Consider the following 114,316-nt stretch of genomic DNA (forward strand, 5'->3'; position numbering starts at 1 on the left):
GACCCCCACTGCCGCGACGACCCCACCCGGCGGCTTCGCCGCCACCCTCCCCTCGAGGGGGAGGGGAACTCGCATCGAGGTCGATGAAATCTGCGCCACGCTCGATGTGCCGCTCGGGCCGGAGATCGGCCAGTGCTGCGGCGGGCGCGTCGAAGTGCTGATCAGGCTCGTCGATGCGACGCTGGCGCAAGAACTGGTTGCAGCGGCGGAAGCCGAGGAGGCTCATTTGCCGCATGTCTATGTCTTCGGCGGCGGCCATGTCGGCCAGGCGCTGGCTGCGTCGCTGGCGCTTTTGCCCGTGCACGCCGTCGTCATCGAAACCCGAGCCGAAGCGCTGGAAGGCATGCCAGAAACCGTCGAGACGCGACTGACGCCGATGCCGGAGGCCGAGATACGCAAAGCGCCTGCCGGCGCCGCCTTCGCCATCCTCACCCACGACCACGCGCTGGATTTCCTCATCGTCGCCGAGGCGCTCAAGCGCGACGACGCGGCCTATGTCGGCATGATCGGCTCGAAGACCAAGAAGGCGACATTCAAGCACTGGTTTCTGAAATCGGCGGAGGGCACGGAGGCTGAGTTCGCCCGCCTCGTCTCGCCGATCGGCGGCGACGGGGTCAAGGACAAGCGCCCACCGGTGATCGCAGCGCTGGCGGCGGCCGAGATCATGACGGCGCTGGTCGTTCACAACGCGACGTCAAATATCGACCATCCGGTCCAACGAGACAAGGAAATAGCCGGCTAACTTTTCGTCACAGCTACGCCGGCCGCTTCAGGCCCAGATGCTCGCGTAGCGTACTGCCCTCATAATCCTGGCGGAACAGGCCACGCCGCTGCAGTTCCGGCACCACGAGTTCGCAAAAGGCATCGAGTTCGCCGGGAAAATAGGACGGCATGACATTGAATCCGTCGGCGCCGCCGCCTTCGAACCGCGCTTGCAACTCGTCCGCGACCTGGGCGGCTGTACCGACAATGCGCCAATGGCCGCGGGCGCCTGCGAAGTGACGGGCAAGTTGGCGGATGGAAAGGCCATCCCGGCGGGACTGTTCGACCACCAGCGCCTGCCGGCTTTTCATGCCCTCTGTCTCCGGCAACTCCGGCATGGGTCCGTCGACCGGATAGCGCCAAAGGTCCGAGATGCTGAGATAGCTGGAAAGCAGCGCCACGCCGACATCGTCGGGGATCAACGCCTGCAATTCCTCATGTTTTTCGCGCGCTTCGGCCTCGGTTTCCGCAACCACGGGCGCGACGCCGGGCATGATCTTGATGTCATCGGGCTCGCGGCCATAGGCCGCCATGCGGCCCTTGAGATCGTCATAGAAGGCTTTCGCCTCCTCGATGGTCTGCGCCGCCGTGAACACCACGTCGGCGGTGCGGGCGGCAAGGTCCCGGCCGACATCCGAGGCGCCTGCCTGCACCATCACCGGCGCACCCTGCGGCGAGCGTGGCAGGTCGAGCGGATCGCGCACCGAAAAACTCTGACCGTCATAGCCTTGAAAGCCGGCGCCTTGCCAAAGTCCAGTGACGACCTCGGCGAATTCGCGCGCCCGCTCATAGCGGTCGGCGTGGGGTTTGAGGCCCGTCGCGCCGAAATTGGCGGCTTCGATCGGGCTGGCCGATGTCACCAGATTCCAGCCGGCGCGACCGCCGCTTAAGTGATCGAGCGACAGGAAGGTGCGCGCCAGGCCGTAAGGCTCGTTGTAGCTGGTCGACGCCGTCGAGACGAGGCCGATGCGGCTGGTCTGAACGGCGAGCGCCGACAGCAGGCTGATCGGCTCGAAGCCGATCGAACGCGAGGTCTGGCTGGCGATGCCGACATTGGTTTCGCGCAGGCCGGCGGCGTCCTCGCAGAAGATCATATCGAACTTCGCCGCTTCCGCCGTGCGCACCAGCCGGATGTAATGGTCGATGTCGATGCCGGCGGTCACATGCGCCTTGGGGTGGCGCCAAGCGGCGATGTGGTGGCCCGTCGCCCACAGGAAGGCGCCGAGTTTCATCTGACGAGTCATCGGTCGCCTCCGGCAAGTCCGAGGTGCGAGCGTAGCGTCGTTCCGGGATAGTCCGGGTGGACAAGGCCGCGCTGATGCAGGTCCGGCAGCACGCGGCCGACGAAATCGTCCAGCGCCGAGGGTGGCATTACGATGTTGAACCCGTCGCAGCTTTTCGAGCGGAACAGCTCTTCCAACCTATCGGGACTGATATCCGGTCCATTGGCGCTGACGTTCACAAGCGCCTTCACTGCATGAGGATCGCGCCCGCATGCGGCGACGCGGCGCTTGAGGTCGTCGTAGCGCGCCTTGGTGTCTTCAGCCTCGTCTAGCAAGACGACATCGGCGGTGCGGGAGGCAAGATCAAGATCGGCCTCCGACACATCTGACAGCACCAGCACTGGCGTATCCTGCGGCGAGCGCGCGACATTCAGCGGTCCGCGCACCGAGAAGAACTCGCCCTTGTGGTCGAGCAGATGCATCTTGTCGGGGTCGTGGAAACGGCCGCCGACCTTGTCGAACAGCAGCGCATCCGCGTCCCAGCCGTGCCATAGGCCTTGGACGATGCCGATATATTCTTCCGTACGACGCCGGAAATCGTTATCGGAAAACCCATCCGGCCGGCTGAAATTGGCGGCTTCGCGCGGCGCCTGCGCCATGGTCGCGTGCCAGCCGGCGCGGCCATGGCTGATGATGTCGAGCGAAGCAAAACGGCGCGCCAGATTGTAGGGCTGGTGGGTGACCGTCGAAGCAGCGGCGACGAGGCCGATCCGGCTCGTCACCGTCGCCAGCGCGGCGAGTAAGGTCGTCGCTTCGAAAGGGCTCGACCCGCCGCTGCCCGGCGTGGAGTCCTCGAGGACGAGCATGTCCAGCTCGGCCGCTTCCGCATGCTTGGCAAAATCGGCGAGATCGCTGAAGGCGAGCGGTTGCCCGGAAGCAATGTTGAGCGAAACGGCGAGATGCATTGTGGTTTGCTCGTCAGTCGGCGCGGGGCCATCGAGGCGGAGTATGCAAACCTAAAGTCGCTTGCGTTTAAGGCAACCCTTGCGACTGGGCCAACGGCCCATCACTTTCCGGCCAGGCTATTTGCCGGCCAGCCCCCTATTTGCCGGCCAGAAGGTCCTTAATCAGCCGCTGGCAGCGCTCGGCCATGAAGTCGAGCAGCAGCCGCACCTTGGGGTCCTGCAGCTTCTTGTGCGGATAGACGGCGGCGAACTGCACCGGGGTCGGCGGTGTGCTGGCCAGGATCACCTGCAGCCGCCGGTCGCGGATGAAGGGTTCGACCTCGAAGCGCGGCTTGTTGATGATGCCGCGCCCCGACAGAGCCCAGCCGGTCAACACATCGCCATCGTCGGTGTCGTAGGGGCCGTGCACCTCGAATTTCTGCGGACCGGACGGCGTCTGCAGCGTCCAGACATGTTCGCGCGCCCCGGAATAGCGCAGCATAAGGCAGTCGTGCTTCTTGCCGATCAGCTCTTGCGGCTCCATCGGTTCGCCGCGCGCTTCCAGATATTTCGGCGCCGCGACCAACACCCGCTCGCATTCCATGATACCGCGCATTCTCAAACTGGAATCCTCGATGATGCCGAGCTTGAAGGCGACGTCGATGCCTTCCTTCATGATATCGATGTTGTGATCCGAGAGCCTCAGCCGCACCTCGATATCGGGGTATTTGTCGTGGAAATCCGGAATGCCTGACGCCACCAGCCGCCGGCCTAGGCCGAGCGGCGCCGTGACCCGGATGGTGCCGCGCGGCTGGCCGGACAGCGCCGAGACGGCAGCCTCGGCTTCCGTGATCGCTTCCAGCACCTGCTTGGCGCCGGAATAGAACACATTGCCGTGCTCCGTCGGCATCAACTGCCTGGTCGTGCGGTTGAACAGCCTGACCCCGAGGTGCTTTTCCAGCTCCTTGATGCGGTTGGAGGCGACCGCCGGCGAAATGCGCATGTCGCGGCCTGCCGCCGACAGATTGCCCAGCTCGACGACGCGGACGAAGACGGCGATGTTGTCGAGATAGGCCATGCGGGTTCGTGGCTCTTTATGTGGCTGCGTAGGGTAACCCTAGTATTTTCCATTTTTTTTTGAAAGTCATCGTACACCTCGCCTCTTTTCGTTTGCGTACCACACCGTAAAGTCAACCGAACGGCAGGGACGATTTCACATGATGGATTTCGCGATTTTCTGGGACTGGCTGAGTTTCGCCGTGCGCTGGCTGCACGTCGTCACCGGCATTGCCTGGATCGGCTCGTCCTTCTATTTCGTCGCCCTCGATCTCGGCCTGCGCCAGCGCCCCGGCATGCCGGTCGGCGCCTTCGGCGAGGAATGGCAGGTGCATGGCGGCGGCTTCTACCACATCCAGAAGTATCTGGTGGCGCCGGCCGAAATGCCCGAGCACCTGACCTGGTTCAAATGGGAATCCTACGCCACCTGGCTGTCAGGCTTCGCCATGCTGTGCGTGGTCTACTATGCCGGCGCCGACCTGTTCCTGATCGATCCCAACGTGCTGCCCATGTCGGTGCCCGTCGGCATCCTTTTGTCGATGGCCACCATCGGCGTTGGCTGGGTGGTCTACGACCTGCTCTGCCGTTCGCCGCTCGGCAAAAGCGACACCGGGCTGATGCTGGTGCTCTATGGCGTGCTGGTGTTCATTGCCTGGGGGCTGACGCATCTGTTCACCGGCCGCGCCGCTTTCCTGCATCTCGGCGCCATCACCGCCACGATCATGTCGGCCAACGTCTTTATGGTCATCATTCCAAACCAGAAGATCGTCGTTGCCGACCTGATCGCCGGCCGCAAGCCCGATCCGAAATACGGCAAGATCGCCAAGCAGCGCTCACTGCACAACAATTACCTGACGCTGCCCGTGCTGTTCCTGATGCTGTCGAACCACTATCCGCTGGCGTTCGCGACGCAGTTCAACTGGGTCATCGCCTCGCTGGTGTTCATCATCGGTGTCTTGATCCGGCACTATTTCAACACCGTGCACATGCGTGCCGGCAATCCGCACTGGACCTGGATGGCGGCCGCCGTGCTGTTCATGATCATCATCTGGCTATCGACGGCGCCGAAAATACTGACCGGCGAACCCAAGGCGTCCGCCGCGGCCGAGGTCTATATTGCATCAGCGCATTTCCCGGCCGTGCGCGACACCGTGCTTGGCCGCTGCTCGATGTGCCATGCCGCCGAGCCGGTCTATGAGGGCATCTACCACGCGCCGAAAGGCGTGATGCTCGACACCGACGCCGGCATTGCCGAACATGCCCGCGAGATCTATTTGCAGGCTGGGCGCAGCCATGCCATGCCGCCCGCCAACGTCACCCAGATCAGCGACAAGGAACGGGCGCTGCTGGTCGCCTGGTTCGAAGGCGCAGGGAAATAAAGCATGACCCCTAGAATTCTGCGCGGCCGCACGCTGAGCTTTTTGCGCTGGCCTGAAAGCATCGATGACCATGCCGCCTGGCGTTACGAGGAGGATGGCGGCCTGCTGATTAGCGACGGCCGGATCATTGCTGCCGGCGCCTATGCGCAGGTCGAGAAACAGGCGGGCGAAGGCGTAAAGAAAATCGACCACCGGCCGCATCTGCTGCTGCCAGGCTTCATCGACGCGCATGTACATTTTCCGCAGATGCAGGTCATCGCTTCCTATGGCGCCGAACTGCTCGACTGGCTGAACACCTACACTTTTCCCGAAGAGACCAAATTCGCCAACGCCCAGCACGGTCGCCGCATTGCGCGGCTGTTCCTCGACGAGATGGTGCGCCACGGCACGACGACGGTCGCCGCCTATTGTTCGGTGCACAAGGCGTCCGCCGAAGCCTTTTTCGCCGAATCGCATGATCGCAACATGCTCAACATCGCCGGCAAGGTGATGATGGACCGCAACGCGCCGGCAGGCGTGCTCGATACGCCGCAATCCGGCTATGATGACAGCAAGGCGCTGATTGCGGAATGGCACGGCAAGGGGCGGCAGCTCTATGCGATCACTCCGCGCTTCGCCATCACCTCCTCGCCTAAACAGCTGGAGATGTCGGGCGCGCTTTGCCGTGAGCATCCCGACCTGCATATGCAGACGCATCTGTCGGAAAACCATGCCGAGATCGCTTTCACGCAAAAACTCTATCCGCAGGCGCGCGACTATACCGATGTCTATGAGCAGTATGGGCTGTTGGGCAAAAAGAGCCTGTTCGGCCACTGCATCCATCTCAGCGAACGCGAGGCGGATGCGCTGTCGGACAGTGGTTCGGTGGCGGTGTTTTGCCCGACCTCGAACCTGTTTCTCGGCTCAGGCCTGTTCGACTACCAGCGCTTTCGTCGTCGTCAGAAGCCGTTGCGCATCGCAGCTGCGACGGACGTCGGCGGCGGTACCAATTACTCGATGCTGCGCACCATGGACGAGGGCTACAAGGTGATCGCGCTGAATGGCGAGAAGCTGAACCCGCTCCAGTCCTTCTGGCAGATCACGCGCGGCAATGCCGAGGCGCTGTCGGTGGCGGAGAAGGTCGGCACGCTGGATGAAGGTACCGACGCCGACATCACCGTGCTCGACGCCCGCGCCACGCCGGCGATGCGGCTCAGGATGGAGACGGTGGAGACGCTGGCCGAAGAACTGTTCCTGCTGCAGACGCTGGGTGACGATCGCGCGGTGCGTGAGGTTTATGTTGCGGGAAGGCCGGCCAAGAGCGACATGATCGCGGGGTAAGACCCCCTCACCCGGATTGCCGACGCTGGCGTCAGTCTCTTCTCCCCATCGGGGAGAAGGTGGCCGCGAAGCGGCCGGATGAGGGGGCCTTGGCAACGGGACCTAACCCGGCAATCCTTGTCGTACACACGACGTGTGACGATTTCGGAGAAAGAAAATGGCCGCTGCGGACGATATCGCTCTGATCCAGAAACAGGAAGAGACGCTGGTCTTCCCGGCCTTCGACGAGGCAGTGGCCTTCAAGATCGGCGTCGCGATCCGCAAGCGGGCTCTGGCTGACAATTTGCCGATCATCGTCGACATCAGGCTGTGGGACCGGCCGCTGTTCTATGCCGCGATGCCGGGCTCGAACGCCTCCAACCCCGACTGGGCGCGGCGCAAGATCAATGTGGTGAAGCGCTACCTCAAAAGCACCTACCGCATGGTGCTGGAGCAGCAGCGGCCGGACCGCACCTTCAAGATCGGCGAGGCCCTGGATATTGCCGACTATGTGCTGGCCGGAGGCGGTTTTCCCATAGCGGTCAAGGGCGCCGGCGTCATCGGCGTCATTGCTGTGTCGGGCCTGCCGGAGCGCCAGGACCATGGCGTCGTCGTCGATGCGCTGTGCGATCATCTCGGCGTCGACAAGCGCAAGCTGGCGCTGGCTGCGGAATGACTATGCTCGATCCGAAATCCTTCCTCATTTCGATCTTCAATGCCGCCGTTGCCGCCGCCGATCCGGAGCGGACAATCAGGGATCATCTGCCGGCTAGGCCCAAGGGCCGCACCATTGTCATCGGCGCCGGCAAAGGCTCGGCGCAGATGGCGGCGGCGTTCGAGAAGGTCTGGGACGGTCCGATCGAAGGGCTGGTCGCCACCCGCTACGGCTACGGCGCCAAATGCGAGCGCATCGAGATCATCGAGGCGGCGCATCCGGTGCCGGACGCCGCAGGGCTCGAAGCCTCGCGTCGTTTGCTGGAAAAGGTGCAAGGGCTGACCGCCGACGATCTCGTGGTGGCGCTGATATCGGGCGGCGGCTCGGCGCTGCTGCCGTCGCCGGCCGCCGGGCTGACGTTGGCCGATGAGATCGCCGTCAACGAGGCGCTGCTTGCTTCCGGCGCGCCGATTGCGGCCATGAACACCATCCGCAAGCATGTTTCGACCATCAAGGGCGGCAGGCTGGCGGCGGCTGCGTATCCGGCCAAGGTCGTGTCGCTGGTCGTCTCGGACATTCCGGGCGACAATCCGGCGCTGGTCGCTTCCGGCCCGACCGTGCCCGACACCGGCAGCCGCGCCGATGCGCTGGCCTCGATCGCGGCCTATGGCATGAAACTGCCGGATGCCGTCATGGCGCACATCAATTCGCCGGCCGCCGATGCGCCTAGTCCCGGGGATGAGCGCTTTTCACGCAATGAAGTGCATCTGATCGCCTCGGCCGGCGTTTCGTTGGAAGCAGCAGCCGCAGAGGCAAAACGGCAAGGCATCGAGGCCGTCATTCTCTCCGATTCCATCGAGGGCGAAGCGCGTGAGGTGGGTGGCGTGCATGCCGCCATTGCGCGCGAGGTGGCGACGCGCAACCGGCCATTCCAGAAGCCAGTGCTGATCCTGTCGGGCGGCGAGACAACGGTCACTTTGCGCGCCAAGGGCAAGGGCGGCCGCAACTCCGAATTCCTGCTCGCCTTCGCCATCGGCATCAGCGGTGCGGACAATATCCATGCACTGGCCGCCGACACGGATGGCATCGACGGCTCCGAAGACAATGCCGGCGCCTTCGCCGATGGTTCGACGGTATCGCGTATGCGAGCGGCCAGTGTGGACGCCAAGGCGATGCTGGTCGGCAACAATGCCTGGACTGCCTTCAATGCCGTCGGAGATCTGTTCGTGCCGGGGCCTACGGGCACAAATGTGAATGATCTGAGAGCGATCCTCATTCGTTAGGGCGCGGGCAGTGCCGTTAACGCAACGTTCGCGCTGCCCCTCATCCGCCTGCCGGCACCTTCTCCCCGTATAGCGACGGGGAGAAGGCAGCTGACCACGTGGCGTTGCCCTTCCTGCGCGATTAGAAAAGAGCCGAAGACAGCGTCTTTCTCCCCGTTACTATACGGGGAGAAATGTCCGGCAGGACAATGAGGGGCAGCGCTGACCGTCGATCCGATCAAGCCGCCATAAGTCGCTTCACCTGTGTCATATCCTTCAAAAACCGTTTCCTCTCAGCCTCCTTGTCCGCAGGCTCGCGGATGCGCAGGATGAACGAGGGGTGGATGGTGATGAACACACGCAGGCCGTCCTCGCGCTCCATCACCTGGCCGCGCATCTTCATCACCGGTGTCGTCTTGCCCAGCAGCGACAATGCCGCCGTTGCACCAAGCGCGACGGCAAGGTGCGGCTTGATCAGTTCGAACTCCTGGTCGAGCCACCAGCGACATGCCTGCACCTCGCCGGCATTCGGCTTGGAGTGGATGCGGCGTTTGCCGCGAGGTTCGAACTTGAAGTGTTTGACCGCGTTGGTGACATAGACCTTTTGGCGGTCGACACCGGCATCGTCGAGGATGGTATCGAAAACCTTGCCTGCCGGACCGACGAATGGTTTGCCGGCGAGGTCTTCCTGATCACCGGGCTGTTCGCCGACGAAGACCACCTTGGCGTTCTCAGGTCCTTCGCCGAATACGGTCTGTGTCGCGTCGCGCCACAGCGGGCAGCGGCGGCAGCCCTTCGCGGCCTCGCGATGGAGGCACTGTCTTCGTCCAGCACCGGTTCGACGCGCCGCACGGAAATGTGTCTGGCGGGCATTTTTGCTTCACGTGGAAGGCCTGTGGTCGCCATGATCGTGCCTCGTCCATTCGAGATTGAAATGGATAAGGCCGACGATGGTTCCTGCTGCCGTCACACCTCGTGCAGATAGAGGTGGTAGTCCAGTTCGCTGACGGTGCGGGCGACGCGCAGATATTCGGACTGCTTGATCGCCACGAACGTGCGGTGGAGATCCTCGCCCAGCGCCTCTTTCAGGAAGCTCGAGGCCCGCGCCGCCTCGATCGCGGCGCGCCAGTCGACCGGCATGGTCGTGCGCGTGACGGCGGCTTCATAGCCATTGCCAGTGGTCTCCGGACCAGGGTCGAGGCCTTCGTCCAGTCCCTTGATGATGCCGGCCAGTACCGTCGCCGCGATCAGGTAGGGATTGGCGTCGACGCCCGACGGCCGATGTTCGATGCGCCGGTTCTTCGCATCGCCCGCCGGCACGCGCAGCGCCACCGAACGGTTGTTGACGCCCCAGGTTGGCGCCACTGGCGCATAGGATTGCGAGACGAAGCGCCGCCAGGAATTGGCGTGCGGCGCAAACACCAGCATAGATTCGGCCATCGTCTGGATCAGGCCGCCGAGCCCCTGCAGCAGCGGCAGCGACCAGCTCTCGCCACCGGCCTCGGCAAACACGTTTCGGCCTACCTTGTCCTGCAGCGAGACATGGAAATGCATGCCGGAGCCGGCGTATTTTTCGATCGGCTTGGCCATGAAGCAGGCGGTGACGCCGTGCCGGCGCGCCTGCGCCCGCACCAGCCGCTTCAGCATGACCAGGTCATCGGCCGCCCGCATCACATCCTTGCGGTAGTTCAGCGTCAGTTCGTACTGGCCGGGCGCATATTCGGAAATCACCGTCTCGGCCGGAATGCCTTGCGCCTTGGCCGCGGCGTAGATGTCGGAAAACAGCGGCTCCATGCCGTGCAGATGGTCGACCGAATAGACCTCGGTCTTGGCCGAGCGGCGACCGTCGAGCACGGCGTCGGCCGGCTTCACCTTGCCGTCGGCGTCGCGCTCATTGGCAAGCAGGAAAAATTCGAGCTCGAAGGCGCCGGCGGGATAGAGGCCCTTGGCGGCCAATATGTCGACCTGCCTGGCAAGCGCCAGCCGCGGGTCCGACGACATCGGCTGTCCGTCCAGATGGTACATCGCCATAAGCAACTGGCCGCGCGGCGGGCTCGTGCCGTAGAGCGGCACCAGCGTGCCGGGGATCGGCCAGGCCCTGAGGTCGCCGTCGCCGGTCGTCCAGATCAGCCCGGTCTCGTGTACATCCTCGCCGGTGATGTCGAGGCCCAGGATCGAGATCGGCATGTGGCGGCCGCCCTCATAAATGCTTTTCAGCTCATGCCGGCGCACGATCTTGCCGCGGCCGACGCCATTGGCGTCGGTCAAGACGATGTCAAAAGCCTCGATTTCAGGATGGGCGTCGAGAAAGGCTTGCGCCTCGGCGGGCGTCGAGCCCGAAGGTGAAGTCATGATTACTCTACTCAAGGTTTGCTTGGCAGGCCGTTCGTTAGCCGCCCGTTCAGTCGCTTGTCTCATGCCGTCAGCCTTGCCGCAACTGTGGCGAAGGCGGTGATCAGCCGGTTGACCTGGGCGCCGGTGGTGGCCGGCGAGATCAGCATCATGTTGTGGAAGGGCGCGATCAGCACGCCCTGGTTGACCAGCGCGACATGAACAGCCGCTTCGAGCTCCGGCGCATGCGCTGCCTCGGCCTCGGCGCCGTCTTTGAGCGGGTCAGGCGCGCAGATGAACTCGACGCGAGCGCCGACGCGGGCGACATGCCAGGGCAGATTGTAGCGGTCGATGACCCCGGTCAGGCCGGCGTCGAGCCGCAATGCCAAGCGGTCCATCCGGTCATAATTCCCCTGCGTCATCACTTCTTCCAGCGTCGAGCGCATCGCCGCAAACTGCAAAGGATTGGCCGACAACGTCGTGCCCATGCCGGAATAGCCGGGCTGCTTGGTCCTGTTGTAATCGGCGTAGCGGGTGGCGACCTCGTCGCTCATCCCCCACACACTCGCCGGCACGCCACCGGCGATCGGCTTGCCTAGCACGAACAGGTCGGGTTGCAGCCCGAATTTCCTGGTGTAGCCGCCGGGACCGGTGGAGATGGTGTGGGTCTCGTCGATCAAAAGCAGCGTGCCGGCCGCGCGTGTCAGTTTGCGCAGCGCATCGTGAAAACCGCGATCGGGCAGCACCATGCAGGAATTGGTCAGCACCGGCTCGGCGATGACGCAGGCCACGTCCTTGTCCTTGAGCGCCGCTTCCAGCGCGGCGACATCGTTGAATTCGATAACCTTCGCGGTCCTGGTCAGGTCGCGGAATTCGCCCGCCAGTCCCGGCCGGTTTACAGCTTTGCCGTCGACCAGCCGCACCATCGTCTCGTCGACCGAGCCGTGATAGCAGCCGTTGAAAACCAGGATCTTTTCGCGACCGGTGATTGCGCGGGCAACCCGCAGCGCGAAGCGGTTGGCGTCGGTGGCGGTGGTGGCGATCTGCCAGAATGGCAGGCCGAAACGCTCTTGCAGCAGCGGCCCGATGGCCAGCGCATCCTCCGAAGGCAGCATGTAGGTCAGCCCGCGCCCGGCCTGGCGGCGGATGGCACGCGCCACCGGCGGCGGCGAATGGCCGAACATCGAGCCGGTGTCGCCGAGGCAGAAATCGTCGAGCCTGATACCGTCAATGTCGGTGATGGTGGCGCCTCTGGCGCTGTCGACCAGGATCGGGAACGGCGTCGGCCAGTCGTTCATCCAGTGCATCGGCACGCCGCCGAAGAAGCCGGGCAGGCCGTTACCCACCTTGGCCGCCGATTTCGGCCGCGCCTTGCGAAAAGCCTCGGCCTCGCTCTCCCGCAATGCAGCGACGCGGTCACGGCTGATGCCGCCGATCGATGGGCCTGAATGGTCGGTTGAATGCATGAAAATCCCCTCTCGGCCAGCACTCTAGCCAATCGCCATCTCAAACCGCAATTGGCCGCCGGGCTGCCCTGTATTGGTTCAGCGGGCATTGGGCTGGCGCTTGACCTTGAGGCCAAGCCCGGTGCCAATACGCTTAGGCATTTGGTTCTGGGGGAGAAAATGCGAGCGATCATCTGTTCGGCGATGTTGCTTTTGTCGGCTGGCGCGGCCTTTGCGAGCGGTGGCATCTGGTGTTCCGCCGATGACAAGGCGGCAAAATTCGAGGTCGAAGCCGGCGTCACCCGGGGCATGGGCGGTCCGACCTTCAACTTTCGTGGCGATCTCGAAATTCTCGGCCGTCCCGACGGCGACAGCCTGCGCAAGACCGTGTTCGAGGATTCCAACCTGACGCAGTACTGGCTGGACGACAAGGAATTGCGGCTGAACATTTACCACGAGCATCAGCTCGGAGATAAATTCAACTCGGTCGAACTGACGATCCTGACCATGACCAGCGACGAAGGCGTCTATGACGGCCAGTATACGCTTGCCGTCTACGACAGTGCCGCCGACACGGAACAGGACGGCAAGCCGAAGGAATTGACCGGCAAGGTGTCCTGCGGAGCGGAGTAGGTCAGGCGGAGATATCGATGACGCCGCAATCGCCGGCGGCGCTGCCGAAGGCGATCCGACGCTCTTCCTTGTCCCACATCAGGGACGTGATCGCGCCCTTGCCCGGCCGGCGCAACAGCACTTCCTTGGCGTCGGCAAAGCGCACCGCCATCACCATACCGTCGTCGTAGCCGACAGCGACGACGTCCTGGCTCGGATGGCAGGCAACAGCGGTCACCATGGCGTTGCCGCGGGTGCCGAGTTCCAGCGGCGCCTTGCCCATCGGGCCGTCCTTGCCGGAAAACGGCCAGACGATCGCCGCCGGCGCGCCGGAACTCGCCAGCCACTTGCCCTTCACGCTCCACGACAGGCTTTTGACCTTGCCGGGATAGCCGGTCATACGCATGTGCTTGCCGTCGGCAAGCTTCCAGCCATGCAGCGCGTTTTCCTGCATGGTGGTGATCAGGAAGGCGCCGTCCGGCGAAAAGGTGATGCCGGTATGGGCGCCGGCCCATTCGAGCTCCACCGGCTTGCCCTCGGCGGCCGGGAAATGCAGCGTCGCGCCATTGTAGCGGGCAACGCCGAAGCGCATGCCCTTGGGCGAGAAAGCCAGCCCCTCGACCGATCGCGGATGGGCGAACTCCTTGGTCTTGCCATCGGCAAAGCGCACGAAGGCGGTCTTGCCCGTGGCATAGGCGATGGCGCCTTGCGGCCCGGCGGCGACGCTGGTGATCCATTTCTTGCCAGCGCTGGCGAGTTCGTTGATCTGGCCGCCAGCTTTCACGGCAAACACCTTGCCGTCCTCGCCGCCCGTGATCAGCCGGTCATTGGCTGCGTCGTGAAAGGTCGAAAGCAACCCATCATTGGCCTGAATTGTCTTGTGGCCATTGTCGAGCCGGTGAACGGCGCCATCGGCCAGCACAAAATGCGGCACGTTGTCGAGGAAGACGGCGGCAAGGCAATGGCCATCGAGATCAAGCGGGGCAACTGTGGGCATCACATCCATTCCAATGAATTTGTCGCCATCCCCGGGAAGCCGCCAGCGCGGCCAGGTGGCGCCAACCTTCTCCCCTTGTGGGAGAAGGTGGATCGGCGCGCAGCGCCGAGACGGATGAGGGGTGTTGGACGGATTGCCGTCCTTGCCAAGCTGGAACACCCCTCATCCGACCTCGCTTCGCGAGGCCACCTTCTCCCACAAGGGGAGAAGGAAGAGCGGGCAGCGCTAGCGCCATAAAGTTCGGAAATCAAGCAGCCTGGCAGGCGTCGAAGCTCTTCTTCAGCCGCTCGGCGTCGAGTTCCCTGCCGATGAACACCAGCCGGCTCTCGTGTTTCTCGCCGTCCTTCCAGGCGCGCTGGTGGTCGCCTTCGATGATCATGTGCACGCCCTGGATGACATAGCGCTCGTCGTCGCCCTTGAGCGCGATGATGCCTTTCAGCCGCAGAATGTTGGGCCCTTCCATCTGGGTGATCTTCTCGATCCACGGGAAGAATTTCTTCGGGTCCATCTCGCCACCGCGCAGCGACACCGACTGCACCGTCACGTCATGGATGTCCGAGGGGTGCGCGTGATCGTGGTGATGTTCGTGCCCGTCATGGTCGTGATGATCATGGTCGTGGTCGTGGTCATGGTGATCATGATCGTGGGCTTCGAGGAAATGCGGGTCGTTTTCCAGCGCGCGCGACAGGTCGAAGGCGCCGCGGTCGAGCACCTCGGACAGCGCCACTCCGGCGCGCGTGGTGCGGTGGATCCTGGCCGCCGGGTTGATGGCGCGGATGGTCGCTTCGACCTTGGCCAGTTCTTCCGGCGTGACCAGGTCGGTCTTGTTGAGCACGACGACGTCGGCGAAGGCGATCTGGTCCTCGGCTTCCCTGGAGTCCTTCAGCCTGAGCGGCAGGTGCTTGGCATCGACCAGCGCCACGACGGCGTCGAGCTTGGTCTTGGAGCGGACGTCGTCGTCCATGAAGAAGGTCTGCGCCACCGGAACCGGGTCGGCGAGCCCGGTGGTCTCGACGACGATGGCGTCGAAACGGCCGGGGCGGCGCATCAGGCCTTCGACGACGCGGATCAGGTCGCCGCGCACCGTGCAGCAGACGCACCCATTGTTCATTTCGTAGATTTCCTCGTCCGATTCCACGATCAACTCGTTGTCGATGCCGATCTCGCCGAATTCATTGACGATGACAGCGTAACGCTTGCCGTGGTTTTCCGACAGGATGCGGTTGAGCAGGGTCGTCTTGCCGGCGCCGAGATAGCCGGTGAGAACGGTCACGGGGATCTGCGTCGTCTGTGCATCGCTCATGTCTTGCCTCGAATGACTGGGCCGCGAAATTCCGGGCCGCACGAAGGGATTGTTGGCCTGATATAGGATGTGTGCCGGCCTTTTGCACGAGGCAAACTGCCCAGGCGTTTGACCCAAGGGGTGACCAGCGGGCGGGTGGACCGACACATCGCCTGAGCAGGCCGTGTGTTAGCGATGCCGGCCATCCAACGTGTCGCCGGAAACGCCTCTTCGTTGACCCTGTGCGGACCGCGCCATCTCAAACCACTGCAATCGCCTTGGCGGAAACTCGTTTGTCATCTAACTGAAATAAACATCTGGCATCACCACGGTGGGCACCACAAATGCTTGCCGGCAAAGCTGTTTCGAAAGCCGGAATCTTTTTGATCGTCGATTGCCAACCGGCCGGCTGCGTCTATGCTGCACGCACCGGTACGGCCGAAGAGGGATCACCATGGCCAAGGCGGACAAGACTGCAACGATGAGCCGGCTGCATTCGGCGGCAAGGCTGGCAAGGACCGCGCTGGCGGCACGGCTTTTGGCGCATGGCTTTTATGCCGGCCAGGACCAGATCATGCTGACGCTCGACCGCGAGGACGGCCAGACGCCGGGCAACCTCGCCGGCCGCCTCGGCGTGCGCCCACCTACCATCACCAAGACCATCAACCGCTTGCAGGCGCAGGGTTTTCTGGAAAAGCGCGCCTCTTCTGCGGATGCCCGCCAGGCGCATATCTTCCTCACCGACACCGGCCGCGAAATCATCAACGCCATCGAGAAATCGGTGAAGAAGACGGAAAAGCAGGCGTTGAAGGGCCTCGACAAGAAAGAACAGAAGACGCTGTTCAAGCTGCTCGCCCGCATCGAAGCCAATCTGTCGAACGAGGAACTGGTGCTCGTCGACGACGACGGCGATATCGACGATTGATCTTCCTGACCTAAAGCGCGTCGCGCTGAAACGGATTCAAGCGACGCGCTTTAAGTCTTTGTTTTGATGCATGTCGTTGTCCCAGAACCGCAGCACACTTCTGGGCGACATGCATTAGGCCCCCGCCGAAGGGCCGCGCACCAGCGCCGACCAGCGGCCGGGCGTCAGGCCGAATGCTTTCTTGAAATGTCTGTTGAAATGGCTCTGATCGCTGAAGCCGGCGGCAGCGGCGATCTCGGCCAGCGGTTCCCCGACCACGATCATCCGCCTTGCCTTTTGCAGCCGGCGCATCAGCAGGAAACGATGCGGGCTGGTGGAATAGGTCGCGCGGAAATGGCGTGACAGCGCATAGCGGTCGAGCCCGGTGACAGCCTCCAGCTCGTCGGAACGGACGGGCCGCTCGGCATTCTCCTCGAGATAGTCGCGCGCCAGTGCCGCGGCGCGCCAGGCCGTCTTTCCCATCGGCTTTGCCGACTGTCCGGCATGACGCCTGAGATGCTGCGCCAGCTCCGCAACGAAATCGGCGACGAAAAGCCCGTCCAGTTCTTCGTCGAGCGGCGCCAAAGCCGATAGCAACGTGCCGCGCAAGGCGGCATCGCTCACCACCGCATCCCTGACGAAGGGCATCGGCGCGCCGTCGAGGCAGTCGAGCAGTAGCGACGGCTCCAGATAGAGGATCCGGTAGCGCAAGCCGTCCTCGGTGCCGGCGCCGCCATCGTGCATTTCGTCGGGATGCAGCACGATCACCTGGCCGGGCAGGCTGTGGTTCACGGCGCCCCGGTAGTGGAAGCGCTGCACACCGGAAAGCGTCACGCCGACGGCAAGCGTATCGTGGCGGTGCAGGTCGAAGGCATTGCCATGGAAATGCGCCTCGATGCGCTCGATGCCGGTGCTGCTGGGCGCCGAGACGATCCGGTCCTCGTCCGCGCACGAACGTTCAAGACCTTGTGCCGCCTCACCGTTTAGATCCTGCGCCATCGCCTATCCTGCCCTTTGCGGGCCAACTTCCGGAGTCCTCATTTTGGTGTTCGATACAAAATTTGCAATCGTGCTGAGGGACGATCTCGCGGGCTGGCAGAAGCTCAACGTCACCGCGTTCCTGACCAGCGGCATCGTCGCGCAATTTCCCGACATCATCGGCGAACCCTATCGCGACCGCGCCGGCAATGTCTTTAATCCGCTGTCGATCCAGCCGGTCATCGTGCTGTCGGCGGATGGCCCGACGCTCAATATGATCCATCACCGGGCACTGGAGCGCGGCGTGATGACTTCAGCCTATGTCGAGGAGATGTTCGCCACCGGCTTCGATGCGGCCAACCGCGCCGTCTTCGCCGAATTCGCTCCCGATGACGCCAAGATCGTCGGCACGGCGTTGCGCGCCGACAAGAAACTTGTCGACAAGATCACCAAGGGCGCCCGCATGCATGCCTAATTCGTAGGCAGTTGAGGCGCAGTGCGCTGAGCCTGTGCGCCGTGCCTGTTGTGCCAGTCGCTTTTGGCTTGCCGGGCGCAGGGGATTGCCGCAAAGGTTGAGTGTCGATCCTCCCCAGCCGGCCTGATAGTGAACGTTCCCGCAAAATCAGACGAAAGCGCAACGCCGCCCGCGGCGATGCTGTTCATGCTTTCGACCTATGTGTTTTTCACCTTCCTCGACACGTCGAGCAAATATCTGGTGCTGGCCGGCGTCTCGGCGTTGATCGTGGCCTGGGCGCGCTTCACCGTCCATGTCCTGCTTGTCGGCGTCTTTCTGCGCGGCTGGCGCGAGCCGTCGCGGTTCCGCGCCAACAATCTGTCGGCCCATATCCTGCGCGGCGGCCTGCTGTTCGGCTCGACCATGTGCAACGTCATGGCGCTCAAAACCCTGCAACTGGCCGAAACCACCTCGATCTATTTCTTCGGCCCGATGGTGATTACCGGGCTTGCCGGACCGCTGCTTGGCGAATGGGCGGGGTGGCGGCGCTGGCTGGCGATCCTGTCGGGCTTTGTCGGCGTGCTCGTCATCACAAGGCCCGGCGTTGGCGTTTTCGGCGTCGGCCATCTCTTCGCGCTCGGCTCGATGCTGTCGAACTCTTTTTACGTCATCATGACGCGACGCATGTCGGCCAGCGAAAGCTCCGAAAGCCTGATCCTGTTTTCGGCGCTGGCGCCGGCCATGCTGCTTTTGCCGACGCTGCCGTTCTCGCACGCGCTGCCGCAGGATGGCTGGCACTGGTTCATTCTGGTGATGCTGGGCGTGTTCGGCGCCGGCGGCCACTGGATGCTGGTGCAGGCCTACCGCCTGGCGACCACCACGGCGCTCGCCCCGTATCCCTATTCGCAGATGGTCTGGATGATCCTGTCCGGCTGGATCATCTTCCACCAGTTCCCCGACCGCTGGACGCTGGTGGGTGCCGCCATCATCGTCGCCAGCGGCCTCTACATCATCCATCGCGAGCACCGTCTGCGGCTGCGCAATCGAACGACTGTCGACGTCGAGGCGGAGGCGCTGGCGAAAAAACTTTGATTTGCTCCGAATCCGATGGCATAACGCCGCATTTAAAAAATTTAAAAAACTCGGGGAGCGAAGGGCTGGCACAAAAGATCAAGCTTTCGACGATCGCGGATGCGCTTGGCGTGTCCACGGCCACGGTCTCCCTCGCCTTGCGCGACAGCCCGCTGGTCGCCGGCGCCACGCGCGACCGCATCAAGGAACATGCGCGCGCCATCGGCTATATCTACAACCGCCGCGCTGCCTCACTGCGCACCTCGCGTTCGGGTATTGTCGGCGTCGTCGTCCATGACATCATGAACCCGTTCTTTGCCGAGATCCTGCGCTCGATCGAAAGCGAACTCGACCGCAGCCGGCAGACCTTCATCCTCTCCAACCATTACGACCAGCTGGAAAAGCAGCGCACCTTCATCGACACGCTGCTGCAGCTCGGCGCCGACGGCGTCATCATGTCGCCGGCCATCGGCACGCCGGCTTCCGACATCGTCATGGCCGAGGAAAACGGCCTGCCGGCGGTGCTGATCGCGCGCACCGTCGAAGGCGCCGACGTGCCGGTGTTCCGTGGCGACGATGCCTATGGCACGGCGCTGGCCACCAATCATCTGATCTCGCTCGGCCACAAGCGCATCGCCATGATCGGCGGCACCGACCAGACCTCGACCGGGCGCGACCGCTATCAGGGCTATCTCAACGCCATGGAAGCGGCGGGTCTCGAAGTCAGGCCGTCCTGGCGCATCGCCGGCCCTCGCACCAAGCAGGGCGGGTTCGAGGCGGCTGGACAGTTTTTGGCGCTGAAAGACAAGCCAACCGCCGCCTGCTGCTGGAATGATCTCGTCGCCATCGGGCTGATGAACGGCATTGCCCGCGCAGGCCTGGTGCCGGGCGCCGATATCTCGGTCACCGGCTATGACGATCTCGAGGAAGCGGCAATCGCGACACCGGCACTCACCACCGTCTGGAACGGCCAGCGCGAGGTCGGCCGCCGCGCCGCCAGCGCGCTGCTCGACAAGTTGAATGGACAGGCGGTACGGCCGTCGCAGGAACTGATCAAGCCGGAACTGCATGTGCGCCAGTCGACCGGCAAGCCGGTGGAGCGTGTATGACCAAGGCCGAACAATTGAACTCCGTCGCCGTTCTGGTGCCGGGGCATTTCAACGACCATGCGGTCGAGCGCATCGACCGCACCTTCAGACGGGTCAACATCGAACGCGCCGATCCCGCACTTGTCACCGACGAAATGCGCCGTGACGTGCGCGCCATTGCCTCCTTCGCCGGCGTCAATGCGGCATTGATGGATGCTTTGCCCAAGCTCGAACTCATCGCCTCCTTCGGTGTCGGCTATGATTCGGTGGATGCCGTTCACGCGGCCAAGAAAAACATCATGGTCACCAACACGCCCGATGTTCTGACCGAAGAGGTCGCCGACACCACGATCGGCCTTCTGCTCAACACCGTGCGTGAATTGTACACGGCCGAGAAATGGCTGCGCGACGGCAGCTGGGTGAAGAAGGGCAACTATCCGCTGAGCCGGCTGACCTTGCGCGGCCGCCATGTCGGCATTTTCGGCATGGGCCGCATCGGCCTGGCCATTGCGCGGAGGCTGGAAGCGTTCGGGCTGCCGGTCGCCTACCACAACCGGCGCAAGGTCGAAGGCCTCGCCTACCAGTACCACCCGACGCTGAAAGGCCTTGCCGAAGCGGTCGATACGCTGATTTCCGTGGTGCCGGGCGGTGCTTCCACCGAGAAGGCGGTCAATGCCGAAATCCTGGCGGCGCTTGGCGCCAATGGCGTGTTCGTCAACATCGGCCGCGGCAGCACGGTCGATGAGCCGGCTCTTGCGGCAGCCCTTGCCAACGGCGCCATCGCCGCCGCCGGGCTCGATGTCTTTGCCGACGAACCGAACGTGCCCAAGGCCTTGCTCGAAGCGCCCAACACCTCGCTGTTGCCGCATGTCGGTTCGGCCTCGCACCACACGCGCCGCGCCATGGCGGATCTGTGCGTCGACAATCTGGTGTCCTGGTTCAGCGAGCGCCGGCCGCTGACGCCGGTGCCGGAGACGGTGAATGTGAAGGCGGCCGGTTAACGCCGGGGCGCGACGGCCACATTCATTAACGTCAGCTTAACCCTTCGAAATGATTATTAATCCAATGCGTATGCGTGGATGAATACCAGAATGAAGACACTTTCCGTATTGACCGCCGCCGCAGCGCTGTTCGGCGGCGTTCAGCTGTTTCACGGTGGCGCTGGCCAAAGCGCTGCCGACGAGGTCACGCCATCCACCAGCTTCAGGCTGGTCGCCAATGGCGATGAAGGCGACTGCTCGGTCACCCGCGGCGCCGCGATCAACGATGGCCTGTCGCTGTTGACGGTGGCGCCGAATTGCCGCCGGCTGCTGCCCGGCATCGAGCGGGCGAAGTTCTGGCGCGAGGAGCAGGACGGCACGGTGGCTTTCAGCGCCGACGGCATCGACCCGATCGTCACCTTCTCGGTTGCCGACGGCGATGGCTACGAATCCTACGCGCCGGCCTCGCCGCTGCTGTCGTTGGCGACAACCGACAGTCCAGATCAATCCGGCAACTGATACGCTCGATTACTCGGCCGCAGCCCGCGCGCCGGCTTTCGCCGCCGCATGCAGGCGCACCGCATCGCCGAAAGCGCGGAAAATCTTGGCCGAGTTGCTGTCCGACTTGACCCAATATTCGGGATGCCACTGCACGCCGACGGCAAAGGCGCGGGCGTCCTTCACCGACACTGCCTCGACCGTGCCGTCGCCGGCGACAGCCTCGACCTGCAGTTTCGAGCCGAGTCGGTCGATCGCCTGGCGATGCAGAGAATTGACCTTGATGTCGCCGGCGCCGAACACGCCGGCCAGGCAGCTGCCGGGCTTGATCGAAATGGTCTGGTGAATGGCGAAACGTTCGTCCTGGTTGTCGCTCACCGGCGCGCGGTGATCGAACGAACCATCGCGCTCCTGGATCTCGGTGCCGAGCGTGCCGCCCAGCGCCACGTTCAACTCCTGGATGCCGCGGCAGATGGCGAGCAGCGGCACGCCGCGCTCGATCGCCTTGCGGATCAGCGGCAGCGTGGTGGAATCGCGCGCCGGATCGTAAGGGCCGTTGGCCTCGCTGGCGTCGCCGCCATAGAGCGAGGGATGCACGTTGGATTTCGAGCCGGTGACCATGACGCCGTCGACCGACGACAACAGCTCATCGAAATCGAGCCGGTCGCCGAAGGAGGGCACCAGCAGGGGGAACACGCCGGCGCCGGAAAGCGCCGCCTCGATATATTGCTGCGGGGCGGCATGCCAGGTGTAGTTGTCGAACTGACGGACGTCGGTCGAGATGGCGACGAGCGGCTGGTGCATTTTGGGTCCGGATTCCCTTTTGGCGCGAAGCGAATAGCTATTGTGCCTGTAAAATAGGCGATCCGAGGGCGCTTTTCCATGGCAAGTTTCGTTGTCTCGCATAGGCCACGCCATAAACGTTAGACTATAGTTGCAGGCCGGGCGCCAAGCCTGCGGATTTGTCGCCGGTGCCGCCGTCAAATCCCGCTGCCATGCTGGACTCGACCCCTTGCCCGTGTATTGTTTCGGCCAAACCGATACCGGGGCGTGCGGAGATGTCCCTGATATCGGTTTGTTGGTCCAATAGGGAGGAACTGCATGGATCGTCGTTCATTCATCCGCAAGGCAGGGGTCACCGGCGTCGGCGCCGCGGCGGCTGCCGCCACGCTTGCCGCGCCGGCAATCGCCCAGTCCAATCCGAAAGTGACGTGGCGGCTGGCGTCATCCTTCCCGAAATCGCTCGACACGATCTATGGCGGCGCGGAAGTCTTTTCCAAGATGCTGTCGGAGGCGACCGACGGCAATTTCCAGGTCCAGGTATTTGCCTCCGGCGAACTCGTGCCCGGCCTGCAGGCCGCCGACGCCACCACGGCCGGTACCGTCGAGGCCTGCCACACGGTGTCATACTATTACTGGGGCAAGGACCCGACATGGGCGCTGGGTGCGGCGGTGCCGTTCTCGCTCAACGCGCGTGGCATGAACGCCTGGCACTATCATGGCGGCGGCATCGACCTGTTCAACGAGTTTCTCGCCACGCAAGGCCTGTTCGGCCTGCCCGGCGGCAACACCGGCGTGCAGATGGGCGGCTGGTTCCGCAAGGAGATCAACACCGTCGCCGACCTTTCCGGCCTCAAGATGCGCATCGGTGGCTTTGCCGGCAAAGTTGTCTCGAAGCTCGGCGTCGTGCCGCAGCAGATCGCCGGTGGCGACATCTATCCGGCGCTGGAAAAGGGCACGATCGACGCCGCCGAATGGGTCGGCCCCTACGACGACGAGAAGCTCGGCTTCTACAAGGTCGCGCCCTACTACTACTATCCCGGCTGGTGGGAAGGCGGCCCGACCGTCCATCTCTTGTTCAACAAGGCGAAATACGAAGAACTTTCGCCGGCCTACAAGTCGCTGGTGCACACCGCCGCGCAGGCGGCAGACGCCAACATGCTGCAGAAATACGACTATCTCAATCCTGCAGCGGTGAAGCGGCTGGTGGCCGGCGGCGCGAAACTGCGCCCGTTCAGCCAGGACATCATGGCCGCCTGTTTCGAGAAGGCCAATGAAGTCTACGCCGAAATGGAAGCCAGCAACGCACCGTTCAAGAAGATCTGGGACTCGATCAAGGGCTTCCGCAAGGAGCACTATCTCTGGGCGCAGGTGGCCGAGTACAATTACGACACCTTCATGATGGTACAGCAGCGCAACGGCAAGCTGTAGGCGGGGATTAGCCCCTTCTCCCCGTCGCTATACGGGGAGAAGGTCCCGGCAGGGGGATGAGGGGCGGCGCAGGCTTCGGCGATTGATCGCCCTGGGCGTAAGGCGCGCCCCGAAATTATACCTTATCTTTCCAATCGTTTATGCTGCCCCTCACCTGCCTGCCGGCATCCTCTCCCCGTATAGTGACGGGGAGAGGGGCGCTGTCATCGCCGGTTTCGCCACTCGCCAACGTTGCAGGATGGAGGGCCGCACCTTCAACCCTTGCCCGGCACAACCAGCACCTTGACCTCACCTGGCGCGGCCGGATTGGCGATCACCGAGGGGGCTTCCTCCAGGCCGACCTGCCTCGATATGAGCTTGTCGATCTCGATTGCTCCGGACGCGACAAGGTCCGCCGCCCGCCTGTGGGTGAAGGGGTTGATGAACGAGCCAAGAACCTTCAGTTCGCGAAACAAGAGGTCGAACGGTTCGAAGGGCACCTTCATGCCTTGCGGCATCACGCCGACAATCACCACCGTACCGCCCGACTTCGCCAGCCGCATCGATTGTTCGACGGTATCGGGGACACCCGCGCATTCGAGCACCACGTCGACCCCACCGGGCACAAGGCCGGCTGGCCCAGTGATCGCCTCGATCGGATCAACGGTACTCGGATCGACCGTCGCCGTTGCGCCGAGCTCTTGCGCGAGCGCCCGGCGGGAGGCCTGCCGCGTCGACAGGATGATTGTCGACGCTCCTGCGAGCCTCACCAATTGCACGGTAAGCAGGCCGATAACGCCGCCGCCGAGCACCACCACCGATGCGCCGGGTCTGATGCCGGCGAGGTCGACAGCGTGCAGGCAGCACGCCAGTGGCTCGCAGAAGGCGCCATGGGTTGGCTTCAGGTTCGCAGGCAGAAGAAACGCCTGGCTCTGCGGCATCACGACATAGTCGGCGAAGCCACCGTCGCGATGGATGCCGATGGCCCTGAGATTGTTGCACAAATTGACGCGGCCCGCCCGGCAATGACTGCAGCGCCCGCAGGAGATGTTGGGATCGCCGGTGACGCGGTCGCCCACGGCGATGCCCGAAACCGCTTCTCCGACAGCCTCGACGATGCCGCAGAATTCGTGACCAAGTGTAACCGGCGGGCTCGAAGGGAATTCGCCGTGGAGGAGATGACGGTCGGTGCCGCAAACACCGCAAGCTTCGATGCGCACCAGAACATCCTGCGGTCCCGCAAGGGGCTTGTCCACTTCCCGCAGCGCAATGTTGCCCACGGCTTCCAGGCGCACAGCTCTCATGACGTCCTCACTCAGAGCAATTCCAGGAAAAGTGTAAGCGGTTTTCCGTCCGGAATTGCGTCAAAACAAAGAGATAGAGCGTTTCGCCGTTTCCGCTAAACGGCGAAACGCTCTAGCCATCAGTTAAAGTTCGGCGGCTGCGACAGGTCGGTCGCCGGCGCCGCCGGCTTGGCGGGCGGCGTCTCGCCGAAGTTCGGTGGCTGCGACAAATCGTTCGACGATGGCGCCGCGGGTGATGCGCCGCCGTCGGCTGGCGGGGGTGTGCCGAGAGGCGCAAGGCCCGGCATGTCCGGCAACTTGATCTCGATCGTGCCGGGGTCAACCGCCGCGCCCTTGTAGTGCATGACCATCTGCGGGAAGGCGATGGTCAGCCCGATCATGATCACCTGGATGCAGACGAACGGCACCGCGCCCCAATAGATCTGGCCGGTGGTGACCGGCGCGATCTGCTTGCCGGTCAGGCGGTCGAGATAGGGCACGCGGGCGGCGACCGAACGCAGGTAGAACAGCGCGAAGCCGAAGGGCGGGTGCATGAAGGAAGTCTGCATGTTGACGCCCAGAAGCACGCCGAACCAGATCAGGTCGATGCCGAGCTTGTCGGCGGCGGGCGCCAGCAGCGGCACGATGATGAAGGCAAGCTCGAAGAAGTCGAGGAAGAAGGCGAGCACGAAGACCAGTATGTTGACGCCGATCAGGAAGCCGACTTCGCCGCCCGGCAGCGACGTCAACAGATGTTCGACCCAGATGTGGCCGTTGACGCCGTAGAAGGTCAGCGAAAACACCCGCGCGCCGATCAGGATGAACAGCACGAAGGACGACAGGCGGGTCGTCGAGGTCAGCGCCTGCTTGATCACGTCCAGCGACAGCCGTCCCTTGGCCGCCGCCATGATCAGGGCGCCGACGGAGCCCATGGCGCCGCCTTCGGTCGGCGTGGCGATGCCGAGGAAGATGGTGCCCAGCACCAGGAAGATCAGCGCCAGCGGCGGGATCAGCACGATAACCACCTGCTGCGCCAGCCGGGACATCATGTTGACGTTCAACCGCTTGTCGGCGATTGCCACGATGTAGATGAAGAGCACGCCGACAGTGGCGCCGAGAATGTCGGCATTGTCGCCATGCGCCGGCTCAAGATAGCGGTAGGCGGCATAGGAGACGGCGACCGTCACCACCAGCGCCGCCAGCAGCGACAGCACGCCGTGGCCGAGCGTGCGGGCCTCCAGCGGCAGCGCCGGCATCATCTTCGGCCGGACGATCGACACGATCAGGATGTAAAGCGAGTAGAGGCCGGTCAGCACGAGACCGGGGATCAGTGCGCCGGCATACATGTCGCCGACCGAGCGGCCGAGCTGGTCGGCCAGCACGATCAGCACCAGCGATGGCGGGATGATCTGGGCGAGCGTGCCCGACGCGGCGATGACGCCTGAAGCCAGCCTGCGGTCATAGCCGTAGCGCAGCATGATCGGCAGCGAGATCAGCCCCATGGCGATGACCGATGCCGCCACCACGCCGGTGGTGGCGGCAAGCAGCGCGCCGACGAAGATCACGGCGTAGGCGAGGCCGCCGCGGACCGGCCCGAACAGCTGGCCGATCGTGTCGAGCAGGTCTTCGGCCATGCCGGATCGCTCGAGCACGAGGCCCATGAAGGTAAAGAACGGAATGGCCAGCAGCGTGTCGTTCGACATCACCCGGCTGCCGTAGAAATTGTCAGGCAGCGCGTGCAACAGCGGCCAGGCGAGATTGATCGAGCCGCCGGAATAGGGCGACAGCACGACGCCGATGAAGAAGAACAGCAGGCCGTTTGCGGCGAGCGAGAAAGCGACGGGATAGCCGATCAACAGGAAGATGATCAGCGAAGCGAACATGATCGGCGCCATGTTCTGGGCGATGAACTCGATCATGGGCGCGCCTCCTGGGCGAGCGCCTTGGCTTCCTCGGCGAGTGCCTTCGCCTCGAGTTCCGCCTGTTCATGCACCGATATGAATGGGTTGGGATCGTCCATGTCGCCGCGCATGATGGCGATCTTCTTGATGATCTCGGAAATGCCTTGCAGCGCCAGCAGGAAGAAGCCGACGAGCAGGATCGCCTTTGCTGGCCAGATGATCAGGCCGCCGGAATTGTTCGACATTTCGCCGCTGCGGAAGGACAGCGACACATAGGGGACGAAATAGATCACCATCAGCGTCACGAACGGCATCAGGAAGAAGATATGACCGAGAAGGTCGATCCAGTGCTGTATACGGCGTGAGAACATGCCGTAGACGATGTCGATGCGGATATGGTCGTTCTGCTTCAGCGTGTAGGCGGCGGCCAGCATGAAGGCGGCGCCGAACAGGTACCACTGCAGTTCCAGCCAGGCATTGGACGAGATGTCGAACATCTTGCGGATGACGGCATTGGCGGCGCTGACCAGGATTGCCAGGAGGATCAGCCACGATATCCATCTGCCGATGAACTCGTTCATACGGTCAATCGTTCTGGATAGAGCGAGCAGCCCTGCCATGCATTCCTCCCTTGTGCCGAAGGCGCGCCGGCTCCCCTTATTTTCCGTCGCGCCGCTGTGGCTCAACGGTATGCCGTGCGTGGTCCGGCGGGTCAACATGGCAGGGGCGCGATCAACGCCGTTGTGACTTGAGGCAGGGGATAAAGTGCCGGCCGGCTGCTGCGTCACGCAACCAAAGTCTGATGCCGGATGCGGCGATCAGGCGATCTTCTGCTGGTCGCGGCTGGGACCGATCAGCACGAGAGCTGCGACCAGGAACAGATACATCCAGCCATCGCGCCATTCGATCGGGAAATAGCCGGCCCATAACGACTCCGCCATGCCGAAGGCGGCCGCACCGAGCGCAGCCCGCGGCGGTGAGAGATAGCCGCCCACTGCCGTGACAAACAGGATTTTGAGCCCATAGACGAGGCCGGAGCCGAAGCTGACATTGCCGTAGTAAAGGCCGGCCATGACGCCGGCCAGCGCGGCGCAGAAACCGCTGAACAGCACCGCATGCCGGAACACCCTGCGCACATCCACACCGCACAAGGCTGCAGCGCGGGGATCGTCGGAGACGGCGCGCCAGCGGCGACCGAAACCCGAGCGGGCAAACGCCCATGCAGCGAGCATGATTGCCGCCAGAACAATCGCGCAGTCGATGAGCTGGATGAGAGTCAGCGTCGCCTTGAAGCTGGCGTCCTGAGCAAAAACAATGGGTTGCGCCAGCATTGGCGGCAGCCACCAGTCATGCGTATCGGCGGCAATGCGGCTTGCTTCCGACAGCACCAGCAGGATGCCGAGGGTCGTCACCACGATCGCATTGGGCGTTCGGTCGGCAAGCGGTTCGAAGACACTGCGCGACAGCACATGGCTGATCAGCGCGGCATAGAGGAAAGCGGTGACGACGCCGAGCACCACCGCCGCCAGCAAGGTCAGCCACAGCACCTGATAGCCGAAGGCCACGGTCAGGATCATCGTCTGGCCGCAAAAGGCGAACAGCGCGCCATAGGCGAGATTGGTCCGGTGCAGGATGCCGTTGGTCAGCACGTAGCCAAAGGCGAGCAGCGCATAGAGCGCGCCTGAATGCAGCCCGTTCAGCACCTGCTGGAAGAAATAGAGCATAGACAGCCTTCCGGGCGGCGGAGGCCGCCCGGGCCAAGGTTTGCATCGTGGAATCTAACTTGTCAAACGCGATTTATCGGTTAGATTTCTGATATGACTGTATCCTGGACCCCGCATCGCTTCACCGGCGGCATGCTTGCGCTCGACACGGCCAACACCGTGGTGCTGCGCAACGATCCCGAAAAAACCTTCGACCGGTTTGCCGATCCGGCCGAGATCGCGCGCTTTGCCGAGGCCGCCAGCGGCTTTCGCGGCGCCGAGCTTGGCGGCAGGCGGCTGGAGGCTGCCTCACCGAACAGGATCGCGCCGGTGGTGCTGTCGATCCGTGAGACGACCGACCGCCTGTTTCGCGGCGCGGTGTCGAAAGGTGTACTTGCCGCCGGCGACCTCGCCCCTTTTCTCAAGGCCTGCGCCAGCGGACTCGATCAGAGCCCGGCCGAGATCGGTGGCCCGGGCAAGCCGTTCGGCGATCCGGCGACACCGATCGCCTTTGAGGCGGCCCTGGCGGTTTCAGCCTTGTCGCTGCTGCGCGACAATATGGTTGCCAGGCTCAGGATCTGTCCCAATTGCAGCTGGCTGTTCGTCGACAGAAGCCGCAATTCCAGCCGCCTCTGGTGCGATATGGCGGTGTGCGGCAACCGCCAGAAAGCAAGCCGTCACTATCGCCGCCGCACGGCGGCTCAAGAGGTCAACAATGCCTAGGGTTTTTTTTCGTTCGATCCTTGTCGGCGCAGCACTCACTGCCGCCGCTGTGCTCGGCGCCTGCCGCGACACCGGCGGCGATGGCAAGCTGTTCGAAGTTTCCGGCAAGGTCGTCGTCTTCAACTACCGTCTCGCCCGGGCGACCTATATCGTGACGCTGCGGCCCCTGCAGCCGATGGGCGAGGGCCAGGTTGCGGTCGCCAGCTTCCAGAACCCCGCCGGCGGCCCTCCCCTGGTGGTCGAGCAGAAGGTCTGGCCGAAGCTCGACAAAGTCAGCCTGGAGAGCCCGGCGCTGACCTGCATCGTCAAGGACAAGCCTTATGCGATCTCCATCAGCATCAGGGGTCCTGACGGCACATTCCTGCAGAAGATCGACACCACGCTGATCTCGACGGAGGACCAGTCGATCCTGCCCGACCGGCCGCTGGTGGTCGATCAGCTCTATACGGCCAATCCCGACCTTGCCGGCCACCCTGACGGCAAGCTGCCGGGCGAGCCCAAGCCGGATTGCTCGAAAGGCTGACGCGTTTTGCCCGACGCGACTGAGTAGAAATTTTCGGTCGCCGGACAACCGCTGCGGATCGGTTTCGTGCTGAAACGCAATCCCGGCGGATCGTTCGTTGCGCCTTGCCTGGCACTTTCGATTTCGTTTGACCTGCCTTGCAAGCGGAGAAAGACTGCGCCATCTCACTCCTACGTTGGCTGCCTGCCCCCGCGCAGCCTCCGCAGAGGAAATGCCTGATGACGCTGCACGACGTCGCGCTCGACGACAAGTTCGATCTTGGCAAGGAGCGCATCTTCCTGTCGGGCGCGCAGGCGGTCATCCGCATGCTGTTGATGCAGCGCGAGCGCGACCGCCGCGCAGGCCTCAACACGGCTGGCTTCGTTTCCGGCTACCGCGGCTCGCCGCTCGGCGGCCTGGACATGCAGCTCTGGCGGGCGAAAAAGCAGCTGGCGCAGGCCGATATCGTCTTCCAGCCCGGCCTCAACGAGGAGCTTGCCGCCACCGCCTGCTGGGGCTCGCAGCAAACGGAATTGCTGGGCGAAGGCACGCATGACGGGGTGTTTTCGGTCTGGTACGGCAAGGGACCGGGCGTTGACCGGTCAGGCGACGTTTTCCGCCACGCCAACCTCGCGGGATCGTCGAAGCATGGCGGGGTGCTTGCGCTGATGGGCGACGACCACATGGCCGAATCCTCGACCAATGCGCACGCCACCGAATTCCTGTTCGTCGACACTATGGTGCCGATCCTCAACCCGGCCGGTGTCCAGGAGATCATCGACTACGGTCTCTACGGCTTTGCCATGTCGCGTTTTGCCGGCACATGGGCGGCGATCAAATGCGTCAAGGACAACATCGAATCGACGTCCTCCGTCGATGCCGCGCTCGAACGGCTGAACATCGTCGTACCGGAGTTCGACATGCCGCCCGGCGGGCTCAACATCCGCCATGAGATCGACATGCTCGGCCAGGAGGAGCGGCTGCATGAGCACAAGCGTGCCGCCGCGTCCGCCTTCATCCACGCCAACGGACTGAACCGCATCGTCTATTCCGGCGGCCGCAGCCCGAAGCTCGGCATCATCACGCTGGGCAAGAGCTATCTCGACGTCCGCCAGGCGCTGGAAGACATCGGCGTCGACGAGGCAGCCGCCAACCGCATCGGCATCCGCCTGTTCAAAGTCGGCTGTCCGTGGCCGCTCGACCTGCAGCATATCTCCGAATTCGCCCGCGGCCTCGACACCATCGTCGTCGTCGAGGAGAAGCGCTCGCTGATCGAGGTGCAGCTGCGCGAAAACCTCTATGGCACCGCCACCCAGCCGGCCATCGTCGGCAAGAAGGACGAGCGCGGCGACTGGCTGTTCCCGGCCAAGGGCGCGCTCGACCCCAACGAGATCGCCATTGCGCTGGGCGAGCGGATTCTGCGCACCATCGGTCCCTCGGAAGAGATCGCCGCGAAGGTGGCGAAGCTGCGCCAGTTCCAGGCGATGCTCGCCGACACCAGCGATATCGGTTCGCGCACGCCGTTCTTCTGCTCCGGCTGCCCGCACAATTCCTCGACCAAGGTGCCCGACGGCTCGATTGCCGCCGCGGGCATCGGTTGCCATTTCATGGCGCTGTGGATGGATCGCAACACGGTCGGCTTCACCGCCATGGGCGGCGAAGGCGCGCAATGGGTGGGCCAGGCGCCGTTCTCCAAGCGCGACCACATCTTCCAGAATCTCGGCGACGGCACCTACAACCACTCCGGCACGCTGGCGATCCGCTTCGCGCTGTCGACCGACGCCAACATCACCTACAAGATCCTCTACAACGACGCCGTCGCCATGACCGGCGGCCAGCCGCATGAAGGTGGCCTGACGGTGGACATGATCGCCAGGCAAGTGCGCGCCGAAGGTGTCGAGCGCATCGCCATCGTCACCGACGAACCGGACAAATATGCAGGCAAAGCCGAATTCCCGGCCAATGCCACCATCCATCATCGCGACGACCTCGATCTCGTCCAGCGCCAGCTGCGCGACGTCAAAGGCGTTTCGGTGCTGCTCTACGACCAGACCTGTGCGGCCGAAAAACGCCGCCGCCGCAAGCGTGGCACCTTTCCGGATCCGGACAAGCGGGTGTTCATCAACGAGCTGGTCTGCGAGGGCTGCGGCGATTGCGGCGTGCAGTCGAACTGCGTCTCGATCCAGCCGGTCGAGACCGAGTTCGGCCGCAAGCGCAGAATAGACCAGTCGAGCTGCAACAAGGATTTCTCCTGCGTCAACGGCTTCTGCCCGTCCTTCGTCACCGTCCACGGCGCCAAGATCCGCAAGGCGGAAGGCATTGCCGGGCGGACCGATCCGCTCGATGGCGTGCCGGTCCCGGCTGAATTCCCGCTCGGCAGCGAGGGCTGGGCGGCGATCATCGACGGCGTCGGCGGCACCGGCGTCGTCACCATCGGCGCGGTACTCGGCATGGCCGCCCATCTCGAGGACAAGGGCTGCGGCATGATCGACATGGCCGGCCTCGCCCAGAAGGGCGGTTCGGTGTTCACCCATGTCCGCATCGCCCGCACCCCGGACGATATCCATGCCATCCGCGTTTCGGCAGGCAAGGCCGACCTGGTGCTGGGCTGCGACCTCGTCGTGTCCGGCGCCAAGAAGGTGCTGGGTGCCGTGCGCGAAGGCCATACCATCTTCCTCGCCAACACCGCCGAGATCATGCCCGGCGAATTCGCCCGCTCGGCGGATTTCTCGCTGCCGATCGAGCGGCTGAAGAAGGCGATCCGCGCTGCCGCCGGCGACGGCAAGGCGCATTTCTTCGACGCGACGCGCACCGCCACGCAATTGTTCGGCAATTCGCTCGGCGCCAACATGTTCATGCTCGGCTTCGCTTTTCAGCATGGCGGGTTGCCGCTGTCGGCCGAAGCCGTTGAAAAGGCTATCGAATTGAACGGCGAAGCGGTGGCGATGAATATCGCCGCATTCCGCTGGGGCCGGCGCGCCGCGCATCAGCCGGAGTTCGTGCGCGGCCTCATTGCCCAGCCCGGCAAGGCCGCGCCGATCGCCGAGACGCTGGACGATGTGATCACTCGCCGTGTCGCGTTCCTCACCGCCTATCAGAACGCCGCCTATGGCCGGCGCTATGCCGAAAAGCTGGCGGTTTTGCGTGCCGCCGAGGCAAAGGCCGTGCCCGGCTCGACCGCGGTGACCGAAGCGGCGGCCAAAAACCTGTTCAAGCTGATGGCGATCAAGGACGAATATGAGGTGGCACGGCTCTACACGGACGGCTCCTTCGCAACGGAACTGTCAAAGCAGTTCCAGAGCTACGAAAAACTCGAATTTCATCTGGCGCCACCCATCATGGGCAGGCGCGGCAATGACGGCAAGCCGAGGAAATCGAACTTCGGCCCGTGGATGATGAAGGGTTTTCGCCTGCTGGCGGCGCTGAAGGGCCTGCGCGGCACGGCTTTCGATGTGTTCGGCTACAGCGCCGAGCGACGCATGGAGCGACAGCTTCTGGCCCACTATGAGGCCGACCTCGAGCTTGTCGCGGCGGCACTTGCACCGGGCAGGATCGAGGCCGCCGTGGCGCTGGCCTCGGTGCCGGCGCTCATTCGCGGCTACGGCCATGTCAGGCAGGCCAACGCCGAAAAGGCCGATGGCGAGCGCAAAAGGCTTGTCGAGCGGCTGGCCAATACGCCGGCGCGGCCTGAACTTCAGGCCGCGGAGTGATCGACACGCCTTGTTTACCTGAAGCTTGATTTCCCAATCTGTACTGCATTTGCCTGCCCTCGGCAAACGGGCCAAAGCCCCTGTTCTAAGCCTTTCTTAAGGCGGGTGTGGCATGACAAGGCTTAGCGTTGGGCCAACGGTATGGACAGAGCAAAGACCGAAGACATCCCGGCGGATGTTTATATCCAGTTTGTGCGGGCGTTGTCCGACAACGCCTACATGCTGGTGGTCGGCGGCGTATGCTACTGCATCCTCGGATTGACGATCTACCTGCGGACGCACGATCCGCTGTATCTTGGCTTCGCCTTCCTGCTGTTGTCGATCAGCCTTTGGCGTTACTTCAGCATCCGCAGCTTCCACAGGGGAGGCAGCCCTATACCCACTGTCGAAAAGGCAGAGGCGTGGGAACGCGGTTACATTCTCAAAGGCAGTGCGCAGGGCCTCGCGTTGGGGTCGTTGTGTTTCGTGTCGATCTACCTGCGTCCCGATGCCTTCGCCGAACTGGCGTCTGTGTCGTTGGCATTGACCACCCTGCTCACGGTTGTCGGCCGAAGCTACGGATCCAGGCGCATGGTGCAGATTTTTTCCGTGACCCTCATCGGGCCAGCAGCACTTGCGCTCTTCCTGCGCATGGACGTCCCCGACTTCGTCCTCGGGCTGATGATCATTCCGACGACCATCGTCACCATCAGCAGCGCCGACCATGTCCGCGACGTTCTGTTCTCGGCGGTCATCGGTCACAGGCAGGCGAAGGAGTTGGCGCAAAGGTTCGATCGGGCGCTAAATACGATGTCGCATGGCCTTGTCATGCTCGACTCGAACGGGAAGGTGGTCGTCGCCAACGCCGAGGCAGCACATTTGATGTCATTGAAATCGCCGGGCACGCTACTGGGGCGGTCGATCCACGGCCTCTTGATGCGCGGCGTTGCTGGCGGCATGCTGGCCCCGAAGGACTGCCGCTACATCGAGGCGCAACTGACGCGCGCCCTGCGCGAAGGCCGCGACCGCAAGGTGCTGGTCTCGCTCGCCAACGGCCAGCATTACGAATTCTCCGCCCGTGAAGGCAGCCATGAACTGGGCGTCATCACCTTCGAGGACGTGACGGCCCGCGTCGAGGCGGAGGAAAAGATCCGCTTCATGGCGCGCTACGACAGTCTGACCGGCCTGCCGAACCGCGCCTATTTCCACGAACTTGTCCGTGAGGCCATGGCCTCCGGCGAGCAGGAGCGGCTCTGCGGTCTGGCGGTGCTCGATCTCGACGACTTCAAGAGCGTCAACGACACCCTCGGCCATCCTGTCGGCGACGGGTTGATCTACGCCGTGGCCGAGCGTCTCGCGGCGATTGCCGGACCGGGCATCACGGTCAGCCGCTTCGGCGGCGACGAGTTCATGATCTTCTTCGACCGTGTGGATGACGAGAGCCATCTCAGCACCCTCCTCGACCATGTATTCGCGGACCTGCAGGGTGAGGTGGACGTCGCCGGCCACGGCTTGCGCATCCAGGCCAGCGGCGGCGCGGTGCTGTCCAAGGTCAAGGACACCGACGTTGATGCCATGATCGTCAAGGCCGACCTTGCCCTCTACAAGGCCAAGGAGCTCGGCAAGAACAGCTGGAGGCTGTTCGAGGCGGCCATGGACGCCGCCTTCCGCAATCGCCAGCTGATGAAGGCCGATCTGCGCAACGCCGTGCAGGCCAGGGAATTGCGCGTCGTCTATCAGCCGATCGTGGCTGTAAACACCATGCGCATCGCCAGCTGCGAGGCACTCTGCCGTTGGGACCACCCCGATCTCGGCCCTATCTCACCCAGTGTCTTCATCCCCCTGGCCGAGGAGATGGGTATCGTTTCCGACATAAGCACTTTCGTACTGGAGGCCGCGTGCGCCGAATGCGCCAAATGGCCGGCCCAGACCAGCGTGTCGGTCAACCTTTCGGCCAAGGATTTCCGCACTCGCGATATCGTCGAGAAAGTCAGGGATGCCTTGGCCAAGTCGGGCCTTGCGGCGCACCGGCTCGAAATCGAGGTCACCGAGACCGCCCTGCTCGACGACAAGTCGCTGACGCGCGAGTCGATCGAGGAATTGAAGGCGCTCGGCGCGCGCATCGCGCTTGACGATTTCGGGACCGGCTACTCCAGTCTCAGCTATCTGCACAAGCTGCCGCTCGACAAGATCAAGATCGACCGCTCTTTCCTGGTCGATGTGAACCAGAACCGGCAGTCGCTCGACCTTCTGAAGGGCATCGTCGGCCTGTCCCGGACATTGGGCCTTTCGGTCACCATCGAAGGGGTCGAGACCTTCGAGCAGTTGAAGACGCTGGTCCATTTGGTCAAGCCAGACTTCGTGCAGGGCTTCCTGTTCGGCGCCGCGCTCAGCGCGTCGGGCATCGAGACGATGTCGAGCGTCACATGGCCGTTTGCCGCTGACCTGCATATCGCCGGCAAACGGACAGCCAGCTAAACGCAATTCCAGGAAAAGTGTGAAGCGGTTTTCCGTTTGGGATCGCGTCTGAGCAAAAGCAATTCCAGGAAAAGTGTGAAGCGGTTTTCCGTCCGGAATTGCGTCTGAGCAAAGCAATTCCAGCAAAAGTGTGAGCGGTTCTCCACCTGGAATTGCATTTAAAAACACAGAGCATTGTTCACTTGACGAAATGACAACCGCTCAGGCGTCGTCCAAACCCGCTAACGTCTTGGCGCTTTCAAGATCTGACTTCAGAATAATTTCGATGACCGCCGCCAGGCCGGATCAGGCAAACACCGGCTGCGCCATTTGCTTTTTCGTGTCCAAGATCGGTGAACGACCGCGGTCATTAAGGTTAACAAGCGGTAAATAAGCAATGTTGAATTTTCAGCTTGTGTCTCATTTCAACTCGAATAGCCTACTTCCAGGCGGAATTTCGAGGACTGGCAATGGATACTGCGAGGAAGAGTGCGTCGGTTGAGGCCAGCGCGAGGATAGACTCGGCGCTCAACCGATCTATGATGCAATTGCTGGATCATGTCGAATATCGTCTCATTACCGGGGGCGAAGATCTGGAGGCGATCTACCGACTCCGCTATAAGTCCTATCTGCGCTCAGGTATGTGCGGCCCGATCGCCAGCGGCATGTTCGAGGATCGCTGGGACGATCTGCCCAATTCCTATCGGTTCGGTGTCTACTGCTACGGCGAATTGGTCAGTACAGTGCGCCTCCACTATATTTCCAGTGACCAGCCATACTCGCCTTCGATCGACGCTTATCCCGAAGTATTGCTTCCCCGGCTTGCCCGCGGGGAAACATTCATCGACGGAACCCGCTTCGCGACAGATCCCGACAGCGCGCCGGCGCCCGGAGTGCTGCCTTTCCTGACGCTCAGGATTTGCATGGCGGCCTACTGTTATTTTCGCCAGACCGCGATGTTTATCCCGATTAAGTTGGAGCATTCCGCTTTTTATTCCCGCTTCTTCAGAGCCACGCAGAGGACCGGGGGCAAGGTGTTTCCGGGCGTTCTCCCTCCGCTCGCATTGTTCGAAATTCCCGGCAATGAAGAGAATGTTCAACGGATACTCGACCGGTTGCCGTTCTTCAGATCGACAGCGACGGAGCAAAGGCTGATGTTTGGCAATCCGGCTATCAACCGGCTGACACCTTTGTCCATTATGCCAACAGCGAAATACTACCGCGACGCCGCCTGAACGGATGTTCATTCTCGCGCCATGGACCTTTCCGGTGGCTTCGTCGTTATCGCTCGTGGCGGCGGCGCCGCGTCCGTGGTGCTGCCGTAGCCCTGCCTGAAAGGCGGTTCCTGCGAATTGTTCACGTGAAAGGATGCCGACATGACCATCCACTCGCTCGCGCTCACCCCGCTGATCTCGCTGATCGCCGGCGTGCTGATCCTGGTGATGCCGCGGCTCCTCAACTACATCGTCGCGCTGTATCTGATCGTCGTCGGACTGCTCGGACTGTTCCCGCATCTCGCCGGCTGAAGGAAGCTGTCAGACGGCGAAGAAGCGTAGGGCTGCGGCCACGATCGCTTCCGGTGCATCTTCCTGCATGAGATGGCCGGAGCCCGGAACCAGCGTCAAGGCGCAATCCGGAAGCATGGCTGAGAGCGTCTCGCCGCTGCGGGGCGATATCCAGCGGTCTTCCTCGCCCCACAACAACGACACCGGGCAGCGGAATGTACGGAAAAGCGGTTCGATTTCGTCAGTGTAACGCTGATCCATCTGGGCGATCTGCCGATAGAAAGCCGACTGGCCCACAGGCCCGGTCCATGGCGCGATGTAGGGTCCCAGGTCGCTGTCGGATAAAGGCCTGTGTGCGGCGCCCGCAATGTATGCTTTCAGGATCGCCGCCTGGATGTAGTCCGGCATGCCGGCGAAAGCGGCCTCATGTTGCCGGACATACTGGACAAAGGGCGAGCCCCAGGGTCGCACCGCAACCGGGTCGATCAGCAGCAGCCGCTCATAGTCGCAACCGTCGATCAGGTGCGCGCGCAAGGCCGTGGCGCCGCCGAAATCATGGGCAATGACCTTCGGCCGATCGAGCTTCCAGAAGGCTAGCATTGCCGCCAGCGCCTTATTCTGAATGCCTAGCGAAACGTCCTGGCCTTCCCGTTTTTCCGAGCGACCGTAGCCGGGAAGATCATAGAAATAGAGCGTGTAATCGCGAGCCAACTCGGGCGCGACCCTATGCCAGACATGCGAGGAAAACGGCGTGCCGTGCACCAGCACCAGCGGCGAGCCGGAACCGGTCGTGCCCCAGGCAATGCCAGTGCCATACCAGTCAAATGTCCGTGTCAGCGAGATCATGGCGCTTCATCCGTCCAGCAAATCGTCAACGGCAATTCGAGGAGGAGCCTAGCGGTTTTCCGGTCGGAACTGCCATAGGACAAACGCTAGGGCGTTGAACGATACCATCAAACGTCGGACCGTTCCCTGCATCGCCAGGGATGGGGCGAAACAGGCGGCGGCGCGCCCACGATGACAGCGCTTTCAACATTCCTTTGAGGCTGTTGTCACTGGTCGTGCGGCAATAGCGCCATTGCTCTTGGCCCGGCTTTTCGCTATGTGCCTCAAAGATGTCTTCGAAGGGGTATTCCTATGGCTGATCACACGCCGACCGGTCCTGTCGAACTGGGCGCGAAGATGGACTATACCGAACACGACCGGACCTATCATGGCTTCCTGGCACTGGCCAAATACGGTTCGCTTTTCTGCCTTGGCCTTCTCATCGCGATGGCATTCGGCTTCTTTGCGGGCGGCTTCTTCTCGGCGACCATCCTGTTCGTGCTGATCCTGGCTGCCGGCGCCTTCATTCTCCGATAGATTTTCCAGCTTTTTGTCCACGGCGCCGCCGGAGAGCCGGCTGCCGCCGTGCGGAAAGTAAGGTTCCAGCCGAAAGGATCATGCGGTGGGACAGACGGTTTTCATCCCTCGTGAGCTCGACGCTAACGAGCCGCGTGTTGCTGCTTCGCCCGATACGGTGAAGCGACTTGCGGCGTTGGGGTTCGACGTCGTTGTCGAGGCCGGCGCCGGCGCCAGGTCGCGCATTCCCGATGACGAGTTCGCCAAGGCGGGCGCGGCGATCGGCAAGGCCGCGGACGCCGGCAAGGCCGATGTGGTGCTGAAGGTGCGCCGGCCGACGGATGCCGAGCTGAAGGGCTACAAATCGGGTGCTGCGGTCATCGCCATCATGGATCCCTATGGCAATGACGCTGCGGTCGCGGCCCTAGCCAAGGCCGGCGTCACCGCCTTCTCGATGGAGTTCATGCCACGCATCACCCGCGCCCAGTCGATGGACGTGCTGTCCTCGCAGGCCAACCTTGCCGGCTATCAGGCGGTGATCGATGGCGCATCGGAGTATGACCGGGCGCTGCCGATGATGATGACGGCGGCGGGCACCGTGCCGGCCGCAAAAATCTTCATCATGGGTGTCGGCGTCGCCGGCCTGCAGGCGATCGCCACAGCGCGCCGGCTGGGTGCAGTCGTCACCGCCACCGACGTTCGCCCCGCCGCCAAGGAACAGGTCGCCTCGCTCGGCGCAAAATTCCTCGCCGTCGAGGACGAGGAGTTCAAGGCGGCCGAGACCGCCGGCGGCTATGCCAAGGAAATGTCTAAGGAATATCAGGCCAAGCAGGCAGCGCTCACCGCTGAGCACATCGCCAAGCAGGACATCGTCATCACCACGGCGCTGATCCCCGGCCGTCCGGCGCCGAAACTGGTGTCGGCGGCGATGGTAGCCTCGATGAAGCCGGGCTCGGTGATCGTCGACCTCGCCGTCGAGCGCGGCGGCAATGTCGAGGGCGCGGTCCCAGGTCAGGTGGTGACCACGGCCAATGACGTGAAAATCGTTGGTCATCTCAACGTTCCCGGCCGCGTTGCTGCATCGGCCTCGCTGCTCTACGCCCGCAACCTGTTCGCCTTCGTCGAGACGCTGGTCGACAAGGCGACCAAGCAGCTTTCGATCAAGCGCGACGACGAGTTGGTAAAGGCGACCATGCTCACCGATGCTGGCCAAGTCGTGCATCCGAACTTCGCCAAGGCGACCGAGGCGCCGCGCACCGAGCCGGCGGCCATTCCCGCGACAATCATGATCGCTGACGCCAAACCGGCGCCGAAGAAGGCAGCGGCGAAGAAGCCTGCCGCTGCCAAGTCGCCCTCGTCTAAGTCGAAAGGGACCGCGTGATGGACGCCCTGCAGAAAGCCCTCGACCAGCTCGATCAAGCCACTGCCGCTGTCCGCCTCGCGGTGCAGGATCTCGCCAATGCGCCAGCCGGCGCCGAGGCCGCCGGCAACGCCGCGCACGCGCTATCGGGCGGGGCCATCGATCCCTTCGTCTTCCGCTTTGCCATCTTCGTGCTGGCGATCTTCGTCGGCTATTACGTTGTCTGGTCGGTGACCCCGGCACTGCACACGCCGCTGATGGCCGTCACCAACGCCATCTCCTCGGTCATCGTCGTCGGCGCGCTGCTGGCTGTCGGCATCTCGGCCTCGGGCATTGCCACCGGTTTCGGCTTCGTCGCGCTGATGCTGGTCTCGGTCAACATCTTCGGCGGCTTCCTGGTCACCCAGCGCATGCTGGCGATGTACAAGAAGAAGGACAAGTAGAGCGCCATGAACGCCAACTTCGCGTCCTTCCTCTATCTGGTCTCCGGCGTCCTGTTCATCATGGCGCTGCGCGGCCTGTCGCATCCGACCACCAGCCGCCAGGGCAATCTGTACGGCATGATCGGCATGGGCATCGCCATTGCCACCACGCTTGCTCTGGCCGTGCCTTCGGCCCCCGGCTTCGGCCTGATCGTGCTTGGTCTGGCCATCGGCGGCGGCGTTGGCGCCGTCACCGCGCGCCGCATCGCCATGACCTCAATGCCGCAGCTGGTCGCCGCTTTCCACTCGCTGGTCGGCCTCGCCGCCGTCATGGTGGCCGCTGCCGCCATCTACGCGCCGGAAAGCTTTGGCATCGGCACCAGTGGCGACATCCACGCCCAGGCGCTGATCGAGATGAGCCTTGGCGTCGCCATCGGCGCCATCACCTTCACCGGCTCGGTCATCGCCTTCCTGAAGCTCGATGGCCGCATGTCGGGCAAGCCGATCATGATCGGCGGCCGCCATGTCATCAACGCCGTGCTCGGGATCGCGCTGATCGTGCTGATCGTGCTGCTGGTTATCACCGAGGCGAAGCTGGTGTTCTGGCTGATCGTCGCCGCGTCGCTGCTGCTCGGCGTCCTGCTCATCATCCCGATCGGCGGCGCCGACATGCCGGTCGTCGTCTCGATGCTGAATTCTTATTCCGGCTGGGCGGCAGCCGCGCTCGGCTTCACGCTCGGCAATCTGGCGCTGATCATCACCGGCGCGCTGGTCGGCTCGTCCGGCGCGATTCTGTCCTACATCATGTGCAAAGGCATGAACCGGTCGTTCATCTCGGTCATCCTCGGTGGCTTCGGCGGCGAGACCGCGGCAGTGGCCGATGACGGCATCGAGCGCACGGTCAAGCAGGGCTCGGCCGACGACGCCGCCTATTTGATGATGAACGCGCAGAAGGTCATCATCGTGCCGGGCTACGGCATGGCGGTCGCCCAGGCGCAGCATGCGCTGCGCGAAATGGCCGACAAGCTGAAAGCCAATGGCGTCGATGTGAAATACGCTATCCATCCGGTCGCCGGCCGCATGCCCGGCCACATGAACGTGCTGCTGGCCGAAGCCAACGTGCCCTATGACGAGGTGTTCGAGCTCGAGGACATCAACTCCGAATTCGCGCAGGCCGACGTCGCCTATGTCATCGGCGCCAACGACGTCACCAACCCGTCCGCTCGCGACGACAAGTCGTCGCCGATCTACGGCATGCCGATCCTCGACGTCGACAAGGCCCGCACCTGCCTGTTCGTCAAGCGTTCGCTCGGTTCCGGCTATGCCGGCATCGACAACACGCTGTTCTACAAGGACGGCACCATGATGCTGCTCGGGGACGCCAAGAAGATGACCGAGGAAATCGTCAAGGCGATGGATCACTGATCCCACCGGGGCCGATAAGCATCGCTCACAAATGAAGGATGCAGTTTAATACATGTCGCCCAAAAGTGACCTCGGTTTTGGGACAACGACATGCATAAAAACAAAAGCCTAAAGCGCGTCGCATGTATCCGTTTCGACGCGACGCGCTTTTAGGAATTCACGAAAACGATTGGTCCCTCCATCGTCACCGGTGGCCGGCGTTCGCGGCAACACTACCGCGCTCGCTGGTCCAAGCGTTGATCATCGAGACAATGGCCTCCCGAATCCAGCGTTGGCCGCTATGTCCGTGACCGCGCTCGTGCCACACCATGCCCACCGCGAACCCTTCCACGGGAAACGGGCAATCGATCAGCTTCAACTCGTCGGTTCGGTCGTGGACCAGCTGTTCGGGGACCAGCGCCACAAAGTCAGACCGAGCCACGATCTCGGGAACGAGCAGGAATGAAGCCGCCGACAGCACGACGTTGCGACTGTGTCCAAGCGCCGCCATGGCGGTGTCAACCGGGGTGATGAAATCACCTCCGATCAGGGACACGATCACGTGCTCCATTCGAGCATATTCCTTGACCGTGATCCGATCCTGCAGCTGCGGATGGTCACGACGCCCGATCAGCACATAGCGATCGTCGAACAGGTGCCTCGTGCGAAGACTTGGCGGCGCGGCCTGCGGCGTCATCAGCGCCAGGTCGACATCGCCGCGCCCCATCTGTGCTTCCAGTTGCGGCAAATCAAGATTGCGCATCGCCACACGCACCCCGGGCGCACTCGTCCTGAGTTTCATGACAAGCGGTCTGATGATCGCTGCCTGCAGATAGTCCGTGCAGGCGATGGTGACCGTCAACCGGGCCTTTGATGGGTCGAAGTTTCGGTTCGTGGCCACGGTTGCGCGGACGTGATCAAGGGCATGGCGCAATGGGCCGAGCAGTTCGATCGCCTTGGCGGTCGGCGTCATCCCCCGCTGCACGGGAATGAGCAGCGGGTCGTCGAACACATGCCTGAGGCGATTGAGCTGGGCACTTACCGCCGGTTGACTGAGGTGCAGGCGCGCGGCCGCCTTGGTCACGTTCTGCTCGACCAGCAACGCTTCCAGGGTGATCAGCAGGTTCAGGTCGAGGCGTTTGCTATCCATGGCTTGGATGGTAGCTCAATATTTTCGCGATTTCCAACATAGCTCAAGGCAATGGAAACTCCCCATGCCGAATGAAAAGGCGGCCCAGCTGTGCGCTCCGGCTGCAGTAGGCAGGAACTACAAAGCGGCTCCTTTCATCCCAGCGGTCTCAAGTGGAGAATGAAATCATGAAGAAGACGGTTCTCATCGTTCATGCGCAACCCGAACCCACATCGCTAACCCACCACCTCGTCAGCGTCGGTGTCGAGGCCCTTGAGGGGCAAGGGCACAAAGTCCTGCTGTCGGACCTGTACCGCATGAACTGGAAGGCCACGTTCGATGAACATGACTTTCCGTCCCGCCTCGACACGAGCCGGCTTGGGTTTATTACCGAGTCCGAGCATGCCTATGGCAACGGGCTGCAGACCTCGGACGTCGAGGCCGAACAAGAAAAAATCCTGGCCGCTGACGCGGTGATACTGCAGTTTCCGCTTTGGTGGTTCGGTATGCCGGCGATCCTCAAGGGCTGGGTCGACCGTGTCTTTGCATACGGCCTGGCGTATGGCTTCAAGGGTGCCGGCAACAAGTATCGCTACGGCGATGGTGCCCTCAAGGGCAAACGGGCAATGTTATCCGTGATGGTCGGCGGTCCGGAGAAGGACTATTCGCCGCGAGGCATCAACGGGCCGCTCGAGCAACTGCTCTTCCCCATCACCCACGGCACCCTGTTCTTCCCCGGCATGGGCGTGCTGCCCACCCATGCGGTCTATGGAACCGGAAGCATCACGGTCCAAGGCGTGGCTGCAGCGGACGATGAATGGCGCCTTCGTCTCGAAGGTCTTTTCGAGGATCCACTCATCCCCTTCCGGTCGCAAAACGGGGGGGACTATCCGGACGCCCACGTCCTGGCCAGTGATGTTGCCGCAGGTCAAAGCGGATTGCTGGCGCATATTGCGGGCAGGCAATTTGCCCGGCGATCGGTTGAGACGGCTCCTCAAACTGCAGATATTGGGGCGTGATATGAAGACCGTCGTGATATTGACCAGACGGCCAGGTGCCGCCACAGACGGCCTGGCAAGGCTTCACCGGGCAGAGCTTCTGGCTGCCTGGGCGGGCATCGCCGCCGGTTCCGTGCGTGCGATCCATGGGTTGCTGGAGGGAGGCGGCGCGGTACTGGAAATGGAGACGAGCACGATGGACGAGGTCAGGAGCTTCGTCGAGTCCCTGCCCTATGTTGACGAAGCGTTGCTTGACGTGCGGTACTGCCCGCTGAAGCCGTTTGTGGGCTTCGCGGATCTTTTCGCGCCCGCTTGAGCCCGCTTCCCTCTCTTGACGGCTGCTCCGGTGCCATCGGCATATTCGCCTGGCAAACAAGAAGATGACCGAGGAAATCGTCAAGGGGATGGATCACTGACGCCGCTGCGTTTTTAGCGAACGAAAAGCCCGGCCCTGCGGCCGGGCTTCCTGCTTTAAAGAGCGCAGGCGGTTCAGCGACTGGGACGAACAGCGCTTCCTCATCATCGCGCTGCCTGCCGCCGAGGGCTGCCGCGGCACTGTCGATGAAGGATGCGCGAGGCCTGGCCGACCGCGGCGGCGTCGCAATCCGGATTGACAGCCGCCAGCTTGCTGGCGTCCGCCGGGCGAAACAGCGAATCCACGAGATAGGACATCCCATTGTCAGCCGATGCGCCGCCGGCATTGGCCGACGCGCCGGCCGATGCGCCATTTGGCGCGCTGGCACGAGCCAAGACTGCAAAAGTGTGGATTGGTTCACGGAGTTCCACATTGGTTGCGGTGTATTGTTGGCTCGGGGAGGCATCCCGGGCTAGCATGGAAACAATCCCGGCCTCTCGGCAGGATCTCGTCAACGGAGACGTTGGTGCCTACAGCTGTCGCATCGCCGGCTTCCAAAAAAGCCCCGCACAAGCTCAGCCAGGCGGTGGTGATCGTGCATGGCATGGGTGAGCAGCGGCCTATGGATACGCTGCGCGGCTTTGTTCAGGCGGTCTGGAGCGGCGATCCCACCCGTGCTCCGCCTTACGCCCGGATCCCTGATCCGGCCCAGCCCGACACCACGATTAACCAAAGCTGGATCACGCCCGACAGCCGGACCAAGTCGCACGAGTTGCGCCGCATCACCACGCCTTACGATGTCGATGGCCGCCGCACCGATTTCTACGAACTCTATTGGGCCGACATCACGCAAGGCACGACGCGCGGACGGCTGGCCGCCTGGGTGACGAACCTGTTGTGGCGCAAGCCCGCCGATATTCCGCCCGACGCCCGCAAGCTCTATGCCGCCACGCTTTTGATCGTCATCCTCATTCTCGGCGCGGCACTGGTGCTGGCGACGTCGATCTGGCAGCAGGCTTTGTCCGTGGCTACCGGCCTCGTGATCACCGCTCTCGCCTCTTTTGTCATCTGGGCAGTGGACCAGTTCGCCCTTCCCTATTTCGGCGACGTCGCCGCCTATGTGCGCGCCGAAGCGGCGACGATCGAGAAGCGGGCCTTGATCCGCGACCGCGGCCTGACGCTGCTCAAGACGCTCATGAAGGACGATGCTTACGACCGCATTGTGCTCGTCTCGCACAGCCTGGGGTCGATCATCGCCTATGATCTGCTGCAGATCTTGTGGGCCGAGTTCCGGCCGCGAAGACTGGAAGCCGTCCGCGACAAGGCGAAACTGGAAGCGGTCGAAGCCATCGACAACGCAACGCTCGGTTCCGATGGCTCAACGTGGCCCACGGGCATCAACGACCTCGCCGGCTTTCGACGCGAGCAGTGGGAGCTGTATCGGCAGCTCCGGGCCAAAGACGCGGACCATCCACTGCCATGGAAGATCAGCGATTTCGTCACGCTTGGCAGTCCGCTCTCCCACAGCGAGTTTCTGGTGACCTACAATCTCGCCGAATTCCGGCGCGGCCTCGCCGAGCGGCTGTTCTCGGCGTGCCCGCCGATTGCCGATGGCGGGCAGGCCGGCGGCACCGTGCTTTATCAGGAGGGTCACAGCCCCGCAGGCAAGGCGCAGCGCGCGGTGCATCATGGCGCGGTGTTTGCGGCAACGCGCTGGACCAACGTCTTCGATCACGGCAATGGCTGGGCGACAGGCGATCCTATTTCGGGACCGATGACGGAAAATTTCGGCCCCGGCGTCGAGAATATCCAGGTCGAGCTGCACAGCTCGCTCGGCCGCGTCTTCACCCACACGCTCTATTGGTCATCGACGGCAACCGGCGACGAGGTCGCCCCGCCAGCAGGCGCAGTGCCGCGCTCGCATCTGCAAGTGCTGCGCGACGCCGTCGATCTCGGCCGCAGGCTTGAGCCGAGCTGAGCGGCGGTGTCGAGAGCGGTTCATCGGTGGAGATTGGCCGAAGCCTTCCCGACTTCGTCATCCTAGGGCGAAGCAGGAGCGAAGCTCCGTCGCGAAGACCCTAGGATCCATTCCGTGACCTCGATCGAAGGGTGCAGCGAGGCAGAATTCTGCACTGTTTTCAATGCCTTAATGTTACGGCATGGATCCTAGGGTCTGCGCCGCGTCGCTACGCTCCTTGCTCCGCCCGTGGATGACGAAACGATAGGAAGTCTCAGGCCTCAAATATCCAGATTGGCTACCGACAGCGCGTTGTCCTGGATGAATTCGCGCCGCGGTTCGACCTCGTCGCCCATCAGCCGCGAAAACAAGCTGTCAGCATCGGTCGCGTCATTGACCTTGACCTGCAGCAGCGAGCGCACATTCGGGTCGAGCGTGGTTTCCCACAGCTGCTCGGCGTTCATCTCGCCGAGGCCCTTGTAGCGCTGCATGGTCAAGCCTTTGCGGCCCGTCGCAAACACCGCATTGAGCAGCGCCAGCGGCCCCGAAATGGTTTCGGAGACATCCTTGCGGCGCAGCACCGGCGGCTCGCCATAGACCTCGGTGAGGCGCGGCGCATAGCGGTCGAGCTGGCGTGCGTCGGCCGAATTGATCAGCCCGGCATCGAGCTGGGCGAACTCCTTGACGCTGCGCACCGTGCGCTCGAAGACATAGCCGCCGACACCTTCGTTGGAGGTCGACAGCCGGCCGGTCCAGCCGCGCTCTGTATCCTCGGCAATGATGTCGAGGCGCTGGGCGACGCGTTCGGCCATGGCGTTGGCGCGGCCAAGATCGTTGAGCACATCGGCATTGAGCGCGCCGGCAATCGCCGCCTGTTCGACCACGCCCCTGTTGTAGCGCGTGTGCAGCCCGTTGATCAGCTGGCGCACCGCCAGCGCGTCGTCGATGGACCCGCGCAGATCCTGTCCGGCCCGCGCTTCGCCGGAGGCGAGTGTCAGCGACGCCTCCTCCAGCCCGGAGCCGATCAGGAACTCCTCGAAGGCGCTCTCGTCCTTGATGTATTGCGAGCTTTTGCCCCGCGTCACTTTGTAGAGCGGCGGCTGGGCGATGTAGAGATGGCCGCGCTCGATCAGCTCCGGCATCTGCCGGAAGAAGAAGGTCAGCAGTAAGGTCCTGATATGGGCGCCGTCGACGTCGGCGTCGGTCATCAGGATGATCTTGTGGTAGCGCAATTTGTCGGCGTTGAACTCGTCCTTGCCGATCGAGGTACCGAGCGCGGTGATCAGCGTGCCGATCATCTCGGAGCCGAGCATGCGGTCGAAGCGCGCGCGCTCGACATTGAGGATCTTGCCGCGCAACGGCAGGATCGCCTGGTTCTGCCGCGAACGGCCGCCCTTGGCCGAACCGCCGGCGGAGTCACCCTCGACGATGAAGATTTCGGATTTCGCCGGGTCGCGTTCCTGGCAATCGGCCAGCTTGCCGGGCAGCGAGGTGACGCCGAGCGAGCTCTTGCGGGTGATGTCGCGCGCCTTGCGCGCCGCCTCGCGCGCCGCGGCCGCCTGGATCACCTTGTCGATGACGACCTTGCCTTCGGTCGGGTGTTCTTCCAGCCAGGTGCCGAGTGCCTCGTTGACCAGGCCTTCGACCACCGGACGCACCTCGGACGAGACCAGCTTGTCCTTGGTCTGTGAGGAGAATTTCGGATCGGGAACCTTGACCGACAGCACCGCCGTCAAACCTTCGCGGCAATCGTCGCCGATCAGCGCCACCTTTTCCTTCTTGGTCAGACCCGAGGACTCGCCATAGCCGGTGATCTGGCGCGTCAGCGCGCCACGGAAACCGGCCAGATGGGTGCCGCCGTCGCGCTGCGGGATGTTGTTGGTGAAGGCCAGCACGTTCTCGTGGTAGCTGTCGTTCCACCACATCGCCACTTCGACGGTGATGCCGTCGCGCTCCGCCTTGATGGCAATCGGCTTGTCGATCAGCGGTTTCTTGACCCGGTCGAGATATTTGACGAACTCTTCCAGCCCGCCATCATAGTGCAACTCGTGGCGCACGACGTCAGCATGGCGGGCATCGGTCAAGATGATGCGCACACCCGAATTCAGGAAGGCAAGCTCGCGCAGCCGGTGTTCCAGCGTGGCGAAATCGAACTCGACCATGGTGAAGGTTTCGGACGACGGAAAGAAGGTGATCTCGGAACCGCTGCGGCCTTCATAGGTGCCGGGCTGCTTGTCCTGCTCGTAGCTGCCGGTGGCCTTCAGCGGCGCATCGGAATTGCCGTGCGTGAAGCTCATTTCGAAAATCTGGCCGTTGCGGCGGATTTTCAGCTTCAGCCAGGCCGACAGCGCATTGACCACCGAGACGCCGACGCCGTGCAGGCCGCCGGACACCTTGTAGGAATTCTGGTCGAATTTGCCGCCGGCATGCAGCTGCGTCATGATCACTTCGGCCGCCGAAATGCCCTCGCCAGTGTGGATATCGGTCGGAATGCCGCGGCCATTGTCGATAACGGTGACCGAACCGTCGGGATTGAGCGTCACCGTCACCAGGTCGGCATGGCCGGCCAGCGCCTCGTCGATGGCGTTGTCGACCACCTCATAGACCATGTGATGCAGGCCCGAGCCGTCATCGGTGTCGCCGATATACATGCCCGGCCGCTTGCGGACGGCGTCCAACCCCTTCAAAACCTTGATGGAATCGGCGCCGTATTCGGCTTCGGCGCCGATGGTGTTGTCGCTCTGATCGCTCATGAAAACCTGTTGTCTAGATGCCGCTTATACAGCGCGAAAAATCGGCCCCGAATCGCGCTTCTGATATCGCCTAGATATAGGCGCTAAAGGCGGCTTTTCCAAGGTTTGCGGGGATTTCCAGCCTAAATCCCCAACCGGCAGCCGGCTATTTTTTTCGGGCGTTGGAATGGGCCAGAAGGTTGCGCAAATATTTGATCATGAATTTGTCTCCGGGCGCCAGCCGTCCCGTACGGTCGAGCTCCAGCGTCAGCTTGAGCGCCTTGGTCAGCGCCGCCTTCGGATCCCTCGCCACATAGGCATAGGCGACGTAGGCGCGCGCCAGATCGATTTGCCAGATCGCATTGTTCGGATCGGACTGGGCCAATTTCTGGGCAATGGCGAGGCTGGCCTCGAAGGCCGCCTTGGAGCCCTCAAAGTGACGTCGATCGGTTTCCAGATAACCGATCTTCTGCAAGGTGATCGACATATCGCGCTGCCAGTTCGAATTGGCAGGATCGAGCTTGGCCAGCCGATCGGCTATAGCAAGACTGTCCTGATAGTTTTGCAGAGCACCGCTGGCATCGCCCTGCTCTCTACGCACCTCGGCGACCTGTTCGAGACACACAGACAGGTCGCGCTGCCAGTCCGTGTTGCCGGGATCGATGGCGGCAAGGTCGCGCGCCGTGGCCAGCGCCTGCTGGAAGGACTCCAGCGCTAGCGGCCAATCCTTCTGGTCGCTGTAAGCTTTGCCGATCTTGGCGTAACCGACCGACAGGTCGCGCTTCAAATCGGTGTCGTTTGAGTCGCGGCGCACAAGCGCTTCGGCGATCACCTGGCTCTTGTTGTAGGCGTCGAGCGCACCGGCAGCGTCGCCACGCTCACGCAGAACGTCGCCGATTCTGGTGTAGCTGACGGAGACGGCGTGCTGGTGCCTGGGGTCATCGGGTTTATTCTCGGCCAGTGCCAGCCGAATTCTCAGGCTCTCTTCAAATGCCGTCTGGGCGCCATCCAACTGGCCGGCGGTACGAGCAAGATCGCCGATTTCGTCATAGGTAATGGTCAGGTCGCGCAGCAAATAGACGCTGTTCGGCTCGGCATTGGCCAATTGCTGCTTGATGGCCAGGCTTTGCTGATAGGCCTGGGCTGCCGCACCCACATCACCTTGCGTCGCCAGCACATTGCCGATCTTGTCATTAGCCGTGGCCAGATCGCCGAGCCAGTCTTTTTTGTCACGGACCTTTGCGGTCAGATCCCGCAGCATGTCCCTGGCCGCCTCATAGTTTTCGAGCGAGGCCGGCAGGTCACCTTGCGCCATCTTTATGTTGGCGAGCTTGATATGGCTGATGGCAAGGTCACGCTTGACGCTGGGGTCGCTCTCCTGGCGCGACCGCTGCTCGAGATTGGCCAGCAGTGCTGTAAAGGCGCGGCCGGCCGCCTCGACATTGCCGACCGTCGTATAGAGGATGCCGAGTTCTTCCAGCGTGCGGCTCTGGCGGTCGGCCTGTTCCAGGCTGAGCGAGGTCTGCCCGGCCTCGCCATACAGCGACAGCACCGTTTCATAGTCCTTGATGGCGGTGGCATAGTCGAGGCTGGCGCGCGCCGCGCCGCCTGACAGAAAGCGCGTCGCGGCCTCGGAAAGGGTTCGGCTGACGAATTTGTCCTTCAGCGTGCTGCGCGAGACATTGTCGATATCGGCGGCCTTGGCGAGGATTACGCGTGCGCCGTCGAAGGCGCCGAGCGACAATTGCTGCTCGGCCTGTCGGCGAAGGTCGGCCACCTTCGGGTCGTCGGCGGCGAACGCCTTCATGTCATCGCGCACCTTGACGAAAGCGTCAGCCGCCTCGCGCAGCCGGGCGTCCAGGCTTTCGCCGGAGAGATGGCTGGTATCGGTGCTGATCAGCGCGCCATAGAGCGGCGCCAGCGGCATATCGGCATCGCTGGCGACCCGTTCGACCGCGCCGCGCATCTCGGGCGTCACGTCGGCCATGGCGAGCAACAGCCGTTCGCGCTCCGGCAACTGCTCCTTGGCCGCCGAGGCAAAGAACAACTTCGGCAGTCCGTTTTCGACATAGGGCAACTGCTTGCCGCGGCTGAGGTCATAGACCTCCTGCTGCACCAGCGTCAGCACCGAGCGTATCTCGAGCCCGTCGGTGCCGAGATATTTGGTCAGCGCCGCTGTGAAGGGCGAATTCGCGCCGGTTCCGTCGGCGGCCGTCTCGCCGGGCGCCGCCGAAAAGGCGAACAGGATGTTTTCCGCCTTGCCGATGCGCCCGAGACCCGGCTTGACCTTGTCCACCAGATCCTTGATCAGCGATGTCGCGCCGCGCCCGTCGCCGCTAGTCCCGGAGAACGGATCGCTGCGGCAGGCATCGAGCACGATCAGCCCGACCTTGGCAGTGGCGGCAACCGCGTCGCGCACCTCTTCCAGCGGCAGGCTGGTCTTTTCCAGCTGGTCGAGCGAGGAGGCATCGGCGTCGACCGGCAACAGCCGGTTATCGCCTGAGATTTCGACGCCATGGCCGGAAAAATACACCAGCGCCACATCGGCGCCCTTGGCGTCCTCGCGAAAATCGTCGAGCGCGCGGCGCATGCGCCTGAGGTCGCGATTGGTTTCGAGAGTAACTTCGAAGCCAAGCTTCTTCAGCGCCGCTTCCATCGCCTCGCCGTCATTGACCGGATTGGAGAGCTTCCGCACCAGCCGATAGTCGTCATCGGCAATGACCAGCGCCACGCGCCGCTCCGCCACCGCGGTCGCGGTGGTCGCAAGCATCAGCAGCAAGGCAAACAAAAACCGCAAGTCGAACCGCCCCCGGCTCAGTCACCTGCCGACCATTCCATCTCTTTATGGCATGAGCAAGCCGGGGCCGAAAACCGGCTGCTTTACGCCGCCCGCATCGGCTTCAGCGCCTCGCTCCAGCGCGACAGCTCGTCCAGCATGGCTTTGGTTCCGCCCTGCACCTGCTCGCTGGCCTTGAAGGAGCCGTCGCTCTCCAGCAGTTTCTGGTAGAGCGGCAGCGCGACACCTTCGGGGATCGGCATGATGCCGACCGAGGTCAGCAGCGGCTTGAGCGCTTGCGCGGCACGCAGGCCGCCGGAGACGCCGCCATAGCTGAAGATCGCTGATGGCTTGTATTTCCATTCGCGGAGGAGGTAGTCGATGGCGTTGACGATCGCCGGCGCGACGAAATAATTGTACTCCGGCGCCACGAACACAAAGGCGTCGGCGGCATCGATGGCCTTCGACCAGGCTTTGGTGTGGTCGTTCTGATAATTGCCGAGCCTCGGGTGATGCGGTTCGTCCAGAACCGGCAGCTGGAATGCGGCAATGTCGGTCAGCACCGGTTCGAATTTGCCGTGTTCGCGCGCAAATCCCTCCAGCCAGTGGGCGAAGACCGGCCCGGCACGGCCGGGCCGCGTGCTGCCTATGATGATGCTCAGCTGGTGCTTCAAGGCGGGCTCTCCTGGGCGGTTTTTAGTATCTGTTGGTGACTGTGCCCTACTGCAGAGTGTCCTACCGGACAAGGCGCAGCCGTTTCACAGGCGGTCACGATCCGATGAACACACTATCTGTCGACGCAAGCCCGCGCTGCCACTTTCCGGCTTGCCCTTCGGTCACATGGACGCCCCGATTGCCAGCCACTACATTGAGGCATCAGCGGAGTACCTCATGGACACGCAGCCCGCTCCCTTCGTGCCGCCGGCGCCCAAGCCGCGCACGACGCCGCCTTCGACGCTGGAGATGATGCGGATCGTTTACCGCAATCCGCTCGAACTGTGGGGCGAGCACACCTACAACGAACCCTGGATATCGGCGAATGGCATCGGCGGGCACCTGATCATCGCCAACGATCCGGGCCTCATCCGCCATGTGCTGATCGACAACGCCAAGAACTACAAGATGGCGACGGTGCGCCAGATGATCTTGCGCCCGATCCTGCGTGACGGCCTGCTGACCGCAGAGGGCGAGGTGTGGAAGCGCTCGCGCAAGGCGATCGCGCCGGTGTTCACGCCGCGTCACATCTTCGGTTTCGCCGAGCCGATGCTGCGCCGCACGATGCAGTTCGTCACCCGCTACGAGAGTGGCGGTATGTCCGATATCGCCCATGACATGACGCTGCTTACCTACGATATCCTGGCCGAAACGCTGTTTTCCGGCGAGATCGCTGGTGAGCCTGGCAGCTTCGCCGGGGAGATCGATCGCCTGTTCGAGACCATGGGGCGCGTCGATCCGCTCGATCTGTTGCGCGCGCCCGAATGGCTGCCACGGCTGACCCGCATCCGCGGCCGCAAGACCATGGCGTACTTCCGCAAGATCGTCACCGATACGGTCAAGATGCGCGAGGAGCGGCTGAAGCGAGACCCCGACACCGCGCCGCAGGATTTCCTGACGCTTCTGCTGCGGGCCGAAGGCCCGGACGGGCTGACGCGCGCCGAGGTCGAGGACAACATCATCACCTTCATCGGCGCCGGCCACGAGACCACGGCGCGCGCCCTCGGTTGGACGCTCTATTGCCTGGCCGAAGCGCCGTGGGAGCGCGAAAAAATCGAGCGCGAAATCGATTCCGTGCTGGCACGCGAACCCGACCCGACGAAATGGCTCGACGCCATGCCGTTCACCCGCGCCGCCTTTGAGGAGGCGCTGCGGCTCTATCCGCCGGCGCCGTCGATCAACCGCGAGCCGATCGAGACGGAGACGTGGAACGATCTGGTGCTGCCCAAGCGCGCCGCCGTGCTGGTTATGCCCTGGGTCGTGCACCGGCACAGGAAACTGTGGGACAGGCCCGACGCCTTCATGCCGGAGCGGTTCCATCCGGGAAATCGCGAGAAGATCGACCGCTTCCAGTATCTGCCGTTCGGCGCCGGGCCGCGCATCTGCATCGGCGCCAGTTTCGCCATGCAGGAGGCGATCATTGCGCTCGCCATCATGCTGTCGCGCTTCCGCTTCGATGTGACGGCGGAAACCAAGCCGTGGCCGGTGCAGAAATTGACGACGCAGCCGCAGGGCGGCCTGCCGATGCAGGTCACGCGCCGCGTTTGACGGCGCGACGCCTTGGTTACGCGATCCCTGCGGGCTTGCGCTGGAACTGGCCGGCGGCGCGGAAGCGCCAGAGGTAGCTCGGCAGGATGGTGCCAATCGAATGCGGCTGGATGTCGAGGCCGGCAAGCGTCCTGTTCTCCTTGGTCGCCGCCTCCGAGACGATGTTGTGCTCGCGCAGCTGCAGCACCTGGTCCTTGGTCAGCAGCGGATTGGGCAGCAGGCCGAGGACCGAGGCCTGCAGATTGGCGACCCACCACGGCACCGGCACCAGGAGCCGCTTGCGTTCGATGACCGTGAGCAACTCTTCCATGCATTCCTTGAAGGTCAGCACCTGCGGCCCGCCGAGCTCATAGATCTGGCCGCCCTGGACCTTGCCTTCGACCGAGCGCGCCACCGCCTCGGCGACATCGCCGACATAGACCGGCTGGAATTTGGTGTGGCCGCCGCCGATCAGCGGCAGCACCGGCGAATAGCGCGCCATTTCAGCGAAGCGGTTGAAGAAGCTGTCCTCCGGCCCGAAATTGATCGAGGGACGGAAGATGACGGCATCGGGGATGGTCTCCAGCACGGCCTTTTCACCGAGCGCCTTGGTGCGGGCATAGTCGGACTCGGCGTTAAGGTTGGCGCCCAGCGCCGAAATATGGGTGAGGCCGGCGCCGACCGAGCGCGCTGCCTCGGCCACGGCGCGGGTGCCGAATTCGTGCACGGTGTTGAACTTCTGCCGACCGCTCTCATGCAGGATGGCGACAAGGTTGATGACGTGGTCGGCGCCCTGCACGGCGCGATCGACCGACCAGCGCATGCGCACATTGGCCTGCACAGGCTGGATCTGGCCGACATTGCCGAGCGGCTGCAGATGGCCCGCGAGATCGGGCCGGCGCACCGGCACCCGGATGCGGTAGCCGCGCTTGGCCAGCGCCCGCACGATGTGGCGGCCGACAAACCCGGAGCCGCCGAAGACGACCACGAGCTTGGGGATTTGCAGGATTTCGGTCATGGCTGGCTCCGGCGCTCGAAAGCTTGGCTGAAGCCGTTTCATAGTCCGTTTTGGGCCAAAGGCAAAGGGTGACGCGTCGTCGCTGCCACCCCATTTTCCCACCTTTCAGAACGCCTTGCCGATGCGCGCATCGACCGATTGGCGGTTGCCGCCGCGGATGACGAAGAACAGCAGGATTGCCGCCCACAAAAGCGACTTTTCAGCGCCGGAAAAGCCCTGGCCGACAGTGATCCAGTGGAACCAGACGGTGACCAGCAGCACGAACATGCCGGCAAAGGCGGCCGGGCGGGTCAACAGGCCGATGGCGATCAAAATGCCGCCGAAGAATTCGGTGCAGGACAAAAGCAATGACCAGAACGCACCGGGATAGAAGCCGAGACCTTCGACCATTTCGGCGGCGCCGAAAGGGTTGGTGATCTTCTGCGAGCCGTGGATGGTGAGAAACCCGCCGGCGACGACGCGAAGCAGGGTTTCCACGCCGTCATGCAACGACGAATACAGGCGGCCAAACACCGGGATGATCAGTCTGCCGCGGGAAGCGTCGGTGGTTACGGACATCGTAGCTCCTGTTGTTGTGTGATGACCCCTAGCAAACGCCCGATGGCTCCCGGCAAGTCAAGTTAACAAAAGTTAACTTTCACCGTCATGTTTACCGCGCTTAGCGTAAGACGCAGAAAACCCCGCCGAAGCGGGGTTTTCCGGGTGACGCAACGGTCGAGACAGGGCTCGAGGCGGCTGACCTGAGACGGCATACGCCCGCCCCGGCCCTAAACGCATTCGACAGAAGACACCGACCGGGCAAACCCGACCCGGCAGCTATTGGTCGCTGCCGCGCCCGAAAAGGTTCAACGGGCGGTGCTGCGAAAAGCTATTCTTCGGGCAGTTTGTCTGGTGCCGGGCGACCAGCCAGGCAAACCCAGACCTGGTCGGGGGTGGATTCGCTATCGACGCAATTTTGCCAATTGTGCCTCAGCCATTCGGGCGAAATGGCCACCACCTTGCCCGGGACCTTCGCCTCTGCCGGAAGAAATACGAGGACGTTGCCTGCTCCATAGCCGGAATCGCGAACCAGACCCAGGCCTGACGCCTCATGCGTTTCAAAAAGCATGTAGTCGATGACTTCCTCTATGGACGCCATCTTCCGGTAACGAAACAGCGATCCGCGAAAAAGAGGCGGATCGTCCTTCAGATGATCCAGCCTGGTCCAGGTCATTTTCGGAATATCCAAGTCGAACTCCTGGACGAGACTGCTTCAGCTCGAATAGCGCTCGGCGAATTCGGAAATGCGCTGCACCACGGCCTTGGGAGCGTTGATGCCGCGGGCCTGCGCCTTTTCCGCCGCTTCGGCGCGGGCTCGGCCCGGCACATGGACGCCGAAGCGCCGGCGCAGCCGGTCGAGCTGGTCCTTCATGCGCTGTTCGAAATCCGGATCGAGCAGTTTTGGCTCGACGGCGAGCACGAACAGGCCGGTTCCCGGGCTGTCCGGTCCGCCGGTGAACCAGGGGGCGTCGAGCGACCAGTTGGCGCCCGACAGGCCGGCCGCCAGGACTTCGACCATCAGCGCGATGTTGGCGCCGCGCTGGCCACCGAAGGCCAGCATGGCGCCTTTCATGGCCGCGGCCGGATCGGTGGTCGGATTGCCGCTGGCGTCCAGCGCCCAGCCTTCGGGGATCTTCTTGCCGTCCTCGGCCGCCTTGCGGATGTTGACGAAGGCGGTGGCGCTCGACGACTGGTCGATGACCAGCGGCGCGCCATCGGCGGCGGGCGCCGCAAACGACATCGGGTTGGTGCAATAGACCGGCTTGACCGAGCCCGAGCCGGCCAGCACCGCCGGCCCGTTGGTGGCGGCGAAGGAGACCAGTCCCAGCTGCGCGAGACGCCCGGTGAAATAACCGAGCGCGCCGCACGTATAGGCGTTCTTCTGCGAGAAGATGGCGACGCCGAACAGCTTTGCCGCCTTGGCGAGATCGTCGATGGTGCGGTCGAAGCCGGTATGCGCGAGCCCACCGCGCGCGTCGGAGAGATAGACGGCGAGCGCCGGCCTGGTGATCACCGGATCGGCATTGCCGTCGATGCGGCCGGCTTCCAGGGCTTCGAGGTAATCGATGAAGTGCGTCAGCCCGACGGTTGAAAGCCCTTCCGCCTCGGCGGCGATGATCGAGGCGGTGAGCGACTGCGCCGCCTCTTCATTGGCGCCGGCCCCGAGTGCCGCCATCCGGCAAAGCCCGGTTGCCTGGTCGAGAGAGAGTTGCATGGTGAGCCTTAATGACGGTGAATGGTGAATAGTGAATGGCCGTCTTAGGCGAGGGCGCGAAAATTGCGACCCCTTTCCGCCGACTATTCACCATTCACTATTTTACCATTCACCATTTCACTACCCAATCTTGTTCGGAATCCGCGCCTCGATCTTGCTGAAGGCAAACACCAGAATACCGGTGATCGTCATGTAGATCAGCGCCAAGAGCAGCAAGGGCTCGTAGGTGAGATAAGTGTCCTGCCGCACCTTGGACGAGACGGCGAAGATGTCGATGACGCTGATCGTCGCCACCAGCGGCGTCGACTTCAACTGCAGCACGGTTTCGCCGGTCAGCGTCGGCAGCGCCCGGTAGATGGCCTGCGGCAGCCAGATGCGGCGGAAAATCTTCCAGCGGCTCATGCCGAATGCGCGGGCCGCTTCTAGCTGTCCCTTGGGCACGCCGGCAAAGGCGCCGCGCATCACTTCGCCCTCGTAGCCGGCGAAGGACAAGGTCAGCGCCAGCACGCCGTAGGGCCAGGCCTGCCTGAGATAGGGCCACATCCAGGATTCACGGATCCAGGGATATTGCGGAAACAGCGAGCCCAGCCCGTAATAGAGCAGCCACAGCTGGATCAGCAGCGGCGTGCCCCGGATGACGGTGCAGAATGTCGTGGCCGGTGCGGAAAACCAGAACGAACCGGCGGCCTGCGCCAGCCCGAGCGGCACGGCGAGAAGGAAGCCGACAAAGCAGGTGACGGCCAGGATCCACAGCGAGCGCCAGATGCCCAGCAGGCCCATTTCGTAATATTGGGGCAGCCAGTCCCAGCGCATGAAGAAGGCGGCGCTCAGCACCAGGCCAATCGCGATCAGGATCAGCGCGATGCGATGCGGCCGCAGCCACAGCGACGTCCGTGCGGCAGCGCTGATGATGGTCGCTTCTCCGGCCATCACCGCGCTTCCTTGAGCGAAGGCATGCCGCGCCGTGACCAGGTCTCAAGGCGGCCGATGAGCAGGTTCGAAACCAGCGAAAGGATGAGATAGAGCACGCCTGCGGCGACGAAGAAGGTGAAATAGGCTTTGGTGACGCCCGCGGCCTGCCGCGTCGCCAGCGCCAGTTCGTAGAAACCGACGACCGCCAGCAGGGCTGTGTCCTTGGTGGCAATCAGCCAGAGATTGGCGAGGCCCGGTATGGCGAAGGGCAGCATCGCCGGCAGCGTTATGCGCCGCAACATCAGGCCGGGCGACATGCCATAGGCACGGGCAGCTTCAATTTGTCCCTGCGGAATGGCCAGGATCGCACCGCGGATCACTTCGGTTGAATAGGCGCCCTGAACAAAGCCAAGCACGGCGATGCCGGCGGCAAGGCCGCTGATGTCGACGCGCTGATAGCCCATTGCGGTCAGCGCCTGATTGATCAGGTCCGTCCCGGCATAATAGAGCAGCAGGATCAGCACCAGTTCGGGCACGGCGCGCACTATGGTGGTGTAAACCGCCAGCAGGTCGCGCACGACCGGGCCGCCATAGAGCTTGCCAAAAGCGCCGCCGGTGCCGATCAGGAGACCGAGGCACGTGGCGCCCAGTGCGATCTCGATCGAATGGAGCAGTCCGAGCAACAGCGTGCCGCCCCAGCCCGGCGGGTAGGGCGAAAGAAGCTCGATGATGCCGGCCGCCGAGGCCGAAAGAAATGCGTCGATCAGCGTCGCCCCCGGATTGCTGGCTCTAACCGCCGCCGGCAGCGCCGGCGACAATCATTCCTGGAAAAGGTCGGGCAGAAGAGGCATGGCTTGACGCCATGCCCCTAGCTCATGCGAGGATCGTCAGTTCGACTGCGCGCCGCCGCCACCATAAATGTCGAAATCGAAGTACTTCTTCGAGATCTCGTCATATTTGCCGTTGGCGCGGATCGCCTTGATGCCGGCGTTGATCTTGGCTTTCAGTTCGGTGTCTTCCTTGCGCACGCCGGCGCCCACGCCCGGCCCGAGCACTTCGTCGTCGGGAGCCACCATGCCCTTCAGGTCGCAGCAGGCCTTGCCCTGGTCGGATTTCAGGAAAGCATCGAGCGCGATGGAATCGGCCTGCACCGCGTCGACGCGGCCGGCCGCCAGATCCTGGTTGGCTTCATCCTGGGTCTGGTATTCCTTGATCTCGGCGGCCGTGGGGCCGAAATGCTTCTTGGCGTAGACGGCATGGGTGGTGGACACCTGCACACCGACCACCTTGCCCTTGAGGTCGTCCGGCGTGGCGCCGAATTTCTGGTCCTTCGGGCCGATGATGGCGGTCGGCGTGTTATAGTACTTGTCCGAGAAGTCGATGGTCTTCTCGCGTTCGGCGGTGATCGACATAGAGGAGACGATGAGGTCGATCTTCTTGGTCGTCAGCGCCGGGATGATGCCGTCCCAGGCGACAGGCGTAATGACGCAGTCGAGCTTCTCCTCGGCGCAGACGGCGTCGATGAAATCAATTTCCCAGCCGACCCATTTGCCTGAGGCATCCGGCGAGGTGAAGGGCGGATAGGGCTCGGCGGCGACACCGATCTTGACCGGATCGGCCTTGGCCACGCCCATGGCAGCGACGCCGAGCAGCAGCGCTGCGGCGAAGGTTTTCAGAACAGTCTTCATAGTCACGACTCCCAGTTTGTTGTTGGTTCCCGGTTTTCTTCCGTCCCGGCCTTCCTAGCCGATGTTGCGGATGAACTGCTTCAGCCTTTCGGATTTCGGTGCGCCGAAGATCTGCTCCGGCGGCCCCTCTTCCTCGACCAGCCCGTTGTAGAGGTAGACGACATGGGTCGCGACCTCGCGGGCGAATTTCATTTCATGCGTCACCAGCACCATGGTGCGCCCCTCGCGCGCCAGGTCGCCGATCACCTTCAGCACCTCGCCGACCAGTTCCGGGTCGAGCGCCGATGTCGGCTCATCGAACAGCATGACGCGCGGGTTGATGGCCAAGGCGCGGGCGATCGCCGCGCGCTGCTGCTGGCCGCCGGAGAGATAGGCCGGATAGACGTCGCGCTTTTCGGCCAGCCCGACGCGCGCCAAAAGCTTTTCGGCTTCCCTGATCGCCACGTCGCGCTTGACGCCCAGCACATGCACCGGAACCTCGATGACGTTTTCGATCAGCGTCATGTGGCTCCACAGGTTGAAGTTCTGGAACACCATGCCGAGTTTGGAACGGATGCGTTCGATCTGCCGGCGATCGGCGGGCACGGTGTGACCGTGGCTGTCGGCCTTGAGCTTGATCTCCTCGCCATTGACGCGGATGATGCCGCTGGTCGGGTTCTCCAGGCAGTTGATGCAGCGCAGCAGCGTCGATTTGCCGGAGCCAGAGCCGCCGATGATGGCGATCACCTCGCCGTCGCGCGCCGACAGCGAAACGCCCTTCAGCACATGCAACTGGCCGAATTTCTTGTGCAGGTTCTCGACATGGATGGCTTCGGCCGCAATATTCTGCGCCTTGCCGGATGGGACTGTGGCGACTCCCACCGCGCTCACCGGGTGACCTCTACCACAGGGTCGACGGCAGATCGTCGAACGTCTATCCGGCTAATCAACATACGCTGTAATGCCCACTCTAGACTTCAGCATGGACCCAACAGCGCGAGCCCGTCAATCCCGCTCATTACGGCACTTGCGGCCTTATTGTGCAAGTGTATAAATAGCTTTCGATGAAATTTTTTCCATTTTTTTCACCTCGAAAAGGGTATCGATGAGCGCTTTCGGATCACAGTCCATGGCGGCGCCGTTGCGGCGTGTGCTGATGCGGTCGGCGGCCAACGCCATGCGCGGCGCCGACAGGGCTACCTGGCATTATGGCCCGGGTTTCGACCCCGCGAAAGCGGCGTCGCAGCACGCGGCCCTCGCTGAGCTGGTGGCGGCTTCAGGCGCCGAAATCGAATGGATCGATGACAAGGCCGACGGACTGTCGGACTCGGTATTCACCCACGACCCGTCGCTGATGACCGACCGCGGCGCGCTGATCCTGTCCATGGGCAAGCCATTGCGCGAGAGCGAGCCATCGCTGCATGAGGAAACCTATACACGCCTGGGTATTCCTATCCTCGGCCGTGTCGAGGCTCCCGGCCAGGTCGAAGGCGGCGATTGCGTATGGCTGGATAACAGCACGCTGGTGATCGGGCGCGGTGTGCGGTCCAACCAGGAAGGCATCCAGCAGGTGTCCAACCTGCTGACGCCACTTGGCATTTCCGTCTACGGCTTCGATCTGCCGCTGTGGCAGGGCGAAGAGGCGTGCCTGCATCTGATGTCGGTGATCAGCCCGCTGGCCGGCGACCTCGCGCTGGTCTATTCACCGCTTTTGCCGGCGCCGTTCTATCAGTTGCTGAAGGCACGCGGCATCCGGCTGGTCGAGGGCGACGCCGAAGAGTTTGCCGCGTCCAACGGGCTCAGCCTGAACGTGCTGCCAACCAGCCCGCACAAGGTCATTGCCGTCGCAGGCTTTCCCAAGACCAGGGCCGCCATGGAAGCAGCCGGCTGCACGGTTGAAATCTTCGACGCGGATGCGCTTTGCATCGCCTGCGAAGGTGGGCCGACATGCCTGACGCGGCCCATCCTGCGCCAATGAATGAGCGCCGCAAGTTCCGTCGCGAGGGCGAGGAGCGGCGGCGGCAGGACCTGATCGACGCGACCCTAGGCAGTGTGGCGGAACATGGCCTGGAGGGCGCCAGCCTGCGCACCATCGCGTTGCGCGCCGGCGTCACCGCCGGGCTGATCCGGCACTATTTCCCCGGCAAGGAAGACTTGCTGCAGGAAGCCTATGCGGCGCTGATGGGCCGCATGACCGAGCAGGCGAAGGCGGCCTTGCTCATGGAAAACGCTTCGCCGCGCCAGCGCCTTGCGGCCTTCGTCACCGCCAACCTCAACGCGCCGATCATCGATGCGCGGGTGTTTTCGCTCTGGGCAACCTTCATCGGCCGCGCCGGTGCGGATCCGAGCCTGGCTCGCGCCCACCGCGAAGGCTATCTCGGCTTTCGCAACGAGGTGGAAGCGGTCGTGGCCGAAGTGCTTGCCGCCGAACAGCGCAGGCCGGACGCAAATGAGCTGCGCCGCCATGCCATCGCCATCAACGCGATCATCGACGGGCTCTGGATCGAAGGCTGTCTGGCCGCAGAGATGTTCTCGCCTGGCGAATTGGCGGCGATCGGCGTCAAAGCCATAGAGGCCGAGCTCGGCCTCGCACCGGAAAGGGGAAAAGACAAATGACAACGCTCGGCGAAGCCCTCATCACTTTGCTCGAGGCGCATGGCGTCGACACCGTCTTCGGCATTCCGGGCGTCCATACGGTCGAGCTTTACCGCGGCCTGGCGCGCTCAAAAATCCGCCACATCACGCCGCGGCACGAACAGGGTGCCGGCTTCATGGCCGACGGCTATGCGCGCGCCAGCGGCAGGCCGGGCGTCGCCTTCGTCATCACCGGACCGGGGCTGACCAACACCATCACCGCCATGGGCCAGGCACGCGCCGATTCGGTGCCGATGCTGGTGATTTCGGGCGTCAACGCGATGCCGACGCTGGGCAAGGGGCTGGGCTTCCTGCACGAGCTGCCGGACCAGCGCGGCATGATGGAGAAGGTGGCGCTGTTTTCGCAGCGCGTCACCGAGGCCAGCGAATTGCCAGGCGCTTTGGCGCAGGCCTTCGCGCTGTTTTCGTCCTCGCGACCGGGACCTGTGCATATCGAAATCCCGACCGACGTCATGGTCAAACCGGCCGACGGCATTGCTGCCTTGCTAAGCAATGCAGCGCCGCCGGCGCCGGATGGCGCGGCCATTGTCGAAGCCGCCAGGCTGATCGCAACCGCGCGCCGGCCGCTGATCCTGGCCGGCGGCGGCGCCAAGCGCGCCGGTGAGCCCTTGCAGCGCCTGGCCGAGCGGCTGGGAGCGCCTGTCGTCCAGACGGCCAATGCACGGGGCCTGCTGCATGCGCATCCGCTTTGCGTGCCTGCCAGCCCCAGCCTGAAAGCGGTGCGGGCGCTGATGGCCGGCGCCGATCTGGTCATCGCCGCCGGCACCGAATTCGGCCCGACCGATTACGACGGGTACAGCGATGGCGGTTTTGTCTTGCCGGCCAATCTGATCCGCATCGATATCGGCGCCGACCAGCTCGCCCGTCGCCCGGCAAGCGTCGGCATCCAGGCCGATTGCGCTGAGGCGATCGAAACCTTGCTTGCCGCGATAGGCCCTGATCATGTCGCAGCGAAGGACGGCGAGAGCCGCGCCGACGCGACACGAAAAGCGGCCTTTGCCGAACTGAGCCCGGCCTATGCAGCACAGGTGCATGCGGTGGAAACCATCCGCGACGCCTTGCCGGGCGCCATCATCGTCGGCGATTCCACACAGCCGATCTACGCCGCCAATCTCTACTATGATCATGACCGGCCGGGCGGCTGGTTCAACGCCGCCACAGGCTTCGGTGCGCTCGGCTACGGGCCGCCGGCGGCGATCGGCGCCGCGCTCGCCATGCCCGGCGTGCCGGTGGTCTGTCTCACCGGCGATGGCGGCTTCCAGTTCACCCTGCCGGAACTGGGCGCCGCGCTCGATGCGCCGGCGCCGGTCATCTTCGTCGTCTGGAACAACAGAGGCTATCGCGAGATCGAGACCTCGATGCTCGATGTCGGCGTCGAACCAGTCGGCGTGTCGCCGGCGCCACCGGATTTCTGCAAGCTGGCCGAGGCTTACGGCATATCAGCCGAACGGCTTGCCGGCACCGGCGGCCTCGCGGATGCCTTGAAGCGGGCACGGGCGGCTGGCAAAGCGCGTGTGGTGGAGATCACTGTCGAATGAGCGTGGCGCCACAAGCAGCCGATGGTTCGGAGAGCTCGTTTTTCAGCGAACCGCCGTTCAACGATCCGCTGAAGCGTCCCTATCTTGCGCCGCTGCGCTGGGCGGCGTCTTCACCGGCGTTGCCATGGTCGTTGCGCACGCAGGCGGCCAAATCCTGCATGAGCCTTGCCCGGCGGCGGGACTGGCGCGCCCGCAACGCCGCGATCGATCATTCGCGTTGGTGCTCCACCAGCAAGCCGGCCGGGGGCCTCGGCCCGATCTGGCAATACTGGGCGCAGGGCGTCGACGAGGCGCCGCCGGTGGTCAGGGCCTGTCTGCGCTCCGTGCAGCTCCACAAGGGCGAGCGCGAACTCGTCGTCCTCGACGAAAGGACCGTTGGCGACCATATCGATGTGCCCGGCCATGTCTGGGACAAGCACCGGCGCGGGCTGATGAACCGCACGCATTTTTCCAACTTCATCCGGCTGAGCCTGCTTACCCGCCACGGCGGCACATGGCTCGACGCAACGATCATGCTCAGGCAACCGGTTCCGCCGCAGATCGAAGCCGAGGATTTCTACATCCTGCGCGAGACCAATCGCGCCCCGAGGCTCGTGGAGACCTGGTTCATCCACGCCCGCAAGGGGCACCCGCTGATCGAAACCGTGCTGCACAACCTCGCCGACTACTGGAAGACGCATGACAGGCTGCTTCAGTATTTCATGTTCCCGCATCACATCGAGGCCGCCATTCTCCTCCACAGGCAATTGCAGCGCGACTTCCTGCGTATGCCGCAGGTCGGGGCCGACCGGCCGCATGCCCTGCAAAGGCAGTTGATGGAGCCTTTCGACGAAGCGGCTCACCGTACGCTCTACGATGGCTTCTGGCTGCACAAGTTGAGTTTCAAGGTCAGACGGCCGGCGGGTTGCGAGTGGCTGCTCTGGGATGCCATCCTCGACGGTTGGCCGCTTGGCCAAGCCATAAACCAGGCCTGATATGAGAGCCGCGACGCCGTTCGACGCAACCTCGAGCGATGCAAAGACGCAACACTGCCATGTCGAGATGGCGGTTGAGTGATCGCTAAAAAGGCGCGACGCTCTGCGTCGGGCGCGGCGAAAGAACGACATAATCATAAAAAATTACAGGAGCGGTCCAGGATGACGGAAACACTTCAGGGCAGGCATATCGTGGTCACCGGCGGCACTGGCGCGCTTGGTGCTGCGGTCGTCGGCAAACTATTGGCCGACGGCGCGATCTGCCATGTGCCCAATGCCCACGCGTCGGCCCCCTCGCATTTTCCTTTCGCAGCTGATGACAGCGTTCGCCTGGCGCACAATGTCGATCTCGCCGATCCCGCCAAGGTCGATGCCTTCTACGCCAGCGTTCCCGATCTCTGGGCCTCCATCCATCTGGCCGGTGGTTTTGCCGCGGCACCTGTCGAGAAGATCGAATCCGCATCCTTTGCCGAAATGATGGACACCAACGCGCGCACCGCTTTCCTGTGCTGCCGCGCCGCGGTGCGCTCCATGCTTGGCTCGGCTACGGCAGGCCGCATCGTCAATGTCACCGCGCGCGCCGGGCTCGACCCGCGCCGCGGCGGCGGCATGGTCGCCTATGCCGCCAGCAAGGCCGCTGTGGCGGCGATGACGGTGGCAATCGCGGAGGAGTTGAAGCACAAGGGCATACTGGTCAACGCGATTGCGCCCTCGACGCTCGATACGCCGGCCAACCGCGCCGACATGCCGGATGCCGATGTCACCAAATGGGTCAGCCTGGAAGCTGCCGCAGAGGCCATCGCCTATCTGGCATCGCCGGCCAATCTGGCGATGAGCGGCACGCTGGTGCCGCTTTACGGCCGAGCCTGAGGCGGCGGCGCCGCGGGGCTCCGGCTCTGCTTATTTGCAGACGAGCTTGCTGCGACAAAACCGATGCGGGTCATGGGGCCTCCGAACCGTCTGGCTTCCACTAACGGCCTTTGCCGACCTGGCGCGCATGGCGGCCGCCGACGCTTCCACCGCATAGAAGAACCTACGACTACGCCAGGTTCGAGACGCCCGCCTCCACGACCTCGACTGCGTCGCCGATCGAGATCGTGCCGGCGTTGTTCGGAATCGCATTCTGGCCGAAGATGATGCCGCCCTTGGCGGAGCGGTGGAGTTTGCCAAGCGTCTGCAACGGCTCGCGCGGGTCCGGCTGCTCGCCGCTGTGCGGATCGCGGGTGGTGATGACACAGCGCGAGCAGGGCTTTGCGATCCGCAACTCGACAGAGCCGATGCGGATCGTCTTCCAGCTGTCTTCGGGCCATGCGCCTTCTGCGTCGAGGACGATGTTCGGGCGAAAACGCGCCATCTCAATGGGCCTGGCAAGATGGCTGTTCAGATGGTCCAGCGAGCCTGTCGTGGCGACCAGCAGCGGAAAACCGTCGGCAAAGCCGACGTAGTCGCCGGGCTGGCCGAATTCCGGGTCGACCGGCCGGTTTTGCGGATCGTCGAAATAGACGAGATCGACGGGCCGGCCAAGAATCGCCGAGAGATATGCGCCGGCGGCCGGATCGGCCGACCGCGCAACAACCATGTCCTTCCAGATCTTGACCTGGCGCAGCGCGGCGCCTGGGCCTGGAGCCTCGACGGCGCGCGAACCGTGCCTGTCATGTTTCAACAGGATGCCGGTGCCGCGATGCTCGACGTCGATCGTCGTCATTGCCGGTATCTGGCGAATGGTGAGGAACTGCCCGTCCTTGTCGACGACCATCCAGCGACGGTCGCCTTCCATGCCCATGGTCTCGATATCGGCGCTAGGCACGGCATGGCCGCGCAGGCTCTTGACCGGATAGCGATAGAGTTCGACGACCTTCATGCGCGATGCTTCTCTTTTGCCCGAAGGGCGTGACCTTCCACGTTTATGCCCGCAAACGACATGCGCCCGAACCTACAGCCGCCCGTGCCGAATTGAAGGGGTTCCACCGTCTTTGTCTTGTGCCAACCGCCTCGTAAGGCCGCCGCCCCCCAGCTCTCACCGCGCATGAAAAAACCCGCGAGCCTTGCAGCCCGCGGGTTTTCTTGTTCAGTCCGCGCGCGAAGCGCGGCAGCAACCGAGGCTTACGCGTTGCGCGCGAAGCGGCTTAGCTGCCCTGCTTCTTCAGCGCGGCGCCCAGGATGTCGCCCAGCGAAGCGCCGGAGTCGGTCGAGCCGTACTGAGCGACTGCTTCCTTCTCTTCGGCGATTTCCAGCGCCTTGATCGAGACCTGCAGCTTGCGGGTCTTCTTGTCGAAGGCGATGACGCGAGCGTCAACCTTCTGGCCGACGGTGAAGCGCTCGGGGCGCTGCTCGTCGCGGTCACGGCTGAGGTCCGAGCGCTTGATGAAGGTCTCGATGCCGCTGTCGACTAGCCGCACTTCCAGACCGCCATCCTTGACGCCGATGACTTCGCAGGTGACGACCGCGTTCTTGCGCAGTTCGCCCGAAGTCGCCGCTTCGCCGACCGTATCCTTGGCCAGCTGCTTGATGCCGAGCGAGATGCGCTCCTTGTCGATGTCGACGTCGAGCACCTGCGCCTTGACCATGTCGCCGCGATTGTACTCTTCGATGACCTGTTCGCCCGGACGGGTCCAGTCGAGGTCGGAGAGGTGCACCATGCCGTCCACGTCGCCTTCGAGGCCGATGAACAGGCCGAACTCGGTCTTGTTCTTGACCTCGCCCTCGACCTGGCTGCCGACCGGATGGCTGGAGGCGAAAGCCTGCCACGGATTCTCGAGCGTCTGCTTGAGGCCGAGCGAGATGCGGCGCTTGGCCGGATCGACCTCGAGCACCACCACGTCGACTTCCTGCGTCGTCGACAGGATCTTGCCCGGATGCACGTTCTTCTTGGTCCACGACATTTCCGAAACGTGGATGAGGCCCTCGATGCCCGGCTCCAGCTCGACGAACGCGCCGTAGTCGGTGATGTTGGTGACGGTGCCCTTGATCTTCTTGCCGATCGGGAACTTGGTGCCGATCTCGGACCACGGATCCGACTCGAGCTGCTTCATGCCGAGCGAGATGCGGTGGGTTTCCTGGTTGATGCGGATGATCTGCACCTTGACCGTCTGACCGATGTTGAGGATTTCGGTCGGATGGTTGACGCGGCGCCAAGCCATGTCGGTGACATGCAGCAGGCCGTCGATGCCGCCGAGGTCGACGAACGCACCGTAATCGGTGATGTTCTTGACGACGCCTTCGACAACCTGGCCTTCTTCGAGGTTCTGCACGATTTCCGAACGCTGTTCGGCGCGGCTTTCCTCAAGCACGGTGCGGCGCGACACCACGATGTTGCCGCGGCGGCGATCCATCTTGAGGATCTCGAAGGGCTGCGGGTTGTGCATCAGCGGGGAGACGTCGCGGATCGGGCGGATATCGACCTGGCTGCGCGGCAGGAAGGCCACGGCGCCGTCGAGGTCGACGGTGAAGCCGCCCTTGACCTGGTTGAAGATGACGCCTTCGACGCGCTCGCCCTTGGTGAACTTCTCTTCGAGCTTGACCCAGCTCTCTTCGCGGCGGGCCTTGTCGCGCGACAGGACGGCTTCGCCCAGCGCGTTCTCGATGCGCTCGACCATGACTTCGACGGTGTCGCCGACCTTGAGCGTCGAGTCCTTGCCCTTGACGCCGAATTCCTTCAGCGGCACGCGGCCTTCGACCTTGAGGCCGACATCAATGATGGCCATGTCTTTTTCGATCGCCAGGATCGTGCCCTTGACGACCTGACCTTCGCCGGAGTGACCGGTGGTAAATGATTCTTCGAGCAGGCTCGCGAAATCGTCGCGAGTGGGATTTGCAGCTGACATATTTTCTCCTGGAGTGCCCCGCATCTGAAGCGGGACGGGCGCCGTGGGTTAGCGTTGCGTTGGCCTGCCGGCGTTCCGGGCTACAAAAGCCCTGGGCCGCCTAAGCGGCAATTCCGGCGCATGAAGAATGCTGGCAGGCTGGTTCGTGCCCGATATGGGTATTTTCTTCGCTTCCGACAATCGGTGGCAGCGGGAAAACCTTCAATCAGGCTTTATCTCTCTTGGCCAAGGCGTCGTCTATGATCACTTTGGCCGCCAGAAACGCGGCCTCTATAGCCATTTGCGAGGTATCAAGCAAGTGCGCGTCGGTGGCCGGCTTCAAGGGCGAGTCGGCGCGGCCCATGTCGCGCTCGTCGCGGCGCTCGATATCGGCGAGGATTTCGGAAAAATTGGCGGAGCCGCCAATGCTCTCGATCTCCGCCAGCCGGCGCTGCGCGCGCACTTCCGCGCTCGCCGTTACATAGAGCTTTATGTCGGCGTCGGGACACACCACGGTGCCGATGTCGCGCCCATCGAGCACCGCGCCCGGCGGTGTCTTGGCGAAGTCGCGCTGCTTTTCCACCAGGATGCGCCGCACGGTAGGGTAAACCGCAACCTTCGAGGCGGCCTCGCCAACCGCATGCGCCGACAGCACCCCCCGGTCGAGCTTTGCCAGATCGACCTGGCGCGCCGCGGTCTCAGCCGCGGAAACGTTGTCGAGCGGCAGCGCATGCTGGAGCAGCGCGTAGGCAACGGCACGATAGGTGAGGCCGGTGTCGAGCAGGTTCAGCCGGTAATGGTCGGCGAGCCGCCGCGCCAGCGTGCCTTTGCCGGCGCCGGCGGGTCCGTCGATGGCGATAGTGAAGGTGTGGGTCATTCGAAACCTCGATGCAAGTGCCTCACGCCATTGGCGCTCGAAGTCAACCGCCGTGACTTCCGAGGCTTCGAACTGGCTGTCCGAATTGATCTCTGCGAGATCAGGAAAGCTTTCCGTCGAATTTACGGTCCCTCCGACTTCTATATCCTTCGACCCGTCAAGGGCGGGGCCGCGAATGGCGAAGCCCACGGAGCCATCGGCATAGAATTCTATTGTTCGGTTCTGAAAATTGTCGTCGGCGACTTCATACCAGAGGTGGGACGGCTCCTCTGGTATGTCATGTTTCCAATGAACGAAAACGTATCTCACCCGATCTCCGCGCCCAGCCCCGTCATCAAATCCATGAACTCCGGAAAGCTCGTCGCGATCATGGCGGCGTCGTCGATGGTCACCGGCTTTTCCGTCGCCAGGCCCATCACCAGAAAGCTCATGGCGATGCGGTGGTCGAGATGGGTCCGCACGGTCGAGTCCTGCCCATTGGGATGGCCGCCGAGCCCCTTACCGCCGGGCTTGCCGCGCACCGCGAGCGAAGCCTCACCCTCGGTGCAGTCGACGCCATTGATCTTCAGCCCGTTGGCGACTGCCTCCAGCCGGTCGGATTCCTTCACCCGAAGCTCTTCCAGGCCCTGCATCAGCGTCTCGCCCTCGGCGAAACTGGCAGCGACAGCCAGCACCGGATACTCGTCGATCATCGACGGCGCCCGCTCTGGCGGCACGGTGACGCCGTTGAGTTCGGAATAGCGCACACGCAGATCTGCAACATCCTCGCCGCCGGCATTGCGCGGGTTCAAAATGTCGATCTGGCCGCCCATTTCCTGCAGTGTCAAAAGCAGGCCCGTGCGGGTCGGGTTCATCAGCACGTTCTCGATGACAATGTCGGAGCCCGGCACGATGAGCGCGGCGACCAGCGGGAAGCCGGCCGAGGACGGATCGCCGGGCACGGCGATGGTCTGGCCGGTCAGCTTGCCCTGGCCTTCGATGAAGATATGGCGCACGCCGCGCTCGTCGGTTTCGACCGACAGATTCGCGCCAAAACCCTTCAGCATCTTTTCGGTGTGATCGCGCGTCATCACCGGCTCGATCACCGTGGTGATGCCGGGCGTGTTGAGGCCGGCGAGCAGCACGGCCGACTTCACCTGCGCCGAGGCCATCGGCACGCGGTAAGTGATGGGTGCTGCGTGCTTCGGCCCATGCAGCGTGATCGGCATGCGGTCACCGGGCGTTGCCTTCAGCACCTGCACGCCCATCTGGCGCAAGGGTTCGAGCACGCGGCCCATCGGCCGGCCCGATAGCGAAGCGTCGCCGATGAAGGTCGTTTCCATGTCATAAGTGCCGACAAGACCCATGGTGAGGCGCGAACCGGTGCCGGCATTGCCGAAATCGAGTGGGCCTTCCGGCTGCAGCAGCGCGCCATTGCCGGTGCCGCGGATTACCCACTCGGCGCCGCGCTTCTCGATATGCGCGCCCATCGCCTTCATGGCTGCGGCCGTGCGCATCACATCCTCGCCTTCGAGCAGGCCGGTAACGCGGGTTTCGCCGGAGGCGAGGCCGCCGAACATCATGGAACGATGTGAAATCGACTTGTCGCCCGGCACGCGGGCGGTGCCGGAAAGGGCTAGGGATTTGCGGGCGGTGGCCGGCTTAGCAGCGGCGGCGTGAGACATGGAATTTCCCTGGACGGAATGCCGGCGCACCGGCGCTTTTCATTTGTTGCGGCGGTCTCGTATCACGGCGGGCACAAATGGTCATCCCCATGGTCGTCACTTGGCGCGGGGCCTTTCAGTACTTGGTTTTGTGACGCCGGCTTTTCGCTTTGACAGCGCGGTAAACTGTGGTTATGGGGACCACTCTTTTACTGACGAGGCTTGCCGTGGCAAAAAACGAACTTGGCACAAAGCGTGTCGACCCTGAGACGGGTCGAAAATTCTACGACCTGAACAAGGACCCGATCGTCTCGCCCTATACGGGCAAGACCTATCCGCGTTCCTACTTCGAGGAAGGCAAGATTGCCGCCATCGAAGAGGAGGAGGAAGTGGCCGAGAAGGAAGTAGACGCCGAGGAAGAAGAAGGCGTTGAAGTCGTCTCGCTTGAAGAGGCCGATGACGATGCCAAGGGCGGAAGCGACGATCTTCCCGATCTGGGCGACGACGAGGATGATGTCGACCTCGGCGACGACGAGGACGATACGTTCCTTGCCGACGAAGAAGAAGAAGATGACGATGTCGCGGACATGATCGGCGTCGGCGACGACGACGACGAGGTCTGATCGGCTGCGGGCGCGTACGCCCGCTGGCTTTCTTGAGCTGTGACGAAAAAGCGGTTCTTGCAGGCTTGATATTCAGGGAAGGCGGGGTTAGAAGCCGCCTGCACTAAACGGCGCGGTGTTGAAACCGCTCCGGACCTCTACGCCGGCAACGGCGCCGGCTGACTGCCGGAGTGGGGCCATAGCTCAGTTGGGAGAGCGCTTGAATGGCATTCAAGAGGTCGTCGGTTCGATTCCGATTGGCTCCACCAAACAGTCTCTTTCCGACGCTCGGTTTCGCGGCATTCATGCTTGTCGCCTGCCAGTCGGCTCCTGAACCATCATCCCCGCCGCCAGCGCCCGCACCACAGCCGATGGCGCCCGCCGCGATCTCTGCTCCGGACGGTGCAGCCGTCCTCGATCCGTCTGTCAGGGTCATGCCCCCCGGCGAGGGCATCCCGGCCAAATATGTCGCATTTTCCGGCATATGGGGCGGACGTCTCGATGGGATGTATGACGGCAAGCTCGCCGTGCTGACGATTTCGCGCGGCGGCAATGTCACCGCCACCTACGCCTGGGGCGATGTCGCCGATAACAAACCGGGCGTAGCCGACGGCGAAGGCAAGATCTTCGGCAACACGTTGAAACTGCGGCGCCTTCCCAATGGCGCTGACGTCAGCGCGGTCATGCAGGCGGACGGAACGCTGGCCGTCACCTATGGGCTTGCCGACCGCACCTATACGGGCACGTTCAGCAAGCAATAGTCGAGAGAAGGCGAAGCTCTGGCGGTCAGCCGTGGCTGGGTCGAGGCCTTCCTCGATCAGTGCAATCCGAATTCGCGCAGCAATTCTTCGCGATAGCGCACGAAGCGGGTTTCGCTGCGCTCGCGCGGGCGTGGCAGGTCGATGTCGATCAGCCTTGCCGCGCCACCTTTCTCCTTGGGCAGGATCAGCACCCGGTCGGCTAGATAGATCGCCTCTTCCAGATCGTGGGTGACCATCACCATGGTGACGTTCTCCTCGCTCCAGATGCGCGCCAGTTCCTCCTGCATGCCGATCTTGGTCATGGCGTCCAGCGCTCCCAGCGGCTCGTCGAGCAGGAGAATCTCGGGCTGGACGGTAAGCGCCCGGGCGATGCCGACGCGCTGCGCCATGCCACCCGAAAGCTGGCTCGGAAAAGCATCGGCGAATTCGGCAAGGCCGACCAGCGCAACGTAGAAGCGGGCGCGTTTCTCCGCTTCTTGCTTTGCAACGCCGCGCACTTCGAGGCCGAAGGCGACATTGCCGAGTACGCTCAGCCAAGGCAGCAGGCGCGGCTCCTGGAAAATCACGGCACGCTCGGCGCCGACGCCATGCACCGGCTGGCCGTCGATCGCGACGGCACCGCTGTCGGCAGTCTCCAGCCCGGCCAGAATGCGCAGCAGCGTGGTCTTGCCGGAGCCGCTGGCGCCGACGATGACAAGGCATTCCCCCGAACGGATGTCGAGGTTGAGCGTCCGCAGCACGGCTAGCTGGCGCCCGCCGAGGCTGAAGGATTTGGAGAGGTCGCGGATCGAGACCTCTCCGCCACGGTTGGAACCGGTCATCTCATCTCTCAGCTGTTTCGGAGCTCAGTTCGTCTTGGTCTCGCCGGGCCGGTACAGGATATCGGCGGCTTTCAGCTTGCCTTTGGCCAGGCGGCCGTCGCGCTCCAGCACGGCGACCCAGAAATCGATGTCGCGGTCGGTCGCCTGCGCACCTTCACGCAAGCCAAAGCCGGTCCAGTAGCGGGCGAGATCGCCGTTTTCGCCGCGCTTGTTCAAGATGTTGGCCACCACCTTGCGGGCTTCGTCCGGATTCTGGCGCGACCAGTCTGAAGCGCGCGCCGACTGTTCGACGAAGTTGCGCGCCGCATCCGGATTGGCGGCAATGAAGTCGCGCCTGAGCACGACGAAGCCGCCGGCGAGTTCGCCCAGCACATCGGTGTCGTCGAACACGCCGCGCACGCCGCCATTGGCGACCAGCGCGCCGGCGAAGGTCGCCTGCCAGTAGCCGAGGCCGGCTATATCAACCTGGCGCGAGCGCAAGGTCTGTTCCAGCTGCGGGCCGGGCACGACGACGAGGTTGGCGGCATCCGGCGGCAGGCCGACGCTGTGCAGGGCTTCGCGCACCGTATAGTCGAGATGGGCGCCGAGCGTGTTGACCGAGATGGTCTTGCCGGCGATGTCGGCGATCGATTTGATCGGGCTGTCTTCCAGCACGTAGAAGACGCTCTTCACATCCTTGTTGATGCCGTTGCTCGGATAGGCGGCGACGAAGTCATTGCCGCCCGAGATCGAGTTGATCACCGCCGCGGTGGCGGCCGAGCCGATGTCGACGCTGCCGGACGACAGCGCAAACAGCGATTCCGGTCCGCCCGAGGCATAGCCGACATTTTCCAGCTCGACGCCGAGCCCCCTGTAGTAGCCGAGCTCGGCGGCCAGCTCATGCGGCGAGATGCTGCCGCGGCTGGCGAGATAGCGAAATTTCACCGGTACGGTTTCGGCAAAAGCCAGGCGCGGCAGGCCGGCAGCGATGAGGCCGGCGGCAAGCGGTGCGCCGGCAAGCAGGGAACGGCGGGTGATTTTCATGATCCGGTCTTTCCTGAGTGGAGGGTGAGGGACGGGCTGCTAGTTGACTGGGTTGCTCCAGCGGCAGAGCCGCCGCTGCAGGGCGACCAGCGCCTGGTTGGCGATCAGGCCAAGCCCGGCGAGGATGACGATTGCCGCAAACATCAGCGGGATCTGGAAATTGTATTGCGCGTTCATCACCTGGAAGCCGATGCCCTTGTTGGCGCCGATCATCTCGGAGGCGATCAGGAGCAGCAGCGCGGTGGTGGCGCTCAGCCGCAGGCCGACGAAGATCGACGGCACGGCGCCCGGCAGCACGACGCGGCGAAACACGGTGAGTCGGCTCGCGCCGTAGACGCGCGCCATTTCGAGCAGCTTGGGATCGACTTCCTTGACGCCGCTGGTGGTGTTGAGCAGCAGCGGAAACAGTGTCGCCCAGAAGATGACGAAGATCTTCGAGGTTTCGCCAAGCCCCAAGAGCAAGATGAACACGGGGTAGAGCGCCAGCGCCGACGTCTGCCGGAATACCTGCAGGATCGGATCGAGCGCGGTTTCGACCGGGCGCACCTGGCCCATGAACAGGCCGAGCGGGATGGCGACCGCCACCGCCGCGCCGAAGGCAATGCCGGCGCGTTGCAGGCTGATGGCGATGTCGCCGAGCAGGCTGCCACCGGCAAGCCCCTTCCAGAGCGCTGCGATGATCATGTCGAGCGGCGGCAGCACCGCCGCGTTGACCCAGCCGGCGCTGCTCGCCACCTGCCAGAGCGCCAGGAAACCGACAAGTACACCGTAGCGCGACAGGAAGCGGACAGCCGCCCTGCCGCCGAGGCGCAGAAAGTCGTCGCCGAGCCCGCTTTCGCTGCGACTGGCGGGGATCGTGATCGGCCGATCGATGTGCTGCAATGTCATCGCGTCATCCCTTCAGCTACGAGGATCATTCGGCGGCAAGGACGGTCGAGCGGGCGACGGTCCACGGATTTTCCGGCCGCCTGAGCCCAAGATTCTCGCGCAGTGTGCGGCCTTCATAAGCGGTGCGGAAAAGACCGCGCCGTTGCAGTTCGGGAATGACCAGGTCGACGAAATCGTCGAGCGCGCCGGGCAGCCAGGGCGGAAGGATGTTGAAGCCGTCTGCCGCCTCGCTGGTGAACCATTCCTCCAACTGGTCAGCGACCTGCGTGACGCTGCCGACGATTGTGTAATGGCCGCGCGCGGTCGCCACCCATTGATAGAGCTGGCGGATGGTGAAGTTGTGCTCGTCGGCAATCTGCCGGATCAGCGCCTGGCGGCTCTTCATGCCTTCGGTTTCCTTGCTCGGCGGCAGCGGGCCGTCGAGCGGGTAGCCACGGATGTCGAGCGTCTGGCCGGCAAGCCCGTTGAGCAGCGCAACACCGTCCTCGGGCAGGATGAGGTCGTTGAGCTGCTGGTATTTGGCACGGGCTTCTTCCTCCGTGCGGCCGACGAAGGGCGCAACGCCCGGCATGATCAGCACCTGGTCGGGGTCGCGGCCGACTTCCGCCACGCGCGCCTTGATGTCGCGGTAGAATTCCTGCGCCGTCTCGAGCTTCTGATGGGCGGTGAAGATGACTTCGGCCGAGTGCGCGGCAAGCCCGCGTCCGTCTTCGGACTGCCCGGCTTGTACGACAACCGGATGTCCCTGCACCGGGCGCGGCACGTTGAGCGGACCCTTGACGCTGAAGTGCTCGCCCTTGTGGTCGATGTCGTGCAACTTGTCCTTGTCGTAGAAGCGGCCCGACTGCTTGTCGCGGATGAAGGCGTCGTCCTCCCAACTGTCCCACAGCGCCTTGACCGTCTCGACATGCTCATGCGCCCGCGCATAGCGCTCGGCGTGGTTGGGCTGGACGTCGCGGTTGAAATTGCGCGCGGTTTCGTCGCCGGCCGAGGTCACCACGTTCCAGCCGGCGCGGCCGTTCGACAACAGGTCGAGCGAAGCGAATTTGCGCGCCAGCGTATAGGGCTCCTCATAGGTGGTGGAGGCCGTGGCGATGAAGCCGAGATGCGTGGTCAACGGCGCCAGCGCCGCAAACAGCGTCACCGGCTCGAAGCCGGCGATCTTGGCATTGCCGCCTTCGCGGGCGCCAAGACCGACGGTTAGATTGTCGGCCAGGAAATAGGCGTCGAACAGGCCGCGCTCGGCGGTCAGCGCCAGCTGTTTGTGGAACTCGAAATTGGTGGCGCCGTCGGCCGGCGCATCGGGATGGCGCCAGGCGGCAATATGCTGCCCGCCTCCGGGCAGGAAGGCACCGAGCTTGATCTGCCGCGGCTTGCTATCGAACGTGCTGGCTCGGGTCATTGCAGGCGTCCTTCTGGTCTAAATTGGAAGGGATGTTGCGTTGCTGATCTTCAGGCGGCACGAACGACGCTGTAGGGCACGCCGGCCACGCGGCATGCCTCGGCCACCGCCTGCCGTGCTCGCGCCCGGACGGCTTCGGATACCAGCACGCCATTGGCGAAATCCTTGTCCGAGGCGTAGATCGCGGTCGGCAAGGTCTGCGCTTCGAAGAAGCCGAACAGCGGCCGCAACTGATGTTCGACGACCAGCGAATGCCGCTCGCCGCCGCCGGTCGCCGCGAGGATGACCGGCTTGCCGCGCAGCGATGACGGGTCGAGCAGGTCGAAGAAATGCTTGAACAGCCCGGTATAGCTGCCTTTGAAGGTCGGCGAGCCGACCACCAGCACATCGGCGCCCAGCAGCTGGTCGACAATGGCGCGGGCCGTAGGATCGAGATCGTCAAGTTTCTTGGCGAGCGGAAAGGACGGGCCGAGATCCTCGATGTCGAAAACGCTTAAAGCAGCACCTGCACGGCTCGCCACTTCACCGGCGATGTGGCTGACGAAAGCCTTGGTCTTGGACGGACGGGTCAGGTTGCCAGACAACCCCACCACCAGCTTTCTCGACATTTTTGCGGCTCCTTACACGATGGTATGTGCATTAAGGCTACCGATTTTGTAGAATTAAATGAGCGAGAAGATTTCAAAACCAGCCCGTCAAGCGAATGGAGTTTGCGGCACATCGCCTTTCCTTGGTTCATTTGGACCAAAAGCGACGCGGCAGATGCCGGTTCGATATCCGCTGGCTCTGACAAATAGACAATCCTGGTGCTTTGATGGGTATCGTCGCGAAACCGTCAAGGGTCGGCGCCATTGACACTGAGTTGCGTCAGATACGATTGAACCCAATCGGACGGGCGACGAAGTAGGAACCTGCAATGAACAGGATGCACGCATGAAGAAGATCGGCTTTCTTTCCTTCGGCCATTGGTCGCCCTCGTCGCAATCGCAGACGCGCTCGGCCGCCGATGCGCTTTTGCAGTCGATCGACCTGGCGGTGGCGGCCGAGGAGCTTGGCGCTGACGGCGCCTATTTCCGCGTGCATCATTTTGCCCGCCAGCTCGCGTCGCCCTATCCGCTTCTGGCCGCGGTCGGCGCCCGCACCAGCCGCATCGAGATCGGCACCGCCGTCATCGACATGCGTTATGAAAATCCGTTGTATATGGCCGAGGATGCGGGTGCTGCCGACCTGATCGCCGGCGGCCGGCTGCAGCTCGGCATCAGCCGCGGCTCGCCGGAGCAGGTGATCGACGGCTGGCGCTACTTCGGCTACGTGCCGCAGGAAGGTCAGAGCGATGCCGACATGGCGCGCAACCATGCCGAAGTTTTCCTCAACGTCCTGCGCGGCGAAGGCTTCGCGCAGCCCAATCCGCGGCCGATGTTTCCCAATCCGCCCGGAATGCTGCGCCTGGAACCGTTCTCGGCCGGCCTGCGCGACAGGATCTGGTGGGGCGCCGCCACCAACGCCACCGCCGAATGGGCAGGCAAGCTCGGCATGAACCTGCAAAGCTCGACGCTGAAGTTTGACGAGAGCGGACAGCCGCTCCACATCCAGCAGGCCGAACAGATCCGCGCCTTCCGCGCGGCGTGGAAGGAAGCCGGGCATGCGCGCGAGCCGCGCGTGTCGGTCAGCCGCAGCATCTTCGCTCTGGTCGATGACCGCGACCGCGCCTATTTCGGCGGCAACGACTCAGAGGACCATTTCGGCTATATCGAACCGGAGAAGCGCGCTGTCTTTGGTCGCACCTATGCGGCCGAGCCGGACGTGCTGGTCGAGCAACTGAGAGAGGACGAGGCGATCGCCGAGGCCGACACGCTGCTTCTGACCGTCCCCAACCAGCTCGGTGTGGAGTACAACGCCCATGTCATCGAGGCGATCCTGAAGCACGTCGCGCCGGCTCTCGGCTGGCGCTGACAGCCAATAGCCGTTGTTCAAGCAAATACGGCCGGGCTGTCATTAGCGATGACTGCCCGGCCGATAGCACCTGAGAGATGACGCTGTTACGCGTCGGCCTTGAAGGTCTGCTTCTGCTGGCCGAGCCCTTCGATGCCGAGCTCCACCACGTCGCCCGCCTTCAGGAACACCGGCGGCTTCATGCCGAGGCCGACGCCTGGCGGCGTGCCGGTGGAGATGATGTCGCCGGGGTGCAGCGACATGAACTGGCTGAGATAGGAGACGAGATAGGCGACGCCGTAGACCATGGTCTTGGTCGAGCCGTTCTGCATGGTCTTGCCGTTGACCGTCAGCCACATTTTCAGGTTCTGCGGATCGGCCACCTCGTCCTTGGTGACCAGCCACGGGCCGGTCGGGCCGAACGTGTCGCAGCTCTTGCCCTTGGTCCACTGGCCCTGGCGCTCGGCCTGGAAGGCGCGCTCGGACACGTCATGCGCGACGGCATAGCCAGCGACATAGTCCAGGGCGTCGGCCTCGCTGACATATTTCGCCGTTTTGCCGATGATCACGGCGAGCTCGACCTCCCAGTCGGTCTTTTCCGAGCCGCGCGGGATCAGCACGTCGTCGTCCGGGCCGACAATGGCCGAGCTGGCCTTCATGAAGATGATCGGCTCAGGCGGCACGGTGGCGCCGGTTTCGGCGGCATGGTCGGAATAATTCAGCCCGATGCAGATGAATTTGCCGGTGCCGGCAACGCAGGCGCCGAGCCGCGGCTTGCCGGACACCGCCGGCAGCGACTTCGGATCGAGCTTCGACAATGTCTCGAGCGATGCCGGATCGAGCGCCTTGCCGGCAATGTCGGAGACATGACCTGAAAGATCGCGGATCGTTCCATCCGCATCGAGCAGACCGGGGCGTTCATTCCCTATCTCGCCATAGCGCAGCAGTTTCATCTTGCTCTCCAAAATTGCGGCCCAAGGCCGCTTTCAAACTCATTCTGCCAAAGCGACGAGGGACTGGGCGGACTCTGGCTATCGGATCCGACCTTGGGCAAGCCGGACTTTAGGACTGGTCGACCCACGGACCTCCGGATCGGGAATATTGCTCAGATCGACCAGCCGCCGTCGATATTGTAGGCCTGCCCCGACGTGTAGGTGGCGCCGGCGAGATAGACGGCGAGGTCGGCGATTTCCTCGGGCGTGCCGAGGCGGCCCATCGGCTGGCGGGCGATGAAGGCGGCCCGCGCCGCGTCATAATCGCCCTGCGCATGCATGCGGTCCTGCAGCGACGGGCTTTCGACCGTGCCGGGGCAGATGGCGTTGCAGCGAATGCCCTTGGAGACATAGTCGGCGGCGACCGCCTTGGTGAGGCCGATGACAGCCGCTTTGGTGACGCCATAGGCGAAGCGATTGGGCACGCCCTTGCCGGCGCCGGCAACCGAAGACATGTTGATGATCGAACCGTCGCCGCGCTCCAGCATGCCGGGCAGCACAGCCCGAATGGTGCGGATCATGGCGCGGACATTGAGGTTGAAGGCGAAATCGAGATCGGCATCCTTCATCTCGAGGATCGAGCCGGAATGGACGAAGCCGGCGCAGTTGAACAGCACGTCGACGCGGCCGATTTCGGCGAAGCCCGCTGACACCGCCTCGTCGTTGAGAACATCGAGCTTGCGTGTCTTGATATCAGAGGTTTTGGCGAGCTCGGCCAGCAGCGTCTCATTGATGTCGGTGGCGTGAACGACGGCGCCTGCCTTGGCGAAGGCCAGCGCACTCGCTCTGCCGATGCCTTGCGCCGCCGCCGTGACGACAACAACCTTGCCTGTCAGATCCGCCATGCATTTCTCCTCGCCCCTGTCGGGCCGCTTCTAAGGGTTCAGCCGGATTTATCGGCGGCTGACCGAGACGTCATGTGCCAGCGGAGCGGCATTATGCAGCCTGCGCCTCAGTCAGATCACGGATAAAATGTTTTTTCTCGTTAAAGAACACAGATCCGGGCGTCAAGCCCGAGCGCGATCACCTTCGCGCCCGCATCTATGCAACAACATGTGTGACAACCGGGCAACCAGCCGCATCGCCGGGGTTCGTTCAGACACGACACGCATCAGCGAAATTAGTCGCCGTAAGGCACCCACACGTTCTTGACCTCGATGGCCCGGCGCAGCAAGGCGTCGCCGGCGGCCTCATCGGACGCCCAGTCGAGGCTGCGGCCGTTGCCGGTCCAGACGCGCTTGAGATTGCCGATGGAGTCGGCCTCCGCCTTGGCGCAGGTGTCGGCATCCGCGAACAGCCAGAGCCCGTCGACATCGTCATGCTTGGCCAGCACGCCGGTCAATTCCGCCGTGCGGCCGGTGACGATGTTGATGGCGCCGGCCGGAAAATCGGAATATTCGATCACCTGGTAGAGATCGGTGGCGAGCAGCGGGTATTTTTCCGACGGCACGGCGACCACGGTGTTGCCCATGGCAAGGGCCGGCGCCACCAGCGAGATAAATCCGAGCAGCGGCACGCTGTCTGGTGCGACGATGCCGACGACGCCGACCGGCTCATGCAAGGCAAGCGTGACCGCGCGCGCCGGCGGCTGATGCACCCTGCCCTCGAACTTGTCGGCCAGACCGGCATAGAGGAACAGGCGCTCGATCGACTGTTCGACTTCTTCCCGGGCGGCCTTGGCGTTGGCGCCGGTGAGTTCGGTGAGGCGCGCGGCGAATTCGCCAGCGCGGCCGGACAGATTTTCGGCGAGATAATAGAGCACCTGGGAACGGTTGTAGGCGGTCGCCTCCGGCCAGGCCTTGCAGGCGCGGGCGGCCGCGACGGCATCACGGATATCCTTGCGGCTGCCGAGACCGACTTCGCCGGCAAGCTTGCCCTTGGCGGTGGCGACGGCCAGTGAGTAATTGCCATCGGGCCGGACCTGCTTGCCGCCGATGAACAGCTTTGCGGTACGATCGATGGCTCCGCCATCCGCCTGCTCAACCGGCTGTGCCGAAGACGTCGCGGGCTTGATGACAGGGCCAAGCGGCAGTTTTGCCGCGAGATATTCGAACATGCCCTCGCGCCCGCCTTCGCGGCCAAAGCCGCTTTCGCGGTAGCCGCCGAAGCCGCAGGCGGCGTCGAACATGTTGGTGCCGTTGACCCAGACGACGCCGGCCTTCAGCTGCGGCGCGACATGCAGCGCGAGGTTGATGTTCTCGCTCCACACCGAGGCGGCCAGCCCATAGCGCGTGTTGTTGGCAAGCTCGATCGCTTCCTCGGTGTTGCGGAAGGTCATGGTGGCTAGAACCGGGCCGAACACCTCTTCCTGCGCCAATATGTTAGCCGGCGAAACACCTGTAGCGAGTGTCGGCAGATGGAAATAGCCGGAAGACGGCAGTGCTGCATCCGGCTGCCAGCAGACGGCACCCTGTTTTGCGCCCTCGGCGACCAGGCCCTTGACGCGGTCGAGCTGTGTCAAATCGACCAGCGGGCCGATATCGGTGTTCTTGTCGAGCGGGCTGCCGACGCGCAGCCGGCTCATCCTGACCTTGACCTTGGCGATCAAGGCTTCCGCAATGCCTTCCTGCACCAGAAGCCGCGAGCCGGCGCAGCAGACCTGGCCCTGATTGAACCAGATGCCGTCGACCAGGCCTTCAACAGCGCTGTCGAGGTCGGCGTCCTCGAGGACGATGAAAGCCGACTTGCCGCCGAGCTCCAGCGATATCTTTTTCCCTGATCCCGCCGTGGCTTTCCTGATGATCTTGCCGACCTCGGACGAGCCGGTGAAGGCGATCTTCTGGATACCGGGATGGTTGACGATCGCCACACCCGCTTCCGGTCCGCCCTGGACGATGTTGACGACGCCTTTCGGCACGCCGGCGCGCTCGCAGATCTCGGCGAACAGGATGGCGGTGAGCGGCGTGAACTCGGCCGGCTTCAGCACCACCGTACAGCCGGCGGCAAGCGCCGGCGCGATCTTCCAGGCCAGCATCAAGAGCGGAAAATTCCACGGAATGATCTGGCCGACGACGCCGACGCCCTTATGGCCGGGAAAATCCTTGTCCAGCGCCTGCGCCCAGCCGGCGTGGTGGATGAAATGGCGGATGGCCAGCGGCACGTCGATATCGCGGCTTTCGCGGATCGGCTTGCCGTTGTCGATTGTCTCCAGCACCGCGAACAGCCGCTGATGTCGCTGCATCGCGCGGCCGATGGCGTAGAGCACTTTGGCGCGCTGGTAGCCGGAGGACACCGACCATTTCGGCAGCGCCTTGGTGGCAGCGGCAACGGCAGCGTCAATATCGGCAGCGCCGGCATCCGACACCTTGGCCAGTAGTTTGCCGGAGGACGGTTCGCTGGTCTCGAAGGTCTTGCCGCCGGCTGCAGCCTTCCAGCCGCCGTCGATGAACAGCGCCTTGGAAAAATCGCGCGCCGCGAGCCACGCATCGGCCTCGTTGCGGGCCTCCGGCGCCGGGCCGTATTCCATGGCGTGATAGCGTTCGAGGATGTTCATGACACTCTCCAGATAATTGTCTCGGAAGGCATTCCTTCGCGATTGAACCCTGCTCCGAACCTCACGCCATCGCGTGGCGATGATTGGCCGAATAGTGCCCGGTCAGATGGTGTTCGAGCTGGCGCTCGATGTCTGTGAGCAGGCTCGAGGCGCCGAAGCGGAACAGGTCGGGTTCCAGCCAGGGCCGGCCGAGCTCTTCCTTCATCAGCACCAGCCAGTCGAGCGAAGCCTTGGCGGTGGAAATGCCGCCGGCAGGCTTGAAGCCGATGAGAAAGCCGGTCTCCTCGAAATAGGCCCTGATGGCGCGCACCATGGCCAGCCCAACGGGCAGCGTGGCGTTGACGCTTTCCTTGCCGGTCGAGGTCTTGATGAAGTCGGCGCCAGCCATCATCGCCACCATCGAGGCCAGCATGACATTGCGCAGCGTGGCGAGATCGCCGGTCCCGAGGATGACCTTGAGATGCGCATCGCCGCAGGCTTCGCGCATCGAGACGATCTCGTTGTAGAGCTCCTGCCATTTGGCGCCGAAGACCAGGCCGCGCGGGATGACGACGTCGATCTCGTCGGCGCCATCGCGTACCGATGCCTCGATCTCCTGCAGGCGCGTCGACAGCGGCGCGAGGCCGTGCGGGAAGGCGGTGGAGACAGCGGCGACATGGATGCCGGTGCCGCGCACAGCGTCCACCGCAGTGGCGACGAACGGATGATAGACGCAGACCGCCGCCGGCCGGATCTTCTCGCTTTCTATGCCGAGCCCCTCGACGATGTCGCGGCGGAACGGGTTGATCGCCTTGGCGCACAACCGGCGCACGCGCTCTTCGGTGTCGTTGGAATTCAGCGTCGTCAGGTCCATGCAGGCGACGGCGCGCAGCAGCCATGCGGCCTGGTTGTCGGCCTTGATCGAGCGGCGCTTAGTCAGGCTGGCGACGCGGCGCTCCAGCGCCGAGCGGTTGACGCTGCGCACCGATTCCATAAAGCCGAGATCAAGCCGCATGCCGGTGTTGCGGGCAATGCCGTGCGACTGTGGGACAGGGGTGTTGGCTGCCGCCCGCGCGGGCAACGGCGTGACCTTGGACGCGCCGAGATCGGCTTCGCGGATTGTGCTGCTCATCTCCTGCCCTTTCGCTCGACGATTTTACGCCGTGGTGTGTGTCGTTCCTTCCGGACCGCAAGGCGGTTTTGGGCGACACACGCCGAAGATAGCCCGTGAATCGATGCTTCACGAGTCCTTCAAGCGGTCATAGCGGAAAAAGGCGACGAAAGCAGCTGAATTTTGACCACATGGTCAAAACGCAAATCCGAGAGCGCAGGCGCCGAAGCGCCGGCAGTTCTCAGCCGACGAAGGCGCGCTCGACGACGAAAGTGGAGGGATGGCTGAGCGAGCCCTCATGGAAGCCGAGGCTTTCGGCCAGCTCCTTGACGTCCTTCAGCATATGCATGGAGCCGCAGATCATGATGCGGTCGGTCTCCGGATTGAGCTTCTCGATGCCGAGATCGCTGTAGAACTTGCCGGAGCCGATCAGCGCGGTGATGCGGCCCATGCGCGCCGATTCTTCGCGGGTCGTCGAATTGTAGAGGGTGACGCGGCCGCCGGTCAGTTCGCCGATCAGCGGGTCGTTCTCGAGCGCGGCCACCAACTCCTGGCCATAGACCAGTTCGGCATTGTCGCGGCAGGTGTGAGTCAGGATGAGTTGGTCGAACTTTTCGTAGGTGTCGGGGTCGCGCAGCAGGCTGGCGAAGGGCGCTATGCCGGTGCCGGTCGAGATCATGAACAGCCGCTTTGCCGGGGTCAGCGCGTCGACGACCAGCGTGCCGGTCGACTTCTGGCGCATGATGACGGCATCGCCGACCTGAATCTTCTGCAGTTCGGAAGTCAGCGGACCGTCCGGCACCTTGATCGAGAAGAATTCCAGCTCTTCGTCCCAGGCCGGGCTCGCCACCGAATAAGCGCGGTACACCGGCTTCTCGGCATTGGGCAGGCCGATCATGACGAACTCGCCGGAGCGGAAGCGCAGCGACTGCGGACGGGTGATGCGGAACGAGAACAGGCGGTCGGTATAGTGCTTCACCGAGACGACGGTTTCGGCATAGACATTGGCCGGAATCGGGAACTGCAGCGGACGGGCGCCAGCGGTGTTGAATGCGGATGTGGTGTTCATCAAATCCAACTCTGTCTTGCCCACTCACATATGCGGGCGCCAAACCATTTCCTGCGCACCCGGACCATTCAGGTCCCGGCGTGCCGTTCACACACTCCAAAGCGGTAAGCTCTTGTGTCCGAAATTTATTAGTATACAAACGATATTTGTGTCAAGGTAGCAGGCTAAAACAGCTTTCCAAACTGCGGCATATTCGTAGTCCTGCCATTTCGGGTTTCGACAATGAAAGAGAATTTTTCGGTGCCACAGCCGGATTCCCTGGGTAACGTCGTTGCCGGCATCGATGTCGGCGGAACTTTTACCGACCTCATTTTGATCGACGGAAAAGACGGCGGAAAGGTGCATATCGCCAAGACGCCGACCACGGTTGACAACCAGGCTTTCGGCGTTGTTTCAGCGCTTGGCGCCACCGGCTTTGCCATAGACGGCATCGACCTCATCGTGCACGGCACGACCACCACCACCAATGCAGTGCTGGAGCGCCGGCTGGCGAAAACCGGCATGATCACCACGCGCGGTTTTCGCGACGTGATCGAGCTTGGCCGCCGCACCCGGCCACAGCCCTACGGCATGACCGGCACGTTCGTTCCGATCATCCCGCGCGATCTCAGGCTGGAAGTGTCGGAGCGTGTCGAAGCCTCGGGCGCGGTACGCACGCCGCTCGACGAGACCGAGATGCGCGACGCCGTGAAGGCGCTGATCGCGGCCGGCTGCGAATCGCTGGTCATTCATTTCCTGCACTCCTATGCCAACCCCACACATGAGCGGCGTGCGGCCGAAATTGCCGCCGAGCTCTGGCCGAACAACTACATCACCACGGGCCATGCGCTGCTGTCGGAAGCGCGCGAATTCGAACGAGGGGTGACAGCCGCCGTCAACGCCTCGGTGCAGCCGATCCTCGAGCGCTATGTCGAACGGTTGCGCAAGGAACTGGCTACCAAAGGCTATGCCCGCGACTTCCTGATCATGAACGGCAATGGCGGCATGATCTCGGCCCGTTTCGTCACCCGCGAATCGGCCAAGACCGTGATGTCCGGTCCCGCGTCCGGCGTCATCGCCGCCGCCTATACGGGCAAGCGCGCCGGCTTCGAGAACCTGGTCACCTACGACATGGGCGGCACCTCGACCGACGTGGCGCTGATCCGCAATGCCGAACCGGCTGTCTCGAACGAGATCGAGATCGAATATGCGATGCCGATCCATGTGCCGATGGTGGCAGTGCACACGGTCGGCGCCGGTGGCGGCTCGATCGCCCGCGTCGATGCGGCCGGGCTGATCCAGATCGGCCCGGAAAGTGCCGGCGCCAATCCCGGCCCGATCTGCTATGGCCGCGGCGGCGCCGAGCCGACCATCACCGACGCCAATCTGGTGCTCGGGCGGCTGGCGCCGAAGAAACTGCTGGCGGTGGAAAATCCGGTCACCGTCGAACGCGTCACCGGAATCTTCGAAGACAAAATCGGCAAGGCCACCGGCCTCTCCGGCGTCGAGGCGGCGGGCGCGATCCTGCGGCTCGGCAACATGAAAATGGCCGGCGCCATCCGCATGGTTTCGGTGTCGCGTGGCCACGATCCGCGCGATTTCGCGCTGTTTGCCTTCGGCGGCGCCGGGCCGTTGCACGCATCCGCGCTGGCGCGTGAACTCGGCCTGCCTCGGGTGCTGGTGCCGGCGCGTCCAGGGATCACCAACGCGCTCGGCTGCGTCGTCGCCGATCTGCGCCACGACTTCGTCAACACTATCAACCAGCCGGTGGCTGTGCTCGATGAAACCCAGCTCCATATGGTATTGGAACGGCACCGAAACGAAGGCGAAGAGCTGATCGGCAAGGAAGCGGTGAAGCCGGAGACGATCCGCGTCACCCATTCCGCCGACATGCAGTTTGTCGGCCAGACCCACATCATCAACGTGGCGCTGCCGTCGTCCTCGGTGACCCGGAGCGAGCTGCAGGTGCTGTTCGAAAAAGCCTATTTCGCCCGCTTCAAGGTCGAATTGCCGGAAATCCGCGCCAATCTGGTCAACCTCAACACCTCGGTGACCGGCGTGCGACCGGCGATCGACCTGTCGCGACTGATCGACCCGGCCGGACGCGCCAAGACGCTTGACGAGGCGCTGCGCGAGACAAGGCCAGTCTGGTACACCGGCCGCTGGCACGACACGCCTGTCTACGCACGTGAAAAACTACCGCTCGATGCCGTCATCGAGGGACCTGCGATCCTCGAACAGATGGACGCCACCACCGTGCTTGAACCCGGCGACCGCGCACGGTCGGACGCCGACGGCAACATCATCATCGACATCGGCGAGGCCTGAGATGCAAAAGCTCGACGCCATAACGCTTTCGGTCCTCCAGGCGGCCTTGCAGCAAGTCTGCGACGAGATGGACCTGACCTTTTCGCGCGCCGCCTTCTCGCCTGTCATCGCCGAGGCCAATGACCGCTCCGACGGCATCTATTCCGCCGTCGACGGTTCACTGATCGCACAGGGCAGCCAGGGCCTGCCGGTGTTTGTCGGCGTCATGCAATATTCGACCAAAACGGTGATCGAGATGATCGCCGACGGCCGCTGCCTGGCGCCTGAACCCGGCGACATCTACATTGTCAACGACCCCTATCTCGGCGGCACGCATCTGATGGATGTGCGCTTCGCCATGCCGGTCTATCGCGGCGGCCAGATATTTTGCTGGCTATCGAACACCGGTCACTGGCCCGATATAGGCGGCTCGGTGCCGGGCGGTTTTTCCGCTTCCGCGACCGCCGTCGAGCAGGAAGGGCTGCGGCTGCCGCCAGTAAAACTGTTCAAGAAGGGCGTGCTGGACACGGAAATCTACGCCATCATTTGCTCCAACATCCGCGTTGCCGACCAGCGCATTGGCGATATCCGGGCGCAGGCCGCGGCACTACTGATCGGCCAGGATCGGCTCAACGGAATCCTGGATCGTTACGGCGACGAAACTGTTGTCGAGGCGATCGCCGAACTGCGCCGGCGCGCCGCCGAACAGATGCGCGCCAACATTTCCGCCATTCCCGACGGCACCTACAGCTCGACGGCCTTTGTCGACTCGGACGGCGTCGTCAACGAGCCGCTGACCATAGCGCTCGCCGTCGAGAAGCAGGGCGACACGCTGACTTTCGATTTCACAGGTTCGTCAAAGCCTTGCGCGGGGCCGATGAACAGCGTGCTGGCGACGACATTGTCGTCGGTCTATCTCGCCATGCGCCATATTTTCCCGGATGTGCCGATCAGCGCCGGCGCTTTCGAGCCGCTGATCGTCAAGCGGCCTGAAGGCACTTTCCTCGATGCCAAATATCCCCGACCGGTTTCAGGCTGTGCGGCTGAAGTCTCGCAGCGCATTGCCGAAGCCGTGTTCGCTGCGATGGTGCAGGCGTTGCCAGACAAGGTGACGGCGGCTCCGGCCGGCTCCAGCGGCAATTTCGCGCTCGGCGGCAACGATCCGGCGCGCGGCCGCGACTATGTCATGTACCAGATCTCCGGCGGCGGCTATGGCGGCAATTCCGGCCATGACGGGCTGACCAATGGCTGCTCGACCATCGGCATTTCGAAATCGCCGCCGGTCGAGATCATGGAACAGGCTTTCCCCGTGCTCTATCGCCACTATGCGTTGCGCGAAGGCTCGGGCGGCGCCGGCAAGCAGCGCGGCGGTTTTGGTTTGGCCTATGAGGTCGAAATCCTGCGCGGCGAGGCACGTGCCTCCTTCGTCATGGACCATGGCCGTTTCGGCCCGCAAGGCGCGCTCGGCGGCAAGGACGGCGCGGTGAATACGGTGACCGTGTTCCGCAGCGGCGAGGCACACGTGCCGCCGCATCTGTCCAAGGAGCAGGACATCGCGCTCAAGGCCGGCGACCGCGTGCGCGTCGGAACGCCGGGCGGCGGCGGCTATGGCGATCCGCGTCAGCGCGATCCGAAACTGGTCGCTGAGGATGTCCGGCTTGGCTACTACACGGCAGAGCAAGCCAAGGACCTGTTCGGGGTCCGATAAACCAACAGTCCTGGGCGAGGCTGAGAAGCAGCTTTAGGTCTGCAGCTTGGCCTTAAGTGCGTCGGCGAATTTCTGGGCGATCTTCTTGAACCCGGCTGGATCGGGATGCAGCTCGTTGGCCCAGTCGGCGGGCTTCAGCGTGCCTTGCGTGTCGACCAGATGGAAATTGTTTGCGGGCACGTCGGCCAGGCGCTTCACAACATCGCGGAACGCCGCCAACGTGTCGTGGACGATGGCCGTGCCTTTGGCCACCGACCAGTTGCAAAAATCGAGCGACGGTTTCAGCCACGGGCCGACACAGGACGGATGCGCGCCGTTCGGGATCGGAAAATCGTAGCAATGGCCGAAGATGGGCACGCCGGGCGCAACCCGGTCGCGCAGCGCGAACAGATCGAGGTAGCAGGCCTCAACCATGCCGAGCGCCTTGGTGAAACGGTTCTTGTTCAGCCCGGCGGCATGGCCGTCATTGAAGTCGAGGAAGATGCAGAACTGGTCGCCGGCAATGTCGTTGCCGCCGGCCGAGAACAGGATGGCGTCGGGCTTACCGTCCAGCCAGTTCGCCTTGTTGCGCAAGGCTGAAATCATCCGTTGCTGCTTGGGCAGCGACATCTCGTCGGTCGCCGCATCGCCGTGATGGGCGAGGTTGAGGATCGTCGGCGGCATCGGGCCGATCCGGCGCAGCTGCGCGATCACATCGGTGTCGACGAAGGGAAAGCCGTTGCCGGTCAGTGGATAGTCGAACCAGGAATCGCCCTGCGCCAACATGACCAGCGGACGGTTGGCGACGGCAGCTTCTAGATTGCCGGCGCTTTCCCTTGCGGTTTCGAGCCGCTCGATGTTGGCCTGATGCGCCTTGATGCGCTTGGCGATGTCTTCGTCGATGCGCCGTTGCGCGGCTTCCTGCACGAATTCCTGCTGGTCCATCCCCAGGTCCCTCCCACGACCGTCTATGACTGGCTGAGCATGCGCCTATGTCCATGATCGGTCTGTAATTTAGATCACAGTAAGATTTCCTGGCGAAGGACGGCTTGCCGCGCCGTGATCGCCGCAGAGCACGTCGTTTCCGTCTCCGTGAAGCCCGCAAAAGACCATAGACTTCTATCTTGTTTTTGCGCAATTCCGGACGGGAAACCGCCCACACTTTCCCTGGAATTGCTTTAGTCAACGGAGATCAGGAACATGGGTCTTTTCGGTCGTTTCGTGCTTGCCGCTTCCGCCGCCCTGCTGCTCACGGGTGCGGCCTCTGCCGAGAAACTCAGGATCGGCACCGAGGGCGCCTATCCGCCCTTCAACTACGCCAATTCGGACGGCTCGTTGGGCGGTTTCGACATCGACCTCGGCAAGGCGCTGTGCGCCGAAATGAAGGCCGAGTGCGAATTCTCCGTGCAGGATTTCGATGGTTCCATTCCGGCTCTGCAGGCCGGCAAGTTCGATGCCATCATCAACATCACCATCACGCCGGAGCGCGCCGAGAAGGTCGAGTTCACCCACAAATATTACCAGACGCCGCCGGCCATCGCCGTGCCGAAGGATTCGACCATTGCCGGCATTCGCCGGACGATCTGAAGGGCAAGGCGCTGGGCGTGCAGAGCGCCACCATCCACCAGAATTTCGCCGAGAAGAAATACTCCGGCTCGACCGTCAAGGCCTATCCGACCGGCGACGACGCCCGCACCGACATGGCCAATGGCTGCCTCGACGCGATGATGGACGGCTCGATTATCCTGACCGAATGGCTGAAGAAGCCGGACGGCGCCTGCTGCAAGCTGCTCGGCACGCTGACCGCCGATCCGGCCATTCACGGGCCGGGCGTCGGCATTGCGCTGCAGAAGGGCAACAAGGAACTGGCCGACAAGTTCAATGCCGCCATCGACGCTCTGCGCGCCAACGGCAAGTACAAGGAAATCAACGACAACTACTTTTCGTTCGACGTCTACGGAAGTTAATTCCTGACCCGATCTGACTTCGGCGGCGCCATCAGGCGCTGCCGTTTTTCATGAATGACGGAGAACTTTCTTGGTTGAGCGGCGCTCCCCCTTCTACAACAGCATCGTTGGGCTCGGCGCCACGATGGGCCGGGTCGGCGGCGAGTTCGTCTCGGCCAAATACTATTCCGGCATTGCCGACGAGCACTTGAACACGCGCAAGAATGTCGGCGTGCAGGACCTCAGCACCATGGGCAAGATGGACATCAAGGGGCCGGAGGCGGAGGCGCTGGTCAACCACGTCATCGTCAACGATGCGGCCGCGATGAAGCCCGGCCAGGTCCGCTATTCCACCGTCTGCCGCGAGGATGGCGGCGTCATGGACGACCTTACCGTGTTCCGGCTGGGTCCGGAGCATTTCATGCTGGTGACCGGCTCGGTCAACCGGCTGAAGATACTGCCCTGGCTGCACCATCATGCCGAAGCGCGAAAGGCCTATGTCACCGACATCACCGCGGCCGTGGCCTTCCCGACCATACAGGGCCCACGTTCGCGCGCGCTTCTGCAGGCGCTGGTCTCGGATGCCGATCTCAACGGGCTGAAGCGCTGGGCATTCACTTCAGGGCGCGTCGGCGAGACCAAGGTGCTGATCTCGCGCACGGGCGTGACCGGCGAACTCGGCTTCGAACTGTTCGTGCCGGCCGACGAAGCAGCTTCTGTCTGGGATATGCTGATGCGCGCTGGCAGCGATTTTGGACTTAAACCGTACGGTGTGCTGGCGATGTTCACGCTCGGGCTGGAGAAAGCCTATCCGGCGCATGGCATCGACATGGACGAGAGCCGCACGCCGTTCAATGTCGGCCTCGACCGCTTTATCAAATTCGACAAGGGCGAGTTCATCGGCCGCGAAGCGCTGATGGAGGTGCGCGACAAGGGATTGGACGACCGCTGGACCGGGCTGATCCTGGACGGCGACAAGCCTGCCGCGACGGACGCCCGGGTGACGACCGATGGCGAGGATGTTGGGGTCGTCACCTACAGCGACCACGGCTATTCCGTGGGAAAGGTGTTGGCGACCGCGCATCTGCGGCTGCCGTTCACCACCATCGGCGCCGAACTCAGCATCGACATCGACGGCAAGCCGACACGCGCGGTGGTGGCGCCGATGCCGTTCTTCGATCCGGAAGGCGCGCGGCTGCGCGCTTGAAATTTCTTTGTTTGACGCAATTCCCAAGGGAAAGCGCTACGCGCTTTTCCCGGGAAAACCGCTTCGCACTTTTCCTGGAATTGCTTAGGCGAGTTTCGCCAGCAGCCGCATGAACGTCGCCGCCTCCTTGGCGGTCAGCGGCGCCAGCGTTTCCTGGGTGATGGCGCGTGCCAGCGGGATCAACCGTTCGATCGCCTCGCGTCCTTCCGGCGTCAGATTGACCAGCAGCCGCCTTTTGTCGACTTCGTGCTTGGTGAGATCGACCAGCCCACGCGCTTTCAGCCGGTCGATGACGCCCTTGACCGTCGCCGCATCCATGGCGATCAGCGTTCCCAACTGGTTCTGCGAGGTCTCGCCGACATCGTGCAGCTTGGCGAGCGCTGCGAATTGCGGCGGCGTCAGGTCGCCGATCTGCGAGGCAAAGATCGAGACATGGCGCTGGTGCGCCTTGCGCAGGATGAAGCCTACCTGCTCTTGCAGCCGGTAATCATGATCGTCGGGCTCGTCGACCTCGACCAGCTTGAGCTCCCCGCCGCTCATCGTAAGCCATCCCAGGCCTTGATATCGCCAACCGCCAGGCCACCCATGCGGTCATGCACGCGCGGACCGCAGCTCATGGCGAGGCAGAACAGGATTTCGTCGGGGCGCGGCCCGTCGCTGAGGCCGACTTCCATGGCGTCGAAATGGCTGCGCACATAGGCGGCGTTGGTGTGACCAAGCGGTACGTCCAGCCGCGAGCCGAAGGCGCCGACCTTGGTTGCCGACGGCACAATCGCCTTGGCGTCGCCGAGCCGCTCGCGCATGGCATAGCCGCCCGGCACATGCCAGAGCGCGCCATGTTCGAGCTCACCCGCCGAGCCGACGATCGTGCCCTTGCCGTAGGCGTCGATCTGCTTGATGTCACCGCCCAATGCGGCAATGAGCTTGTCAGTGAGCAGCAGGCCAAGCGGTTTCAGATCGTCCATGGCGCTCTGCAGTTCTTCCACGTAACGCCCGGCGAACGGGTTCTTGACCAGCGCCACCGCGGCGGCGCGGCGGCGCGGCGCGGCCGCGAGCGGCCCGCCATCGTGAAAGATCTCTTCGGTCAGAACCGCGATCTTGCGGATCGGAAACTCAGGCATGGGCAACTTCCTTCCCTGGACTTTTGTTGGGCGCAGCAAGCGCCATGGAACCACTGATGCGGGTCTCGCCGCCAAGAAACAGCGCCGATGCGGCAATCAGGCCGCGCCGGCGAAAATCTTCGGCGACGCCAAGACCATTGTCCAGCGCCCGCTCCACGTCACCAAGGGCAAGCGTGCCGACGGCTTGCGTCACCAGCCGCGTGCCGAGATCGCTGTCAGGCGAGAGTTCCTGTGCGGGAACGCGCTTGATGGCGGGATTGCCCGGCAGGTCGACAGCGTTGGCAATAAGGGTCGCCGCCGCATCGGCCTCGGCGCCCGTGCGTGCCAGCACCGTGACGGCGTCGGCAATGCCAAGCGAGAAGGAGCGGCCGCGCCAGCCGCTGGTGGCGACGCCGCGCACACCGTCTGCCGAGCGAATGGTGATGCGGTCGGCCATACCGTTGCCGGTGCCGGCGATCGCAAGGTTCATCGACTGGCCCTTGCCGATATGGAGCGCGCTGTCGCCGCCATTGTTGACATAGGCGCGATCGAGCTTGCGGCCGGCAAGCAGTGCGGCGAGCATTTCGTCGGCTACCGATCCGGCAACGGCGGCCATCGGCGTGATGAAGCATTCCGCCAAGGGCATGACGGCTGCTTCCATGCGGCGCGCCGTCGGGCCGGCGAAGGCGCGCGGCGCCAGGAAAAATGCGGGGAGGCGCAATTCGGGAAGCTCCTCGACCAACTCGATCAGGATCGTCTGGAAGCGCGCGACCGCCTGGTCGTAGGCGGCACGACACTCATCCGCCTCGCCGAAGGCCTCGACGATGAGGTCGATCGGCCCGTGGTTGAGGTGCAGCCGCTTGCCGTCCTGCAGCCAGGTTACTTGCGGGCCTTGCATCACCCAGCCCCATTCGAACCGGCGCGGCGCAACTGCGCCAGCGGCGGCCAAGGATTTTGGGCCTCGGCGCCTGTGCCGCGGCGCGGATTGAGGTATTCGCCGCCCTTGGCGACGATGTCGTCGACGCTGCGTATTTCGGCCTCATATCCACCCAGCCTGACATAGTCGTCGCGGCGCAAGGTGAATTCGATCGGCGCCACCAACGCCGGCGTCGGCACATAACCGAAGGCGCCTTCCGGCACCCGGGTGACATCGACCATCAGCGTGATGCCGCCGCCCGGCCAGACATAGACCGGCGCGCCGCCGACCGTCACATAGGTCTTCAGGCCTTGCACCGAGCGGGTGAGATTGACCGGGTTTTCGGTGACGCCGGCGCGCAGCGAACCGCCTGCGCCGCCGATGAAAAGCACGGTGCACAAAGCCGGCTCGCAATTGTCCTCGATCAGGCCGACCGATTTCTGCAGCCGTTCCGGGAACGGCTTTTCCACAGGCTTCAGATCGTCATCCAGTTCGTAGTATGCGAACTGCTCGCCGGTGGTCGACACCATCAGCAGCGACAGGCCCGGGCGCGCACCTTTCTTGGCGTTCCACTCGCCGAGGATCGACAGCGGGTCGGAAATCGAGGTGCCGCCCCAGCCGAGGCCGGGCTCGGACACTTTGAAGTAGCGGCCCGGCGTCGAGCGGCGGCCGATGATTTTGATGCCGGTTTCCTGCCAGCCCAGCACCTTGCCGGCCTGATGTTCCGACACAACGCCAGTGATGTGGTCGTCGACCACCACGACCTCGTCGACCAGGCCGCGCCATTGCGTGGCGAACATGCCGATGGTCGCCGAGCCGCAGCCGACCCGCATGCGGTGTTCCTGCTTGCCGTCGATGACAGGTGGTTTGCCGGCTTCGACGATGATGGTGGCGCCGCCGTCGATGGTCAGTTCCACCGGCTTGCGGTTGCACAGATTGAGCATCGCGTCACAGGTGGCGCGTCCCTCCGACTTGGAGCCGCCGGTCAGATGATGCACGCCGCCGAGCGACAGCATCTGCGAGCCGTATTCCCCTGTGGTGACATGGCCGATCGCTTCGCCTTGCGAGCGCACGATTGCCCTCTCGGGACCGAGATGGCGGTCGGTGTCGATCTTCACCTTGACGCCGCAGTACGAAAAAATGCCCTCGGTGACCACGGTCACCAGATCGACGCCCTCGACCTCCTGGCTGACGATAAACGGCGCCGGCTTGTAGTCGGGATAGGTGGTGCCGGCCCCTATTGCCGTGACGAAGCGGCGGCCGGTGTTGACGAGTTCGCCGTCCCATTCCTCGCCTTCGGCCGTGAAAGGCACGACGGCGGCGCCGCTCTCGGCCGCGTGGTCCAGAATGGTCAGCGGGTCCATGCGCACGATGCGGCCGCCTGAGTTGCCGTAGCGGTCGCAGGCGCCGGTGCGGCCCTCGGCGATATAGCACATCACCGGACAGGCATCGCAGCGGATCTTTTCCGCCACCAGCTTCTCGCCGGGATCGTGGGTTTCGAAGCGTTCGGCAAGCTCGCTCATGCGCGTGCCTCCTTGTCGCGGATGCCATCTTTTTCGCGGATGCCAGCGCGGATGCGCGTCGGCGTCGCCGGGACCTTGGTGATGAGAACGCCAGTGGCGTGGCGGATGGCGTTGAGGATCGCCGGCGCGGTCGGGATCAGGACATGCTCACCCAGGCCCTTGGCGCCGAACGGGCCTTCCGGATCGGGAACCTCGATCAGGATGTGCTCGATCGGCGGCACGTCGCCGATGGTCGGGATGAGATAGTCGTGCAAATTCTCGGTACGGCCGGGGATGTATTCCTCCATCAGCGCCATGCCGATGCCTTGCGCGATACCGCCTTCGATCTGCCCCTCGACCAGCAGCGGATTGATCGCCTTGCCGACATCGTGCGCGGCGGTGATTTTCAACAGCTTCACTGTGCCCAGCTTGAGATCCACTTCGAGTTCGGCGATCTGCGCGCCATAGCCGTAGAGCGCGTAAGGTTTGCCCTGGCCCTTGGCATCGAGCGGCAGCGTCGGCGGATCGTAGGTCTCCTCGGCGCGGAAGACGAAACCGTCAGCATCCACATCGAGGGCAGCGAGATCGATGCGGCGCGTGGCTTCGCCTTCGCGGATGACGATCGCCGGGCCATCCAGTTGCAGGGCAGCGTTCTCCGAGACATTGGCAAAGCGCAGGATCTTTTCGCGCAAGGCACGGCCGGCCTTCTCGGCCGCCTTGCCGGTCACAAAAGTCTGGCGCGAGGCCGATGTTTTGCCGGCGTCGGGGCTGATCGCGGTGTCGGCGCTCTTCAGCCGGAATCTTTCCAACGGCAGGCCGAGCGCGTCGGCGCAGATCTGGGTGATGACGGTGTTGGAGCCCTGGCCGATGTCGACGGCGCCCTGATGCAGGATGACCTCGCCGGATGGCGCAATGCCGACCCTTATGGTCGACGGATTGGGCAACGAAGTGTTACCGCAGCCATACCAGCAGGAGGCGATGCCGACGCCGCGCTTTTTGCTCGTATTGGAGGAATTGAATGTAACTGCATCGGCCGTCGCGCGCGCCCAATGCGGCCGCAAAGCGTCGAGGCATTCGAAAATACCGACTCCCGACTCCAGCCTCTGCCCGGTAACCGTTTCGGATCCGTTCCGAAGGCAGTTTTTCAAGCGGAAATCGAGCCGATCCATGCCCAATTTGCCGGCGAGCTCATCATAGAGCGTCTCCTGCATGATCGTCGCCTGCGGCACGCCGAAGCCGCGGAAGGCGCCGGAGATCGGCCCGTGGGTGTGGATGGCGCGGCCCTCGGCCCGGTAGTTCGGCGTCGCATAGGGGCCGGAGGCGTGCACGGGCACGCGGTTGGCGACGGTCGGACCCCAGCTGGCATAGGCGCCGGTGTTGAAATCGCCGGCAAAGACCATGCCGGTGACATGACCCTCGGCATCTGTCCCGATCGTCGCCTTCATCTCGGAGGGGTGGCGCTTGGTGGTCGACATCATCGATTCGTTGCGCGTGTAGGCGAGTGCTGCCGGCCGGCCGGTCTTCAGCGCCACGAGGCCGATCAGCGGCTGCAGCGAAACGTCGAGTTTCGAGCCAAAACCGCCGCCGGTGGCGGTCGGCACGATGCGCACCTTGTCGACGGAAAGGCCAAGCACTTTGGCCGTGTCGTCGCGGTCCATGTAAGGCGCCTGGGTGCAAGCGACGACAACCAGCGTGTCGCCATCCATATAGGCATGGCCGGCTTCGGGCTCGATATAGGCGTGCTCGACATAGGAGGTGTCGATGGTACCGGTGGCGGTGACGGCAGCAACCGCAAGGGCAGCCTCGGGATCGCCGCGCTCGACAAAGCCCTTGGTCAACAAATTGTCCGGGCGGTTGGCATGGATCAGCGCGGCACCTTCGGTCTGGGCGTCACCAGGCAGCAGAGAATGCGGCAGTTCGGTCCAGCGGATCGGGAAATCCGACAAATCGAGATCGAGCATCGCCTCGCGCTCGCCGGCGACCAGCGCCACCGCCTCGCCGCGCAGACGGGCAAAGCCTTCGGCCAGCGCCGGCTGGTCGGCAAACGGGCCGATGACGCCGAAACAGTTCTTTCCCGGAATGTCGGCGGCGGTGAAGACGCCGGCGATGCCGGGATGCTTCTTCGCCCAGCCGTCGAGATCGCCGAAGGCGAAGCTGGCGTGATAATGCGGCGAGCGGACCACCAGCACCGCCAGCGCATCGGCGGGGAAGGAATCGCCACCGAATTTCTCGCCGCCGGTGACCTTTGGCACGCCGTCGAGCCGGACCGGCGACGAGCCGATCGCATGACCGGACTGCGGCAGACGGAAGTCGAGGCTGGCTGCCTGCAGGGAGGCATCCATCACCGCCGCGATGATCTTCCTGTAGCCGGTGCAGCGGCAGAGGATGCCGCCCAGCGCATCCTGCACCTCGGCCTCGGTCGGGTTCGGCTTTATCTCCAGCAGCGCCGTGCCCGCAACCAGCAGGGCCGGCGTGCAGATGCCGCATTGCGCCGCGCCATGCGCCAGGAAAGATGCCTGCAGCGCCGACAGGCGGCCATTGGCGAGGCCTTCGACGGTCGTCACCGATGTCCCGGCCGCGGAGGCAGCCGGCATCAGGCAGGCGCAGACGGCGTCGCCATCGACCAGCACCGTGCAGGCGCCGCAATCGCCGGCGTCGCAGCCGACCTTGGTGCCGGTCAGCTGCAATTCGTCGCGCAACACCTGCGACAGCCGGCGCAGCGGCGGCACGTTGACCGAGACGGCGGCGCCATTGACGGCGAAAGCGATATCGGCGCGCTCGAGGCCCATGCCCGACACGAGGTCGGGCAGAGCTTCTATCAGTTCAGACCGAACCTGGCTCATGCCGCCACCATGCTGTTGTCGTTCGTCAACCCGCAGGCTGCCAGCACGGCGCGGGCGACGAGCTCACGCGCCGCATCGAGCCGGTATTCGGCGCTGCCGCGCACATCGGCGATCGGCGACAGCTCGGCCATCGGTGCGGACATGACCGCGTCGGCGAGCGCCGGGCCGGCAGGCTTGCCACGCAGCATGGCCTCCACACCGGCTAGCCGCGCGGCGACAGCCGAACAGGAGCCGACGGAAACGGCCGCTTCCGCGACTGTGGCATTCTTAACAACGAGGCGCGCCGCAACCATGGCGATGGAAATGACGAGATAACGCCGCGCACCAAGCTTGACGAACGCTGAGCTGCCGGCAGAAGCGGTTTTCGGGATGCGGATGGCGGTGACCAGTTCGCCCGGCAGCAGCGCCGTGCGTCGGTTGCCGAGAATGAAATCCGGCAACGGCAAATGACGCGCCGCTGCCGCCGATCGCAGTTCGACCTCGGCGTCCAGCACCAGCAGACCCGGCACGCCGTCGGCGGCCGGCGAGGCGTTGCAGAGATTGCCGGCGATGGACGCGACATTCTGGATCTGCACCGAGCCGACCTCGCGCGCGGCCTGCTTCAGCGCATCGAATGCCGCCGGCAAGGGATGGCGGAGGAGATCGGTCCAGGTGGTGCGGGCACCCAAGATCCAATGGGTTTCGGTCTCTACAATGCCGCGCAGGCAAGCCAGGCCATTGATGTCGAGAACATTGTCGCGGAACGGCTTGGCGCCTTGCGCCGGATAGAAATCGGTGCCGCCGGCAAGCACGCGCCAGGCGCCCTCGCCAAGCAGAGCGAGCGCCTCGTCCAGCGTGGTGGGTTTCGCGTAACGGATCACGCTTTGCCTTCCAAGAAAATTGGCCTTCCCAAAGATTGGACCTTCCCGAGATGGGTAGCCCGTAAGCATTCGATCTGGTCAAATTCATTCGTATGCAAATGATATCAAGCTGGTGGAAATTGTCAAAGCCGGAGTTTGCGGGAAGCTGGTCACCACGCATTTGTTACGCTTGCAGAGGTTGACGCAGGCCGCCATCTGGTCAAGTTTCTGCATCCGGTCGCATCCGCGGCGTTTTTCACTCGATCCCCGCTCGAGACGAAGAAAGAGGAGAGGCGCCATGGCCGACGAAGCGCTTGTTGTCATCGACCTGCAGAACGACTTCTGCCCCGGCGGCGCACTGGCGGTTGCCGGCGGCGACGAGATCGTGCCGCTGGTCAACGATCTGATCCGGCACGCCGAGCATGTCGTACTGACGCAGGACTGGCACCCGGCCGGACATTCGAGCTTTGCCTCCAGCCATCCGGGAGCGCAGCCTTTCAGCGCGATCGAGATGCCCTACGGGCCGCAGACGCTATGGCCCGACCATTGCATTCAGGGCAGCCTTGGCTCGGACTTCCATTCGGGGCTCGCCTGGACCAAGGCCGAGCTGGTGATCCGCAAGGGGTTTCGCCCTGCGATCGACAGCTACTCCGCTTTCTTCGAGAACGACCACAAGACGCCAACCGGGCTCGCCGGCTACCTCAAGGAGCGCGGTATCGACACTGTGACGCTGGTCGGCCTGGCAACCGATTTCTGCGTCGCCTTCTCGGCCCTCGATGCGGTCAAGCACGGCTTCAAGACGACGGTGCGGCTCGACGCCTGCCGCGGCATCGATCTCAACGGCTCGGTCGAGGCGATGTTGAAGCGCATGCGCGACGCCGGGGTGAGGCTCGAAGACCCGACTTCGGACTGACCGTGAGGCGTCGGGGGAGTTTCACACGATCGTTGGCAGTTTTGGTGGCTGGCACCTTGACCGTCGCCATTCTCCTGTTTCCCGAACTGGCTTTCGCGTCGGAAACCCACGAATTGCCGGGTGCCACAATGTCACTGTGGTGGGGGCTGCCGTTTGCCGGACTGCTGCTGTCGATCGCCACCGGACCGCTGCTGTTCCACCATGTCTGGGAGCATCATTACGGCAAGATCGCCGCCGCCTGGGCAGCACTTGTGGTGGTGCCGCTGGCGATAAGTTTCGGCATGTCTTTGGCGGCCGAGGCGGTGCTGCACACGCTGCTCACCGAATATATGTCGTTCATCATCCTTCTGTTCGCGCTCTACACCATCTCGGGCGGCATCCTTGTTGCCGGCAACATCCACGGCACGCCGCTGGTCAATGCCGGGCTGCTGCTGATCGGGGCGATGCTGGCCTCGCTGATCGGAACCACCGGCGCCTCGATGATCCTGATCCGGCCGATGCTGCGCGCTAATGACAACCGGCCATTCAACGCCCATGTCGTCATCTTCTTCATTTTCCTGGTGTCCAACATCGGCGGTTCACTGACGCCCCTGGGCGACCCACCTTTGTTCGTCGGCTTCCTGCGCGGCGTCGACTTCTTCTGGACGACGGCCAACCTCTGGCGCGAGACGCTGTTCACCGGCGGCATGGTGCTGCTCGTCTTCCTGGCCATCGACATCATGCTGCACCGCCGCGAAGGCGGCATGCCGAAGATCAAGGATCCGACGCCGGATACGAAGGTGCGCCTTCGCGGCCTCGCCAATTTGCCGCTGCTGGCCGGCGTTATCGGCGCGATCCTGCTGTCGGCAGCCTGGAAGCCGGGCGTGAGTTTCTCCATCCTCGGCGTCAGCCTCGAACTGCAGAACCTGGTGCGCGATGCCGTTATTCTGGCATTGGCCGGGCTGTCGCTTGTTGTCTCCTACAAAAGCCATCGCAAGGCGAACGGCTTCACCTGGGGCCCGATCGCGGAAGTGGCAAAACTGTTTGCCGGCATCTTCATCTGTATCGTGCCGGTCATCGCCATTCTGCGCGTCGGCCACGACGGCGCGTTGGCGCCTTTGGTCGCACTGGTCACCTCGCCCACCGGACAGCCCAACGATCTGGCCTATTTCTGGCTGGCCGGCGGGCTGTCGTCATTCCTCGACAATGCGCCGACCTATCTGGTGTTCTTCGAACTGGCCGGCGGCGATCCGCAGCATCTGATGACGGAGTTCGCCTCGACGCTGGCGGCGATTTCGGCCGGCGCCGTGTTCATGGGAGCCAACACCTATATCGGCAACGCACCGAACTTCATGGTCTACGCCATCGCCCGGCATCGCGGCGTGAAGATGCCTGGCTTCTTCGGCTATATGGCGTGGTCGGGGCTGGTGCTGGTGCCGGTATTTTTGATCACCGGGTTCCTATTCTTCGGCTGATCAACCCACCCCTACATAACGCCTGACCGCCGACGGGTCGGCGCGCAGTTGCTCGACGTCGACGGTCTCGCGGTTGCGGCCGTTTTCGATGAAGCATACGCGGTCGGCGACCGACAGCACGGCATCGACGCGCTGCTCGACCAGGATGGTCGAGACACCAAGTTCGCGCAGCTTCACCACCGTTTCGCGGATCTTGGCGATCATCGACGGCATCAGGCCTTCGGTTGGCTCGTCGAGCAACAGCACCTGCGGTTCGAGGCAGAGCGCGCGGGCCATGGCCAGCATCTGCTGTTCGCCGCCGGACAAGGTGCCGGAGCGTTGCCTGAGCCGCTGGCGCAGCAATGGAAAAAGGTCGAGGACATTTTCCCGCACGGCCTTGCCCTTGCCACGCGTCATCAGGCCGATCTCGATGTTTTCCGCCACCGTCATCTCGGCGAACAGCCGCCTGCCTTGCGGCACATAGGCGACGCCGGCCTTCGGCACCTCATGCGCCGGCAGCCCGGTCAGTTCCTTGCCGTCCAGCCTGACCGAACCGGCGCGCGACGGGACCAGCCCCATGATCGCCTTCAGCGTCGTTGTCTTGCCGGCGCCGTTGCGGCCGAACAGGCACAGCACCTCGCCCTTGTTGAGCACAAGGTCGAGGCCATAGAGCACCTGAACTTCGCCATAGAAGCAGTCGAGCCCGGAGATGGTCAGCGCTTCATTCGTGGAGGCTTCGGTCATGGCGCCGTCCCCAGATAGGCTTCCTGCACCTGGGTGTTGGCGCGGACCTGCTCGGGTGTGCCTTCGGCGAGGATCCTGCCTGCGTTGAAGACGGTGATGCGGTCGGCCAGTTGCATGACGACCGGCATATTGTGCTCGATCAAGAGCACGGTGGCGCTTTTCGCGATCTCGCGCACCAGTTCGATGAAATTGTCGATCTCGCTGTCGGCCAGGCCTTGCGTCGGCTCGTCGAGAATCAGAAGTCGCGGCTTCAGGGCCAGACCCATCGCCACTTCCAGCAGCCGTTGATGGCCGTAGGAGAGCTGACCGGCCGGCATATGGGCGCGGTCGGCTAAGCCGGTGCGTTCGAGCGCGGCCATGACACCGGTGCGCACGGCGCCCTTCGAGCGGCCGTCGGTCAGCGTGCGCTGCACCGGCAGCGCGACATTGTCGTAGGCAGACAAATTGGCAAAGACGCTGGTGATCTGGAAGGTGTAGGCGATCCCCTGGCGCACCCTGAGATAGGCCGGCCGGCTGGTGATGTCGGCGCCGTCGAAGACGATCATGCCGGAGGATGGCTGGATGCGGCCGCTGATCAGGCTGACGAAGGTCGTTTTACCGGCGCCATTGGGGCCTATGACGGCGCGGATTTCACCCGGCATCAGCTGGAAATCGACACCGTCGACGGCGCGCAGACCGCCGAAATTGCGCGACAGGCCCTTGGTGGTCAGCAGCGGCATCATGGCAGCCACCCAAGCCAGCGCTGGCGGATGGTGCCCAAAATGCCTTTGGGAAAAAACAGCACCAAAAGGATAAGCGCGATGCCGACGATCAAGAGATAGGCGGAGGTGTAGCCGCTGGCGATGTCGATGACATAGTACATGAACACCGTGCCGATCAGGGCGCCCAGCGTCGTGGCGGCACCGCCGAGCAGCACCCAGAGCAGCGGCAGGATGGAATACTGCACCGAGGCGAAGCTCGAACCGACATAGCCGAACAGCAGCGCATAGGCCGCACCCGAGGCGGCGCAGATGGTGCCGGAGACGACGACGGCGATCAGCTTGTTGGAGAAGGTGTCGTAACCGAGCATTTTCGTGCGCTCCTCGTTCTCGCGCACGGCGACGAGCACGCGGCCGTAGCGGGAGCGGACGATGGCGAGCGTCACGAGCAGAACGACCGAGAACAGCGCCAGCGCGCTCATGTAGCGCACGGTTGGGTTGGTGAGGTCGAGCGATGTCGCGCCGAAGCTCAGAACCCGTGCCGGCTGCGGCACGACCAGGCCCTGGTCGCCGCCGGTCCAGGCGGCGAAATAGAGGATGACGAGGTAAAACACCTGCGCGAACATCATGGTCACGATCATGAAAGCGACGCCGTTGGTGCGCAGCGCCAGCAGGCCGATCGCCAGCGCAAGCAGCGCGCCGCAGGCGATGCCGGCGAGGAAGGCCAGCGGCACGTTCCAGCCGAGATGGATGACGGCAAGACCTGCCCCATAGAGCCCGGCGGCAAAGAACATGGCATGGCCGAGGCTGAGCAGGCCGACATAGCCGAACAGCATGTTGTAGCCCATGGCAAACGCCGCCAGAACCATGATGCGGGCGAGCAGGCCGTGATGGTATTCCGGCAGGACGAAGCTCAGCGCGAAGAGCAGCGCGATGACGCCCAGATGCAGCGCATAGGCCTTTGCCGGCGAAGCTTCGCTCATCGCGATGCCGTCCCGAACAGGCCTTGCGGCCGGAACACCAGCACCATGGCCACCAGCAGCGTGGCTATTATCTTGGCCAAAGTCGGCGAGAAGAACACCGAGATGATGCCGTCGGAGAGGCCGATCAGCACAGCGGCGACGACGGTGCCGCGCAGCGAGCCGAGTCCGCCGATGATGACGACGATGAAGGATAAGAGCAGCGGGTCCTGCCCCATCAGGTAATGCGCCTGGCTGATCGGCACGATCAGCACCGCAGCGACTGCGGCCAGCATGGCGCCGAGCGAAAAGACGCCGGCATAGACGCGGTCGACCGGAATGCCGAAGGCCTGCGCCGTCTCGCTGTCATACTGGGTGGCGCGCATGATGAGGCCGATCTTCGTGTGCGTCAGCACCAGCCAGGTGAGGACGAGCAGAAGTGCGGAGGCGGCGATGATCGACAGCTTGTAGCCGGAATAGCCGAACCAGGGCAAAAGGATGCGGTAGCTGAAGGGCGGCTCGACCGGGCGCGCTTCCGGGCCATAGAAGCTCAGGGCCAGCTGCTGGATGATGTAGAGCATGCCGATGGTGGCGACGATGGTGGCTTCCGGATTGTAATTGAGCCGGCGCAGCACCAGCCGCTCGGCGACGAGCGCGATGGCACCGACGATCAGCGGCGCGATCACCAATGCCGCGAGGAAGCCGACCGTGGGATGGCCGGGGATGGCCGTCGAGATCGCCCAGGTGAGCACCGCGCCGAGCATGAAGAACTCGCCATGAGCGACGTTGACAACGCGCATGACGCCGAACACCAGCGACAGGCCCAGCGCCGTCAGCGCCAGCACGGCGGAGGTGACGAGGCCTTCGAGGGCGGCGAGGAGGAGATGGGGTCCAAAGTGCATGGTCAGGCACAAAAGGATGCGCGAGGCACCCCCCTCTGGCCTGCCGGCCATCTCCCCCGCAAGGGGGGAGATTGGATATCACTACTGCCTGCGCCAATTGCCGAAGCAAAAGAATAGATGCCGTCGCAAATGCTGCTGATCTCCCCCCTTGCGGGGGAGATGTCCGGCAGGACAGAGGGGGGTGCCTGGGGGCTCACGCTTGCTGGAATGGCTAAGCCTACAGCGCCTGCGTCGTATAATCCCCCTCGGCCTCGTACAGCCCGTCCTCGATCTTGGTCTTGTGGACGACATTCAGCTTGCCGCCTTCGACCTTGGAGATGTTCTGGATGCCGAAGCACTGGTGGATCTTGCCGTTGAAGGTCTTTGGCCCCTGCGGATGCTCCGGCCCCTCGGCGAATTCGGTCAGCGCTTCGGTCGCCTCGACCAGCTTGGCGCGGTCTTCCGGACCCTTGTAGCCGGCGTCTTCCATTGCCTTCTTGACCACATAGAGCGTTTCCCAGCAACCGAACATATGCGAGGCCGTGGAGACGTCCTTTGGGTCGCCGACGGCAGCGCCATTGTCGTCGATGCCGACGGCAGCGCGGTAGGCTTTTTGCGCGGCCGAGTCATTGGCCTGGGCATAGCGTGGCGAGCCTTCCCAGAAATGGCTGCCGTCCAGAAATTCGAGGCCGGGGCTGTTGATGTCGGTGGCTTCAAGCGAATCCATGAAGCCGAACAGTTGCGGCCGGTTGGAGCCGTAGAACTCGCCGAGCTCCTTGACGAAGGTGAGCACGGCCGGGCCGACCATGACGTGGTAGATCACCTCGGTTTCCGCCGGGATCTGCGGAAAATATTTGGTAAAGGAGGATTCCGTCGGCGGGATGGCGATCTGGGCGATGACCTCGGCGCCTTGCGCCTTCAGCGCCGGCGGCAGGTAGTCGCGATGGTCGTAGCCGAAGGCGAAATCGGGGAATATCTGCGTTACCTTCTTGCCGGCATTGGCCGCGATCCACGGCGCCATCGACTGGATCTGGCTCTTCACATCGGTGATGCCGGGCTGGAAGACGTAGCGGTTGAGCTTGGTCGAGGCGACGTGGTGGCCTTCGCTGACGACAAAATACGGGATCTTGTTTTCGCCGGCGGCGGGCGCCGAGCCGATCACGACATGCGAGAACAAAGTGCCGAAGACGATGTCGGTCTTGTGTTGAGTGGCGAACTTGCCAACCACTTCGGCGCCACGGCCGGGATCGGTGCCGTCATCCTCGATGACCAGTTCGACCGGGCGGCCATTGATGCCGCCGGCATCGTTGATCGCCTTGACCGCGGCCGCGCTGGTCTTTTCATACCAGCGGCCATAGGCGGCGCCGATGCCGGTGCGGTGGGACTGGAAGCCGATCTTGATCGGCGCCGAACTCTGCGCCTGGCTGTAGCGGACAAAGCCTGGCGCGAGCGTCAGGCCGGCACCGGCGGCGAGACCTTTTAGCGCCGTGCGGCGAGAGAGCGCGGATTTGGAGAGATCGAAAAACCCATTCTTGTCAGTCACGGCAGTTCCCCTGTTTTTGAGTTTTGACTGTCTGTAACGAGGCAAGGCCACTCCCCTTGCGGAAGGGACGAAAATCGCATGTATACAAACTAAATCACCAAAGCTTCGACCTGGCAAGCGGGCTTTCCACATCCAGCGCCGCGCGTCCATCAGGACGCGCAAAGGACGCTGGAGCATTTGTTGTTTTGCGCATGATCCTTTCCGAAAATCGAAGCCGATTTTCGGGGTCATGCGCTGGCATGTCCACCGTCTTCTCTCATCCTGCTGTCGGCGTAGCAAGCAACCAGAGGCCGAAGATCGTGTAGGCGATCATCAGCACGGTGAGCGGCAGCTGGGTGAGTGCGGCGCGTGATGGAACCGGGTGCAGCCGCCAGGCCAGACCATGGGCGACAAGTACCGCCAGCATGTGGCCGGCGACAATGATGCCCGCCTGCACATTCCACAGCCACCAGGCGGAGCCGGCGCCGGCGACGATGCCGGCTTCGATCTGCATGTCGGCGGTGCCGAACAGGTTCCAGCCCAGTGCGAACGGGTCGGACAGAGAGGCCACCGCATACTGGCCGTCGACCAGCAGCGCCGTCAGATAGTGCGCGACATGATAGGCAAGCGCGATCGGCACGATCGACCAGACGAGCAGGCCAGCGGCCTCGCCGAGGGAATGCCGGCTGCCCGCGAGACGCTGGCCGAGGATGACGGCCAACATGAATGCAGCCGCCAGCAGCACGAAGGTGAGCACAAGTCCGAAGCTGCCGATGCCGATCAGCGCGGTGCGGCCGGGATACTCCAGCGGATTGATGCCGAACAGACCGAGCCAGAAGAAGGTTTTGGACAGGCCGTCGAAGGACACCGACGACAGCGCCAGCAGCAGAAAGGCGATGCCGCTTGCCGGCAAAGGCGTGGCGGCGAGTAGTTTCGCACCGGACCAGCAAAGATTGAGCCCGCCCGCCTCGTCGCGCTCAAGCAGGGCAAAGCGCGCCACCATGGCAAAAAAGATCGTCAGGAATTCGCCGCGCCGGCTCCAGCACGAGTAGCCGAAGGCGAGCATCGCGATGAAGGTGACCAACCAATAGAAGCCGGCGGTATAAGCCAGCCGCGCGGGATCGTCGGGCGCCGGGTCGATCAGCTCGAACCAGGCAAAGGCGAAGAACAGGATGACGGCCGGCCAGCAGCCGAGCCATGCGGGAAGGCGCGTTTCCTGCGCTTGGGCATCGCACTGGCCAATCAGGCGGGTGACGATGCGCCATGGGCCGTACCATGGGTTCAGCCACGACCAGAGATCGCCGAACAGGCCTTGCGCGATGGCGAGGCCGACCCAGAGCAGGGTCCAGATGGTTGAGGGAAGCGGGTTGGAGAGTGGGTCGCGGCTGCCGAACAGGCCGGCTGCGATGAGGATTGCAAAGCCGGCAAAAGAAATGAGGCTGACGATTGTGCGAGGGGCGTCGCTGAATGTGAAAAGTTGCAAGCGACGGCGCCAGAAGCGGTCGAGAGCATCCGGTGGCAGCAAAGCCAGGACGAGGAAGCTGACGGCGACGGCAAGTGCACCGCCGGCGATGTAGTAGCCGGTGGGGAGGAGCAGGACGTGGCCCCGATCGGAGGCGTGCGCGAAGGCGGGGGTGGGTGAGACTGAGGTGAAGGCTGAAATGACGAGAAGGAGAAAGAATGGTCGGACGTTGCGATCCTTCACACCCCCCTCTGTCCTGCCGGACATCTCCCCCGCAAGGGGGGAGATCACGCTGTTGTCTTCGGAAGGGAGCCTTTGTTTTTGAAGACATACGCCGGCTCGGATAGCTTGGCACCCTTCCTCTCCCCCGTCGATCGGGGGAGAGGTGTCGAGCGCAGCTCGACGGAGTGGGGGTCGACCCTGGCGCGGGTCAAGACGATGCTTGCGCGTGGTCCTCTTTCCTATGTCCGTTGCGGCGGTTGCCAAGTGGTTCCCCCACTCCGTCGCCGCTTCGCGGCGCCACCTCTCCCCCCTCCGGAGGGAGAGGAAAGGAGCCTCTGCTGGGAGAGCCCCAGCCCTCACACCTTGACCAGCTGCTCCACGCGGTCCTTCGCCCCGAAAATCCGGAGATAGCGCTCGATCTCCTTCTTGTCCCCGGTCGCCTTGGCCGGATTGTCCGACAGCTTCACCGCCGGGCGGCCATTGGCTTCCGTCACCTTGCAGACCAGCGATATGGCATCGAGGCTGTTGGTCTCGGTCGGCGCGCAGCCTTCGAAGTCGTTGGTGAGGTTGGTGCCCCAGCCGAACGACATGCGCACCTTGCCCTTGAAGTGCTGGTAGGTCTCCTCGATGGTCTCGACCTCGAGCCCGTCGGAGAAGATCAGCAGCTTCTGCCTGGGGTCCTTGCCTCTCTCGCGCCACCAGTCGATGATTTTTTCGCCGCCTTCGATCGGCGGCGCGCTGTCGGGGCGAAAGCCGGTCCAGTCGGCGACCCAATCCGGCGCATCGCGCAGGAAGGAAGCGGTGCCGAAGGCGTCGGGTAGCACGATCAACAGGTTGCCGCCGTAATAGCGCTGCCAGTCCTGCAGCACCTTGTAGGGCGACTGCTTCAGTTCCTTTTCCGTATTGGCGAGGGCTGCAAACACCATCGGCAGTTCATGCGCGTTGGTGCCCAGCGCTTCGAGGTCGTTGTCCATGGCCAGCAGCACGTTGGAGGTGCCGGTGAAGGCCTCGCCGATGCCTTCCTTGAGGGCCTCGACGCACCAGCGCTGCCACAGGAACGAATGCCGACGGCGGGTGCCGAAGTCGGATATGCGGATGCCGGGCAAGGCCTTGAGCCGCTCGGTCTTGGCCCACATCTTGGCCTTGGCGCGGGCATAGAGCACGTCGAGCGCGAACGGGCCGTAGGCGCGCATGGCGGCGCGGGAACGCAGTTCGTTGATGATGGCCAGTGCAGGGATTTCCCACAGGGTAGTGTACATCCAGGGGCCGCTGAAGGAGAGCTCGTACTGGCCGTCGCGCTTGGACAACTCGTAATCGGGCAGCCGGAAACCTTCCAGCCAGGCGAGGAATTCCGGCTCGAAGATCTGCTTGCGGCCATAGAAATTGTTACCGCCGAGCCAGATCATCTCCTTCTTCGAAAAGCGCAGCGTGCGGGCATGGTCGAGCTGGTCGCGCAATTCGCCTTCGTCGATATCGTCGGCCAGGCGCACCGATGTGGTGCGGTTGATCAGTGAGAAGGTGGTGTCGACCTTGGGGTACATGCCCCAGATCATCTGCAGCATCAGCAGCTTGTAGAAATCGGTGTCAAGCAGGCTGCGGACGATCGGGTCCAGCTTCCAGGTGTGGTTGTAGACGCGCCGCGCTATATCGGTTCTTGCCATGTCCTGCCGTCGCCTTCGCTGCTCGCGGTCGCTTTTCCAACGCATCTCCGGACGGAAAACCGCTGCGCACTTTTCCCGGAGCTGCTTGGCAAACCCCTAATAGCATTCAATTTTTGAAAGCGCTTCCCGCTTTCCGGGCTGGTCCGACAAAAAGGATGCCGCTCCGGTCCAGCCTCAACTCTTGGCGCCGACCACCCGCAGCGCCGGGCGCTTCCTGCGGCTGCCGATGCGGCCGGCCACTGGCGCGTCGGCGCGGCTGTCGGCCTGTTCCTTCTCGGCGAACAGCCAATCGACGAACAGCTGCACGATCGGCGCCGAGCGCATCTCGTTGCGGCAGACGACGTAGAAATCGTCGACCGCCGGCACCGACAGGCTGAACGGCGCCACCAACAGGCCCCTGGCGAGCAGCGTGCTGGCGGTAACGGAATCGCCGAGCGCCACGCCATGGCCATGCACCGCGGCTTCGATAGCGGTGCGCGCGTCTCCGAGATGGTGGCGGCGGCCACGCTCGAGATCCAGCCCGTCGGCGGCGGCCAGCCAGGTGTGCCACTCGCGGCCGTCATCGCCATGCAGGATGACATGGTCGGCCAGATCCCGGCAGGTGCGGATCGGCCGGTTGTTGATCAGAGTCGGGCTGACCACCGGAAACAGTTCGAGGCCCGACCATTTGCGCATCCAGCAATCGGTCCAGCTGCCGTCGCCATAGAGCACGCAAACATCGACCTGCGGTGCGCGGATGTCCTTGGGGTCGTTGGACGGGATCAGCGTCAGCCTGATATCGGGATACTGCGCCATGAAGCTGCCTAGCCGCGGCGTCATCCACAAAAGCAGCAACGCCGGAACGCAGGAAACAGACAGCGTGCCGGCGCTGGCCGGCCTTGTCATGCGCTGGGTGGCGGCGGCGATGCCGTCGAAAGCGGTAGACACCGCTGGCAGCAGTTCGGCGCCATGCGGTGTGAGCTTTACCCGCTGCCCGGTGCGTTCGAACAGTTTTACGCCCAGCGACTGCTCGAGCGCCTTGATCTGATGGCTGATGGCGCCATGGGTGACGTTCAGCTCACTCGCCGCCTTGGTCAGCGAGGCGTGGCGCGCCGTCGCTTCGAAGGCGCGCAGGGGATTTAGGGGCGGCAGACGCTTGGCCATGGGCAACCGGATATTCTGTGAGATTTTCTCACAACCGGCACCCTAACAATATCAATTGATTTTTCAATGCGGCTGCCGGACACTTTGTCCCAGACAGCATCAATGACGTGAAATCTGCAGGCAGCCAGCGGGACAGCGACCCGGCCGGATGACGGTCAGTTCGCAAGATGCCGCCACGGCCGCATGCACCAGCCCGGCAGGAGGAGACCGACATGGGTTATGATCGCGGCAAGCTAGACGCGTTGCGCCGCAAATATGGCGAAAGCCATGGCGGCGAGATGTTCGACCCGAAATTCCGCAAGGTCGCCGACAAGATCTTCTCCAAGAGCGGCACCAGGCTGGCGCCCTATTCCGGCATCCCGACCTTCCTCGCCGCACCCTACCGCGAAATATCGGCCGACAACCCGGATTTCGGCGATCTGCAGGTGGCCATCATCGGCGTGCCGATGGACCTTGGCGTCACCAACCGCCCCGGCTCGCGCTTCGGGCCAAGGGCGCTGCGCGCCATCGAGCGCATCGGCCCCTACAACCATGTGCTGGAATGCGCGCCGACGCATGAGCTGCGCGTCGCCGACATCGGCGATACGCCGTTCCGCAGCCGCTACCGGCTGGAGATCAGCCATGAGGACATCGAAAAGCGCACCAACCAGATCGTCGACGCCGGCGTGCTGCCGCTGTCGGTCGGCGGCGATCATTCGATCAGCCATCCGATCCTGAAAGCTGTCGGCAAGAAGGCTCCGGTCGGCATGATCCATATTGACGCCCATTGCGACACCAGCGGGCTGTTCGACATGACCAAGTTCCACCATGGCGGGCCGTTCCGCAACGCGGTGCTGGACGGCGTGCTCGACCCGACCCGCACGATCCAGATCGGTATCCGAGGCTCGGCCGAGTATCTGTGGGAGTTCACCTACGAATCCGGCATGACCGTGGTGCATGCCGAAGAGGTGACCGGGCTCGGCATTCCCGCCATCATCGAGAAGGCGCGCAAGATTGTCGGCGACGGTCCGACCTACATTTCCTTCGATGTCGACAGCGTCGATCCGGCCTTCGCGCCGGGCACCGGCACACCTGAGGTCGGCGGCCTGACGACGCGCGAAGTGCTCGAACTGCTGCGCGGCCTGAAAGGCCTCAACATTGTCGGCGGCGACGTCGTCGAGGTGGCGCCGCAATATGACGCCACCACCAACACCGCCCATGTCGGCGCCCAGGTCCTGTTCGAGATCCTGAGCCTGATGGTGTTCAGCCCGGCCATCACCGGCAGATAAGCCCGGAGCGAGATCCGGTCTCGCTCCAGCAAATCCAGGTGGCAGTCGCGCTGGAGCCGGCTGCCACTCTCAAACAAACAAGCTTCCAGAAGGGGAATACCAATGACGTTTCACATGAAATCAACCCTCGCAGCCGCACTGATGCTTGCCGGCCTCGGCCTCGCCTCTCAGGCCAATGCCGATGCCGTCGACGACATCACCAAGGCCGGCGCCATCAATGTCGGCATCTTCTCCGACTTCCCGCCCTTCTCCTCGGCCAGCGCCGATATGAGCATCAAGGGCTATGACATCGACGTGGCGCAGGCCATCGCCGATTCCCTGAAGGTGAAGCTCAATCTGGTCAGCGTCACCGGCCAGAACCGCATTCCCTATCTCACCGACAAGCGCGTCGATATCCTGATGAGCGTCGGCTACTCCAAGGAGCGCGAGGAGGTGATCGATTTCGCCGCCGCCTACGCGCCCTACTACATCGCCGTCATCGGTCCGGCAGCGCTCTCCGTCAAAGGCAAGGAAGACCTCGCCGACAAGTCGATTGCCGTCAACCGCGGCACGCTGGAAGATACCTCGCTGACCGAAGCGGCACCGGCATCGGCCGACATCAAGCGCTTCGACAACTACAACTCCGTGATCCAGGCCTTCATCTCCGGCCAGACCCAGCTGATGGTGGTCGGCAATGATGTCGGCGCCCAGGTGCTGGCCAAGCAGGACGCGCTGAAGCCGGAGCAGAAGTTCCAGCTTTTGACCTCGCCCTCGCATATCGGCCTCAACAAGCATGAGGACCGGCTGAAGACGGCGGTCAATGACGCGGTTGCCAAGATGCTGGCCGACGGCAAGTTGGATGAAAGCTCGAAGGCCTGGCTGAAGACGCCGCTCAACCCCGACAACCTCAAGGATTGAGTTCCCGTGGCTTTTGCCTGGCTCCAAGGTGCTCTGGGCGACATCACGCGCGGTGCGCTCACGACGATCCTGTTGATCGTCGTGACCACGTTCGTGGGCACGCTGCTCAGCATCCTCGGCGCTGCCGGCCGGCGCAACGGCCCGGTATTCGTGAAGCGGGCGATCGCGGTCTATGTCGAGGTGATGCGCAACACGCCGTTCCTGGTGCAGCTGTTCTTCATCTTCTTCGGGCTGCCCAGCCTCGGGATCAGGCTCGATCCGATCCTGGCCGCCATACTGGCAATGACGCTCAACATGGCGGCATACACGATTGAAATCGTCGGCGCCGGCCTTGATGCGGTGCCCGCCGGACAGACGGAAGCCGCTCTTTCACTGGGGCTTCGGCCACGCCAGGTGTTCATCAAGATCGTGCTGCCGCAGGCGCTGAAGGTGATCTACCCCGCGCTGACCAGCCAGATCGTCATCATGATGCTGGAATCGGCCGTGGTGTCGCAGATCGCGGTGCGTGAGCTGACCTACGAGGCCGACATGCTGCAAGCGCGCACGTTCCGTTCCTTCGAGACCTATTTCGTCGTGACGCTGGTCTATCTCTTGATGTCGATGGCCTTGCGCCGGCTGCTGGTCACGGGCGGACGCCGCGTGTTGGGAGCCGGCGTGTCATGATCGAATTCACCTTCTGGGACATCGTTCGCAACCTGCTGCTCGCCGCCCGCTGGACGGTGCTGTTGTCGCTCGCCGCCTTCATCGGTGGGGCGCTGGTCGGGCTGGCGGTGCTGTTCTTCAGGATCGCAGAGTATAAATGGAGCCGGCGCATCGCTTCCGGTTACATCGCGCTGTTCCAGGGCACACCGCTTTTGATGCAGCTGTTCCTGATGTTCTTCGGCC

At 63.5% G+C, this 114,316-nt stretch carries 100 protein-coding genes, 1 tRNA gene and 2 pseudogenes (1 of these 103 cut by a window edge); 46 read left to right on the top strand and 57 right to left on the bottom strand.

Going from position 1 to position 114,316, the window contains the following annotated elements:
* A partial coding sequence (xdhC, locus tag FJV77_RS16540; RefSeq protein WP_246691286.1) for a xanthine dehydrogenase accessory protein XdhC occupies window positions 1–742 on the top strand: 742 nt, incomplete at its 5' end.
* A 13-nt stretch (window positions 743–755) separates the two neighbouring features.
* On the opposite strand, the gene FJV77_RS16545 is transcribed toward xdhC, so the two are convergent.
* From FJV77_RS16545 to FJV77_RS16555, 3 genes are all read right to left on the bottom strand, one after another.
* Window positions 756–2,006, bottom strand: a complete 1,251-nt coding sequence (locus FJV77_RS16545; RefSeq protein ID WP_142867854.1) for an LLM class flavin-dependent oxidoreductase — start codon at window positions 2,004–2,006, stop codon at window positions 756–758.
* Window positions 2,003–2,950, bottom strand: coding sequence for an LLM class flavin-dependent oxidoreductase (locus FJV77_RS16550; protein ID WP_142867855.1), 948 nt, complete (start codon window positions 2,948–2,950; stop codon window positions 2,003–2,005). The genes FJV77_RS16545 and FJV77_RS16550 overlap by 4 nt, the downstream gene beginning before the upstream one ends.
* Before the next feature lie 136 nt (window positions 2,951–3,086).
* The gene (locus tag FJV77_RS16555; RefSeq protein WP_142867856.1) at window positions 3,087–4,007 is read right to left on the bottom strand and encodes a LysR family transcriptional regulator; all 921 of its coding nucleotides are present in this window, start codon (window positions 4,005–4,007) and stop codon (window positions 3,087–3,089) included.
* Between the two features lie 139 nt (window positions 4,008–4,146).
* Here FJV77_RS16555 and FJV77_RS16560 point away from each other — a divergent pair, with 139 nt between their 5' ends.
* The 4 genes from FJV77_RS16560 to FJV77_RS16575 all read left to right on the top strand — a co-directional run bounded on the left by FJV77_RS16560 (window position 4,147) and on the right by FJV77_RS16575 (window position 8,601).
* The gene (locus FJV77_RS16560; protein WP_142867857.1) at window positions 4,147–5,364 is read left to right on the top strand and encodes a urate hydroxylase PuuD; all 1,218 of its coding nucleotides are present in this window, start codon (window positions 4,147–4,149) and stop codon (window positions 5,362–5,364) included.
* A 3-nt stretch (window positions 5,365–5,367) separates the two neighbouring features.
* On the top strand, window positions 5,368–6,684 hold the full coding sequence (gene guaD, locus FJV77_RS16565) for a guanine deaminase (protein ID WP_142867858.1): 1,317 nt from the start codon (window positions 5,368–5,370) through the stop codon (window positions 6,682–6,684).
* Between the two features lie 157 nt (window positions 6,685–6,841).
* On the top strand, window positions 6,842–7,339 hold the full coding sequence (locus FJV77_RS16570) for a heme-degrading domain-containing protein (RefSeq protein WP_142867859.1): 498 nt from the start codon (window positions 6,842–6,844) through the stop codon (window positions 7,337–7,339).
* On the top strand, window positions 7,336–8,601 hold the full coding sequence (locus FJV77_RS16575) for a glycerate kinase (protein ID WP_142867860.1): 1,266 nt from the start codon (window positions 7,336–7,338) through the stop codon (window positions 8,599–8,601). Before FJV77_RS16570 ends, FJV77_RS16575 begins: the two co-directional genes overlap by 4 nt.
* 217 nt (window positions 8,602–8,818) lie before the next feature.
* On the opposite strand, the gene FJV77_RS16580 is transcribed toward FJV77_RS16575, so the two are convergent.
* The 3 genes from FJV77_RS16580 to FJV77_RS16590 form a co-directional block, all read right to left on the bottom strand.
* Window positions 8,819–9,355, bottom strand: a complete 537-nt coding sequence (locus tag FJV77_RS16580; RefSeq protein WP_246691292.1) for a UdgX family uracil-DNA binding protein — start codon at window positions 9,353–9,355, stop codon at window positions 8,819–8,821.
* Window positions 9,356–9,546: 191 nt separating this feature from the next.
* On the bottom strand, window positions 9,547–10,932 hold the full coding sequence (locus FJV77_RS16585; protein ID WP_142867861.1) for a glutamine synthetase family protein: 1,386 nt from the start codon (window positions 10,930–10,932) through the stop codon (window positions 9,547–9,549).
* A gap of 62 nt (window positions 10,933–10,994) precedes the next feature.
* Complete coding sequence (locus tag FJV77_RS16590) at window positions 10,995–12,377, bottom strand: aspartate aminotransferase family protein (protein WP_142867862.1); 1,383 nt, start codon at window positions 12,375–12,377, stop codon at window positions 10,995–10,997.
* A gap of 159 nt (window positions 12,378–12,536) precedes the next feature.
* Here FJV77_RS16590 and FJV77_RS16595 point away from each other — a divergent pair, with 159 nt between their 5' ends.
* Complete coding sequence (locus FJV77_RS16595) at window positions 12,537–12,989, top strand: hypothetical protein (RefSeq protein WP_142867863.1); 453 nt, start codon at window positions 12,537–12,539, stop codon at window positions 12,987–12,989.
* Window position 12,990: 1 nt separating this feature from the next.
* On the opposite strand, the gene FJV77_RS16600 is transcribed toward FJV77_RS16595, so the two are convergent.
* On the bottom strand, window positions 12,991–13,965 hold the full coding sequence (locus tag FJV77_RS16600; RefSeq protein WP_142867864.1) for a WD40 repeat domain-containing protein: 975 nt from the start codon (window positions 13,963–13,965) through the stop codon (window positions 12,991–12,993).
* Between the two features lie 247 nt (window positions 13,966–14,212).
* The gene (locus FJV77_RS16610; RefSeq protein ID WP_142867866.1) at window positions 14,213–15,268 is read right to left on the bottom strand and encodes a GTP-binding protein; all 1,056 of its coding nucleotides are present in this window, start codon (window positions 15,266–15,268) and stop codon (window positions 14,213–14,215) included.
* 433 nt (window positions 15,269–15,701) lie between these two features.
* Between FJV77_RS16610 and FJV77_RS16615 the strand changes: the two genes are divergently transcribed.
* Window positions 15,702–16,172 carry a MarR family winged helix-turn-helix transcriptional regulator gene (locus FJV77_RS16615; RefSeq protein ID WP_142867867.1) on the top strand — a complete coding sequence of 157 codons (471 nt, stop codon included), beginning with the start codon at window positions 15,702–15,704 and terminating at the stop codon, window positions 16,170–16,172.
* A 114-nt stretch (window positions 16,173–16,286) separates the two neighbouring features.
* Here the strand turns inward: FJV77_RS16615 and FJV77_RS16620 are convergent, their stop codons facing one another.
* A complete protein-coding gene (locus FJV77_RS16620) occupies window positions 16,287–17,150 on the bottom strand; it encodes an AraC family transcriptional regulator (RefSeq protein ID WP_142867868.1) in 864 nt (287 codons plus the stop codon).
* 46 nt (window positions 17,151–17,196) lie between these two features.
* Here FJV77_RS16620 and FJV77_RS16625 point away from each other — a divergent pair, with 46 nt between their 5' ends.
* The 5 genes from FJV77_RS16625 to FJV77_RS16645 all read left to right on the top strand — a co-directional run bounded on the left by FJV77_RS16625 (window position 17,197) and on the right by FJV77_RS16645 (window position 21,241).
* Window positions 17,197–17,604, top strand: coding sequence for a DUF2000 family protein (locus tag FJV77_RS16625; RefSeq protein WP_142867869.1), 408 nt, complete (start codon window positions 17,197–17,199; stop codon window positions 17,602–17,604).
* Window positions 17,605–17,790: 186 nt separating this feature from the next.
* Window positions 17,791–18,675: a DMT family transporter gene (locus FJV77_RS16630; protein ID WP_185970350.1), complete on the top strand. Its 885-nt coding sequence runs from the start codon at window positions 17,791–17,793 to the stop codon at window positions 18,673–18,675.
* A 65-nt stretch (window positions 18,676–18,740) separates the two neighbouring features.
* Window positions 18,741–19,763, top strand: coding sequence for a LacI family DNA-binding transcriptional regulator (locus FJV77_RS16635; RefSeq protein WP_142867994.1), 1,023 nt, complete (start codon window positions 18,741–18,743; stop codon window positions 19,761–19,763).
* Complete coding sequence (locus FJV77_RS16640; RefSeq protein WP_142867871.1) at window positions 19,760–20,743, top strand: 2-hydroxyacid dehydrogenase; 984 nt, start codon at window positions 19,760–19,762, stop codon at window positions 20,741–20,743. The genes FJV77_RS16635 and FJV77_RS16640 overlap by 4 nt, the downstream gene beginning before the upstream one ends.
* A gap of 90 nt (window positions 20,744–20,833) precedes the next feature.
* Window positions 20,834–21,241, top strand: a complete 408-nt coding sequence (locus FJV77_RS16645; protein WP_142867872.1) for a hypothetical protein — start codon at window positions 20,834–20,836, stop codon at window positions 21,239–21,241.
* Between the two features lie 9 nt (window positions 21,242–21,250).
* Here FJV77_RS16645 and FJV77_RS16650 read toward each other — a convergent pair whose 3' ends face one another.
* A complete protein-coding gene (locus FJV77_RS16650; protein ID WP_142867873.1) occupies window positions 21,251–22,024 on the bottom strand; it encodes a gamma-glutamyl-gamma-aminobutyrate hydrolase family protein in 774 nt (257 codons plus the stop codon).
* A 297-nt stretch (window positions 22,025–22,321) separates the two neighbouring features.
* Between FJV77_RS16650 and FJV77_RS16655 the strand changes: the two genes are divergently transcribed.
* Window positions 22,322–23,431, top strand: coding sequence for a TRAP transporter substrate-binding protein (locus FJV77_RS16655; RefSeq protein WP_142867874.1), 1,110 nt, complete (start codon window positions 22,322–22,324; stop codon window positions 23,429–23,431).
* Between the two features lie 254 nt (window positions 23,432–23,685).
* Here FJV77_RS16655 and FJV77_RS16665 read toward each other — a convergent pair whose 3' ends face one another.
* From FJV77_RS16665 to FJV77_RS16680, 4 genes are all read right to left on the bottom strand, one after another.
* The gene (locus FJV77_RS16665) at window positions 23,686–24,714 is read right to left on the bottom strand and encodes a zinc-dependent alcohol dehydrogenase family protein (protein ID WP_142867876.1); all 1,029 of its coding nucleotides are present in this window, start codon (window positions 24,712–24,714) and stop codon (window positions 23,686–23,688) included.
* Between the two features lie 119 nt (window positions 24,715–24,833).
* Window positions 24,834–26,612 carry a TRAP transporter large permease subunit gene (locus tag FJV77_RS16670; RefSeq protein ID WP_142867877.1) on the bottom strand — a complete coding sequence of 593 codons (1,779 nt, stop codon included), beginning with the start codon at window positions 26,610–26,612 and terminating at the stop codon, window positions 24,834–24,836.
* Window positions 26,609–27,214, bottom strand: a complete 606-nt coding sequence (locus FJV77_RS16675) for a TRAP transporter small permease subunit (RefSeq protein ID WP_142867878.1) — start codon at window positions 27,212–27,214, stop codon at window positions 26,609–26,611. Before FJV77_RS16675 ends, FJV77_RS16670 begins: the two co-directional genes overlap by 4 nt.
* A 198-nt stretch (window positions 27,215–27,412) precedes the next feature.
* Window positions 27,413–28,318 carry a branched-chain amino acid ABC transporter permease gene (locus FJV77_RS16680; RefSeq protein ID WP_142867879.1) on the bottom strand — a complete coding sequence of 302 codons (906 nt, stop codon included), beginning with the start codon at window positions 28,316–28,318 and terminating at the stop codon, window positions 27,413–27,415.
* Between the two features lie 93 nt (window positions 28,319–28,411).
* Here FJV77_RS16680 and FJV77_RS16685 point away from each other — a divergent pair, with 93 nt between their 5' ends.
* From FJV77_RS16685 to FJV77_RS16710, 6 genes are all read left to right on the top strand, one after another.
* Window positions 28,412–29,020 (top strand): CGNR zinc finger domain-containing protein, encoded by a 609-nt coding sequence (locus FJV77_RS16685; RefSeq protein WP_142867880.1) that lies wholly within the window; start codon window positions 28,412–28,414, stop codon window positions 29,018–29,020.
* Window positions 29,013–29,543: a hypothetical protein gene (locus FJV77_RS16690; protein ID WP_142867881.1), complete on the top strand. Its 531-nt coding sequence runs from the start codon at window positions 29,013–29,015 to the stop codon at window positions 29,541–29,543. Before FJV77_RS16685 ends, FJV77_RS16690 begins: the two co-directional genes overlap by 8 nt.
* 218 nt (window positions 29,544–29,761) lie before the next feature.
* Window positions 29,762–33,232: an indolepyruvate ferredoxin oxidoreductase family protein gene (locus tag FJV77_RS16695; RefSeq protein WP_142867882.1), complete on the top strand. Its 3,471-nt coding sequence runs from the start codon at window positions 29,762–29,764 to the stop codon at window positions 33,230–33,232.
* Window positions 33,233–33,373: 141 nt separating this feature from the next.
* Entirely contained in the window at window positions 33,374–35,689 is a 2,316-nt protein-coding gene (locus FJV77_RS16700) for an EAL domain-containing protein (RefSeq protein WP_142867883.1), read from the top strand.
* Window positions 35,690–36,138: 449 nt separating this feature from the next.
* On the top strand, window positions 36,139–36,903 hold the full coding sequence (locus FJV77_RS16705; protein ID WP_142867884.1) for a hypothetical protein: 765 nt from the start codon (window positions 36,139–36,141) through the stop codon (window positions 36,901–36,903).
* Between the two features lie 141 nt (window positions 36,904–37,044).
* The gene (locus FJV77_RS16710) at window positions 37,045–37,194 is read left to right on the top strand and encodes a DUF3096 domain-containing protein (protein ID WP_023729728.1); all 150 of its coding nucleotides are present in this window, start codon (window positions 37,045–37,047) and stop codon (window positions 37,192–37,194) included.
* Between the two features lie 9 nt (window positions 37,195–37,203).
* Here FJV77_RS16710 and FJV77_RS16715 read toward each other — a convergent pair whose 3' ends face one another.
* Window positions 37,204–38,019 carry an alpha/beta hydrolase gene (locus tag FJV77_RS16715; RefSeq protein WP_142867885.1) on the bottom strand — a complete coding sequence of 272 codons (816 nt, stop codon included), beginning with the start codon at window positions 38,017–38,019 and terminating at the stop codon, window positions 37,204–37,206.
* Window positions 38,020–38,310: 291 nt separating this feature from the next.
* On the opposite strand from FJV77_RS16715, the gene FJV77_RS16720 reads away from it, so the two are divergent.
* The 4 genes from FJV77_RS16720 (at window position 38,311) to FJV77_RS16735 (ending at window position 41,721) form a co-directional block, all read left to right on the top strand.
* A complete protein-coding gene (locus FJV77_RS16720; RefSeq protein WP_142867886.1) occupies window positions 38,311–38,535 on the top strand; it encodes an aa3-type cytochrome c oxidase subunit IV in 225 nt (74 codons plus the stop codon).
* 85 nt (window positions 38,536–38,620) lie between these two features.
* Window positions 38,621–39,895, top strand: a complete 1,275-nt coding sequence (locus FJV77_RS16725; RefSeq protein WP_142867887.1) for a Re/Si-specific NAD(P)(+) transhydrogenase subunit alpha — start codon at window positions 38,621–38,623, stop codon at window positions 39,893–39,895.
* A complete protein-coding gene (locus tag FJV77_RS16730) occupies window positions 39,895–40,317 on the top strand; it encodes a proton-translocating transhydrogenase family protein (RefSeq protein ID WP_142867888.1) in 423 nt (140 codons plus the stop codon). Before FJV77_RS16725 ends, FJV77_RS16730 begins: the two co-directional genes overlap by 1 nt.
* A 6-nt stretch (window positions 40,318–40,323) precedes the next feature.
* Window positions 40,324–41,721, top strand: coding sequence for an NAD(P)(+) transhydrogenase (Re/Si-specific) subunit beta (locus FJV77_RS16735; RefSeq protein WP_142867889.1), 1,398 nt, complete (start codon window positions 40,324–40,326; stop codon window positions 41,719–41,721).
* Window positions 41,722–41,905: 184 nt separating this feature from the next.
* Here FJV77_RS16735 and FJV77_RS16740 read toward each other — a convergent pair whose 3' ends face one another.
* Window positions 41,906–42,850 (bottom strand): LysR family transcriptional regulator, encoded by a 945-nt coding sequence (locus FJV77_RS16740; protein WP_142867890.1) that lies wholly within the window; start codon window positions 42,848–42,850, stop codon window positions 41,906–41,908.
* A 167-nt stretch (window positions 42,851–43,017) separates the two neighbouring features.
* Between FJV77_RS16740 and FJV77_RS16745 the strand changes: the two genes are divergently transcribed.
* Together FJV77_RS16745 and FJV77_RS16750 are read left to right on the top strand one after the other, a co-directional pair.
* Window positions 43,018–43,848 carry an NAD(P)H-dependent oxidoreductase gene (locus tag FJV77_RS16745; RefSeq protein ID WP_142867891.1) on the top strand — a complete coding sequence of 277 codons (831 nt, stop codon included), beginning with the start codon at window positions 43,018–43,020 and terminating at the stop codon, window positions 43,846–43,848.
* Window position 43,849: 1 nt separating this feature from the next.
* The gene (locus tag FJV77_RS16750) at window positions 43,850–44,143 is read left to right on the top strand and encodes a hypothetical protein (protein WP_246691287.1); all 294 of its coding nucleotides are present in this window, start codon (window positions 43,850–43,852) and stop codon (window positions 44,141–44,143) included.
* Here the strand turns inward: FJV77_RS16750 and FJV77_RS32930 are convergent.
* A pseudogene (locus FJV77_RS32930) lies at window positions 44,034–44,583 on the bottom strand (hypothetical protein); the annotation flags it as partial. The gene FJV77_RS16750 and the pseudogene FJV77_RS32930 overlap by 110 nt on opposite strands.
* A gap of 125 nt (window positions 44,584–44,708) precedes the next feature.
* Here FJV77_RS32930 and FJV77_RS16760 point away from each other — a divergent pair.
* Complete coding sequence (locus FJV77_RS16760) at window positions 44,709–46,160, top strand: hypothetical protein (protein ID WP_142867892.1); 1,452 nt, start codon at window positions 44,709–44,711, stop codon at window positions 46,158–46,160.
* A gap of 260 nt (window positions 46,161–46,420) precedes the next feature.
* On the opposite strand, the gene gyrB is transcribed toward FJV77_RS16760, so the two are convergent.
* The 3 genes from gyrB to FJV77_RS16775 all read right to left on the bottom strand — a co-directional run bounded on the left by gyrB (window position 46,421) and on the right by FJV77_RS16775 (window position 52,321).
* Complete coding sequence (gyrB, locus tag FJV77_RS16765; RefSeq protein ID WP_142867893.1) at window positions 46,421–48,892, bottom strand: DNA topoisomerase (ATP-hydrolyzing) subunit B; 2,472 nt, start codon at window positions 48,890–48,892, stop codon at window positions 46,421–46,423.
* A 145-nt stretch (window positions 48,893–49,037) separates the two neighbouring features.
* Window positions 49,038–51,668 (bottom strand): caspase family protein, encoded by a 2,631-nt coding sequence (locus FJV77_RS16770; RefSeq protein WP_246691288.1) that lies wholly within the window; start codon window positions 51,666–51,668, stop codon window positions 49,038–49,040.
* Window positions 51,669–51,751: 83 nt separating this feature from the next.
* The gene (locus tag FJV77_RS16775) at window positions 51,752–52,321 is read right to left on the bottom strand and encodes an NADPH-dependent FMN reductase (protein ID WP_142867894.1); all 570 of its coding nucleotides are present in this window, start codon (window positions 52,319–52,321) and stop codon (window positions 51,752–51,754) included.
* A gap of 217 nt (window positions 52,322–52,538) precedes the next feature.
* On the opposite strand from FJV77_RS16775, the gene FJV77_RS16780 reads away from it, so the two are divergent.
* On the top strand, window positions 52,539–53,909 hold the full coding sequence (locus tag FJV77_RS16780) for a cytochrome P450 (protein WP_142867895.1): 1,371 nt from the start codon (window positions 52,539–52,541) through the stop codon (window positions 53,907–53,909).
* Between the two features lie 16 nt (window positions 53,910–53,925).
* On the opposite strand, the gene FJV77_RS16785 is transcribed toward FJV77_RS16780, so the two are convergent.
* The 8 genes from FJV77_RS16785 to FJV77_RS16820 form a co-directional block, all read right to left on the bottom strand.
* Complete coding sequence (locus tag FJV77_RS16785) at window positions 53,926–54,906, bottom strand: complex I NDUFA9 subunit family protein (protein WP_142867896.1); 981 nt, start codon at window positions 54,904–54,906, stop codon at window positions 53,926–53,928.
* 105 nt (window positions 54,907–55,011) lie between these two features.
* Window positions 55,012–55,464, bottom strand: coding sequence for a DoxX family protein (locus tag FJV77_RS16790; protein WP_142867897.1), 453 nt, complete (start codon window positions 55,462–55,464; stop codon window positions 55,012–55,014).
* A 310-nt stretch (window positions 55,465–55,774) separates the two neighbouring features.
* A complete protein-coding gene (imm45, locus tag FJV77_RS16795) occupies window positions 55,775–56,134 on the bottom strand; it encodes an Imm45 family immunity protein (RefSeq protein WP_142867898.1) in 360 nt (119 codons plus the stop codon).
* Between the two features lie 24 nt (window positions 56,135–56,158).
* A complete protein-coding gene (locus FJV77_RS16800; protein WP_142867899.1) occupies window positions 56,159–57,160 on the bottom strand; it encodes an Ldh family oxidoreductase in 1,002 nt (333 codons plus the stop codon).
* A 120-nt stretch (window positions 57,161–57,280) separates the two neighbouring features.
* Window positions 57,281–58,090, bottom strand: coding sequence for an ABC transporter permease (locus FJV77_RS16805; protein ID WP_142867900.1), 810 nt, complete (start codon window positions 58,088–58,090; stop codon window positions 57,281–57,283).
* Entirely contained in the window at window positions 58,090–58,803 is a 714-nt protein-coding gene (locus tag FJV77_RS16810) for an ABC transporter permease (protein ID WP_246691293.1), read from the bottom strand. Before FJV77_RS16810 ends, FJV77_RS16805 begins: the two co-directional genes overlap by 1 nt.
* A 156-nt stretch (window positions 58,804–58,959) precedes the next feature.
* The gene (locus FJV77_RS16815; protein ID WP_142867901.1) at window positions 58,960–59,760 is read right to left on the bottom strand and encodes a transporter substrate-binding domain-containing protein; all 801 of its coding nucleotides are present in this window, start codon (window positions 59,758–59,760) and stop codon (window positions 58,960–58,962) included.
* A gap of 54 nt (window positions 59,761–59,814) precedes the next feature.
* A complete protein-coding gene (locus FJV77_RS16820) occupies window positions 59,815–60,630 on the bottom strand; it encodes an ABC transporter ATP-binding protein (RefSeq protein WP_142867902.1) in 816 nt (271 codons plus the stop codon).
* Between the two features lie 214 nt (window positions 60,631–60,844).
* On the opposite strand from FJV77_RS16820, the gene FJV77_RS16825 reads away from it, so the two are divergent.
* From FJV77_RS16825 to FJV77_RS16845, 5 genes are all read left to right on the top strand, one after another.
* Window positions 60,845–61,717: a dimethylarginine dimethylaminohydrolase family protein gene (locus tag FJV77_RS16825; protein ID WP_142867903.1), complete on the top strand. Its 873-nt coding sequence runs from the start codon at window positions 60,845–60,847 to the stop codon at window positions 61,715–61,717.
* Window positions 61,687–62,355 (top strand): TetR family transcriptional regulator C-terminal domain-containing protein, encoded by a 669-nt coding sequence (locus tag FJV77_RS16830; RefSeq protein ID WP_142867904.1) that lies wholly within the window; start codon window positions 61,687–61,689, stop codon window positions 62,353–62,355. The genes FJV77_RS16825 and FJV77_RS16830 overlap by 31 nt, the downstream gene beginning before the upstream one ends.
* On the top strand, window positions 62,352–63,932 hold the full coding sequence (locus tag FJV77_RS16835) for a 5-guanidino-2-oxopentanoate decarboxylase (protein WP_142867905.1): 1,581 nt from the start codon (window positions 62,352–62,354) through the stop codon (window positions 63,930–63,932). The genes FJV77_RS16830 and FJV77_RS16835 overlap by 4 nt, the downstream gene beginning before the upstream one ends.
* Window positions 63,929–64,906 (top strand): capsular polysaccharide synthesis protein, encoded by a 978-nt coding sequence (locus tag FJV77_RS16840; RefSeq protein WP_142867906.1) that lies wholly within the window; start codon window positions 63,929–63,931, stop codon window positions 64,904–64,906. Before FJV77_RS16835 ends, FJV77_RS16840 begins: the two co-directional genes overlap by 4 nt.
* 162 nt (window positions 64,907–65,068) lie before the next feature.
* The gene (locus FJV77_RS16845) at window positions 65,069–65,776 is read left to right on the top strand and encodes an SDR family NAD(P)-dependent oxidoreductase (protein ID WP_142867907.1); all 708 of its coding nucleotides are present in this window, start codon (window positions 65,069–65,071) and stop codon (window positions 65,774–65,776) included.
* 169 nt (window positions 65,777–65,945) lie between these two features.
* Here FJV77_RS16845 and FJV77_RS16850 read toward each other — a convergent pair whose 3' ends face one another.
* The 4 genes from FJV77_RS16850 to aroA all read right to left on the bottom strand — a co-directional run bounded on the left by FJV77_RS16850 (window position 65,946) and on the right by aroA (window position 71,250).
* The gene (locus tag FJV77_RS16850) at window positions 65,946–66,767 is read right to left on the bottom strand and encodes an MOSC domain-containing protein (RefSeq protein WP_142867908.1); all 822 of its coding nucleotides are present in this window, start codon (window positions 66,765–66,767) and stop codon (window positions 65,946–65,948) included.
* A 265-nt stretch (window positions 66,768–67,032) separates the two neighbouring features.
* Window positions 67,033–68,730: a 30S ribosomal protein S1 gene (gene rpsA, locus FJV77_RS16855; RefSeq protein ID WP_112563700.1), complete on the bottom strand. Its 1,698-nt coding sequence runs from the start codon at window positions 68,728–68,730 to the stop codon at window positions 67,033–67,035.
* A gap of 205 nt (window positions 68,731–68,935) precedes the next feature.
* On the bottom strand, window positions 68,936–69,586 hold the full coding sequence (gene cmk / locus FJV77_RS16860; RefSeq protein ID WP_142867909.1) for a (d)CMP kinase: 651 nt from the start codon (window positions 69,584–69,586) through the stop codon (window positions 68,936–68,938).
* Window positions 69,587–69,891: 305 nt separating this feature from the next.
* Entirely contained in the window at window positions 69,892–71,250 is a 1,359-nt protein-coding gene (gene aroA, locus FJV77_RS16865) for a 3-phosphoshikimate 1-carboxyvinyltransferase (RefSeq protein WP_142867910.1), read from the bottom strand.
* 206 nt (window positions 71,251–71,456) lie between these two features.
* Between aroA and FJV77_RS16870 the strand changes: the two genes are divergently transcribed.
* The 3 genes from FJV77_RS16870 (at window position 71,457) to FJV77_RS16880 (ending at window position 72,592) form a co-directional block, all read left to right on the top strand.
* Window positions 71,457–71,852 (top strand): TIGR02300 family protein, encoded by a 396-nt coding sequence (locus tag FJV77_RS16870; protein WP_142867911.1) that lies wholly within the window; start codon window positions 71,457–71,459, stop codon window positions 71,850–71,852.
* A gap of 172 nt (window positions 71,853–72,024) precedes the next feature.
* A tRNA-Ala gene (locus FJV77_RS16875) sits at window positions 72,025–72,100 on the top strand.
* Between the two features lie 165 nt (window positions 72,101–72,265).
* Entirely contained in the window at window positions 72,266–72,592 is a 327-nt protein-coding gene (locus FJV77_RS16880; protein WP_246691289.1) for a hypothetical protein, read from the top strand.
* A gap of 56 nt (window positions 72,593–72,648) precedes the next feature.
* Here FJV77_RS16880 and FJV77_RS16885 read toward each other — a convergent pair whose 3' ends face one another.
* Genes FJV77_RS16885 through msuE form a run of 5 tightly spaced genes read right to left on the bottom strand, consistent with a single transcriptional unit; the run spans window position 72,649 to window position 77,334 of the window.
* Entirely contained in the window at window positions 72,649–73,413 is a 765-nt protein-coding gene (locus FJV77_RS16885; protein ID WP_142867912.1) for an ABC transporter ATP-binding protein, read from the bottom strand.
* A 24-nt stretch (window positions 73,414–73,437) separates the two neighbouring features.
* A complete protein-coding gene (locus tag FJV77_RS16890) occupies window positions 73,438–74,436 on the bottom strand; it encodes an ABC transporter substrate-binding protein (protein ID WP_142867913.1) in 999 nt (332 codons plus the stop codon).
* 39 nt (window positions 74,437–74,475) lie between these two features.
* The gene (locus FJV77_RS16895; protein WP_142867914.1) at window positions 74,476–75,324 is read right to left on the bottom strand and encodes an ABC transporter permease; all 849 of its coding nucleotides are present in this window, start codon (window positions 75,322–75,324) and stop codon (window positions 74,476–74,478) included.
* A gap of 25 nt (window positions 75,325–75,349) precedes the next feature.
* Window positions 75,350–76,726 (bottom strand): LLM class flavin-dependent oxidoreductase, encoded by a 1,377-nt coding sequence (locus FJV77_RS16900; protein WP_142867915.1) that lies wholly within the window; start codon window positions 76,724–76,726, stop codon window positions 75,350–75,352.
* A 50-nt stretch (window positions 76,727–76,776) separates the two neighbouring features.
* On the bottom strand, window positions 76,777–77,334 hold the full coding sequence (gene msuE / locus FJV77_RS16905) for an FMN reductase (protein WP_142867916.1): 558 nt from the start codon (window positions 77,332–77,334) through the stop codon (window positions 76,777–76,779).
* Between the two features lie 325 nt (window positions 77,335–77,659).
* On the opposite strand from msuE, the gene FJV77_RS16910 reads away from it, so the two are divergent.
* On the top strand, window positions 77,660–78,679 hold the full coding sequence (locus FJV77_RS16910; RefSeq protein WP_142867917.1) for an LLM class flavin-dependent oxidoreductase: 1,020 nt from the start codon (window positions 77,660–77,662) through the stop codon (window positions 78,677–78,679).
* Window positions 78,680–78,765: 86 nt separating this feature from the next.
* On the opposite strand, the gene FJV77_RS16915 is transcribed toward FJV77_RS16910, so the two are convergent.
* The 5 genes from FJV77_RS16915 to FJV77_RS16935 form a co-directional block, all read right to left on the bottom strand.
* Complete coding sequence (locus tag FJV77_RS16915) at window positions 78,766–79,611, bottom strand: fumarylacetoacetate hydrolase family protein (protein ID WP_142867918.1); 846 nt, start codon at window positions 79,609–79,611, stop codon at window positions 78,766–78,768.
* 152 nt (window positions 79,612–79,763) lie between these two features.
* Window positions 79,764–80,495, bottom strand: a complete 732-nt coding sequence (locus FJV77_RS16920) for an SDR family oxidoreductase (RefSeq protein ID WP_142867919.1) — start codon at window positions 80,493–80,495, stop codon at window positions 79,764–79,766.
* Window positions 80,496–80,770: 275 nt separating this feature from the next.
* Window positions 80,771–83,143: an aldehyde dehydrogenase family protein gene (locus tag FJV77_RS16925; RefSeq protein ID WP_142867920.1), complete on the bottom strand. Its 2,373-nt coding sequence runs from the start codon at window positions 83,141–83,143 to the stop codon at window positions 80,771–80,773.
* A 61-nt stretch (window positions 83,144–83,204) separates the two neighbouring features.
* Window positions 83,205–84,254 carry a deoxyribose-phosphate aldolase gene (gene deoC, locus FJV77_RS16930; RefSeq protein ID WP_142867921.1) on the bottom strand — a complete coding sequence of 350 codons (1,050 nt, stop codon included), beginning with the start codon at window positions 84,252–84,254 and terminating at the stop codon, window positions 83,205–83,207.
* A gap of 220 nt (window positions 84,255–84,474) precedes the next feature.
* Window positions 84,475–85,302: a ferredoxin--NADP reductase gene (locus FJV77_RS16935; RefSeq protein ID WP_142867922.1), complete on the bottom strand. Its 828-nt coding sequence runs from the start codon at window positions 85,300–85,302 to the stop codon at window positions 84,475–84,477.
* Window positions 85,303–85,524: 222 nt separating this feature from the next.
* On the opposite strand from FJV77_RS16935, the gene FJV77_RS16940 reads away from it, so the two are divergent.
* Both FJV77_RS16940 and FJV77_RS16945 read left to right on the top strand, forming a co-directional pair.
* Window positions 85,525–87,609 carry a hydantoinase/oxoprolinase family protein gene (locus FJV77_RS16940; protein WP_142867923.1) on the top strand — a complete coding sequence of 695 codons (2,085 nt, stop codon included), beginning with the start codon at window positions 85,525–85,527 and terminating at the stop codon, window positions 87,607–87,609.
* A gap of 1 nt (window position 87,610) precedes the next feature.
* A complete protein-coding gene (locus tag FJV77_RS16945; protein ID WP_142867924.1) occupies window positions 87,611–89,296 on the top strand; it encodes a hydantoinase B/oxoprolinase family protein in 1,686 nt (561 codons plus the stop codon).
* Window positions 89,297–89,329: 33 nt separating this feature from the next.
* Here the strand turns inward: FJV77_RS16945 and FJV77_RS16950 are convergent, their stop codons facing one another.
* Window positions 89,330–90,220 carry an SGNH/GDSL hydrolase family protein gene (locus tag FJV77_RS16950; protein WP_142867925.1) on the bottom strand — a complete coding sequence of 297 codons (891 nt, stop codon included), beginning with the start codon at window positions 90,218–90,220 and terminating at the stop codon, window positions 89,330–89,332.
* A 255-nt stretch (window positions 90,221–90,475) separates the two neighbouring features.
* Here FJV77_RS16950 and FJV77_RS16955 point away from each other — a divergent pair.
* Together FJV77_RS16955 and FJV77_RS16960 are read left to right on the top strand one after the other, a co-directional pair.
* Window positions 90,476–91,242: pseudogene (locus tag FJV77_RS16955) on the top strand (ABC transporter substrate-binding protein).
* Between the two features lie 70 nt (window positions 91,243–91,312).
* Window positions 91,313–92,428 (top strand): aminomethyltransferase family protein, encoded by a 1,116-nt coding sequence (locus FJV77_RS16960; RefSeq protein ID WP_142867926.1) that lies wholly within the window; start codon window positions 91,313–91,315, stop codon window positions 92,426–92,428.
* Between the two features lie 84 nt (window positions 92,429–92,512).
* On the opposite strand, the gene FJV77_RS16965 is transcribed toward FJV77_RS16960, so the two are convergent.
* The 6 genes from FJV77_RS16965 to FJV77_RS16990 are packed head-to-tail and all read right to left on the bottom strand — an operon-like array spanning window position 92,513 to window position 99,649.
* Window positions 92,513–92,968, bottom strand: a complete 456-nt coding sequence (locus tag FJV77_RS16965) for a MarR family transcriptional regulator (protein WP_142867927.1) — start codon at window positions 92,966–92,968, stop codon at window positions 92,513–92,515.
* On the bottom strand, window positions 92,965–93,549 hold the full coding sequence (locus FJV77_RS16970; protein ID WP_142867928.1) for an amino acid synthesis family protein: 585 nt from the start codon (window positions 93,547–93,549) through the stop codon (window positions 92,965–92,967). The genes FJV77_RS16965 and FJV77_RS16970 overlap by 4 nt, the downstream gene beginning before the upstream one ends.
* Entirely contained in the window at window positions 93,542–94,426 is an 885-nt protein-coding gene (locus FJV77_RS16975; protein WP_142867929.1) for a UPF0280 family protein, read from the bottom strand. Before FJV77_RS16975 ends, FJV77_RS16970 begins: the two co-directional genes overlap by 8 nt.
* On the bottom strand, window positions 94,426–95,967 hold the full coding sequence (locus FJV77_RS16980) for a 6-hydroxynicotinate reductase (protein ID WP_142867930.1): 1,542 nt from the start codon (window positions 95,965–95,967) through the stop codon (window positions 94,426–94,428). The genes FJV77_RS16975 and FJV77_RS16980 overlap by 1 nt, the downstream gene beginning before the upstream one ends.
* Window positions 95,964–98,789, bottom strand: coding sequence for a molybdopterin-dependent oxidoreductase (locus FJV77_RS16985; protein WP_142867931.1), 2,826 nt, complete (start codon window positions 98,787–98,789; stop codon window positions 95,964–95,966). Before FJV77_RS16985 ends, FJV77_RS16980 begins: the two co-directional genes overlap by 4 nt.
* On the bottom strand, window positions 98,786–99,649 hold the full coding sequence (locus FJV77_RS16990) for a xanthine dehydrogenase family protein subunit M (RefSeq protein WP_142867932.1): 864 nt from the start codon (window positions 99,647–99,649) through the stop codon (window positions 98,786–98,788). Before FJV77_RS16990 ends, FJV77_RS16985 begins: the two co-directional genes overlap by 4 nt.
* Before the next feature lie 277 nt (window positions 99,650–99,926).
* Between FJV77_RS16990 and pncA the strand changes: the two genes are divergently transcribed.
* Together pncA and FJV77_RS17000 are read left to right on the top strand one after the other, a co-directional pair.
* Entirely contained in the window at window positions 99,927–100,541 is a 615-nt protein-coding gene (pncA, locus tag FJV77_RS16995) for a bifunctional nicotinamidase/pyrazinamidase (RefSeq protein WP_142867933.1), read from the top strand.
* Window positions 100,542–100,582: 41 nt separating this feature from the next.
* Window positions 100,583–101,995 carry a sodium:proton antiporter gene (locus tag FJV77_RS17000; RefSeq protein WP_246691294.1) on the top strand — a complete coding sequence of 471 codons (1,413 nt, stop codon included), beginning with the start codon at window positions 100,583–100,585 and terminating at the stop codon, window positions 101,993–101,995.
* Here FJV77_RS17000 and FJV77_RS17005 read toward each other — a convergent pair whose 3' ends face one another.
* The 8 genes from FJV77_RS17005 to gcvA all read right to left on the bottom strand — a co-directional run bounded on the left by FJV77_RS17005 (window position 101,996) and on the right by gcvA (window position 111,266).
* Complete coding sequence (locus FJV77_RS17005; protein WP_142867935.1) at window positions 101,996–102,718, bottom strand: ABC transporter ATP-binding protein; 723 nt, start codon at window positions 102,716–102,718, stop codon at window positions 101,996–101,998.
* Window positions 102,715–103,440: an ABC transporter ATP-binding protein gene (locus tag FJV77_RS17010; protein WP_142867936.1), complete on the bottom strand. Its 726-nt coding sequence runs from the start codon at window positions 103,438–103,440 to the stop codon at window positions 102,715–102,717. The genes FJV77_RS17005 and FJV77_RS17010 overlap by 4 nt, the downstream gene beginning before the upstream one ends.
* Window positions 103,437–104,399: a branched-chain amino acid ABC transporter permease gene (locus FJV77_RS17015; RefSeq protein ID WP_142867937.1), complete on the bottom strand. Its 963-nt coding sequence runs from the start codon at window positions 104,397–104,399 to the stop codon at window positions 103,437–103,439. The genes FJV77_RS17010 and FJV77_RS17015 overlap by 4 nt, the downstream gene beginning before the upstream one ends.
* Window positions 104,396–105,277, bottom strand: coding sequence for a branched-chain amino acid ABC transporter permease (locus FJV77_RS17020; protein ID WP_142867938.1), 882 nt, complete (start codon window positions 105,275–105,277; stop codon window positions 104,396–104,398). The genes FJV77_RS17015 and FJV77_RS17020 overlap by 4 nt, the downstream gene beginning before the upstream one ends.
* A 217-nt stretch (window positions 105,278–105,494) precedes the next feature.
* Entirely contained in the window at window positions 105,495–106,799 is a 1,305-nt protein-coding gene (locus FJV77_RS17030; protein ID WP_142867939.1) for an ABC transporter substrate-binding protein, read from the bottom strand.
* Between the two features lie 256 nt (window positions 106,800–107,055).
* Window positions 107,056–108,726, bottom strand: a complete 1,671-nt coding sequence (locus FJV77_RS17035) for a hypothetical protein (protein WP_246691290.1) — start codon at window positions 108,724–108,726, stop codon at window positions 107,056–107,058.
* A gap of 92 nt (window positions 108,727–108,818) precedes the next feature.
* A complete protein-coding gene (gene pncB, locus FJV77_RS17040) occupies window positions 108,819–110,123 on the bottom strand; it encodes a nicotinate phosphoribosyltransferase (protein ID WP_142867940.1) in 1,305 nt (434 codons plus the stop codon).
* A 174-nt stretch (window positions 110,124–110,297) separates the two neighbouring features.
* Window positions 110,298–111,266, bottom strand: a complete 969-nt coding sequence (gene gcvA, locus FJV77_RS17045; RefSeq protein ID WP_142867941.1) for a transcriptional regulator GcvA — start codon at window positions 111,264–111,266, stop codon at window positions 110,298–110,300.
* Window positions 111,267–111,478: 212 nt separating this feature from the next.
* Between gcvA and speB the strand changes: the two genes are divergently transcribed.
* The 4 genes from speB to FJV77_RS17065 all read left to right on the top strand — a co-directional run.
* A complete protein-coding gene (gene speB / locus FJV77_RS17050) occupies window positions 111,479–112,534 on the top strand; it encodes an agmatinase (RefSeq protein WP_142867942.1) in 1,056 nt (351 codons plus the stop codon).
* Between the two features lie 102 nt (window positions 112,535–112,636).
* Window positions 112,637–113,431 (top strand): transporter substrate-binding domain-containing protein, encoded by a 795-nt coding sequence (locus tag FJV77_RS17055; protein WP_142867943.1) that lies wholly within the window; start codon window positions 112,637–112,639, stop codon window positions 113,429–113,431.
* 6 nt (window positions 113,432–113,437) lie between these two features.
* Window positions 113,438–114,094: an amino acid ABC transporter permease gene (locus tag FJV77_RS17060; protein WP_142867944.1), complete on the top strand. Its 657-nt coding sequence runs from the start codon at window positions 113,438–113,440 to the stop codon at window positions 114,092–114,094.
* On the top strand, window positions 114,091–114,316 hold the 5' end (the start) of the coding sequence (locus FJV77_RS17065) for an amino acid ABC transporter permease (RefSeq protein ID WP_142867945.1). It continues 422 nt past the right edge of the window; only the first 226 of its 648 coding nucleotides appear in the window; its start codon is at window positions 114,091–114,093; its stop codon lies beyond the right edge, outside the window. Before FJV77_RS17060 ends, FJV77_RS17065 begins: the two co-directional genes overlap by 4 nt.

It is taken from the genome of Mesorhizobium sp. WSM4306 (genome assembly GCF_007003975.1).
Lineage (GTDB): Bacteria > Pseudomonadota > Alphaproteobacteria > Rhizobiales > Rhizobiaceae > Mesorhizobium.

What these genes read in the sequence shown, in the direction of transcription:
- FJV77_RS16545 (WP_142867854.1), bottom strand. Translation starts at nt 2,006, where the DNA reads ATGACTCGTCAGATGAAACTCGGCGCCTTCCTGTGGGCGACGGGCCAC.
- FJV77_RS16550 (WP_142867855.1), bottom strand. Translation starts at nt 2,950, where the DNA reads ATGCATCTCGCCGTTTCGCTCAACATTGCTTCCGGGCAACCGCTCGCC.
- FJV77_RS16555 (WP_142867856.1), bottom strand. Translation starts at nt 4,007, where the DNA reads ATGGCCTATCTCGACAACATCGCCGTCTTCGTCCGCGTCGTCGAGCTG.
- FJV77_RS16560 (WP_142867857.1), top strand. Translation starts at nt 4,147, where the DNA reads ATGATGGATTTCGCGATTTTCTGGGACTGGCTGAGTTTCGCCGTGCGC.
- guaD (WP_142867858.1), top strand. Translation starts at nt 5,368, where the DNA reads ATGACCCCTAGAATTCTGCGCGGCCGCACGCTGAGCTTTTTGCGCTGG.
- FJV77_RS16570 (WP_142867859.1), top strand. Translation starts at nt 6,842, where the DNA reads ATGGCCGCTGCGGACGATATCGCTCTGATCCAGAAACAGGAAGAGACG.
- FJV77_RS16575 (WP_142867860.1), top strand. Translation starts at nt 7,336, where the DNA reads ATGACTATGCTCGATCCGAAATCCTTCCTCATTTCGATCTTCAATGCC.
- FJV77_RS16585 (WP_142867861.1), bottom strand. Translation starts at nt 10,932, where the DNA reads ATGACTTCACCTTCGGGCTCGACGCCCGCCGAGGCGCAAGCCTTTCTC.
- FJV77_RS16590 (WP_142867862.1), bottom strand. Translation starts at nt 12,377, where the DNA reads ATGCATTCAACCGACCATTCAGGCCCATCGATCGGCGGCATCAGCCGT.
- FJV77_RS16595 (WP_142867863.1), top strand. Translation starts at nt 12,537, where the DNA reads ATGCGAGCGATCATCTGTTCGGCGATGTTGCTTTTGTCGGCTGGCGCG.
- FJV77_RS16600 (WP_142867864.1), bottom strand. Translation starts at nt 13,965, where the DNA reads ATGCCCACAGTTGCCCCGCTTGATCTCGATGGCCATTGCCTTGCCGCC.
- FJV77_RS16610 (WP_142867866.1), bottom strand. Translation starts at nt 15,268, where the DNA reads ATGAGCGATGCACAGACGACGCAGATCCCCGTGACCGTTCTCACCGGC.
- FJV77_RS16615 (WP_142867867.1), top strand. Translation starts at nt 15,702, where the DNA reads ATGGCCAAGGCGGACAAGACTGCAACGATGAGCCGGCTGCATTCGGCG.
- FJV77_RS16620 (WP_142867868.1), bottom strand. Translation starts at nt 17,150, where the DNA reads ATGGCGCAGGATCTAAACGGTGAGGCGGCACAAGGTCTTGAACGTTCG.
- FJV77_RS16630 (WP_185970350.1), top strand. Translation starts at nt 17,791, where the DNA reads ATGCTTTCGACCTATGTGTTTTTCACCTTCCTCGACACGTCGAGCAAA.
- FJV77_RS16640 (WP_142867871.1), top strand. Translation starts at nt 19,760, where the DNA reads ATGACCAAGGCCGAACAATTGAACTCCGTCGCCGTTCTGGTGCCGGGG.
- FJV77_RS16645 (WP_142867872.1), top strand. Translation starts at nt 20,834, where the DNA reads ATGAAGACACTTTCCGTATTGACCGCCGCCGCAGCGCTGTTCGGCGGC.
- FJV77_RS16650 (WP_142867873.1), bottom strand. Translation starts at nt 22,024, where the DNA reads ATGCACCAGCCGCTCGTCGCCATCTCGACCGACGTCCGTCAGTTCGAC.
- FJV77_RS16655 (WP_142867874.1), top strand. Translation starts at nt 22,322, where the DNA reads ATGGATCGTCGTTCATTCATCCGCAAGGCAGGGGTCACCGGCGTCGGC.
- FJV77_RS16665 (WP_142867876.1), bottom strand. Translation starts at nt 24,714, where the DNA reads ATGAGAGCTGTGCGCCTGGAAGCCGTGGGCAACATTGCGCTGCGGGAA.
- FJV77_RS16670 (WP_142867877.1), bottom strand. Translation starts at nt 26,612, where the DNA reads ATGATCGAGTTCATCGCCCAGAACATGGCGCCGATCATGTTCGCTTCG.
- FJV77_RS16675 (WP_142867878.1), bottom strand. Translation starts at nt 27,214, where the DNA reads ATGGCAGGGCTGCTCGCTCTATCCAGAACGATTGACCGTATGAACGAG.
- FJV77_RS16680 (WP_142867879.1), bottom strand. Translation starts at nt 28,318, where the DNA reads ATGCTCTATTTCTTCCAGCAGGTGCTGAACGGGCTGCATTCAGGCGCG.
- FJV77_RS16685 (WP_142867880.1), top strand. Translation starts at nt 28,412, where the DNA reads ATGACTGTATCCTGGACCCCGCATCGCTTCACCGGCGGCATGCTTGCG.
- FJV77_RS16690 (WP_142867881.1), top strand. Translation starts at nt 29,013, where the DNA reads ATGCCTAGGGTTTTTTTTCGTTCGATCCTTGTCGGCGCAGCACTCACT.
- FJV77_RS16695 (WP_142867882.1), top strand. Translation starts at nt 29,762, where the DNA reads ATGACGCTGCACGACGTCGCGCTCGACGACAAGTTCGATCTTGGCAAG.
- FJV77_RS16700 (WP_142867883.1), top strand. Translation starts at nt 33,374, where the DNA reads ATGGACAGAGCAAAGACCGAAGACATCCCGGCGGATGTTTATATCCAG.
- FJV77_RS16705 (WP_142867884.1), top strand. Translation starts at nt 36,139, where the DNA reads ATGGATACTGCGAGGAAGAGTGCGTCGGTTGAGGCCAGCGCGAGGATA.
- FJV77_RS16710 (WP_023729728.1), top strand. Translation starts at nt 37,045, where the DNA reads ATGACCATCCACTCGCTCGCGCTCACCCCGCTGATCTCGCTGATCGCC.
- FJV77_RS16715 (WP_142867885.1), bottom strand. Translation starts at nt 38,019, where the DNA reads ATGATCTCGCTGACACGGACATTTGACTGGTATGGCACTGGCATTGCC.
- FJV77_RS16720 (WP_142867886.1), top strand. Translation starts at nt 38,311, where the DNA reads ATGGCTGATCACACGCCGACCGGTCCTGTCGAACTGGGCGCGAAGATG.
- FJV77_RS16730 (WP_142867888.1), top strand. Translation starts at nt 39,895, where the DNA reads ATGGACGCCCTGCAGAAAGCCCTCGACCAGCTCGATCAAGCCACTGCC.
- FJV77_RS16735 (WP_142867889.1), top strand. Translation starts at nt 40,324, where the DNA reads ATGAACGCCAACTTCGCGTCCTTCCTCTATCTGGTCTCCGGCGTCCTG.
- FJV77_RS16740 (WP_142867890.1), bottom strand. Translation starts at nt 42,850, where the DNA reads ATGGATAGCAAACGCCTCGACCTGAACCTGCTGATCACCCTGGAAGCG.
- FJV77_RS16745 (WP_142867891.1), top strand. Translation starts at nt 43,018, where the DNA reads ATGAAGAAGACGGTTCTCATCGTTCATGCGCAACCCGAACCCACATCG.
- FJV77_RS16750 (WP_246691287.1), top strand. Translation starts at nt 43,850, where the DNA reads ATGAAGACCGTCGTGATATTGACCAGACGGCCAGGTGCCGCCACAGAC.
- gyrB (WP_142867893.1), bottom strand. Translation starts at nt 48,892, where the DNA reads ATGAGCGATCAGAGCGACAACACCATCGGCGCCGAAGCCGAATACGGC.
- FJV77_RS16780 (WP_142867895.1), top strand. Translation starts at nt 52,539, where the DNA reads ATGGACACGCAGCCCGCTCCCTTCGTGCCGCCGGCGCCCAAGCCGCGC.
- FJV77_RS16785 (WP_142867896.1), bottom strand. Translation starts at nt 54,906, where the DNA reads ATGACCGAAATCCTGCAAATCCCCAAGCTCGTGGTCGTCTTCGGCGGC.
- FJV77_RS16790 (WP_142867897.1), bottom strand. Translation starts at nt 55,464, where the DNA reads ATGTCCGTAACCACCGACGCTTCCCGCGGCAGACTGATCATCCCGGTG.
- FJV77_RS16800 (WP_142867899.1), bottom strand. Translation starts at nt 57,160, where the DNA reads ATGCAACTCTCTCTCGACCAGGCAACCGGGCTTTGCCGGATGGCGGCA.
- FJV77_RS16805 (WP_142867900.1), bottom strand. Translation starts at nt 58,090, where the DNA reads ATGGCCGGAGAAGCGACCATCATCAGCGCTGCCGCACGGACGTCGCTG.
- FJV77_RS16815 (WP_142867901.1), bottom strand. Translation starts at nt 59,760, where the DNA reads ATGAAGACTGTTCTGAAAACCTTCGCCGCAGCGCTGCTGCTCGGCGTC.
- FJV77_RS16825 (WP_142867903.1), top strand. Translation starts at nt 60,845, where the DNA reads ATGAGCGCTTTCGGATCACAGTCCATGGCGGCGCCGTTGCGGCGTGTG.
- FJV77_RS16830 (WP_142867904.1), top strand. Translation starts at nt 61,687, where the DNA reads ATGCCTGACGCGGCCCATCCTGCGCCAATGAATGAGCGCCGCAAGTTC.
- FJV77_RS16835 (WP_142867905.1), top strand. Translation starts at nt 62,352, where the DNA reads ATGACAACGCTCGGCGAAGCCCTCATCACTTTGCTCGAGGCGCATGGC.
- FJV77_RS16840 (WP_142867906.1), top strand. Translation starts at nt 63,929, where the DNA reads ATGAGCGTGGCGCCACAAGCAGCCGATGGTTCGGAGAGCTCGTTTTTC.
- FJV77_RS16845 (WP_142867907.1), top strand. Translation starts at nt 65,069, where the DNA reads ATGACGGAAACACTTCAGGGCAGGCATATCGTGGTCACCGGCGGCACT.
- FJV77_RS16850 (WP_142867908.1), bottom strand. Translation starts at nt 66,767, where the DNA reads ATGAAGGTCGTCGAACTCTATCGCTATCCGGTCAAGAGCCTGCGCGGC.
- rpsA (WP_112563700.1), bottom strand. Translation starts at nt 68,730, where the DNA reads ATGTCAGCTGCAAATCCCACTCGCGACGATTTCGCGAGCCTGCTCGAA.
- cmk (WP_142867909.1), bottom strand. Translation starts at nt 69,586, where the DNA reads ATGACCCACACCTTCACTATCGCCATCGACGGACCCGCCGGCGCCGGC.
- aroA (WP_142867910.1), bottom strand. Translation starts at nt 71,250, where the DNA reads ATGTCTCACGCCGCCGCTGCTAAGCCGGCCACCGCCCGCAAATCCCTA.
- FJV77_RS16880 (WP_246691289.1), top strand. Translation starts at nt 72,266, where the DNA reads ATGCCCCCCGGCGAGGGCATCCCGGCCAAATATGTCGCATTTTCCGGC.
- FJV77_RS16885 (WP_142867912.1), bottom strand. Translation starts at nt 73,413, where the DNA reads ATGACCGGTTCCAACCGTGGCGGAGAGGTCTCGATCCGCGACCTCTCC.
- FJV77_RS16890 (WP_142867913.1), bottom strand. Translation starts at nt 74,436, where the DNA reads ATGAAAATCACCCGCCGTTCCCTGCTTGCCGGCGCACCGCTTGCCGCC.
- FJV77_RS16895 (WP_142867914.1), bottom strand. Translation starts at nt 75,324, where the DNA reads ATGACATTGCAGCACATCGATCGGCCGATCACGATCCCCGCCAGTCGC.
- FJV77_RS16900 (WP_142867915.1), bottom strand. Translation starts at nt 76,726, where the DNA reads ATGACCCGAGCCAGCACGTTCGATAGCAAGCCGCGGCAGATCAAGCTC.
- msuE (WP_142867916.1), bottom strand. Translation starts at nt 77,334, where the DNA reads ATGTCGAGAAAGCTGGTGGTGGGGTTGTCTGGCAACCTGACCCGTCCG.
- FJV77_RS16910 (WP_142867917.1), top strand. Translation starts at nt 77,660, where the DNA reads ATGAAGAAGATCGGCTTTCTTTCCTTCGGCCATTGGTCGCCCTCGTCG.
- FJV77_RS16915 (WP_142867918.1), bottom strand. Translation starts at nt 79,611, where the DNA reads ATGAAACTGCTGCGCTATGGCGAGATAGGGAATGAACGCCCCGGTCTG.
- FJV77_RS16920 (WP_142867919.1), bottom strand. Translation starts at nt 80,495, where the DNA reads ATGGCGGATCTGACAGGCAAGGTTGTTGTCGTCACGGCGGCGGCGCAA.
- FJV77_RS16925 (WP_142867920.1), bottom strand. Translation starts at nt 83,143, where the DNA reads ATGAACATCCTCGAACGCTATCACGCCATGGAATACGGCCCGGCGCCG.
- deoC (WP_142867921.1), bottom strand. Translation starts at nt 84,254, where the DNA reads ATGAGCAGCACAATCCGCGAAGCCGATCTCGGCGCGTCCAAGGTCACG.
- FJV77_RS16935 (WP_142867922.1), bottom strand. Translation starts at nt 85,302, where the DNA reads ATGAACACCACATCCGCATTCAACACCGCTGGCGCCCGTCCGCTGCAG.
- FJV77_RS16940 (WP_142867923.1), top strand. Translation starts at nt 85,525, where the DNA reads ATGAAAGAGAATTTTTCGGTGCCACAGCCGGATTCCCTGGGTAACGTC.
- FJV77_RS16945 (WP_142867924.1), top strand. Translation starts at nt 87,611, where the DNA reads ATGCAAAAGCTCGACGCCATAACGCTTTCGGTCCTCCAGGCGGCCTTG.
- FJV77_RS16950 (WP_142867925.1), bottom strand. Translation starts at nt 90,220, where the DNA reads ATGGACCAGCAGGAATTCGTGCAGGAAGCCGCGCAACGGCGCATCGAC.
- FJV77_RS16965 (WP_142867927.1), bottom strand. Translation starts at nt 92,968, where the DNA reads ATGAGCGGCGGGGAGCTCAAGCTGGTCGAGGTCGACGAGCCCGACGAT.
- FJV77_RS16970 (WP_142867928.1), bottom strand. Translation starts at nt 93,549, where the DNA reads ATGCCTGAGTTTCCGATCCGCAAGATCGCGGTTCTGACCGAAGAGATC.
- FJV77_RS16975 (WP_142867929.1), bottom strand. Translation starts at nt 94,426, where the DNA reads ATGCAAGGCCCGCAAGTAACCTGGCTGCAGGACGGCAAGCGGCTGCAC.
- FJV77_RS16980 (WP_142867930.1), bottom strand. Translation starts at nt 95,967, where the DNA reads ATGAGCGAGCTTGCCGAACGCTTCGAAACCCACGATCCCGGCGAGAAG.
- FJV77_RS16985 (WP_142867931.1), bottom strand. Translation starts at nt 98,789, where the DNA reads ATGAGCCAGGTTCGGTCTGAACTGATAGAAGCTCTGCCCGACCTCGTG.
- pncA (WP_142867933.1), top strand. Translation starts at nt 99,927, where the DNA reads ATGGCCGACGAAGCGCTTGTTGTCATCGACCTGCAGAACGACTTCTGC.
- FJV77_RS17005 (WP_142867935.1), bottom strand. Translation starts at nt 102,718, where the DNA reads ATGACCGAAGCCTCCACGAATGAAGCGCTGACCATCTCCGGGCTCGAC.
- FJV77_RS17010 (WP_142867936.1), bottom strand. Translation starts at nt 103,440, where the DNA reads ATGATGCCGCTGCTGACCACCAAGGGCCTGTCGCGCAATTTCGGCGGT.
- FJV77_RS17015 (WP_142867937.1), bottom strand. Translation starts at nt 104,399, where the DNA reads ATGAGCGAAGCTTCGCCGGCAAAGGCCTATGCGCTGCATCTGGGCGTC.
- FJV77_RS17020 (WP_142867938.1), bottom strand. Translation starts at nt 105,277, where the DNA reads ATGCACTTTGGACCCCATCTCCTCCTCGCCGCCCTCGAAGGCCTCGTC.
- pncB (WP_142867940.1), bottom strand. Translation starts at nt 110,123, where the DNA reads ATGGCAAGAACCGATATAGCGCGGCGCGTCTACAACCACACCTGGAAG.
- gcvA (WP_142867941.1), bottom strand. Translation starts at nt 111,266, where the DNA reads ATGGCCAAGCGTCTGCCGCCCCTAAATCCCCTGCGCGCCTTCGAAGCG.
- speB (WP_142867942.1), top strand. Translation starts at nt 111,479, where the DNA reads ATGGGTTATGATCGCGGCAAGCTAGACGCGTTGCGCCGCAAATATGGC.
- FJV77_RS17055 (WP_142867943.1), top strand. Translation starts at nt 112,637, where the DNA reads ATGACGTTTCACATGAAATCAACCCTCGCAGCCGCACTGATGCTTGCC.